The organism is Sellimonas caecigallum (assembly GCF_019754295.1).
GTDB lineage: Bacteria > Bacillota > Clostridia > Lachnospirales > Lachnospiraceae > Sellimonas > Sellimonas caecigallum.
In genome coordinates, this window is sequence record NZ_VIRV01000007.1 from 1 (window position 1) to 115,343 (window position 115,343).

General features: G+C 43.6%; 116 protein-coding genes, 2 tRNA genes and 3 pseudogenes (1 of these 121 running past the window's edge). 91 read left to right on the forward strand and 30 right to left on the reverse strand.

Features of this window, described 5'->3' with window-relative positions; translation table 11 throughout:
• Window positions 1-118 precede the first annotated feature (118 nt).
• From FLB61_RS06180 to FLB61_RS06195, 4 genes are all read right to left on the reverse strand, one after another.
• Window positions 119-206 (reverse strand) — tRNA-Ser (locus tag FLB61_RS06180).
• A 123-nt stretch (window positions 207-329) separates the two neighbouring features.
• Complete coding sequence (locus tag FLB61_RS06185) at window positions 330-1,046, reverse strand: lysophospholipid acyltransferase family protein (RefSeq protein WP_221919679.1); 717 nt, start codon at window positions 1,044-1,046, stop codon at window positions 330-332.
• Window positions 1,047-1,089: 43 nt separating this feature from the next.
• Window positions 1,090-1,656: a Fe-S-containing hydro-lyase gene (locus tag FLB61_RS06190; protein WP_087202096.1), complete on the reverse strand. Its 567-nt coding sequence runs from the start codon at window positions 1,654-1,656 to the stop codon at window positions 1,090-1,092.
• 49 nt (window positions 1,657-1,705) lie between these two features.
• Window positions 1,706-2,548: a fumarate hydratase gene (locus FLB61_RS06195; RefSeq protein WP_221919680.1), complete on the reverse strand. Its 843-nt coding sequence runs from the start codon at window positions 2,546-2,548 to the stop codon at window positions 1,706-1,708.
• A 149-nt stretch (window positions 2,549-2,697) separates the two neighbouring features.
• On the opposite strand from FLB61_RS06195, the gene FLB61_RS06200 reads away from it, so the two are divergent.
• A complete protein-coding gene (locus FLB61_RS06200) occupies window positions 2,698-3,144 on the forward strand; it encodes a C-GCAxxG-C-C family (seleno)protein (RefSeq protein WP_221919681.1) in 447 nt (148 codons plus the stop codon).
• A 49-nt stretch (window positions 3,145-3,193) separates the two neighbouring features.
• On the opposite strand, the gene FLB61_RS06205 is transcribed toward FLB61_RS06200, so the two are convergent.
• From FLB61_RS06205 to dnaA, 10 genes are all read right to left on the reverse strand, one after another.
• The gene (locus FLB61_RS06205) at window positions 3,194-5,881 is read right to left on the reverse strand and encodes an ABC transporter permease (protein ID WP_221919682.1); all 2,688 of its coding nucleotides are present in this window, start codon (window positions 5,879-5,881) and stop codon (window positions 3,194-3,196) included.
• The gene (locus FLB61_RS06210; protein WP_087202104.1) at window positions 5,881-6,561 is read right to left on the reverse strand and encodes an ABC transporter ATP-binding protein; all 681 of its coding nucleotides are present in this window, start codon (window positions 6,559-6,561) and stop codon (window positions 5,881-5,883) included. Before FLB61_RS06210 ends, FLB61_RS06205 begins: the two co-directional genes overlap by 1 nt.
• Window positions 6,562-6,642: 81 nt before the next feature.
• A complete protein-coding gene (locus FLB61_RS06215; RefSeq protein WP_246599138.1) occupies window positions 6,643-7,653 on the reverse strand; it encodes a sensor histidine kinase in 1,011 nt (336 codons plus the stop codon).
• Window positions 7,654-7,656: 3 nt separating this feature from the next.
• Window positions 7,657-8,334: a response regulator transcription factor gene (locus FLB61_RS06220; RefSeq protein ID WP_221919683.1), complete on the reverse strand. Its 678-nt coding sequence runs from the start codon at window positions 8,332-8,334 to the stop codon at window positions 7,657-7,659.
• Window positions 8,335-8,422: 88 nt separating this feature from the next.
• Window positions 8,423-10,918, reverse strand: coding sequence for a DNA gyrase subunit A (gyrA, locus tag FLB61_RS06225; protein WP_221919684.1), 2,496 nt, complete (start codon window positions 10,916-10,918; stop codon window positions 8,423-8,425).
• Window positions 10,919-10,937: 19 nt separating this feature from the next.
• Window positions 10,938-12,851 (reverse strand): DNA topoisomerase (ATP-hydrolyzing) subunit B, encoded by a 1,914-nt coding sequence (gyrB, locus tag FLB61_RS06230; protein ID WP_087202117.1) that lies wholly within the window; start codon window positions 12,849-12,851, stop codon window positions 10,938-10,940.
• 13 nt (window positions 12,852-12,864) lie between these two features.
• On the reverse strand, window positions 12,865-13,950 hold the full coding sequence (gene recF, locus FLB61_RS06235) for a DNA replication/repair protein RecF (RefSeq protein WP_087212685.1): 1,086 nt from the start codon (window positions 13,948-13,950) through the stop codon (window positions 12,865-12,867).
• Between the two features lie 14 nt (window positions 13,951-13,964).
• Window positions 13,965-14,174, reverse strand: a complete 210-nt coding sequence (locus FLB61_RS06240) for an RNA-binding S4 domain-containing protein (protein ID WP_087202121.1) — start codon at window positions 14,172-14,174, stop codon at window positions 13,965-13,967.
• 18 nt (window positions 14,175-14,192) lie between these two features.
• Window positions 14,193-15,299 (reverse strand): DNA polymerase III subunit beta, encoded by a 1,107-nt coding sequence (gene dnaN / locus FLB61_RS06245; protein ID WP_087202123.1) that lies wholly within the window; start codon window positions 15,297-15,299, stop codon window positions 14,193-14,195.
• 180 nt (window positions 15,300-15,479) lie between these two features.
• Window positions 15,480-16,880 carry a chromosomal replication initiator protein DnaA gene (gene dnaA, locus FLB61_RS06250; protein WP_087202125.1) on the reverse strand — a complete coding sequence of 467 codons (1,401 nt, stop codon included), beginning with the start codon at window positions 16,878-16,880 and terminating at the stop codon, window positions 15,480-15,482.
• 402 nt (window positions 16,881-17,282) lie between these two features.
• On the opposite strand from dnaA, the gene rpmH reads away from it, so the two are divergent.
• From rpmH to rsmG, 8 genes are all read left to right on the forward strand, one after another.
• Window positions 17,283-17,417, forward strand: coding sequence for a 50S ribosomal protein L34 (rpmH, locus tag FLB61_RS06255; RefSeq protein ID WP_008977315.1), 135 nt, complete (start codon window positions 17,283-17,285; stop codon window positions 17,415-17,417).
• Window positions 17,418-17,499: 82 nt separating this feature from the next.
• The gene (rnpA, locus tag FLB61_RS06260; RefSeq protein ID WP_087212688.1) at window positions 17,500-17,871 is read left to right on the forward strand and encodes a ribonuclease P protein component; all 372 of its coding nucleotides are present in this window, start codon (window positions 17,500-17,502) and stop codon (window positions 17,869-17,871) included.
• Window positions 17,872-18,087, forward strand: coding sequence for a membrane protein insertion efficiency factor YidD (gene yidD, locus FLB61_RS06265; protein WP_087202129.1), 216 nt, complete (start codon window positions 17,872-17,874; stop codon window positions 18,085-18,087).
• Window positions 18,088-18,123: 36 nt separating this feature from the next.
• The gene (locus tag FLB61_RS06270) at window positions 18,124-19,413 is read left to right on the forward strand and encodes a YidC/Oxa1 family membrane protein insertase (RefSeq protein ID WP_221919685.1); all 1,290 of its coding nucleotides are present in this window, start codon (window positions 18,124-18,126) and stop codon (window positions 19,411-19,413) included.
• Window positions 19,414-19,434: 21 nt separating this feature from the next.
• Window positions 19,435-20,208, forward strand: coding sequence for an RNA-binding cell elongation regulator Jag/EloR (gene jag / locus FLB61_RS06275; RefSeq protein ID WP_087202133.1), 774 nt, complete (start codon window positions 19,435-19,437; stop codon window positions 20,206-20,208).
• A gap of 87 nt (window positions 20,209-20,295) precedes the next feature.
• Window positions 20,296-21,666, forward strand: a complete 1,371-nt coding sequence (gene mnmE / locus FLB61_RS06280) for a tRNA uridine-5-carboxymethylaminomethyl(34) synthesis GTPase MnmE (RefSeq protein ID WP_221919686.1) — start codon at window positions 20,296-20,298, stop codon at window positions 21,664-21,666.
• Window positions 21,632-23,527: a tRNA uridine-5-carboxymethylaminomethyl(34) synthesis enzyme MnmG gene (mnmG, locus tag FLB61_RS06285; protein ID WP_221919687.1), complete on the forward strand. Its 1,896-nt coding sequence runs from the start codon at window positions 21,632-21,634 to the stop codon at window positions 23,525-23,527. Before mnmE ends, mnmG begins: the two co-directional genes overlap by 35 nt.
• Window positions 23,528-23,591: 64 nt before the next feature.
• Complete coding sequence (rsmG, locus tag FLB61_RS06290; protein ID WP_087212700.1) at window positions 23,592-24,305, forward strand: 16S rRNA (guanine(527)-N(7))-methyltransferase RsmG; 714 nt, start codon at window positions 23,592-23,594, stop codon at window positions 24,303-24,305.
• 68 nt (window positions 24,306-24,373) lie between these two features.
• Here rsmG and FLB61_RS06295 read toward each other — a convergent pair whose 3' ends face one another.
• Entirely contained in the window at window positions 24,374-25,327 is a 954-nt protein-coding gene (locus tag FLB61_RS06295; RefSeq protein ID WP_087212704.1) for an alpha/beta fold hydrolase, read from the reverse strand.
• A gap of 202 nt (window positions 25,328-25,529) precedes the next feature.
• On the opposite strand from FLB61_RS06295, the gene FLB61_RS06300 reads away from it, so the two are divergent.
• The 31 genes and pseudogenes from FLB61_RS06300 (at window position 25,530) to FLB61_RS13365 (ending at window position 52,356) form a co-directional block, all read left to right on the forward strand.
• Window positions 25,530-26,300, forward strand: coding sequence for a ParA family protein (locus FLB61_RS06300; protein ID WP_087212707.1), 771 nt, complete (start codon window positions 25,530-25,532; stop codon window positions 26,298-26,300).
• The gene (locus FLB61_RS06305) at window positions 26,297-27,220 is read left to right on the forward strand and encodes a ParB/RepB/Spo0J family partition protein (RefSeq protein WP_087212710.1); all 924 of its coding nucleotides are present in this window, start codon (window positions 26,297-26,299) and stop codon (window positions 27,218-27,220) included. The genes FLB61_RS06300 and FLB61_RS06305 overlap by 4 nt, the downstream gene beginning before the upstream one ends.
• Before the next feature lies 1 nt (window position 27,221).
• Window positions 27,222-27,752 (forward strand): DUF4446 family protein, encoded by a 531-nt coding sequence (locus FLB61_RS06310; RefSeq protein WP_221919688.1) that lies wholly within the window; start codon window positions 27,222-27,224, stop codon window positions 27,750-27,752.
• A 23-nt stretch (window positions 27,753-27,775) separates the two neighbouring features.
• Complete coding sequence (gene serS / locus FLB61_RS06315; RefSeq protein ID WP_221919689.1) at window positions 27,776-29,053, forward strand: serine--tRNA ligase; 1,278 nt, start codon at window positions 27,776-27,778, stop codon at window positions 29,051-29,053.
• Complete coding sequence (locus FLB61_RS06320; protein ID WP_087202151.1) at window positions 29,053-29,928, forward strand: DUF3881 family protein; 876 nt, start codon at window positions 29,053-29,055, stop codon at window positions 29,926-29,928. The genes serS and FLB61_RS06320 overlap by 1 nt, the downstream gene beginning before the upstream one ends.
• Before the next feature lie 333 nt (window positions 29,929-30,261).
• Window positions 30,262-30,335 (forward strand) — tRNA-Arg (locus tag FLB61_RS06325).
• Between the two features lie 395 nt (window positions 30,336-30,730).
• Window positions 30,731-31,576: a ParB/RepB/Spo0J family partition protein gene (locus FLB61_RS06330; protein WP_246599139.1), complete on the forward strand. Its 846-nt coding sequence runs from the start codon at window positions 30,731-30,733 to the stop codon at window positions 31,574-31,576.
• A gap of 16 nt (window positions 31,577-31,592) precedes the next feature.
• On the forward strand, window positions 31,593-32,378 hold the full coding sequence (locus FLB61_RS06335; RefSeq protein ID WP_221919690.1) for a ParA family protein: 786 nt from the start codon (window positions 31,593-31,595) through the stop codon (window positions 32,376-32,378).
• Window positions 32,368-33,072, forward strand: a pseudogene (locus tag FLB61_RS06340) (ParB/RepB/Spo0J family partition protein); the annotation flags it as partial. The gene FLB61_RS06335 and the pseudogene FLB61_RS06340, both read left to right, overlap by 11 nt.
• Window positions 33,073-33,095: 23 nt before the next feature.
• Window positions 33,096-33,392 (forward strand): hypothetical protein, encoded by a 297-nt coding sequence (locus FLB61_RS06345; RefSeq protein WP_221919692.1) that lies wholly within the window; start codon window positions 33,096-33,098, stop codon window positions 33,390-33,392.
• Window positions 33,393-33,483: 91 nt separating this feature from the next.
• Entirely contained in the window at window positions 33,484-34,350 is an 867-nt protein-coding gene (locus tag FLB61_RS06350; RefSeq protein ID WP_246599140.1) for an ATP-binding protein, read from the forward strand.
• 187 nt (window positions 34,351-34,537) lie between these two features.
• Window positions 34,538-35,326: a hypothetical protein gene (locus tag FLB61_RS06355; RefSeq protein WP_221919693.1), complete on the forward strand. Its 789-nt coding sequence runs from the start codon at window positions 34,538-34,540 to the stop codon at window positions 35,324-35,326.
• A pseudogene (locus FLB61_RS06360) lies at window positions 35,313-35,843 on the forward strand (VirB4-like conjugal transfer ATPase, CD1110 family); the annotation flags it as partial. The gene FLB61_RS06355 and the pseudogene FLB61_RS06360, both read left to right, overlap by 14 nt.
• Window positions 35,844-35,885: 42 nt before the next feature.
• Entirely contained in the window at window positions 35,886-36,293 is a 408-nt protein-coding gene (locus FLB61_RS06365) for a type II toxin-antitoxin system RelE/ParE family toxin (RefSeq protein WP_221919694.1), read from the forward strand.
• The gene (locus tag FLB61_RS06370) at window positions 36,286-37,365 is read left to right on the forward strand and encodes a HigA family addiction module antitoxin (protein WP_204907369.1); all 1,080 of its coding nucleotides are present in this window, start codon (window positions 36,286-36,288) and stop codon (window positions 37,363-37,365) included. Before FLB61_RS06365 ends, FLB61_RS06370 begins: the two co-directional genes overlap by 8 nt.
• A gap of 89 nt (window positions 37,366-37,454) precedes the next feature.
• Window positions 37,455-37,610 carry a hypothetical protein gene (locus FLB61_RS06375; RefSeq protein ID WP_221919695.1) on the forward strand — a complete coding sequence of 52 codons (156 nt, stop codon included), beginning with the start codon at window positions 37,455-37,457 and terminating at the stop codon, window positions 37,608-37,610.
• 80 nt (window positions 37,611-37,690) lie between these two features.
• A complete protein-coding gene (locus FLB61_RS06380) occupies window positions 37,691-38,002 on the forward strand; it encodes a CD1107 family mobile element protein (RefSeq protein WP_221919696.1) in 312 nt (103 codons plus the stop codon).
• Window positions 38,003-38,215: 213 nt separating this feature from the next.
• Window positions 38,216-38,464 carry a hypothetical protein gene (locus tag FLB61_RS06385; RefSeq protein WP_221919740.1) on the forward strand — a complete coding sequence of 83 codons (249 nt, stop codon included), beginning with the start codon at window positions 38,216-38,218 and terminating at the stop codon, window positions 38,462-38,464.
• A 359-nt stretch (window positions 38,465-38,823) separates the two neighbouring features.
• Complete coding sequence (locus tag FLB61_RS13010; RefSeq protein WP_246599141.1) at window positions 38,824-39,099, forward strand: hypothetical protein; 276 nt, start codon at window positions 38,824-38,826, stop codon at window positions 39,097-39,099.
• Window positions 39,100-39,449: 350 nt separating this feature from the next.
• On the forward strand, window positions 39,450-39,941 hold the full coding sequence (locus FLB61_RS06395) for a hypothetical protein (RefSeq protein WP_221919697.1): 492 nt from the start codon (window positions 39,450-39,452) through the stop codon (window positions 39,939-39,941).
• Between the two features lie 68 nt (window positions 39,942-40,009).
• Window positions 40,010-41,740, forward strand: a complete 1,731-nt coding sequence (locus FLB61_RS06400; RefSeq protein WP_221919698.1) for an ABC transporter ATP-binding protein — start codon at window positions 40,010-40,012, stop codon at window positions 41,738-41,740.
• Complete coding sequence (locus FLB61_RS06405; RefSeq protein ID WP_221919699.1) at window positions 41,737-43,455, forward strand: ABC transporter ATP-binding protein; 1,719 nt, start codon at window positions 41,737-41,739, stop codon at window positions 43,453-43,455. Before FLB61_RS06400 ends, FLB61_RS06405 begins: the two co-directional genes overlap by 4 nt.
• 18 nt (window positions 43,456-43,473) lie before the next feature.
• Window positions 43,474-43,959, forward strand: a complete 486-nt coding sequence (locus FLB61_RS06410; protein ID WP_221919700.1) for a YecH family metal-binding protein — start codon at window positions 43,474-43,476, stop codon at window positions 43,957-43,959.
• A 3-nt stretch (window positions 43,960-43,962) separates the two neighbouring features.
• Complete coding sequence (locus FLB61_RS06415) at window positions 43,963-44,727, forward strand: LytR/AlgR family response regulator transcription factor (protein WP_221919701.1); 765 nt, start codon at window positions 43,963-43,965, stop codon at window positions 44,725-44,727.
• 10 nt (window positions 44,728-44,737) lie between these two features.
• The gene (locus FLB61_RS06420) at window positions 44,738-45,673 is read left to right on the forward strand and encodes a trigger factor (protein WP_087253401.1); all 936 of its coding nucleotides are present in this window, start codon (window positions 44,738-44,740) and stop codon (window positions 45,671-45,673) included.
• The gene (locus FLB61_RS06425) at window positions 45,674-45,988 is read left to right on the forward strand and encodes a thioredoxin family protein (protein WP_087167680.1); all 315 of its coding nucleotides are present in this window, start codon (window positions 45,674-45,676) and stop codon (window positions 45,986-45,988) included. It begins immediately after the preceding gene.
• A gap of 12 nt (window positions 45,989-46,000) precedes the next feature.
• Window positions 46,001-48,778 carry an insulinase family protein gene (locus FLB61_RS06430; protein WP_221919702.1) on the forward strand — a complete coding sequence of 926 codons (2,778 nt, stop codon included), beginning with the start codon at window positions 46,001-46,003 and terminating at the stop codon, window positions 48,776-48,778.
• A gap of 21 nt (window positions 48,779-48,799) precedes the next feature.
• Complete coding sequence (locus FLB61_RS06435) at window positions 48,800-50,221, forward strand: aminopeptidase (protein WP_221919703.1); 1,422 nt, start codon at window positions 48,800-48,802, stop codon at window positions 50,219-50,221.
• Window positions 50,205-51,473 (forward strand): L-cysteine desulfidase family protein, encoded by a 1,269-nt coding sequence (locus tag FLB61_RS06440; RefSeq protein ID WP_221919704.1) that lies wholly within the window; start codon window positions 50,205-50,207, stop codon window positions 51,471-51,473. Before FLB61_RS06435 ends, FLB61_RS06440 begins: the two co-directional genes overlap by 17 nt.
• A pseudogene (locus tag FLB61_RS06445) lies at window positions 51,470-52,059 on the forward strand (YitT family protein); the annotation flags it as partial. The gene FLB61_RS06440 and the pseudogene FLB61_RS06445, both read left to right, overlap by 4 nt.
• 135 nt (window positions 52,060-52,194) lie before the next feature.
• Window positions 52,195-52,356: a DUF2179 domain-containing protein gene (locus FLB61_RS13365; protein WP_246599147.1), complete on the forward strand. Its 162-nt coding sequence runs from the start codon at window positions 52,195-52,197 to the stop codon at window positions 52,354-52,356.
• A 200-nt stretch (window positions 52,357-52,556) separates the two neighbouring features.
• On the opposite strand, the gene FLB61_RS06450 is transcribed toward FLB61_RS13365, so the two are convergent.
• The gene (locus FLB61_RS06450; protein ID WP_221919705.1) at window positions 52,557-54,308 is read right to left on the reverse strand and encodes an IS1634 family transposase; all 1,752 of its coding nucleotides are present in this window, start codon (window positions 54,306-54,308) and stop codon (window positions 52,557-52,559) included.
• Window positions 54,309-54,585: 277 nt separating this feature from the next.
• Here FLB61_RS06450 and FLB61_RS06455 point away from each other — a divergent pair, with 277 nt between their 5' ends.
• Complete coding sequence (locus FLB61_RS06455) at window positions 54,586-55,647, forward strand: Fic family protein (RefSeq protein WP_204907366.1); 1,062 nt, start codon at window positions 54,586-54,588, stop codon at window positions 55,645-55,647.
• Window positions 55,648-56,158: 511 nt separating this feature from the next.
• On the opposite strand, the gene FLB61_RS06460 is transcribed toward FLB61_RS06455, so the two are convergent.
• Genes FLB61_RS06460 through FLB61_RS06470 form a run of 3 tightly spaced genes read right to left on the reverse strand, consistent with a single transcriptional unit; the run spans window position 56,159 to window position 59,178 of the window.
• Window positions 56,159-57,100, reverse strand: coding sequence for a hypothetical protein (locus tag FLB61_RS06460; RefSeq protein WP_221919706.1), 942 nt, complete (start codon window positions 57,098-57,100; stop codon window positions 56,159-56,161).
• Window positions 57,093-58,223, reverse strand: a complete 1,131-nt coding sequence (locus FLB61_RS06465) for a DUF58 domain-containing protein (RefSeq protein WP_221919707.1) — start codon at window positions 58,221-58,223, stop codon at window positions 57,093-57,095. Before FLB61_RS06465 ends, FLB61_RS06460 begins: the two co-directional genes overlap by 8 nt.
• A gap of 1 nt (window position 58,224) precedes the next feature.
• Window positions 58,225-59,178, reverse strand: coding sequence for an AAA family ATPase (locus tag FLB61_RS06470; RefSeq protein ID WP_221919708.1), 954 nt, complete (start codon window positions 59,176-59,178; stop codon window positions 58,225-58,227).
• Between the two features lie 242 nt (window positions 59,179-59,420).
• On the opposite strand from FLB61_RS06470, the gene FLB61_RS06475 reads away from it, so the two are divergent.
• The 5 genes from FLB61_RS06475 (at window position 59,421) to FLB61_RS06495 (ending at window position 64,917) form a co-directional block, all read left to right on the forward strand.
• Entirely contained in the window at window positions 59,421-60,992 is a 1,572-nt protein-coding gene (locus FLB61_RS06475; RefSeq protein ID WP_330625520.1) for an ABC transporter substrate-binding protein, read from the forward strand.
• Between the two features lie 71 nt (window positions 60,993-61,063).
• Window positions 61,064-62,014, forward strand: coding sequence for an ABC transporter permease (locus FLB61_RS06480; protein ID WP_087202161.1), 951 nt, complete (start codon window positions 61,064-61,066; stop codon window positions 62,012-62,014).
• 10 nt (window positions 62,015-62,024) lie between these two features.
• Window positions 62,025-62,921 (forward strand): ABC transporter permease, encoded by an 897-nt coding sequence (locus tag FLB61_RS06485; protein ID WP_087202163.1) that lies wholly within the window; start codon window positions 62,025-62,027, stop codon window positions 62,919-62,921.
• On the forward strand, window positions 62,921-63,952 hold the full coding sequence (locus tag FLB61_RS06490; protein ID WP_246599148.1) for an ABC transporter ATP-binding protein: 1,032 nt from the start codon (window positions 62,921-62,923) through the stop codon (window positions 63,950-63,952). The genes FLB61_RS06485 and FLB61_RS06490 overlap by 1 nt, the downstream gene beginning before the upstream one ends.
• Entirely contained in the window at window positions 63,949-64,917 is a 969-nt protein-coding gene (locus tag FLB61_RS06495) for an ABC transporter ATP-binding protein (protein ID WP_087202165.1), read from the forward strand. Before FLB61_RS06490 ends, FLB61_RS06495 begins: the two co-directional genes overlap by 4 nt.
• Window positions 64,918-64,924: 7 nt before the next feature.
• Here the strand turns inward: FLB61_RS06495 and FLB61_RS06500 are convergent, their stop codons facing one another.
• Window positions 64,925-65,578: a diguanylate cyclase domain-containing protein gene (locus FLB61_RS06500; protein ID WP_158095406.1), complete on the reverse strand. Its 654-nt coding sequence runs from the start codon at window positions 65,576-65,578 to the stop codon at window positions 64,925-64,927.
• 162 nt (window positions 65,579-65,740) lie between these two features.
• Window positions 65,741-66,613: a hypothetical protein gene (locus tag FLB61_RS06505; RefSeq protein ID WP_221919710.1), complete on the reverse strand. Its 873-nt coding sequence runs from the start codon at window positions 66,611-66,613 to the stop codon at window positions 65,741-65,743.
• A gap of 611 nt (window positions 66,614-67,224) precedes the next feature.
• Here FLB61_RS06505 and FLB61_RS06510 point away from each other — a divergent pair.
• The 8 genes from FLB61_RS06510 to FLB61_RS06545 all read left to right on the forward strand — a co-directional run bounded on the left by FLB61_RS06510 (window position 67,225) and on the right by FLB61_RS06545 (window position 78,918).
• Window positions 67,225-67,689, forward strand: coding sequence for an NADH-quinone oxidoreductase subunit NuoE family protein (locus FLB61_RS06510; RefSeq protein WP_087202174.1), 465 nt, complete (start codon window positions 67,225-67,227; stop codon window positions 67,687-67,689).
• A gap of 41 nt (window positions 67,690-67,730) precedes the next feature.
• Window positions 67,731-69,191: a D-alanyl-D-alanine carboxypeptidase family protein gene (locus FLB61_RS06515; RefSeq protein WP_221919711.1), complete on the forward strand. Its 1,461-nt coding sequence runs from the start codon at window positions 67,731-67,733 to the stop codon at window positions 69,189-69,191.
• 388 nt (window positions 69,192-69,579) lie between these two features.
• Window positions 69,580-72,735, forward strand: a complete 3,156-nt coding sequence (ileS, locus tag FLB61_RS06520; protein ID WP_221919712.1) for an isoleucine--tRNA ligase — start codon at window positions 69,580-69,582, stop codon at window positions 72,733-72,735.
• Between the two features lie 38 nt (window positions 72,736-72,773).
• Complete coding sequence (locus tag FLB61_RS06525; protein WP_087202180.1) at window positions 72,774-75,236, forward strand: glycogen/starch/alpha-glucan phosphorylase; 2,463 nt, start codon at window positions 72,774-72,776, stop codon at window positions 75,234-75,236.
• Between the two features lie 70 nt (window positions 75,237-75,306).
• The gene (locus FLB61_RS06530; RefSeq protein WP_158095408.1) at window positions 75,307-76,203 is read left to right on the forward strand and encodes a SpoIID/LytB domain-containing protein; all 897 of its coding nucleotides are present in this window, start codon (window positions 75,307-75,309) and stop codon (window positions 76,201-76,203) included.
• Between the two features lie 42 nt (window positions 76,204-76,245).
• Entirely contained in the window at window positions 76,246-77,073 is an 828-nt protein-coding gene (locus FLB61_RS06535) for a M23 family metallopeptidase (protein ID WP_087202185.1), read from the forward strand.
• 234 nt (window positions 77,074-77,307) lie between these two features.
• Window positions 77,308-78,651, forward strand: coding sequence for an MATE family efflux transporter (locus FLB61_RS06540; protein ID WP_221919713.1), 1,344 nt, complete (start codon window positions 77,308-77,310; stop codon window positions 78,649-78,651).
• A 6-nt stretch (window positions 78,652-78,657) separates the two neighbouring features.
• The gene (locus FLB61_RS06545) at window positions 78,658-78,918 is read left to right on the forward strand and encodes a GIY-YIG nuclease family protein (protein WP_087202189.1); all 261 of its coding nucleotides are present in this window, start codon (window positions 78,658-78,660) and stop codon (window positions 78,916-78,918) included.
• Between the two features lie 33 nt (window positions 78,919-78,951).
• On the opposite strand, the gene trhA is transcribed toward FLB61_RS06545, so the two are convergent.
• The gene (gene trhA / locus FLB61_RS06550) at window positions 78,952-79,602 is read right to left on the reverse strand and encodes a PAQR family membrane homeostasis protein TrhA (RefSeq protein WP_087202191.1); all 651 of its coding nucleotides are present in this window, start codon (window positions 79,600-79,602) and stop codon (window positions 78,952-78,954) included.
• Between the two features lie 211 nt (window positions 79,603-79,813).
• Between trhA and FLB61_RS06555 the strand changes: the two genes are divergently transcribed.
• Together FLB61_RS06555 and FLB61_RS06560 are read left to right on the forward strand one after the other, a co-directional pair.
• The gene (locus FLB61_RS06555; RefSeq protein WP_221919714.1) at window positions 79,814-80,422 is read left to right on the forward strand and encodes an ECF transporter S component; all 609 of its coding nucleotides are present in this window, start codon (window positions 79,814-79,816) and stop codon (window positions 80,420-80,422) included.
• Between the two features lie 3 nt (window positions 80,423-80,425).
• Window positions 80,426-80,983 (forward strand): ECF transporter S component, encoded by a 558-nt coding sequence (locus FLB61_RS06560; RefSeq protein WP_221919715.1) that lies wholly within the window; start codon window positions 80,426-80,428, stop codon window positions 80,981-80,983.
• Window positions 80,984-81,029: 46 nt separating this feature from the next.
• Here FLB61_RS06560 and rbr read toward each other — a convergent pair whose 3' ends face one another.
• The 3 genes from rbr to FLB61_RS06575 all read right to left on the reverse strand — a co-directional run bounded on the left by rbr (window position 81,030) and on the right by FLB61_RS06575 (window position 82,692).
• On the reverse strand, window positions 81,030-81,566 hold the full coding sequence (gene rbr, locus FLB61_RS06565) for a rubrerythrin (RefSeq protein WP_087202197.1): 537 nt from the start codon (window positions 81,564-81,566) through the stop codon (window positions 81,030-81,032).
• A 63-nt stretch (window positions 81,567-81,629) separates the two neighbouring features.
• The gene (locus tag FLB61_RS06570; RefSeq protein WP_087202199.1) at window positions 81,630-82,172 is read right to left on the reverse strand and encodes an NADH peroxidase; all 543 of its coding nucleotides are present in this window, start codon (window positions 82,170-82,172) and stop codon (window positions 81,630-81,632) included.
• A 112-nt stretch (window positions 82,173-82,284) separates the two neighbouring features.
• Window positions 82,285-82,692 (reverse strand): Fur family transcriptional regulator, encoded by a 408-nt coding sequence (locus FLB61_RS06575; protein WP_221919716.1) that lies wholly within the window; start codon window positions 82,690-82,692, stop codon window positions 82,285-82,287.
• 211 nt (window positions 82,693-82,903) lie between these two features.
• On the opposite strand from FLB61_RS06575, the gene FLB61_RS06580 reads away from it, so the two are divergent.
• Both FLB61_RS06580 and FLB61_RS06585 read left to right on the forward strand, forming a co-directional pair.
• Window positions 82,904-83,830, forward strand: coding sequence for a C40 family peptidase (locus tag FLB61_RS06580; protein WP_087202203.1), 927 nt, complete (start codon window positions 82,904-82,906; stop codon window positions 83,828-83,830).
• Between the two features lie 411 nt (window positions 83,831-84,241).
• Entirely contained in the window at window positions 84,242-84,454 is a 213-nt protein-coding gene (locus FLB61_RS06585) for a DUF1858 domain-containing protein (RefSeq protein ID WP_087202205.1), read from the forward strand.
• A gap of 101 nt (window positions 84,455-84,555) precedes the next feature.
• Here FLB61_RS06585 and FLB61_RS06590 read toward each other — a convergent pair whose 3' ends face one another.
• Window positions 84,556-85,284: an adaptor protein MecA gene (locus tag FLB61_RS06590; RefSeq protein WP_087202207.1), complete on the reverse strand. Its 729-nt coding sequence runs from the start codon at window positions 85,282-85,284 to the stop codon at window positions 84,556-84,558.
• Window positions 85,285-85,808: 524 nt separating this feature from the next.
• Here FLB61_RS06590 and FLB61_RS06595 point away from each other — a divergent pair.
• The 9 genes from FLB61_RS06595 (at window position 85,809) to FLB61_RS06635 (ending at window position 93,357) form a co-directional block, all read left to right on the forward strand.
• Window positions 85,809-86,060 carry a hypothetical protein gene (locus tag FLB61_RS06595; protein WP_246599142.1) on the forward strand — a complete coding sequence of 84 codons (252 nt, stop codon included), beginning with the start codon at window positions 85,809-85,811 and terminating at the stop codon, window positions 86,058-86,060.
• 106 nt (window positions 86,061-86,166) lie between these two features.
• Window positions 86,167-87,930 carry a glycosyl hydrolase family 18 protein gene (locus FLB61_RS06600; RefSeq protein WP_221919717.1) on the forward strand — a complete coding sequence of 588 codons (1,764 nt, stop codon included), beginning with the start codon at window positions 86,167-86,169 and terminating at the stop codon, window positions 87,928-87,930.
• A 103-nt stretch (window positions 87,931-88,033) separates the two neighbouring features.
• Complete coding sequence (locus tag FLB61_RS06605; RefSeq protein ID WP_221919718.1) at window positions 88,034-88,276, forward strand: hypothetical protein; 243 nt, start codon at window positions 88,034-88,036, stop codon at window positions 88,274-88,276.
• Between the two features lie 31 nt (window positions 88,277-88,307).
• Window positions 88,308-88,451 (forward strand): hypothetical protein, encoded by a 144-nt coding sequence (locus FLB61_RS06610; RefSeq protein ID WP_204244057.1) that lies wholly within the window; start codon window positions 88,308-88,310, stop codon window positions 88,449-88,451.
• Window positions 88,448-90,136, forward strand: coding sequence for a recombinase family protein (locus FLB61_RS06615; RefSeq protein ID WP_221919719.1), 1,689 nt, complete (start codon window positions 88,448-88,450; stop codon window positions 90,134-90,136). Before FLB61_RS06610 ends, FLB61_RS06615 begins: the two co-directional genes overlap by 4 nt.
• Entirely contained in the window at window positions 90,127-90,615 is a 489-nt protein-coding gene (locus FLB61_RS06620; protein WP_287447814.1) for an N-acetylmuramoyl-L-alanine amidase, read from the forward strand. The genes FLB61_RS06615 and FLB61_RS06620 overlap by 10 nt, the downstream gene beginning before the upstream one ends.
• Window positions 90,616-90,654: 39 nt before the next feature.
• Window positions 90,655-92,214: an L-threonylcarbamoyladenylate synthase gene (locus FLB61_RS06625; RefSeq protein ID WP_221919720.1), complete on the forward strand. Its 1,560-nt coding sequence runs from the start codon at window positions 90,655-90,657 to the stop codon at window positions 92,212-92,214.
• The gene (gene upp, locus FLB61_RS06630) at window positions 92,196-92,825 is read left to right on the forward strand and encodes a uracil phosphoribosyltransferase (protein WP_087213060.1); all 630 of its coding nucleotides are present in this window, start codon (window positions 92,196-92,198) and stop codon (window positions 92,823-92,825) included. The genes FLB61_RS06625 and upp overlap by 19 nt, the downstream gene beginning before the upstream one ends.
• A 43-nt stretch (window positions 92,826-92,868) precedes the next feature.
• Window positions 92,869-93,357 (forward strand): deoxycytidylate deaminase, encoded by a 489-nt coding sequence (locus FLB61_RS06635; RefSeq protein ID WP_087202255.1) that lies wholly within the window; start codon window positions 92,869-92,871, stop codon window positions 93,355-93,357.
• A gap of 114 nt (window positions 93,358-93,471) precedes the next feature.
• Here FLB61_RS06635 and FLB61_RS06640 read toward each other — a convergent pair whose 3' ends face one another.
• Window positions 93,472-93,708, reverse strand: coding sequence for a YaaL family protein (locus FLB61_RS06640; protein WP_246599143.1), 237 nt, complete (start codon window positions 93,706-93,708; stop codon window positions 93,472-93,474).
• Between the two features lie 125 nt (window positions 93,709-93,833).
• Here FLB61_RS06640 and FLB61_RS06645 point away from each other — a divergent pair, with 125 nt between their 5' ends.
• The 12 genes from FLB61_RS06645 to FLB61_RS06695 all read left to right on the forward strand — a co-directional run bounded on the left by FLB61_RS06645 (window position 93,834) and on the right by FLB61_RS06695 (window position 103,326).
• Window positions 93,834-94,043 carry a pro-sigmaK processing inhibitor BofA family protein gene (locus FLB61_RS06645; protein WP_087202221.1) on the forward strand — a complete coding sequence of 70 codons (210 nt, stop codon included), beginning with the start codon at window positions 93,834-93,836 and terminating at the stop codon, window positions 94,041-94,043.
• Between the two features lie 169 nt (window positions 94,044-94,212).
• Window positions 94,213-95,316 (forward strand): P-loop NTPase family protein, encoded by a 1,104-nt coding sequence (locus tag FLB61_RS13020; RefSeq protein ID WP_246599144.1) that lies wholly within the window; start codon window positions 94,213-94,215, stop codon window positions 95,314-95,316.
• On the forward strand, window positions 95,201-96,361 hold the full coding sequence (locus tag FLB61_RS06650) for a CpaF family protein (protein ID WP_246599149.1): 1,161 nt from the start codon (window positions 95,201-95,203) through the stop codon (window positions 96,359-96,361). Before FLB61_RS13020 ends, FLB61_RS06650 begins: the two co-directional genes overlap by 116 nt.
• Entirely contained in the window at window positions 96,318-97,076 is a 759-nt protein-coding gene (locus FLB61_RS06655; RefSeq protein ID WP_087210183.1) for a type II secretion system F family protein, read from the forward strand. The genes FLB61_RS06650 and FLB61_RS06655 overlap by 44 nt, the downstream gene beginning before the upstream one ends.
• A 5-nt stretch (window positions 97,077-97,081) precedes the next feature.
• Window positions 97,082-98,404 (forward strand): type II secretion system F family protein, encoded by a 1,323-nt coding sequence (locus tag FLB61_RS06660; RefSeq protein WP_221919721.1) that lies wholly within the window; start codon window positions 97,082-97,084, stop codon window positions 98,402-98,404.
• Window positions 98,405-98,422: 18 nt separating this feature from the next.
• Window positions 98,423-98,623, forward strand: coding sequence for a Flp1 family type IVb pilin (locus FLB61_RS06665; protein WP_330620377.1), 201 nt, complete (start codon window positions 98,423-98,425; stop codon window positions 98,621-98,623).
• A gap of 16 nt (window positions 98,624-98,639) precedes the next feature.
• On the forward strand, window positions 98,640-100,058 hold the full coding sequence (locus FLB61_RS06670) for a DUF5702 domain-containing protein (protein WP_221919722.1): 1,419 nt from the start codon (window positions 98,640-98,642) through the stop codon (window positions 100,056-100,058).
• Window positions 100,059-100,127: 69 nt separating this feature from the next.
• A complete protein-coding gene (locus FLB61_RS06675; protein ID WP_246599145.1) occupies window positions 100,128-101,045 on the forward strand; it encodes a TadE/TadG family type IV pilus assembly protein in 918 nt (305 codons plus the stop codon).
• Window positions 101,030-101,455, forward strand: coding sequence for a prepilin peptidase (locus FLB61_RS06680; protein WP_221919723.1), 426 nt, complete (start codon window positions 101,030-101,032; stop codon window positions 101,453-101,455). Before FLB61_RS06675 ends, FLB61_RS06680 begins: the two co-directional genes overlap by 16 nt.
• On the forward strand, window positions 101,449-101,874 hold the full coding sequence (locus FLB61_RS06685; RefSeq protein ID WP_221919724.1) for a TadE family protein: 426 nt from the start codon (window positions 101,449-101,451) through the stop codon (window positions 101,872-101,874). Before FLB61_RS06680 ends, FLB61_RS06685 begins: the two co-directional genes overlap by 7 nt.
• Window positions 101,875-101,888: 14 nt before the next feature.
• Complete coding sequence (locus FLB61_RS06690) at window positions 101,889-102,650, forward strand: DUF6382 domain-containing protein (RefSeq protein ID WP_221919725.1); 762 nt, start codon at window positions 101,889-101,891, stop codon at window positions 102,648-102,650.
• Window positions 102,651-102,702: 52 nt separating this feature from the next.
• Window positions 102,703-103,326 (forward strand): rhomboid family intramembrane serine protease, encoded by a 624-nt coding sequence (locus tag FLB61_RS06695; RefSeq protein ID WP_221919726.1) that lies wholly within the window; start codon window positions 102,703-102,705, stop codon window positions 103,324-103,326.
• On the opposite strand, the gene FLB61_RS06700 is transcribed toward FLB61_RS06695, so the two are convergent.
• A complete protein-coding gene (locus FLB61_RS06700) occupies window positions 103,267-103,992 on the reverse strand; it encodes a two-component system sensor histidine kinase NtrB (protein ID WP_221919727.1) in 726 nt (241 codons plus the stop codon). The two genes, FLB61_RS06695 and FLB61_RS06700, sit on opposite strands and share 60 nt — an antisense overlap.
• 90 nt (window positions 103,993-104,082) lie before the next feature.
• Here FLB61_RS06700 and FLB61_RS06705 point away from each other — a divergent pair, with 90 nt between their 5' ends.
• Together FLB61_RS06705 and FLB61_RS06710 are read left to right on the forward strand one after the other, a co-directional pair.
• Window positions 104,083-104,493, forward strand: a complete 411-nt coding sequence (locus FLB61_RS06705; protein WP_087202240.1) for an HIT family protein — start codon at window positions 104,083-104,085, stop codon at window positions 104,491-104,493.
• Window positions 104,494-104,532: 39 nt separating this feature from the next.
• Window positions 104,533-105,069, forward strand: coding sequence for an RNA polymerase sigma factor (locus FLB61_RS06710; protein WP_221919728.1), 537 nt, complete (start codon window positions 104,533-104,535; stop codon window positions 105,067-105,069).
• A 58-nt stretch (window positions 105,070-105,127) separates the two neighbouring features.
• Here FLB61_RS06710 and FLB61_RS06715 read toward each other — a convergent pair whose 3' ends face one another.
• Entirely contained in the window at window positions 105,128-106,195 is a 1,068-nt protein-coding gene (locus FLB61_RS06715; protein ID WP_087202244.1) for an undecaprenyldiphospho-muramoylpentapeptide beta-N-acetylglucosaminyltransferase, read from the reverse strand.
• A 187-nt stretch (window positions 106,196-106,382) separates the two neighbouring features.
• On the opposite strand from FLB61_RS06715, the gene FLB61_RS06720 reads away from it, so the two are divergent.
• Entirely contained in the window at window positions 106,383-107,360 is a 978-nt protein-coding gene (locus FLB61_RS06720; protein WP_221919729.1) for a DUF4367 domain-containing protein, read from the forward strand.
• A 57-nt stretch (window positions 107,361-107,417) separates the two neighbouring features.
• Window positions 107,418-107,864, forward strand: a complete 447-nt coding sequence (locus tag FLB61_RS06725) for a DUF6147 family protein (protein ID WP_221919730.1) — start codon at window positions 107,418-107,420, stop codon at window positions 107,862-107,864.
• Between the two features lie 382 nt (window positions 107,865-108,246).
• On the opposite strand, the gene FLB61_RS06730 is transcribed toward FLB61_RS06725, so the two are convergent.
• Window positions 108,247-108,498, reverse strand: coding sequence for a TIGR03905 family TSCPD domain-containing protein (locus tag FLB61_RS06730; RefSeq protein ID WP_221919731.1), 252 nt, complete (start codon window positions 108,496-108,498; stop codon window positions 108,247-108,249).
• Between the two features lie 316 nt (window positions 108,499-108,814).
• Between FLB61_RS06730 and FLB61_RS06735 the strand changes: the two genes are divergently transcribed.
• The 8 genes from FLB61_RS06735 to atpA form a co-directional block, all read left to right on the forward strand.
• Window positions 108,815-109,507 carry a 5'-methylthioadenosine/adenosylhomocysteine nucleosidase gene (locus tag FLB61_RS06735; RefSeq protein WP_221919732.1) on the forward strand — a complete coding sequence of 231 codons (693 nt, stop codon included), beginning with the start codon at window positions 108,815-108,817 and terminating at the stop codon, window positions 109,505-109,507.
• Window positions 109,508-109,646: 139 nt separating this feature from the next.
• Window positions 109,647-110,519, forward strand: coding sequence for a hypothetical protein (locus tag FLB61_RS06740; protein WP_087203423.1), 873 nt, complete (start codon window positions 109,647-109,649; stop codon window positions 110,517-110,519).
• Window positions 110,520-110,595: 76 nt separating this feature from the next.
• Entirely contained in the window at window positions 110,596-111,942 is a 1,347-nt protein-coding gene (locus FLB61_RS06745) for a glucose-6-phosphate isomerase (protein ID WP_087203424.1), read from the forward strand.
• A 346-nt stretch (window positions 111,943-112,288) separates the two neighbouring features.
• Complete coding sequence (locus tag FLB61_RS06750) at window positions 112,289-112,954, forward strand: F0F1 ATP synthase subunit A (RefSeq protein WP_221919738.1); 666 nt, start codon at window positions 112,289-112,291, stop codon at window positions 112,952-112,954.
• 33 nt (window positions 112,955-112,987) lie between these two features.
• Window positions 112,988-113,212, forward strand: a complete 225-nt coding sequence (gene atpE / locus FLB61_RS06755) for an ATP synthase F0 subunit C (RefSeq protein ID WP_087203426.1) — start codon at window positions 112,988-112,990, stop codon at window positions 113,210-113,212.
• Between the two features lie 21 nt (window positions 113,213-113,233).
• Window positions 113,234-113,734 (forward strand): F0F1 ATP synthase subunit B, encoded by a 501-nt coding sequence (atpF, locus tag FLB61_RS06760; RefSeq protein WP_221919733.1) that lies wholly within the window; start codon window positions 113,234-113,236, stop codon window positions 113,732-113,734.
• Entirely contained in the window at window positions 113,718-114,218 is a 501-nt protein-coding gene (gene atpH, locus FLB61_RS06765; protein WP_087210145.1) for an ATP synthase F1 subunit delta, read from the forward strand. Before atpF ends, atpH begins: the two co-directional genes overlap by 17 nt.
• A gap of 16 nt (window positions 114,219-114,234) precedes the next feature.
• Window positions 114,235-115,343, forward strand: partial view of a F0F1 ATP synthase subunit alpha gene (gene atpA / locus FLB61_RS06770; RefSeq protein ID WP_221919734.1) — the 5' portion only. 403 nt of this gene lie beyond the right edge of the window; 1,109 of the gene's 1,512 nt are visible here — the first part of the coding sequence; it begins with the start codon at window positions 114,235-114,237; its stop codon lies beyond the right edge, outside the window.

Consider the following 115,343-nt stretch of genomic DNA (forward strand, 5'->3'; position numbering starts at 1 on the left):
CGACTTTTTTTTCGAAGCGGCAGGTGTTTCGTAACACCAACTTGTTTATCTTATCACATCTTTCTCATAATGTCAAGAATTATTTTTTTCTTTTTTTGAGGTTTTTCGTGATAAGAAACGGAGAAAGAGGGATTTGAACCCTCGCGCCGGTTGCCCGACCTACACCCTTAGCAGGGGCGCCTCTTCAGCCTCTTGAGTATTTCTCCAAAACACTGAATTTCGTGTCTTTATTTTGTTTTTGCGTTCGTAACGCATTAGTAATTATACTAAAATGATATTTCATTGTCAAGCACTATTTTCAGTGTTTTTTATTTTCTTTTTTTTACCTCTCAAATCTGTGTATATTCACGGATTACTTCTTCGATTCTTCGTTTTACTTCCTGAGCGATTTCTGTTGTCTTCATATCCTTATATTCTTCATAAAGCATTGGTTTCAGGAAGTGTACCTGCACGGTGACAGGGCTGATTGTATTCGTATCAAATGGCTTGAAGGCATCAATGAGTGCAACTGGGACGATCGGACATTTCGCTTTGGTAGCTGCTTTGAAGCTTCCTCCTTTGAATTCGCCTGGCTGATTTCCCTGTTTCGATCTTGTTCCTTCTGCAAAGATCAGATAGTTTCTGCCTTTTTTTACTTCTTTTGTCACATTCACAATGATTTCCATAGCCTGCCGTACATCTTCCCTGTCGATCATATATGCTTTCATACATGCGAACACCTGTTTTAAAAACGGAATATTGGCAATTTCTTTTTTGGCCACGACTGAAAACGGAGTCGGACAGGCTTCTATGATCGCCAGTACATCGTAGAGTCCCTGGTGATTTGGAAAAAACATAAATCCATTCTGCTCTGGTATATTTTCTTTTCCATATACGTCTATATGGACATTGCCCCCTTTGTTGGCTTTCCCGTCTATATATTTCAGAAGGCTGTAACGCTGCTCTTCTGTATATTTTTCTACATGGCTCGCATAATAGCACAGTTTAAACCATCCGTATGGGACAAAGAGGAGATTTCTCAAGACCATCATTATAATTCGTTTCATACTTTGCTCCTTTGTATGTCTTATAGTTATGATACCATTTTTTCTAACAAAGAGTGGTATCCTCTGTCCGATAAGCCTGGATTGCCGTTTCGTAGAGATTGTTTCCTTCGGAATCAACCACAACTATGACGGGAAAATTTTCCACTTCAAGCCTGCGGATTGCCTCTGTTCCAAGATCGTCGTAGGCGATCACTTCAGATGATTTGATGCATTTTGACAAAAGTGCTCCGGCTCCTCCCACGGCTGCTAAATAAACGGCATCATTCCTTACAATAGCATCTATCACAGCTTTGCTTCGTTTTCCTTTTCCGATCATACCGCCCAGACCAAGATCCAAAAGCTCTGGTGCATATTTGTCCATCCTGCTTGCCGTTGTAGGTCCCGCCGAACCGATCGGACGACCTTCCCGCGCAGGAGATGGCCCCATATAATATATCATCTGGCCTTTCAGATCAAGCGGAAGTTCCATTCCTTTTTCCAATGTCTCTTTCATTCTTTTATGTGCAGCGTCCCTGGCCGTATAGATTGTTCCTGTGATATAAACATAGTCTCCGGCTTTCAGTGTCCTTGCCGTCTCTTTGCTGATTGGGGCAGTGATTTGTTTTTCCATACTTCTTATCCTTTCTTCTCCTGTATGTTCCTAATTCATTTAGCTGGTTTTAAATTTCTCGTACCGCATGGCGGTTTACATGACAGCAGATATTGACTGCCACCGGCAGCCCTGCAATATGAGTAGGATAAGTATTGATATTTACAGCAAAGGCTGTCGTAGTTCCTCCAAGTCCCCCCGGTCCGATCCCAAGCTGATTAATTTTTGTAAGAAGCTCTTCTTCCAGCTCTTTGACGTACGGGATATCCGAATGTCTGCCAACTTCTCTTGTCAGAGCTTTTTTGGACATGAGGGCACATTTTTCAAAGGTTCCTCCGATACCAACGCCGACTACCATCGGAGGACATGCATTTGGCCCGGCATCACGCACTGCCGTAAGGACTGCCTCTTTAACTCCTTCTATGCCGTCTGCCGGTTTCAGCATGAATACGCGGCTCATATTTTCACTTCCGAAACCTTTCGGGGCCACTGTGATGCGGATCCTGTCTCCTGCTACAATTTCATAGTGAATGACTGCCGGTGTATTATCTTTTGTATTTTCTCTTTCTATAGGGTCTCTTACGACAGATTTTCTCAGATATCCTTCCTTATATCCCTGACGTACTCCTTCATTGACAGCATCTTCCAGCGGTCCTCCTTCCAGATGGACATCCTGACCGATTTCCAAAAAGATCACTGCCATCCCTGTGTCCTGGCAGATCGGTATCATATCTTCAGATGCTATCTTCAGATTTTCCTGAAGCTGGCAGAGAATCTGTTTCCCAAGAGGGGATTTTTCTTGTTTTTCCGATTCAGAAAGCGCATTCTTCATATCTTCTGAAAGATAATGGTTCGCTTCGATACACATTTCTTTTATCTGTTCTGTGATTTCACTGACATTTACTGTACGCATGTGCATTCTCCTTCATGATTTGCCTTGTTTTCTTCATTTACTATAACACCTGGAAAAATGAATGACAAGCCATAGCAAAAGAGGGATTGCGATTTCAAATACTGTGAATTATAATTTTTGTAACAGTTTGAGGGAAGAGAGGGATAGAAATGACGACTGATATCAGTATGGAACAGCTGAAAGCGGACGCTGTCGATATATTTCACAAGGGATTTGCCTGTTCGGAATCTGTGATCTACGCCATCCGAAAGAATTTTGATCTGGATCTTTCCGATGATGCCATCGCTATGAGCAGCGGATTTCCATGGGGACTTGGCGGAGGAGGATGCATCTGCGGTGCGCTGGCAGGAGGCGCCATGTGTATCGGCTACTTTTTCGGACGCCGCACACCGGGAGATCCGAGTATCCAGACATGTTTTGCTCTTACAAAAGAACTGCATGATTTTTTCTGTGAGTCTTATACCTCTCCTTGCTGCCGTATCCAGATACACGGATATGAAAAGGATGCTCCGGAACGAAAGGCAAAATGTACCGATATCGTTTCCGGCACTGTGGAAAAGACTGCGGAAATCATTTTGCGTGAACTTCGAAAGTAACAAAAAAAACAGACAGTGGACGTCTGATATGATGCCACTGTCTATTTTTTTAGTCTTTTTTCAATTCCTCGATAATATTCTGTTTTTTGATTTTACTCATCGAGTACAGCATTGTGGCGAATACCACTGCAAATACCCATAGTACTGCAACACAAAGTCCTCCCCATGGATGCTGGAAAGCAACATCGGCTCCGGTCATAACGACATAATTCATCGCAAAACTGATTGCCACCGAAAGGATGACTCCATAGAAAATGGATCGTATTCCGTATATTAGGCATTCATAGTTCATCATCCTGCGCATGCTTTTTTCTCCCATTCCCATAGATTTCAGCATGGCAAATTCTCTTTTACGGATCATGATATTTGTTGAAATCGTATTGAACACATTTGCCGCCGCAATCAAAGAAATCAAAATGATAAATCCATAAGACAAAACTCTTATCGCAATCATAATTCCTCTGTCCTGCTCATACTGTTGTGCCAGATTCATCAGCCTTTCTGCCACCATTCCATTTTGATCCCCATTTTCCAGTTTTTCACAAAGATCTTCGTAAGTTTTCTGATACTCTGAAGATTTGATCATGCATGAATACGTAAGATCGGCATCAATGCTGGAAATAATGGTATCCTTCTGACTTTCGGGTATGAGGAGAAGTATAAATGGATTGTACCAGTCGTTGAAGTATTCCGGAAGCTTCTGTACTTTGTGTGCGAGAACAATCTCCTTTTTGGAATCCTGGATTTGTTCTGCCGTTGCCATATCATCATTTTCAAATAGTTTACCAAAGGACATCAAAAGGTCTGCCTTGATCGGATCATCTTTTTTGCCATTAATCATTTCTGTCTTTACATATCTGCTTTCCTTGTTGTCATAATGGCGGTAAAAATCATAGTACAGAACTTTGTTGTTTTCTTTCTGCATATACGTCTTGGCATCTATTCCTTCATCCTTTGCCAGTTTCTCAAATTCTTCATCCGGAAGAATCAATCCTGTGATACTTGTGCACGATTTTTCTTTTTCTCCCTTAGCCTCTTCTTCCTCAGTTCCGAAATAATATTCCGAAAGGGAAGGTATGTTTCCCAATATCTCTTCCGCTTTTGAGGAGACATCCTGTGGATCCAGGGCAATTGTTGCAGAAAATTCTCCATAGGAGACAACATCCGTCACTTTTTCTCCTGATTCCAAAAGTTTTTGTATTTCTTTGCGTCCTTCTTCGCCGGTCTCTTCCTCTATAATCTGATATTGAAACTCATATTCCGGTGCCTCCAGCATAAAAGCACCTGTCTTGGAGAGATATTTTGAAAACAAAGTAGCAGATGTGAACAGCACGATGCTGACCGTAAGAGAAAATACGGTTGCCCGATACTTCTTTCTGTCTCTCCTGTAATTTTTATCTGCCAGCATCCCTTCCAATCCAAAAATCTTACGGATGAATTTGGGACTTTTTACTTCTTTTGATTTTACTTTGATATCTTTGTTGGCGCGGATCGCTTCGATAGGTGTAATCCTCTTTACCCGTGCGGCCGGAATCCAGACAGAAACTGCGATGATGACAGCTGCCACCGATGCTGCCAGAAAAATAGCACCAGGTGAAGTTGCCAGACGAATACCTCCCGCCGCCGCGCCTCGAATCCATTTAGCCAGAGATTCTCCGATAAAGAACAGAGTAATTCCTATTCCTGCAAGACCACTTAAAATTCCGATCGGAATTCCGATGATCCCGACCCAGAATGCTTCATACCACATTGATCTGCGAAGCTGCTTTCTCGTCGCACCGATCGACGAAAGCAGACCAAACTGCGTCGTCCTTTCCCGAAGGGAGATAGAAAATGCGTTATAAATCAGGGAAACAGCGCCTACTCCTATAATGATGATCAAAATCGTGAGAAGCCCGTTTATCATTCCCATGGCAGTAGCATTTCCGGACACTCCAAGCCATTTCAGCATTCCGGTGTTTGCGATCAAAGCCGCAGACCCTCCCTCATACTTTTGTATGAAGTTAAATGTCTCTTTTGGATTTTTAAGGCATAAATACGCATTTGATACTGTCTTTTGACTTCCCCCTTTGCCGATAAATGCATCGGTTCCGGCGCCATTTAGCTGCGTATCGCCCCAGTGTTCCAATATCCCCACAACCTTGTAGGTATGCGTATATCTGGGCTGGAAAGACTCCAGCAGATAAAAATCTCCGTTTTCATCATACCCGTATTCCAGCTGTGCATTAAAAAGAAGTCGTTCTCCTTCAATCATACGGTCGCCGATGTCAAGTGTGATCTGGTCTCCTATCTTAGCCTGTTCATCTCCATTTATCGGGATGGTATCATAGAGGATGATCTCATTTTCATTCTCAGGAAGTCTTCCTTCTTTTAGTTTCATAGACATCATATCTGCCGTCTGTTCGTCTATGGACTGGATATAAAGGTATTGGTTGAAGACATTATCCTTCTGGGAATCCAGTTTGGCATATCCTGCCTCATCCATTACATTCAATTCTTTGACTTCTTTATCTTGTTTCATATCACGGAGTTCTTCCTGTGATATTCCCTTAGCGGCCACATGCCAGTTTCCATCTGTTTGTACAGAATAGTCGTACATAAACTTCTGTATGCTTGTTCCAAGAGTCACAACTGCCGTAACCATGGCGGTTGCAAGAATGACCCCTATGATCGTAACGATCGTGCGCGACTTGTTCATCAGCATTGTCTTTTTGGTAATCTGTCCGAAAATATTCATTACCGAACCACCTCATCTCTGACAATCTTTCCATCCTCCAAAGTAAGGATACGGTCTGCCTGGAGTGCAATGTTTTCATCGTGGGTAATTACGATCATTGTCTGATCATACACTCGGTTGGAATGCCTGAGCAGATTCATGATTTCTTTACTGTTTGCAGAATCCAGATTTCCCGTCGGCTCATCTGCCAAAAGGATGGAAGGAGCGTTAAAAAGAGCTCTTCCGATGGAAACTCTCTGCTGCTGACCTCCGGACAGCTCATTTGGCAGGTGATGGATACGGTCTTTGAGATTCAGCATCTCGATCAGTTCCTTCAGCCTATCTTTATTGATTTTTCTCCCGTCCATCAGAACCGGAAGCGTAATATTCTCTTCCACGTTCAAAACCGGAATCAGATTGTAAAACTGATAGATCAGCCCTACCTGCCTTCTTCTGAACACAGCTAACGCCTCTTCTTTCTGGGCATATACATCCTTTCCGTCCACATACACCTTTCCAGAAGTCGGGCGGTCCACCCCGCCGATCAGGTGAAGAAGTGTGGACTTTCCGGAGCCGGATGAACCTATGACGGAGACAAATTCACCTTTCTTTACAGAAAACGAGACCCCATTCAGCGCATGCACCTGATTTTCCCCTTTGCCATATATCTTTGACAGATTTTCTACTCTCAAAATCTCCATTCTTTTTTCCTCCTGACTGATTATGGTTCCAAGTATATCAGGGGCACATGACACTGCGATGACTTTTAAATAACAATTTTGTCACATTTCATCCCGCTTATAAAACCGGATTCGGAACCTGGCCCCTCCCTCTTTTCTGTTTTCCGCTGTGATCACGGCGTCTTCCCCCGAAAGAATGCTCCGGGCAAGGGCAAGACCAATGCCAAAATTGACATTGTCTGATTGTCTGCCTCTGTAAAAACGTTCAAAAATATGTGGCAGATCTTCCTTGGCGATTCCATCACCGGAGTCCGAGACTGCAATTTCCGTAAAAAGCGGATTTTCTCTCCATTCGATCTGAATCATCCCTCCACTCGGTGTGTGTTCCATGCAGTTCTTCAGTACATTTCCAAGGGCTTCCATTGTCCACGCCTCATCTCCCTGAAATGTTACATCTCCTTCTCCTTTAAGGAGAAGCGTCTGTCCTTTTAATTCCATCGGTATTTCCAAAGGGCGCACTGCCTCTTTCACAAAGTCTTTTGCCAAAATCCGTTTTTTCTCAAGCCGTACTGTTCCGGCGTCCAGCTTGGACATTTTAAGAAGTGCTGTGATCAGCCACTCCATGCGCCCAAGCATCCGCTCCATGTCCCGGCAGCTTTTCTTTCGCTGTATTTCGCTCATATCAGCCTGTTTCATCCGCTCCAGCATGATATTCAAAGATGTGAGTGGTGTCCGGATCTGATGTGAAATGTCTGCAAGCGCATCTGCCAGGAATACCTTTTCTTGCTTTGCCTTCTCATTCTGCTCCCGGAGCCGAACTGTCATCTTGTAGATCTCGTCTTTTAAAATTTCCAAGTCTCCTTCCCGGAATTCCCCAAGTTCCAGATGTTCCTCCCCATGCAGAATCCGATCGATCTGCTGTGTCAGACTTTCGATATCTTTGTACCGCCGTCTCATGTAAAGCAAAAAGAAGAGAAGGAGCAATGCCCCTTCCACACAGATCCACCAAGACGCATGTCCTTCTGTAAAAGACACTCCGACCAACGTCAGACATGTGATTCCCAAAAATCCGACACATGCCTTTCTGATCTCTTTATTTCTAAAAAGTTTCATTGTTTATCCCTCCAGCTTATATCCAAGTCCTCGCACCGTCTTGATGATCTTCGGATCCTGAGGACAATCCTCTATCTTTTCCCTTAGACGCTTGATGTACACGGTCAGCGTATTGTCATTGACATACTCTCCGGCCACATCCCAGATTTCCTCCAGCAGCATCGTCCTTGTGAGCACCATCCCGCGGTGTGAAAAGAAGACAAGGAGCAGACGGTATTCCAGCGCAGACAGAAATATTTCCTTTCCATTTCGCATCACACTTCCTTTTTCCGTGTCAATCCGTATATCCCCGGCAGAAAACACATTCTGACTTTTTCCGCTTCTTCGCAAAACAGTCCGCATCCTGGATACAAGCTCCCTCGGCCGAAATGGTTTGCTGATATAGTCGTCCGCTCCCATGTCAAGCCCGGTAACCACGGAAAATTCATCATCCAGCGCTGTCAGAAAAATGATCGGAATCTGATACTTTGCCTTTACTTCCGTGCATACACTGTACCCATTTCCCTGAGCCAACGTCACATCGAGAAGGATCAGATCAAATTCCTGGCCTTCCAGAATCTCCATCGCTTTTCTCTGTCCATCCGCAGAGACAACACGAAATCCTTCACTTTTCAGATATTCTGTCAGATTTTCTACGATCAGCCTGTCATCCTCCACAAGCAAAATCTTTGTCTCATTCATCGCTGTTTCCCTCCCTTTCCCACGATTGTATCACGCCCCTGTCTTTAAAAAACGGGGATCCAAAATTTCTTTCGAATCCCCATTTATTTTACATGTCTTCGTTTTCTTCTGTCTCTTCTTCGTCTGTATCGGAAGTGTTCTCTTCCCCTGTCTTGCGTACTTTTGCAATGCTTGCGACGCTCACATTGTCGTCCAGGTTGATCAGTTTGACTCCGGATGTGATCCTGCCAAGTTTTGAGATGCCCGCGCATTCCATGCGGATGATGATTCCTTCTGTGTTGATCATCATGATCTCATCGTCTTCATTGACGGCTTTGACGCCCACAACATTTCCGGTTTTTTCAATGATCTTGTAACATTTCACGCCTTTTCCGCCGCGGTTTTGCGGGGTAAATTCTTCCATGCTTGTGAGTTTTCCCATTCCCTTTTCGGAAGCGATCAGAAGATAGTCGCCCTGGGTATTGAGCTGCATACCGATAACTTCATCGTTGTCGCCCAGATTCATGCCGCGCACTCCCATGGATGTCCTTCCTGTCGGACGTACATCTGTTTCTGCGAACCGGATACACTGTCCGTATTTTGTCACAAGAATAATATCTTTTTCATCGTCTGTAGTCTTTACCTCGATCAGCTCATCGTCATCTCTTAAGGTAATAGCCGCAAGTCCGGTCTTTCTTACATTTGCGTAGTCCATGATCGGCGTCTTCTTTACAAGACCTTTCTTTGTCGCCATGAACAGATACTGTCCATCTGTATATTCCCTTATCGGGATGACCGCAGTAATCTTTTCTTCCGGCTGGAGCTGAAGCAGATTGATGATGGCTGTTCCCCTTGCGGTACGTCCTGCCTCCGGGATCTCATAGCCTTTCAGCCTGTATACACGTCCCATGTTTGTAAAGAACATGATATAGTGGTGTGTGGAAGTCATGAAAAGTTCTTCCACGTAATCTTCATCCAGCTTCTGCATTCCTTTGATTCCTTTTCCGCCTCTTGCCTGGCTCTTAAAGGTATCTGTCGTCATGCGTTTGATGTATCCAAGCCTTGTCATCGTAATGACTACATCTTCTCTTGGAATCAAGTCTTCCATGGAGATGTCGTAGACGTCGTATCCGATCTGCGTCCTTCTCTCGTCTCCGTATTTTTCGCTGATAGCGAGGATTTCTGTGCGGATGACTCCAAGGAGCAAGTGTCTGTCTGCCAAAATCGCTTTCAACTCCCCAATGCGTTTCATCAGCTCTTCGTATTCTTTTTCCAGCTTCTCCCGTTCCAGACCGGTCAATGCACGGAGTCTCATGTCCACGATGGCCTGCGCCTGCGCGTCCGACAGTCCGAACCGTTCCATCAATTCGGATTTTGCAAGCTGCACTGTCTGGGATCCGCGGATAATGCGGATGACTTCATCGATATTATCAAGGGCAATAAGGAGACCTTCCAAGATATGTGCACGTTCTTCGGCTTTGTTGAGTTCGTACTGTGTACGTCTTGTGATGACTTCTTCCTGGTGCTGTAAATAGTATTTCAGCATATCAAGAAGATTCAGTACTTTTGGCACTCCGTTCACAAGCGCCAGCATGATCACACCGAACGTATCCTGGAGCTGTGTATGTTTGTAAAGCTGATTGAGGATGACGTTGGCATTGGCATCTCTGCGAAGTTCAATGCAAATACGCATGCCTTCACGGCTGGACTGATCGCTTAAGTCCACGATTCCGTCCACTCTTTTTTCTTTTACAAGATCTGCTATCTTTGCGATCAGACGTGCTTTGTTTACCATGTACGGGAGTTCCGTCACGATGATTCGGCTTTTTCCGTTTGCCATTGTCTCAATGTTGGTAACCGCACGCACGACGATCTTTCCTCGCCCGGTGCGGTACGCCTCGTTGATCCCTCTTGTCCCAAGTATCGTAGCGCCAGTCGGGAAATCCGGTCCTTTCACGATATGGAGGATATCCTCGATGGCTGTCTCTTTGTCTTCAATCTGGTCATCGATGATCTTTACAACCGCTCCGATGACTTCTTTTAAGTTGTGAGGCGGAATGTTGGTTGCCATCCCTACCGCGATCCCGGATGTGCCGTTTACAAGCAGGTTCGGGAATCTTGCCGGAAGAACAGTCGGCTCCTTCTCCGTCTCGTCAAAGTTCGGTGCAAAGTCCACCGTATTTTTATTGATATCGGCTGTCAGCTCCATGGAAATCTTGCTGAGTCTTGCCTCGGTATATCGCATTGCCGCTGCGCCGTCGCCGTCCACGGATCCAAAGTTTCCGTGCCCGTCCACGAGAGGGTATCTTGTAGACCACTCCTGAGCCATGTTTACGAGTGCTCCGTAGATAGAACTGTCCCCGTGCGGGTGATATTTACCCATCGTATCACCGACGATACGTGCACATTTACGGTGCGGTTTGTCCGGACCGTTGTTCAGTTCGATCATGGAGTATAAAATCCTTCTCTGAACCGGCTTCAGACCGTCTCTTACATCCGGAAGAGCTCGGGAAGCGATAACGCTCATGGCATAATCGATATACGAATCTTTCATTTTTTTCTCAAGATCGACTTCCTCGACCTTGTCAAAAATATTATCTTCCATTGCTTCTCTCCTCCTTCACCTATACGTCCAGATTTTTTACGTATTTTGCATTTTCTTCTATGAATTCCCGGCGCGGTTCTACTTTGTCGCCCATCAGCGTGGTAAATGTCAGATCCAGTTCAGAGGAGGCTTCTTCGTCCATTGTAACACGGATCAGCACACGGTGCTGTGGATCCATGGTCGTCTCCCATAACTGCTCGGCATCCATCTCGCCGAGTCCTTTGTAACGCTGGATCTTATTATTCTGGTCACGCCCTACTTCCAAAAGGATTTTATTTAATTCTTCGTCGCTGTATGCGTACCATACTTTTTTATTTTTCTCCAGTTTATAGAGCGGAGGTTTTGCTAAATACACATGTCCTTCTTTGATGAGTTCCGGCATAAATCGGTAAAGGAACGTAAGGAGCAATGTGCTGATGTGGGCCCCATCCACGTCGGCATCAGTCATGATAATGATTTTATGATAGCGAAGTTTGGAAATATCGAAATCTTCATGGATACCTGTTCCAAACGCTGTGATCATCGCTTTGATCTCCGCGTTTGCATAAATTTTGTCAAGACGTGCTTTTTCCACGTTGAGAATCTTTCCACGAAGCGGAAGGATCGCCTGGGTAGCCCGGTCTCTGGCCGTCTTTGCGGATCCGCCGGCGGAATCACCTTCCACGATGTAGATCTCACAGTTTTTTGGATCTTTATCAGAACAGTCTGCCAGCTTTCCAGGAAGGGACATCGTCTCAAGGGCAGACTTTCTGCGGGTAAGATCCCTCGCTTTTCTTGCCGCTTCTCTGGCTCTTTGGGCCATCAAGGATTTTTCGATGATGACTTTGGCCACAGACGGATTCTGTTCCAGGAACACTTCCAGCTGCGCGCTCACGATGCTGTCCACTGCTCCTCTTGCCTCGCTGTTTCCGAGTTTCTGCTTTGTCTGTCCTTCAAACTGCGGTTCCGGAATCTTGACGCTGATGATGGCAGTCAGTCCTTCACGGATATCGTCACCTGACAGGCTCTGCTCGTTTTCTTTGATAAGTTTATTTTTCTTTGCGTAGGCATTGAATGTCTTTGTCAGGGCATTTCGAAATCCTACCACGTGTGTCCCGCCCTCCGGCGTCGTGATATTGTTTACGAAGCTATACGTTCCTTCTGAGTAGGAATCATTGTGCTGCATGGCCACTTCCACGTAGACATCATCTTTCATCCCAGAGCAATAAATGATCGGTTCATAGAGAGGCTCTGTGCTTCGGTTCAGGTAGGAAACAAATTCGCGGATTCCACCTTCATAGTGGAACACATCTTCGCGTTTTTCTTCCCTGTCATCCCTGAGAATGATCTTCAGATTTTTCGTCAGAAATGCCATTTCTCTCAGTCTCTGTTTGAGTACCTTGTACTCGAATACTGTCTCTTCAAAAATCGTGTCATCCGGCATGAAAGTGACTTTTGTTCCTGTTTTTTCCGGACTGCACTCTCCGATTACCCGAAGAGGGTACATGACCTTTCCTCTCTCATAACGCTGCTCATGGATCTTTCCGTCTCCCCATACTTCCACTACCAGCCAGTTGGAAAGGGCATTGACGACGGACGCACCTACACCGTGGAGACCGCCGGACACTTTGTATCCGCCTCCTCCGAATTTTCCGCCGGCATGAAGTACCGTAAATACGACTTCCACGGCAGGAAGCCCGGATTTATGGTTGATGCCGGTTGGAATGCCTCTTCCGTTGTCGATGACTGTCACGGAATTGTCTGCATTGACCGTCACTTCGATCGTATCGCAGTACCCTGCCAGCGCTTCATCCACCGCATTGTCTACGATCTCGTATACCAGGTGATGAAGGCCTCTTGCAGAAGTACTCCCGATATACATCCCCGGTCTTTTGCGTACTGCTTCCAACCCTTCCAATATCTGGATTTGATCTCCACCATATTCTGCGCTCATACTGATCCTCCTACTAATTTTCGCTTGTAACCTGTCCGTTTCGGACAAGGAACACTTTATTGATTGAAAAACGATGATTCACAAACTCTTCCACACCAGTACAGGTGATGAGAGTCTGGATATCGTGAATACTGTCTAATAAATAGTTTTGCCGATGTTTGTCCAGTTCAGACAGCACATCGTCGAGAAGCAACACAGGCGTGTCATGGATCACCTGTTTGACAAGCTCGATTTCAGCAAGTTTTAAAGATAAAGCGGCAGTCCGCTGCTGTCCCTGGGATCCGAATGTCCGGATATCCATCTCCTTTACCTGAAAACAGATGTCATCCCGGTGTGGTCCCACGGACGTGCTCTTCATGCGGATATCCCGCTCTTTGTTTTTCTTTAATGCCTCCTCAAGAGACAGACTGCCGGAAGACGGTTCGTAATGCATCGTCATCCGTTCCCTGTTTCCGGTCAGTTTTTCATGGATATCACCTGTGATCTCATTCAGTTCTTGGATGAATTTTTTTCTTCTCTCCATGACCTCCGTCCCATATCGGACAAGCTGCATATCCCACACATCAAGCGTATCCCTGACACCTTCCTGCCACGAAAGATCTTTCAGAAGCCGGTTTCTCTGATTCAGTACCCGGTTGTAATCTGATAAGTTTTTCAGGTATACACGGTCCAGCTGGGACAGCTCCAGGTCCATAAACCTTCTTCTCTGGGCAGGACCATTCTTGATGATATTAAGATCCTCAGGTGAAAAAAATACAAAATTAATAATGCCGAACAGCTCGCTCGCCCGCTTAATCGGCATTCTGTTGATAGCAATCCCTTTTGGGCTGTTTTTTTTCAGGTGAAGGTCGATCCGGAACGGAACCCCATTTTTCAGCACCTGTACTTCAATATGGGATTCCTCTTTTCCAAATGCGATCATATCCCGGTCCTTGGTCCCACGGTGCGACTTCGTCGTCCCAGCAAGATAGACCGCCTCCAGAATATTGGTCTTCCCCTGAGCATTGTCTCCATGGAGAATATTCGTCTGCGGGTGAAACTCCATATCCAACAATTCATAATTTCTAAAATTCTTTAGTTTCAATGACTGAATGACCATGATACACCCGTCTGCTATTTCTTGATCTTGATTTCCTGTCCTTCGAAGGACACAATATCTCCGTCATACAGTTTTCGCCCGCGTCTCGTGTCCACTTCACCGTTTACAAGGACAAGACCGTCTGATATGACTTCTTTTGCCTCCACGCCAGACTCTACGAATCCAGCCGCTTTCAGCGCCTGTCCGAGTTTGATAAACTCGTCGCGCAGTGTAATGATTTCCATAATCCTGCTTCCCCTTTTCTAAATCGCATTAAAGTTTACCGGAAGGATCAGGTAAACATAAGTTTCTTTCTCATCTTTGATAAAGCACGGAGCTTTTGCATTCATAAAATAGAGGTTGACTTCTTCGTCATCGATGACTCTTAAGGCGTCAATGAGGAACTTCGGGTTGAATCCGATCAGAAGATCTTTCCCTTCTTTCGTAATGAAGATCTCTTCATCCATGGATCCAAGCTGTGACTGAATCTTAAGTTCCATCGATTCGTCTCCGATATGAATGATGATCGGCTTTTTATCTCCTTCCTTTACAAGGAGAGTTGCACGGTCAATACAGCTTAAAAGTTCCCGCTTATTCATACGTACCTTTGTCTCATAGTCACTTGAAAGCATCTGTTCGATGCGGAAATATTCACCTTCGATGAGACGGGATACTACTACAGTCTGATCAAATTCGAACACAACGTGATTTTCTGTGAAATAGATCTGTACTTCACTGTCTACTTCACCTGATAAAATCTTGCTTACCTCCATCAGTGTCTTTCCAGGAACGACAGCCTTTCTCATTCCGTAAGTGTCTTTCAGTTCAATCTTACGGATGGAAATACGGTGTCCGTCCAGGGAAACCACTTTCAGAATATTCTCATTTATCTCAAACAATTCACCTGTCATCAGCTTGTTGCTTTCGTTGTCAGCGATAGAGAAAATTGTCTGACGAATCACTTCTTTGAGTGTATATTGTGACAACCTGACTGGCTCTTCTTTTTCTATATATGGTAAGTAGGCAAAATCATTTCCTGATTTCCCTGAGATATTAAATTTCGCTTTTTCGCATGTGATCATAGTCTGATCGTTGGCACCTGTTTCAATCACGATTTCATTGTCCGGAAGTTTTCTTACAATCTCAGAAAAAATCTTTGCATCAAGAGCAATCATTCCTTTATCTAAAATTTCACCTTCGATGATTGTCTCAATTCCAAGTTCCATATCGTTGGCAGTCAGCTTGATGATATCTGTTGTTGCATCAATAAGGATACATTCCAGTATCGGCATTGTTGTTTTAGAAGGAACTGCTTTGGATACGATTCCCACACCTTTTGCAAGGTTGGATTTTGTGCAGATGATTTTCATGTGAATAACTCCTTTCGGCTGTGCGTAATGAATTAAAATATATAAGATATCCGCATTCGCCGCCTTAGGGGCTGTGGATATGTGTATAAGTGCCGGAAGCCCTCTGTTTTCAAGGCTTTACAGAAAGGAAAACTCTGTTGAACAAGCTTGGTTTTATGGAGGAGGGCTTTCGGAAAACCCTTAAAGCGGATTGATTTTTTTCTTGATGATATTGATCGTATTTTTCAGTGAATCATTGTTTTCCATATCTTTCGACATTTTATCCACACCATGTTTCACAGTCGAGTGGTCTCGGCCGCCAAGAAGGCTTCCGATCGTCTTCAGAGGGGTGTCCGTCATCGTTCGGCAGAGGAACATGGCGATATGCCGTGCATTTGTCGTGCGGGCATCCCGGCTTGCACTCTTTAAGTCTGTGACGGAGACTCCAAAATGCTCAGATACAGTATCAATGATCAATTCCGGTGTGATTTTTCGGTTTTCATCAGGTGAAATCAGATCTTTCAATGCCTCAGCGGCCAGTGCAATGTTGATCTCTTCGTTCTTTAATTTATATAAAGCGATCAGTTTATTGAGCGAACCTTCCAGCTCCCGGATATTAGACTTAATATTTGCAGCGATAAACTGAAGTACATCTTCAGGGATATGGTACCGCTCAAGCTGATCAGATTCGATTTTTTTCTTTAAAATGGCCATCCTCGTCTCATAGTCCGGTGCAGAAATGTCGGCGATGAGTCCCCATTCGAACCGGGTGCGAAGACGTGCTTCCAGTGTCTCGATGTCTTTCGGCGGTTTATCAGAGGAGATGATGATCTGTTTTCCGGATACATGAAGGTGATTAAATGTGTGGAAAAACTCTTCCTGAGTACTTTCTTTTCCTATGATAAACTGTATATCGTCAATAAGGAGTACATCGACATTTCTATATTTTTCGCGGAATGCAGTCATCGGAAGTTCATTCCCTGTTTTTCCGCTTTTCAGAGATTCGATCAATTCGTTTGTAAATGCCTCGCTGGTCACGTACAATACTTTTTTCTTTGGATCACGTTCCAAAATGAAGTGGGCGATGGAGTGCATCAGATGAGTTTTTCCAAGTCCGACGCCTCCGTAGAGGAACAGCGGATTGTAAACTTCACCTGGAGATTCGGCCACTGCCAGGGAGGCAGCATGGGCGAAATTGTTGTTTTTGCCCACGACAAAAGTCTCGAACGTGTATCGAGGATTCAAATTTGCACGTTCGATCATGAGCATATTGTCATTTTTCTTTGTTGATTTTTTCTTATGAGCATTCGCGATCTCTTCCACTTTTTCAAGTTCGCTTGGGTTATCAGGGATAAATTTGACATCATATTCCGTTCCCGTGATTTCCGCAATGCTTACTTTAAAAGGAAGAAGATATTTTTTCTCTATGTAATCGATATAATCACCTGTCCCATCTAGAGTTACAAGGATATAGACGGTATTTTCAATTACATCATAGACTTTTAATGGAAGAATCCATGTTTTAAACGAAACGTCGGAAAGACTATGCTCAAGTCTTACATTTTCAATAATTTCATTCCATTTTTCTGTTACGATGTCCATTTTCGATGACTCCTAATCCTTTAGTTTAAGTGAAAATAAATAGAATCACTCCCTTATATATTACAACAAAAGTACTGTTAACGCAATGTAAAATCAATGTGGATAATGTTTTGAACATCGAAAAACCGCCTAAAAACGTCGAAAAATGAGGAAAATTAGTAGAAACCAACATGTTTTCCACATAAAATCACATAATTATCCACAAAATGTTGAAAACACTTGACCGCGGTGGGGATACATAGGGGAGAGCGTAAACGAAAAATCAGGTGAAAAAAAGTGCCGGAACTGCTTGACGTGGGGGAACTTTTTTACTATAATCAAACGTGGTGTCTTTCATTAAAGAACGAAAACAACGTACTTATATTTATATATATAAGTTTCAGGTCAAGGAGGTGTAAAGCGATGAAAATGACATTTCAGCCGAAAAAACGTTCCAGAGCAAAAGTTCATGGATTCAGAGCAAGAATGAGTACAGCAGGCGGAAGAAAAGTTCTTGCAGCCAGAAGAGCAAAAGGAAGAAAACAGTTATCCGCGTAGGCCGCATATATGTGGCCTTTTCTTCTATTCAGAAACAAATTTTCGGGATAGAAGAAGCTAAAAATCAGGAGCAGAAAGCACAATGAATTTTTCGGAATCATTGAAAAAGAACAGGGATTTTCAGATGAATTACAGGAAAGGAAAATCCTTGGCAAACAGATATCTTGTGATGTATGTGAGAGAAAACGGGCTTTTGAAGAACCGGCTGGGTATTTCTGTGAGCAAAAAGGTAGGGAACAGTGTAGTCCGGCATAGAGTAACCCGTTTGTTGAGAGAAAGTTATCGGCTTCACGAAGAATATTTCCAGTGTGGATATGATATTGTGATAATTGCACGGCCTTCTGCCAAAGGCAGGAGTTATTTTGATATGGAGAGTGCGCTGGTCCACCTCGGAAAGCTTCATCACATATATGAAAAGGAAACACAGCAGATTCTTCAGAATGGAGAGGATTAGATGAAAAAGTTTTTGATCGCAGTGATTCGATTTTACAGAAAACATCTTTCGAAATATAAACTTCCGACACAGCACTGTATCTACACTCCTACCTGTTCCGAGTATGGACTGGAGGCAATAGAAAAGTACGGTGCGCTCAAAGGCGGACTTTTGACAGTATGGAGAATCCTTCGCTGTAATCCATTTCACCGGGGCGGTTACGATCCGGTCCCGTAAAAGTAGAAGAGAATACCCGAATATGGAGGAAAACAAATGGAAGGATTATTACTGACACAGTCATCCGCTCCGATTGTCGGCCAGATTTCATGGCTGCTCGGACATTTGATGAATGGAATTTTCAATGTCTTAAGTAATGTGTTCCATATTGAAAATATCGGTCTTTGTATCATTATTTTCACGATCATTATTTATACATTGCTTCTTCCGTTAACGTACAAACAGCAGAAAGCTTCCAGGCTGACTTCTGTTATGAGTCCGGAACTTCAGAGGATTCAGAACAAGTACAAAGGTAAAAAAGACCAGGCATCTATGATGAAGATGCAGGAAGAGACCAAGATGGTCTATGAAAAATACGGAACGTCCATGATGGGCGGATGTTCCCAGCTGCTTATTCAGCTTCCGATCATCTGGGGTCTGTTTTATGTAATCCGTAATATCCCGGCATATGTATCCGGTATCAAAGATGTGTACATGCCGCTTGTGGGCAAGATTCTGGAGACGGACGGCGGACAGGCAGCTATGGAAGCCATCGGTAAATCAAGAGAAATCATGATGGATCCGTCCAGATTTGATTTCAGCAAAGAGAATATTATTGTAGATGCACTTTACAAGTTCCAGGAAAGCACTTGGGACAAATTGGCAGACAAGCTGCCGGATCTGGAGACGTTGATCCATTCTACGCAGGAAGGATTGGCTCACCTGAATTCCTTTATTGGGATCAATATCGCCGAGACGCCGCTTACGATCTTTATGGATTCCATCAAGACGGGAGCCATCGCGACAGCAATCCTGGCATTGTCTATTCCGTTGATCTCCGGTATCACTCAGTATATGAGTATGAAGATGACTCCTACGGCAACGACAAACTCAAAGGACAACAAGGATAATCCTATGATGGCGTCCATGAACACGACGATGAAGATCATGCCGCTGTTCTCCGTGTTTATGGTATTTACATTCCCATCTGGTATCGGTCTTTACTGGATCGCCAGTGCAGTCGTGCGTATGGTTCAGCAGTATGTGATCAACAAACATCTGGAAAAAATCTCTATCGAAGAGCTGATTGAAAAGAATCAGGAAAAAGCAGCGAAGAAGAGAGAAAAGAAAGGCACGAATGCCAAGAAACTTTCCGAGATGGCTCAGGTAAATGCGAGAAGGATCGAGGAGCCGAAGCGCAGAACAATGACAGAGCAGGAAAGAGAAGAAGTCCTCAAAAAGGCACAGGAAAAGAATAAAAATGCAAAACAGGGAAGCCTTGCTTCAAAGGCAAATCTTGTAAAGCAGTTTAATGAAAATAACCGTAAAGATAGTGAAAAGAAGTAAATGAGGAAAGAGGTTATTGAGATGGGTGAAATTACAGTATCAGCAAAGACACTCGATGATGCAATTACAGAAGCCCTGATTCAGCTTGGTATCACAAGCGACATGCTGGAATATGATGTAATTGAAAAAGGAAGCAGCGGATTCCTCGGCATAGGAAGCAAACAGGCAGTGATCCGTGCCTGGAGAAAGAAAACAGAAGTAAAGGAAGAGACTCTGGAAGACCTGAAAGAAGAGATACAGGAAACAATCTCTGAGGTAAAACTGGATGAAAAGCCGGCCAAAAAACAGAAAAAGAATGAAAGCCGGGAGTCAAAGGAACTGGCGGATGTAGAAGAAGCTACAATCGCGGCATGTGAAAAATTCCTTTATGACGTTTTGGCGGCAATGGGAATGGGTGATGTGAAAGTCAATTCCTGCGTAGATGAAGACGGTGCGCTGTCCATAGAAATGAACGGAAAAAATATGGGTATCCTGATCGGAAAAAGAGGCCAGACGCTGGATTCTCTCCAGTATCTCACAAACAGAGTGGCCAATAAGATGCAGGATGGCTATGTCAGAGTAAAGCTGGATACGGAGGATTATCGGAGAAGAAGAAAGGAAACGCTTGAAAACCTGGCAAAAAACGTTGCATACAAAGTTAAGCGTACAAAGAAAGCTGTTTCTCTGGAACCGATGAATCCGTATGAGAGAAGAATCATTCACTCAGCACTGCAGTCAGATAAATATGTCTCCACCCACAGCGAGGGAGAAGAACCATATAGAAGGGTTGTAGTAACACTGTCCAGAAATAAGTAAACAAAGCAGAACAAGGGGTTGATTTTCCGAAAAAAGGGAAAGTCTGCCCCTTTTGTATTCTTTTGCGGGAAAGAAAAGGGAAGATACATGAAAACAACACAGACAATTGCAGCCATTGCTACGGCGATGACAGATTCCGGTATTGGAATTGTGAGGATCAGCGGACCGGAAGCTTTCGATGTCATTGACCGGATTTATAAAGGGAAGAAGAAAATATCAGAACAGCCGTCCCACACCGTGCATTACGGATGGATAAAGGATGGGGAAGATACAATCGACGAAGTGTTGGTCATGATCATGAGAGGACCACACAGTTATACAGGTGAAGATACAATAGAAATAAATTGCCACGGCGGCGTCTATGTCGTCAAGAAAATACTGGAAACAGTTATCAAAAATGGTGCAAGGACGGCCGAGCCGGGTGAATTCACAAAGAGGGCATTTCTGAACGGGAAGATGGATTTGTCCCGGGCGGAGGCCGTCATCGATGTCATCCACGCCAAAAACAAATACGCGCTGAAGAATTCCGTAAGTCAGCTGCGAGGAGCGGTACAGAAAAAAATAGGAAAAATACGGGAAGAAATACTGTATCACACAGCCTACATTGAGTCGGCTTTAGACGATCCGGAGCACATCAGCCTGGACGGGTATGGAGAAAAACTGGTGGATAAACTGGACGAATTGTTGAAAACACTCCAAAAACTCATGAAGGATGCGGATAACGGCAGGATGATCCAGGAAGGGATCCGGACTGTGATCATTGGAAAACCAAATGCCGGAAAATCATCACTTCTCAATGCTCTTGTAGGGGAAGAAAGAGCAATTGTGACAGACATAGAGGGAACTACAAGGGATGTGCTGGAAGAAAGTATCCAGCTCAATGGAATCAGTCTCAATATCGTTGACACGGCCGGTATACGAAAGACAGAAGATATTGTGGAAAAGATCGGGGTAAACAAGGCGAAAGATCAGATGCAGGACGCGGATCTGGTAATTTTTGTGGTGGATGCTTCCAGAGAATTGGATGAAAATGATTTTGAGATTATCCGGATGATCAGAGAGAAGAAGGCTGTAGTACTTCTGAATAAGTCGGATCTGGAGACAAAGATCTCCAAGGAAGAACTGAAACAATATCTGGACAAACCGATGATAGAGATTTCGGCCAAAGAAGAAGAGGGGATTCATGAGCTGGAAACAATATTAAAAGATATGTTTTTCCAGGGAGAAATAACCTTTAATGATGAGATTTATATTACGAATATAAGGCAGAAGGAGGCGCTTGGAAAAGCGTATGAGAGCCTGCAGAGGGTAAAAGACAGTGTGGAGGCAGGGATGCCGGAAGACTTTTATACCATCGATCTGATGGATGCATATGAGGCGCTGGGAAATATTACAGGAGAAACGATAGGAGAGGATCTGGTCAATGAAATATTCAGCAAATTCTGTATGGGAAAATAAGGATGTGTATGATGTAGCGGTCATAGGGGCCGGACATGCGGGTTGTGAGGCAGCCCTCGCATGTGCAAGGCTTGGGATGAGAACCATTGTATTTACAGTAAGCATGGAGAGTGTGGCTATGATGCCATGTAATCCAAATATAGGAGGGACTTCTAAAGGACACCTTGTCAGGGAAGTAGATGCTCTGGGAGGAGAGATGGGAAAAATCATCGACCAGACCTTCATTCAGTCCAAAATGCTCAACCGTTCAAAAGGACCGGCGGTTCACTCGCTGCGGGCGCAGGCAGATAAGGCTCGCTACAGTACAGCTATGAGAATGGTACTGGAAAATCAGGAGAACCTGGATATCAAGCAGACGGAAGTTACAGAAATACTGACAGAAGAGGGAAAGGTAACAGGAGTCCGCATCGTATCGGGCGCCGTATACCCGTGCCGGGCTGTCATTCTCTGTACGGGGACGTATTTAAAAGCGCGGTGTATTTACGGGGATGTAAGCCTGGAGACGGGGCCAAATGGACTGCAGGCTGCCACACATCTAACAGACTGTCTAAAAAATCTTGGTATCAGGATGTATCGGTTCAAAACAGGAACGCCGGCGAGAATTGACCGAAATTCCATCGACTTTTCTAAGATGGAGGAGCAAAAAGGAGATGAATATGTCACGCCGTTTTCCTTTACTACAGATCCGGAATCGATTCAGAGAGAGCAGGTTTCGTGCTGGCTTACGTACACAAATGAGAGGACTCATGAAATTATAAGAAACAATCTGGATCGCTCTCCGCTGTTTTCTGGAATGATCGAAGGAACCGGTCCACGGTACTGTCCGTCTATCGAGGACAAGATTGTTAAATTTGCTGACAAAGATCGGCATCAGGTATTTATTGAACCGGAGGGAGAATCGACTACCGAGATGTATATCGGGGGGATGTCAAGTTCCCTTCCTGAAGATGTGCAATATGAAATGTACCGTTCTGTCCCGGGGCTGGAACATGCCAAAATTATGAGGAATGCTTACGCGATCGAGTATGATTGCATCGATGCAAGACAGCTCTATCCGACGCTGGAATTCCGGGAAATTGAAGGACTCTACAGCGCAGGGCAGTTTAATGGAAGCTCTGGCTATGAAGAAGCGGCAGCTCAGGGGCTCATTGCGGGTATCAATGCGGCGTTGAAGATGAAAGGCGGAGAACAAATTGTCCTGGATCGTTCTCAGGCATATATAGGGGTTCTCATTGATGATCTGGTCACAAAAGAAAGTCATGAGCCTTACCGGATGATGACGTCAAGAGCGGAATATCGCCTTCTTTTGAGACAGGATAATGCAGATCAGCGATTGACAAAAATTGGATATGAAATTGGTCTGATACCACAAGAAAGGTATGAAAGACTGTTAGAAAAAGAAAAACAAATTGCATCTGAGATAGAACGAGTAGAACATGTAAATGTTGGAACGAGTGAAGCGGTACAAAACTTGCTCAAACAGTATGGAAGTACTCCGCTTTCATCCGGATCTACCATTGCAGAGTTGATACGCAGACCGGAATTAAGTTATGAGATTCTGGCGCCTATTGACCCGCAAAGACCAAATGTTTCACATGAAACATCGGAACAGATAAACATCAATATCAAGTATGACGGATATATTAAACGTCAGATGAGGCAAGTCGAACAGTTCAAAAAGATGGAAAAAAAGCGTATTCCAGAAGATATCGATTATGACAAAGTGAAAAGCCTGCGGATTGAAGCTGTTCAGAAATTGAAAGAGCAGCGTCCGGTATCTATCGGACAGGCATCCAGAATATCTGGAGTTTCACCTGCTGACATATCTGTACTCCTTGTTTATCTGGAATCAATTCGATAGTCTGGAAAAGTAGTTTTTTGTACACTGATTTGTGAAAAAAATAAAGTATAGAAAAGGGAGAAATATGAATACACTTTTTGAAAAAAAACTTGACGCCTTGGGATTGAAACTAAATGAAAAACAATATGCACAGTTTGATCGTTACTATGAGATGCTGGTAGAATGGAACAAAGTAATGAATCTTACTGGTATCACAGAATATGATGAGGTCAATGAAAAACATTTTGTGGACAGCCTGTCAATTGTAAAGATCGTTGATCTGAATCAGGTAAAAAAGGTAATTGATATTGGAACTGGAGCTGGATTTCCGGGACTCCCTTTGAAAATTGCATTTCCGGAACTGGAGGTTGTTCTGCTGGATTCTCTCAATAAGCGAATTCAGTTTTTAAATGCAGTGATCAAAGAGCTGGGATTGGATGGGATTTCTACGATACATGGAAGGGCAGAGGATTTTGCAAAAAAAGCCGAGTACAGAGAAAGTTTTGATCTCTGTGTTTCCAGAGCAGTAGCCAATCTTGCATCTCTGTCGGAATATTGTCTTCCTTATGTGAAAGTGGGAGGTAAATTTATTTCTTATAAATCCGGAGAGATAGATGAGGAAGTAAAAGAGTCAGAAAAGGCAGTATTTATACTGGGAGGAACGATTTCAGGTGTGATAAAGTTTACCCTGCCGGATACAGATATAAAGAGGTCTTTTGTTGTGGCTGACAAGAAAAAACAGACGGCAAAAAAATATCCGCGAAAGGCTGGTATGCCGACAAAAGAGCCGTTAAAATAGTTTTTAAATAAAAGCCCGTATAAAAATGGAGATGTTTCATGTGAAACATCTCCATTTTTAAGTTCGTATTATTTCGGATCCAATAGAATCTCTACTTGTTCTGCAAAGACATTTGGGGCTTCCATCTGAGGAAGACGTTTTGTCTGAGATATGGAAATAATCTCGATAGATGGAAGAAATCTTTGGTACAGTTTTGCATCTGCCTCATACATTGGATTTCCGCCGCCATGAATAATAAACACGCTGTTTGTGATGGAAGGAAGAAAAGATGCCAGATTCACATTTACATAATTCCCTTTCATACTTGCAAACAAATGTCGAGAACGCATATATTCAGTGTGGGCTGCTTCATAAAAAGTATTTACGGTAATATCTTCGATGAGAGCAGGATCATAATAGTATTCAGTTTCAAAAAGAGATTCTATACGTTTTTTAGCAAATAAAATATTGTAGAGTAAAGTGCCAATCAACGGCAGATTAATAAAATGATATAATAACTTTGAACGTTTTGTAGGAACTTTTGCCAGGTCATGGAGATTCTGAGGATTTACAAAAATCATTTTATCTATCATTTCTCTTTCGCCTGTGCAGGCCATCAAAGCCAGAGGAGCAGAATTCCCGGATGCTATTATATCGCAAGGTTCTCCTACGATGTTTTTGATAAAATCAGAAATCATCTGAACATAGAGGAAATTTGTATATGTCAGATTCGGTTTTTCTGAAGATCCACATCCAAGAAGATCAACAGTGTATACAGTGTGATTTTTTGATAATAGCGGAAGAACATTGTCCCACTCACAGGAAGAACTGACAGGAGACAGATCGTGGAGCAGAAGCAGAGGTTTTCCCGTGCCTTTTTTTACATAATGTATCTTTCCAAATCTCCAGTTATATTCATTTTCTCCGTTTTTGTGAAGCAGATTGTCAATAGTGGAAATATAAAATGTAAGTTTGTTGATGACATATATTGCTGCGGCTGACAGAGTTGCTAATATACCTAAAGTCCATAATTTTTTCTTCATAAATTACCATGCCAACTTTCTTTGTTATGTTTTACCCTAACATCATTATTATACTACAATAGCATAGCCAAGGAAAGAAAAGAAACAATAAATTTTCAGACATAATAATAGAAGGATTTGTTTTGTTTCACATGAAACATTTTCTAGATTCTGTATAGAAAAGGTGTTATAATAATGCCTATGAAAGAAAGGTGAGGTATAAATGGATAGAATTATCGCGGTTGCCAATCAGAAAGGCGGCGTAGGAAAGACAACAACTGCTATTAATCTGGCAGCATGTCTGGCAGCAAAAGGGAAAAAAATATTGGCGATCGATATGGATCCGCAGGGAAATATGACCAGCGGGTTGGGGGTGGAGAAAGATCAGGTAGAAGCAACAGTCTATGATCTTATTATCGGTTCCGCAGAAATAGAAGAAGTCCTTTGTAAAGACGTACTTGAAAACCTGGATGTCCTTCCAGCGAATATTAATCTGTCTGCCGCAGAGATTGAAATCATGGGTGTGGAAAATAAAGAGTACATCCTAAGAGGAGAAGTGGATAAGATAAAAGAAAACTATGATTTTGTTATTATCGACTGCCCACCGTCTTTGAATATGCTCACGATCAATGCCATGACGACTGCGGACAGTGTTCTTGTTCCAATACAGTGTGAGTACTATGCGCTGGAAGGTCTTAGTCAGCTGATTCATACAATTGAGCTTGTGCAGGATCGTCTCAATGACAAATTGAGAATGGAAGGTGTCGTATTTACGATGTATGATGCCAGAACTAATCTTTCCCTCCAGGTGGTGGAAAATGTCAAAGACAATCTGGAACAGACTATCTACAAAACAATTATTCCTAGAAATATCCGGCTGGCGGAAGCTCCAAGCTACGGAATGCCGATCAATCTTTATGATCCGAAATCCACAGGAGCAGAGAGTTACATGTTGTTGGCAGATGAAGTGATTCATAAAGGAGAGGAAGAATGACAGTAAAAAGAAGTGGATTAGGAAAAGGCCTCGGCAAAGGGTTGGACAGTTTGATTCCGGATAATAAAGGATCCAGGAAAAACAGTGCTGCCCAAAAAGAAAACAAAGAAGAAACCGTATCATCAGGTGAAAGAATGGTAAAAATCAACAAGGTAGAGCCTAACAGGGAACAGCCAAGAAAAAAATTTGAAGAAGACTCTCTGCTAGAACTGGCAGACTCCATCAAACAGTTTGGAGTGCTTCAGCCGCTTCTCGTACAGCAAAAAGATGGATATTTTGAAATTATTGCAGGGGAGAGAAGATGGCGCGCTGCTAAGCTGGCTGGGATCAAGGAGGTTCCGGTTATTGTCCGTGAGTACACAGACAAGGAAGTTGTGGAGATCGCTTTGATTGAAAATATTCAGAGAGAAAACCTAAATCCCATTGAAGAAGCTATGGCCTACAAGCGGTTGATGAAAGAGTTTCACATGAAACAGGACGAGATAGCCGAGAGGGTGGCAAAGAGCCGTACTGCGGTTACCAATTCCATACGTCTGTTGAAATTGGATGATAGAGTACAGCAGATGGTCATCGAGGATATGATTTCCACAGGACATGCAAGAACGTTGCTCGGGCTGGAAGACGGCGAAGAGCAGTATGCTATCGCGAACAAAGTATTTGATGAAAAGCTGAGTGTCCGAGAACTGGAAAAACTTATCAAGGAATTAAAAAATCCAAAAGAAAAGAAAGAAAAACAGTCCAGGGAAAATGATTTTATTTATCGGGATCTTGAGGAACGGATGAAGGGAATCATGGGGACAAAAGTCTGTGTAAACAGAAAAGCAAACGGAAGAGGAAAAATAGAGATAGAATACTATTCTGATGAAGAGCTGGAAAGATTATTTGAAATGATTATGAGCATAAAAGAAGGAGTCAGATAGTATGCAAAGCACGATCTTAGAGAGTATAGGAATCGATCCGTTTTATCTTTTTCTCGCGATGGCCATACTGATCGTCATTTTGTTTGTGATGGTAATCAGACTTCACATGAAACATGCAAGATTAAAGAGAAGCTACAGTCTCTTTATGAGAGGAAAAGATGGAAAATCGTTGGAGGAAAATATACAGGGTCATCTGGAAAAGATGGAAGAAATAGAGATGCTCTCAGAGGAGAATCAGATTGAACTGAGAGTAATAAAAGAAAGGTTTACCGGAAGTTATCAGAAAACGGGAATGGTCAGATATGATGCCTTTCATGAAATGGGCGGAAATTTGAGCTTTGCTTTTTCCATGCTGGATGGGAATGATAATGGATGGATATTGAATGTGATGCACAGCAGAGAAGGGTGCTACATGTACATGAAAGAGATCGTCAGAGGTGAAAGTTATATGGAACTTTCAGACGAGGAGACAGAGGCTCTGGAACGTGCAATATATCAGGAAACATATGATCTGGAAAAAGTAAATTCATAAATAAAAGGAAGGAAAGAAAAATTATGTTAGATATCAAATTTGTCAGAAACAATCCGGATACAGTCAAAGAGAATATCAAAAAGAAATTCCAGGATGAGAAACTTCCTCTCGTAGATGAAGTCATCGAGCTGGATAAGAGAAACAGAGAAATCAAACAGGAAGTCGAAGCGCTGCGTGCAGATAAGAATAAGATTTCAAAACAGATCGGCGCATGTATGGCACAGGGAAAGAAAGAAGAAGCAGAAGAACTGAAAAAGCAGGTTGAGGCAAATGCGGGAAGAACAGCAGAACTGTCTCAGGAAGAAAAAGAAGTAGAAGAAAAGATCAAAAAGATCATGATGGTCATCCCGAATATTATAGATCCTTCTGTGCCGGTAGGAAAAGACGACAGTGAAAATGTGGAGCTGGAACGTTTCGGCGAGCCGGTTGTTCCGGATTACGAAATTCCGTATCACACAGAAATCATGGAAAAATTCAATGGAATCGATCTGGAAAGCGCTGGAAAAGTGGCAGGAAACGGTTTCTACTATTTGATGGGCGATATTGCAAGACTCCATTCCGCTGTGATCTCTTATGCGAGAGATTTTATGATCAACAGAGGATTCACTTACTGTGTGCCTCCGTTCATGATCCGCAGCAATGTAGTGACTGGGGTTATGAGCTTCGCTGAAATGGATGCGATGATGTACAAGATCGAAGGAGAAGATCTTTATCTTATCGGAACAAGTGAACATTCTATGATCGGAAAATTTATCGATACAATGCTTCCGGAGGAAACTCTTCCGAGAACACTCACAAGCTACTCTCCATGTTTCCGTAAGGAAAAAGGTGCTCACGGAATCGAGGAGAGAGGAGTGTACCGTATCCATCAGTTCGAAAAGCAGGAAATGATCGTGGTATGTAAACCGGAAGAAAGTATGGAATGGTATGAAAAACTCTGGAAGAATACAGTAGATTTCTTCCGCACACTGGATATTCCGGTCCGCACGTTAGAGTGCTGTTCAGGTGATCTCGCAGACTTGAAAGTAAAATCCTGCGATGTGGAAGCATGGTCTCCAAGACAGAAAAAATATTTTGAAGTGGGAAGCTGCTCCAACCTGGGAGACGCACAGGCAAGACGTCTTGGTATCCGTGTAAAAGGAAAAGACGGAAAATATTTTGCACACACATTAAATAACACAGTTGTTGCTCCGCCTAGAATGCTGATCGCATTTCTGGAAAACAATCTCCAGGCAGATGGCTCTGTGAGAATTCCGGAAGCATTGCAGCCATATATGGGCGGTATGAAGGAAATAAGATAATGCATATATATACAAAATCCATTGGATTCGGAGATTTCTCCGGATCCAAGATGAAAGAGATAGAACGGGAGACAAAATACGCATTTACCTCCCACGAAAGAAGAATCCTCGACCGGGATACCGATTACTGTGAATACAGAAAAAAATTCGGAGAACGTCTGGCTCTTGGACTCTATGGCACTGTAGATATGCATGAAGAGTTCGAACGCGACTACGCTGTACCGATTTTCGAAGGAAAAGGCGTTACTATGTATTCAGATATGACGGTGGAAAAACGTATGGACCGGGAAGCCTACACAGGAATCTGTGAGGATGCCAGGGTAGATATCTCTATCATCTTTTATATCCAGAATGCGATGGAATATCTCAGGGAAAAACAAAACGGAAATCTGAGAAGGAAGAAAATTTCCATCACACTGTCCGGCCTTGCACTGGAAGGAACCGTTTTGCTGCCTGTCATCAAAAATGAACAGAAGAAAAAACAGCAAAAAGAAGACTTCCGCAATCGGATGATGCTCCTGAGCGCGGCAAGAGAAGGAAACGAGGATGCTATCGAGACTCTGACATTAAATGATATGAATCTTTATCATCAGGTGTCCCAGAGAATTGAGAGGAAAGAAGATATTTTCAGCATCGTAGACACATACTTTATGCCAGCTGGCGTGGAATGTGACAGATACTCGATCATGGGAGAGATCATCGCTATGGATGTGGACGTCAACAACGTTACACAGGAAGAAATACTGATCCTCACGCTGAACGTCAATGAGATGATATTTGACGTCTGTGTGCCAAAGCATCGGGTTCTGGGAGAACCTGATGTAGGAAGAAGATTCCGTACGGAAATATGGCTTCAGGGTAGGATTAATTTCTAAAAATACTTCACAACACTCCCTATTTATGTTATAATAGGGAGTGTGTGAATTTTATATATTGTGTCCTCTTAGTAAAATGGATATTACGGATCCCTCCTAAGTGTTTGGTAAGCGAACACCTCATGGAAGCAGGGACAGGCAGATTTGAGTACAAATCGGATCTGGTACGGAAACGAATTGAACAGGAGTTGAACATGAAAAAGGTGTTCGCTTCACTGTCAAAGAAACAGAAAAAATTGTTGGTTACCAGTCATAAAAAATGGCTGTTACCATAGAATCGGTTATCTGACCGAGAGGCTGAAAACCCAGTGTTTAAGCCAAAAATCAGAGAATGTCTTCGTAGCTCAGCTGGATAGAGCACTCGCCTCCTAAGCGAGGGGTCAGAGGTTCAAATCCTCCCGGAGACGGCAAATATAAGCGGGAATTATTAGCTGGAACGGCTGAATAATTACCCGCTTATTTCATTTTCTGGAGAGAAAAAAGGATCTGTCAGGAATGAAATCTCAGCTAATACACCGACAAAAATCGGCGGCTCCAGCTAATAAATATGCTCTATGGCTAATACTTTTTTTCAGAGCGTTTAGCTAATATGAGTGCTTAGTTAGATGTCAGCCTGTGTTTTAGATAGTAAAAAAGAGAAAATGCTGGATAAACAGGCGGTACGTCATTACGGATTATCTGAACAAAGCTGATACAATATCAATTACATGGATATGTCAAACGAGAAGCTCGTTTGGATCGGATTTATAAAAATCTGATCTGAACGGGCTTTTTACGTATCAGAAGAAAGAAGGAGGAAGAATTGGAAGAAAAAGAGAAAGTCATTGAAATTGAGATTGAGAGGCTTCGTGATTTTAAGAAGCATCCATTTCAGGTCAGGGACGATAAAGAGATGTCGCTTCTAAAAGAAAGTATTCAAAATTACGGGATACTCAGTCCACTGATCGTTAGACCTGTCCTGGACGGTGTGTATGAGATTGTGGCAGGGCATAGAAGAAAATATGCGGCACAGCAGTTGGGATATCGTAAGCTGCCCGTAATCATCCGGGTGATGTCTGATGACGAGGCGATTATTTCCATGGTGGATTCTAATTTACAGCGGGAGCGGATCAGCTACAGCGAAAAGGCATTTGCCTACATGATGAAAAATGAGGCAATGAAAAGAAAAGGCGGTCGAAAGCGTAGCCAAATTGACCACAAATTCAAAGGGAAAAAGACAGTCGAGATTATTAGAGAGGAAGGCGGTGACAGCCCTAAGCAGGTTCAGCGCTATATCAAGATTACAGAATTGATTCCGGAACTGCTCCAACAGTTGGATGATGAAATGATCGGATTTAATCCTGCTGTAGAGATCGCCTCTCTGAAGAAGGAAGAGCAAAAACAGCTTCTCGACGCTATGGATTATGCACAGTCTACGCCTTCACTGTCACAAGCGCAGCGGATGAAAAGGTTAAGCAAAGAAGGAAAGCTCACAAAAGAAAAGATGGAAGATATTATGAGTGAGATTAAGAAGGGAGAAATCTCCAGAGTGATTTTTACAAATGAACAGCTTCACCGATATTTCCCATCCAGTTATACACCGGAGAAAATGAAACGGGAAATCCTGGCGATATTAAAACTCTGGGCAGAACAATACTGGGAACAGTAATTGAGGAGGATAAAAAATGTGTAAGGTTATTTCAATAGCAAATCAGAAAGGCGGAGTCGCAAAGACTACTACTGCTGTAAATCTTGGCATTGGATTAGTAAGAAAAGGGAATAAAGTATTGCTTGTCGATACAGATCCGCAGGGAAGTCTGACTGCAAGCCTTGGATATGTCGAACCGGATGAAATTCCGGTTACTCTGGCAAACATCCTGACGGCTGTTATTAATGAGGAAGAAATTGATATGGCAGCTGGGATTCTTCATCATGAGGAAAATATAGATATCATGCCCGGCAATATTGAACTTTCTGCGTTGGAAGTGACAATGGGAAATGTTATGAGCAGGGAATTAATACTGAAGGATTATATCGATATGATGAGAGAACGATACGATTATATTTTGATCGATTGTATGCCAAGTCTTGGAATGATGACAATTAATGCTCTGGTGGCATCAGATTCAGTGCTTATCCCGGTTCAGGCTGCTTACCTTCCTGTAAAAGGACTTCAGCAGTTAATTAAAACAATCATGATGGTAAAGAAGAGGTTAAATCGTAAATTGAAAATCCAGGGAATTCTTCTTACTATGGTCGATTACAGAACAAATTATGCGAAAGATATTTCTTCTAAAGTACATGAAACATACGGATCAAGGATTGTTGTCTTTCAAAATACGATTCCTATGTCTGTAAAGGCTGCCGAAACAAGCGCAGAAGGAATAAGTATTTATGCACACTGTCCCAGGAGTAAAGTTGCAGAGGCATACAGAAATCTGACAGAGGAGGTTTTGGAAAATGAAAAATAGAAGCGGGGAAAAAGTTAAACTGACAAGTATTGACGAAATGCTTGGAGTTCTGAATGAAGAGTCGGCTATGGAGATAGAAATCAGCAGGATCCATAGTTTCAAGAATCATCCTTTTAAAGTTCTTGATGATGGAAAAATGCAGGATCTGGTAGACAGTGTAAAGGAAAATGGAGTGCTTACTCCTGTATTGATCCGTCCAACAGCGAATGATCAATATGAAATGATATCCGGTCATTGTAGAATGCATGCAGCTGTTATCGCAGGTCTTACTACAATTCCGGCAATCATCAGAGAACTGTCAGATGATGAAGCGGTAATCGCAATGGTAGATGCCAATATTCAGAGGGAAGAGTTGTTTCCGAGTGAAAAGGCATATGCGTTTAAAATGAAATTGGATGCCATGAAACACCAGGGAGGAAGGACAGATATTACTTCTGGTCAAAATGGCCAGAAGTTGAAAGGAACTGTTTCAAGAGATATTTTAGCTGAACAGGTTGGAGAAAGTTCAAAGCAGATACAGCGTTATATTCGTCTCACGGAACTTATACCGGAACTGCTCGAACTCGTTGATAAAAAGAAACTGCAATTTACTGTAGCTGTTGATATTTCATATCTCGACAGGGAAATCCAGAAATGGATTTATGAATATATCCGGGACAATGGTTTCATCAAGCCTTGCCAGATTTCAGCTTTGCCTGATGGAGGAAAGGAGAAATCATGATAATTTTAAAATTAATTGAAAAACTGATATTGCTTCCGGTATGGATCATCTTGGCTCTGATCAGCCTTTGCATTAAGCTGACAGTCAATTTATATGGCTTTATAAAAGGGGTTTTTACTTTCCTGCTTATTCTTTTGATGATCGGAACGATTGTCTGTTATCAGGACTGGGTTCAGGTGGCGGTACTCTTGTGTATTGAAGCGGCAGTATTCTTGATTTTATTCTGTGGATGCTTTATCGAAGTAACGGTAGATATGCTGAGAGGATATGTGAGCGACAGGCTTTTGTCTTAGAAAGAAGGATGAATATGGCGTACATACATGAAATTTTAGGAAAATTCCATATATCACGCTGAGCGAGAGATTATTTGGAAAAATCAGAAATTTGACGTATCGTTATATGCCAAATCAGCTTACGCTGTTTCCAACGGAAACGAAGCAATATGATATGTGGCTTCTCAGGGAGTTGTTGAATAATTGTATCGCTCATTCAGAATATACATATGGGGGTAGAATATATTTAAATGAGTATGAAGACAGGATTGTTCTAGCGAATCCAGGATCATTTCTGCCTGGTAAGATCGAACCAGTGCTGGATCCAGGATACAACCCGCCGTTTTACAGGAATCAGCTTCTGGCGGAAACTATGGTAAAACTCAACATGATTGATTCGCAGTCCACTGGAATCAGAAGGGTGTTCCGGATTCAAAAAGAACGATATTTCCCGCTTCCTGATTATGATTTGTCTAATAGACAGCAGGTAAAAGTATGTGTATATGGAAAGATTCTTGATGAGAATTATTCTCAGATACTATTCAAAAATCCTGATTTTGATCTTGAAACTGTATTTTTGATTGACTGTGTTCAGAAAGGAATTAAGATTGATAAGTCGGCAGTAAAGTATTTAAGGAAATTAAAAGTTATAGAAGGGAAAATGCCTAATATTTTTCTATCCGCTGCTATATCAGAAACCCTCGGTGAGAAAACCCAATACGTGAAAAATAAGGCATTTGATGATCAATATTACAAAGATTTAATCGTGAAATATCTTGAACAGTATGGAAAAGCAAAGAAAAAGGATATACGCATCTTGCTCTGGGACAAGCTTCCCGAAGTGATGACAGATAAACAGAAAGAAGATAAGATACGAAATTTACTTTCTGCCTTGCGCAAAAAAAATATTATTACTACAGACTCAAAAAACCAACAAAGATCTTCTTGGATTTTAGTATCTCAGCTTAAACAAGAATAACACTATTTACACAAGGTTTTACACAAGAATTTAAGCAAGAAATAACTAAAACACCGTAAAATCAAGGATTAGAAGAGACTGATAAAAACACAAAAATTTTATCAGGAATCGTTTCTATGAAGCGGGAACTCTTGGTACATCCAATCCGAAAGAAGTTACCTTCAAAGGTGTCATGAGACTTCAGGACATGGATATCAATGAGGGATATACATTCCATACCGGTTTGAAAGGTGTGTGGCTTAATAAACTTACACATGTTGTAAAGACAGGAACAAACACATGGAAAGGTACCTGGGAGAATGGAAATACCGGAAATAATGTGGAGCGTGAGTATCTATGGGTCGAGGTAGAAGGAACACCAAGTAATCCGCTTAAGATTACTTACTGGGGTAATGCAACTCATGGATCCGGAATCAACTACTATGGCTCTTCTGTTACCTACAAGCTTGTAGAAAACAATAAGAATGCACTTCCAAAAGATGCAAAACCTGCAGTCGGTACGCATTGTGCCACTTATGCCACTTATAACCTTATGAAAGCAGATGAATTCAAACGCTATCAGTTCAGTGGCTGGTACAACGATGCTGCTCTTAAGGATAAGGCCAAAGATACTATCATGTTATCTTCTGACATGACCTTCTATGGTACTTACATTAAGGTAGCAGGTATCATTGAAACGGAGGTTGTAAATGGTAAGATTACTCCTTCCGATGACTGCTTTGATTATGGCGGTGATAAGAAGATTGAGTACAGCCCTAACGAAGGATACCTTTTAAAATCTGTAACTGTTGATGGTAAAGAGGTGGATCCAGCAAAGAATCCTGCCGAATATATATTTACTAATGTCCAGGATGATCATAAGATCAAAGTCGTATATGAGAAGCCTTCCATGGATAAGGAAGTAAATATCAAAGACAGCGATTGCATTGATAATTACGAGGATGGCGAAGTAATAGATGGTTATCATCTGTTTTGATATTAAGGATCTTGGTAAGCAGCTTAAAAAATTAGGTATGCTGATTGTTCAGGATCAGGTTTGGAACAGAGTAACCATTAACCGTAACACCCACAAATCGACCAGATACTACATCGATGAGTTCCATCTACTTCTGAAGGAAGAGCAGACGGCAGCTTACTTCGTTGAGATCTGGAAGAGATTCCGTAAATGGGGAGGTATTCCTACTGGTATCACACAGAATATTAAGGACTTACTTGCCAGCCGAGAGATTGAGAATATCTTTGAGAACAGCGATTTTATCCTGATGCTCAACCAGGCTGCAGGTGACAGACAGATCCTTGCAAAGCAGCTTAATATCTCACCTTATCAGTTATCCTATGTAACCAACAGTGGTGAAGGTGAAGGACTTTTGTTCTATGGAAGCACTATCATTCCGTTCAAGGATAAGTTCGATAAGACATTGAAGCTTTACTCACTCATGACTACTAAGCCGGAGGAGGTTGAAGCCAGAAAGCAGAAGGAAATGGAAGAATAATTGTGAAAAGAGTGTGTGAATTATTGACTAGAGCCTCTCCTGATGGTATATTTAGATTACCCAACGGGTAATTTAAAAAGTAGGGCAAACGTGCAGCTACTATACAATAACAGCAAAGTTCAGAAACAATGTACCGATTTAAAAACTGCAAAAAAGTTGTTTGGCGGGAATGCTGCATTAGCAACCAGCCTATTTGCCCGAATAAATGCTATGCAGCAGGCGAGTGTAATTAAGGATATAGTAATGATGCCGACGTTTCATTTTCATAAGTTGAGTGGCAATATGGATGGATTTTTTGCTATAGATGTAAAAACGAGAAGAGATCCATGGCGTATTATTATTCAGCCATTAGATGAGAATGAAGAACCTTATGATCCTTGTAATATTGATGAAATTGCTGGTGTGGTTAGAATTGTTGAAGTAAAGGAGGTAAGTAACCATTATGAGTAATTATATTGAATATAATGATAAGATTGCTTTTCATCCTGGATACTATATCAAAGAAATCATTGAAGAAAGTGGACTTTCTCAGAAAGATTTTGCAAAACGATTAGATACCACGCCAAAGAATTTAAGTATTCTGGTACGTGGGGAGCAAAGCTTATCAATCGATATAGCCATGAAATTATCTCGAATGTTAGGGACTAGTGTTGACTACTGGCTGAATCTTCAGAAGAGCTATGACGCTTTGATTGCTGAGTTTGAATCATCCAAGGAATTAGAGCAGGAAAGAAGAATTTTCAAGTACTTTCAGTACACATATTTCAGAGAGAATTTTGGATTGCCTGATCTTCCGAGAAAAACAAATGAGCAGATTAAGTGCCTACGTGAATTTTTAAATGTTGCATCATTATCTGTTTTTACAAAGCAAAATATGGCAGTTAGTTTCCGAAGTGCATCTGAGGATATGAAAGAGGCTAATACTGCCAGAGCAAATGCAATGGTTCAGATCGCAATTAATCAGGCACTGAAGATAGAAGCACCTAAGTTTGACAAAAAGAAGTTTGAAAAAGCTGTTGATTATGCATTGACATTAACAACACAGCATGGTGATTTTTATCCACTGATTAGGAAGGCCTTTGAAGATGCGGGAGTAATATTCGTAATACTTCCAAATCTTCCGGGTTCAGGAATAAATGGTGCAACCAAGAAGATTGGGCAGAATGTAATGCTGATGGTGAATGACAGACGTTTCTATTCAGATACATTTTGGTTTACTCTGTTCCATGAGATTGGCCATATTATTAATGGTGATTATGGAATTACGTTTGAAAATGAGCACGCTGGCCAGGAGGATGCAGCAGATAAATATGCGGAAGACAAATTGATTCCTCCGGGAGAATATGAGGCTTTCGTTAAAATGAATGAGTTTAGCGAAAATGCTATCCGCAGATTTGCTGAAAGAATTGACAGAGATCCGGGTATTGTCCTTGGCCGCTTGCAAAATGATCAGATTGTTCCATTTACAAATGTTGTACTGTCAAAAGCATTAAAACACAAATACAAAGTAATAACATCATAAAGAAGTATGTAACTTGAGGTCGTCTACCGTTATCCACGATAGATGGCCTTATTTTTTTATCCATTTGGGGAGAAAGGAAGTGAAAGCGATTGGAGGAATTTAAGGCGAAAAGCCATGCGGTCAAAAAGATGACCCGAAAGGGACTTGTGGAAACAGATTCCAGAGAAGGGATAGTGAAGGAAACTGCGGAAGCAAAGTCCGATGGAAGGCGCATCAATGAGGCTGACTTTCAGTTAGAACGTTAAGGCGCCCAGTCCAGGGCTGATCCCGTAGATGATAAGCCGGTATCGGATGCTGCCTCGCGAAGAAAAAAGCAGATGGTATCGTGACAAAGAACAATCAGACATTTTACGTGATCATCGACCGAAGCAGTACAACTGATAACGTGTACATGCTTTCAAACATCGATGAGGATGACCTTCAGGAATTCCTGAAAGAAGCATCGGCAGATAAGGAAGAGGAAAAACCTGCAGTTATCCTTCCAGAAAAGACAGTGACGGAGGATGAGCCTGCAGCACCTGAGACCGAGAGCGATAAAAAGGAGACTGAAAGTGACCAGGCAAAGAATGCAGGCATGGGTCTGATCCTTGTTGCAGCGGTTGGTGCTCTCGCAGCAGCTTATTATTTTAAGATCTAGGTATATATCTTATGAGGAAACATGGAATTGCGGAAATGGTCTTGGTATCATTAGGTATATTCCTGGTTTTATGTATGATATTCCAGTAAATTATAAAAAAAGTATAAAAAACAGAAGAATTTTCCAATCTGAAAGAAATGCAGACTATTACTCTTATGAAAGGGTATCGTCTGCATTTCATTTTCACGAAGAGAATGAAAGGAGCGTAAGCGAATGAAAGAAAAGTTATTTGACCGGTCAGAGGCAGTCGCGGCATTGAACCGTGTAGAGGGATTTAACCCGATGGAGCTGGCAAGTACACTTACTAAGGAGGGACAGGAGGATCAACTTTCTGCAAGAGCATTTTGGGACAGATTTCTTCTTAATCGTTCTTCTTTTACCGCATCTCCTAATAATTTCTTAGCCATCATTTGTATCACCTCACTTAGTTCTTATATTTTGCATGAGATATGCACTATATGAAATGCGTTAAGATACCTGTTTTCGCGTATTATATTGCGTGTTTGATGTGTAACAGGCAGGAAAACAAGGAATGTAGGTTTATATATGGCAGGAAAGGAAAATGTGCAGTAAGTAGTTTGTTAAAAAAATCGTAACCGCATGGTGGATGCATGAGACTCGTACACATGCAGTATATGCTGTGCCGATATTTCATATAGCACATGAGATCCAGTTGTTTTTTAATGCTGTCAGACTGGTAATATGCCGGTTTGGCAGTATTTTTTATGTAGAAATAGAGTCTTCCATGGAGTTCCATTGCCGATCTCCACCCTTAGAAATCTTTGAAACAAATTGATTTTGAAGATTTTGGAGGGAAAAATATGAATGAATATGATTATACAGGAGATAAAACAAAGAATTACTTTACTGCATATCTGCAGAAATGTATCCGGTGGAAGATGTGGAATTATCTGAAGAAAAAAGAAAAGATTGGCAGAACGGAAAGACCTTTAGAAGAATCTTTAGAGGATTTTAGTTCTTCAATAGACGAAATGCTGGAATTGCGTTATAAAGAAGCCATTCTTTCAAGAGAATGGAAGGACGATATCCAGTATGGAATGAATTATCAGATCAAAGGCTTACAAAAGCCCTACTGATGCTTCGGGAGGATGAAAGGTGTTTCATTTATCAACATGTTTTTTAGGAAAGAACTTTTAAAGAGATAAGCTGCCTAAACGGAGTTAAAGAAGATAAAGTAAAAAGTATCTACTATTATGCTATTCATAAAATCCGTAAATGGATGGGAGGTGACTGATGATGGAATTTGAAATAGAAACATTAAAATGTATACAGCGCTTTAAACAATAGAAGTAGTGGGATGAGAGATAAAAAGACACTATGAGCGAAATTGGGGACAGAATAGGATAATCTTATTGTTAAACTGCTGATTTTGTTGTAAAAATAAAGTAACCTAATTGTAAAATTTATATAAAAGGAGATTGAAAAGATGGAAACGAAAAAGATGAAGAAGACTGCGGCAGTTATCATTGCGACAGCAATCGTATGTGGAATGATGGCGGGATGTACGCCGAAAGAAGAAAAAATTGAAGTGAATACCTCCACTTCTCCGTACGAAGATTTGGTGGATTATTTTGAGCAGGAAGGATTCATTTCGGAGGACTGCGAACCGGTTGATATCAATGAAACAACAGGATATCTCACAGACAATACGAACGGAGAGTTTACTGAGACGAAAGTGGCGGATAAAGCATATGATTATGAGGGACTCTGGCTGTTCTGGTGGGATCAGGAAAACAAGACAGACTTATATGGAAACTATGAGTCTATGGCTGCTAACCAGGGAACGATAGTCCTTGCCGGAGGCGCCGCGGTTCTTGAGACGGAAGCGGTAAACGGAGCTTATGCGATTGCATTTTCAGAGGACTATGAAAAGAAACAGGACGCAGTCAAAGCGTTCGAAACGCTGGAAAACAAATAGCAGCTTAAATATAACTGTGAAAGTACGAAAGCAGAAGCTCTGAAATTAAGAAAAGGCAGGGAAACAATATGGAACGGGTTTTTGGAAAAGACAGGGGCAGCATGGGACGCTTCTTCCGCATGCTGCAGAAGGCAAGACTTCCTTATCTGTGCATTCTTGCATATATTGCCATTACAGCGCTTCTTACCAACGTAGGAATCAGCGTAACGGAATACACGGCCGAATTATTTGCCGGGAATGTGAATTTTGGTACTGTGGTTCTTCCGTTTTTGGCGTTTACATTATTATCTCAGCTGATCAATTCGGTCAGCAAGATTATGAGTAACTTGTGTGTTGCGCGAATTGACCGTAATATCAGGAAAATGATCTGGAGTAAGACCGTCAGGCTGCCGCTTCGATATTACGAAAAAAATAAGCCCAAAGAAATGATTTCCCGTATTACAACGGATATCACGGCAATCAGTCAGTTAATCATGCAAGTATTTGTTGCGATTCTCACTTCCGCATATACGCTGGTCATTACGCTGGGAAAAATCGGATCCTACGACCAGAAGCTGATGATTGCTCTGATCGCGGTTCTTCCGCTGAATTTAGTCATTGCATTCGTCATGGGAAAGATGAAGTTCGGAGTGCTGGATCTGGTAAATCAAAAAAATGCAGAGCTGACACAGACGATTGCAGAAAAAACCAATAATCTTCTTCTCGTCAAATCTTACGGAAAAGAAGAAAAGGAGTTTCAGACAGGGCAGGAGAAGATGAACGGGTTCTATAAAAGTTCGATTCTGAATGCGTGGCTGGGATTCGCAACTCCGATGTATGCGTTAGTGGGCGCTATGCAGTTTATTGTGATCGTGATGGTAGGCCGAAGCTTTTATTCATCCGGCGCATTGACTCTTACCCAATGGATTGCCTATTATGGATTCGCGGTGAACATCGTTAATCAGCTCAGCGCATACTGTGTATATTGGACAACCTTCAAGGGTTCCCAGGGAGCGACCAGAAGAGTAGCTCAGATTATGGAAGAAATGGAAGAAGACGTAGAAGCCGGCGAGCATGTGGAACGTCTCAGCGGCGATATTGAATTAAAAGAGGTTGATTTTTCTTATGAAGAGAAACTTATATTCGATAAACTCAATCTGAAGATCCCTGCAGGGCGCGTGACGGCGCTTATCGGACCGTCAGGAAGCGGAAAGACGACCCTTCTGAATCTGGTGGAGCGTATGTATCCGGTTTCGGGAGGTAAGATTTTATTTGGGGGCGAAGATACCGCGCGGTATTCGCTCAAGAGCTTCCGAAGCGAGATCTCATACGTAACACAGGAAAGTACATTGTTTGCAGGAACGCTCCGCGACAATATCCTGTTCGGAATTAAGAGAGAAGTCACGGATGAAGAACTGGAAAAAGCATGTACGGACGCAGAAATCATGGATTTTATCAGGGAACAGCCGGAGGGCTTCCAGACGGATGTAGGCGAGCAGGGCGACAAACTTTCCGGCGGACAGAAACAGCGGATTGCTTTTGCGAGGGCGCTTCTAAAACAATCGGATTATCTGTTTATGGATGAGGCGACCGCGGCTATGGACATCCGGGGAAAAGATCAGGTATGGAAGAGTGTGAAACGGCATATGGAAGGTAAAACCGTGCTTATGGTTGCCCACGACAGACAGACCGTACAGAAAGCAGATTATATCATAGTAATGCATAACGGAAGGATTATCTGTCAGGGAGAACCGGAGGAAGTATATGCCGAGAATACATATTACCGAGAATTAATAGGAAGTGAGGGACAGGGCAGATGAAAAACAACAAACATGTAATATCGTTTTTTCTGAACTTTTACAGAAGGCTTTCGATCCCCTGGTGGCTCTACCTGATTGCATTCGGAAGCGGCGTGGTTTATGCCGAGATCGGAATGAGAGTATCGGAGTATCTGGTCCGTGTGAACAAGGGGGAACTATATAATTCTGTTATTTTAGGCTATGTGTTTTTTACGATTTTTAATGCGTTGCTGGGATTTTTGCGGCCGCTTGTGGAAGAGTATGCCAATCAAAAAGTGATCCTGCGGGTAAGGCTTTCGATGTGGAGGAAGATCCTGCATCTTCCGATGGATCAGTTCGGAAAGGAACAGCCGTCCTCGCTGGTGTCGGCCGTTACGAACGACGTAACTCAGGCAACTCTGGTGATCAGCGGAATATTCTCAGGAGCTGCGTCGTTATTCGGATTTGTCCGCGCCTGTATGATCTTGTATCAATACAATTCGCCTCTCGCAGCATACCTTTTGATCTGCATACCGGTTGCGGTGGCAATGTTTATCATCGTCGGCAAGCTGCAGTTTACCATAATGAAAAAGCGCTATGCGGCGTTGAATGAAATGACCACATTTTTCTCCGAACACCTGTCGGCCGGGAAATATGTAAAAGCGCAGGTAATGGAAGAAAAAGAGCTGGAAAGCGGATATGCGGCAATTGATTCACGGTATAAGGCAGATATATACTATGCTTTCATGGAGCAGATTCAGGTTCTGACCAATTCCCTCTACTCCCTTCTTACGACTGTCGTAATGGCAGTGGGCGGTTCCAGATTGATTAACGCCGGGAAAATGGAAGCCACAGGGATTAATATGTTCAGCACCTATATGACGCAGGTGAATCTCTATATGGCGGAGCTTTTGACGGTGTGGCAGAACGTGATGGGCTCGAAAGGCGCGCTTGTCCATGTCGGGGATATTCTTGATATGGAAGAGGAGCATACGGAAAAAGGCAATTCCTGGACAGAATCCGAGAACAGAGATATTGTGTTCAAAAACGTGAACTTTGGATATGGGAGCGAAAAAGAAATCCTTCACGACTTTTCCGTTTGCATTCCGGGAGGAAAGACGACGGCTGTGATCGGTGATAACGGTTCCGGAAAATCTACGGTCATGAAACTGATACAGGGATTCTACCAGCCTGATTCGGGAGAAATATGGGTTGGAGGAAACAGGATAAGCGAAACGAGTCCCCGGGAATGTCATAAAAAATTTGGCTATGTACTCCAGAACAATCCGCTGATGTCAGGTACAATCCGGGATAACATTCTGTATGGTGCAGAGGGAGAAACGACGGAGAAAGAGATGAAAAAAGCAGCGGAAGAAGCCAGAGCGGATTCTTTTATAGATGCGCTTCCCAACGGATATGATACAACTCTTGGAGAGGCAGGAAACCGTTTGTCAAGCGGTCAGAAACAGAGAATAGCCATTGCCAGGGCATTGATTGCGAAGCCGGATTATCTGATTCTTGACGAGGCAGGGGCGAGTCTGGATCATGACACGTATATGAAAATCTATCATAGTATCAGGAAAAAGATGGAAGGCAATACGATTGTTTTCATTGCCCATGATATGCGCGAGATTGCAGAAGCAGACTATCTGGTTGTTATGTGTCACGGACGCCTTGAAGCCTGCGGAACCCATGAAGAAGTATTTGCCGTAAGCAGGACTTATCAGGAATATCTGCAGTCCGCTGAGGCATCTTAAAAGAAAGAAGGAATGATTATGAAGAAATTTACGATTGTGTCTTCCCTGCTTTTCGTGTTACTGTTTTGTGGGATGGTGGGATATGTGGCGTTGTCCGAAGACTTTATGCCTCCAAAGGAGGAAGAAGCGGCTGTGCCTGAAGAAGAGGATAAAGAAATGCCTGTCTGGAATAAGACAGTGGATGAACTTGTCTCATTTCTGGAGGAGAAGGGGCTGATCCATGCGGACACGAAAGTGACGCTTAGTGCGGAAGGCCTGTGTACGCTCGCGCTAAAGTATGACGGAGCCGAAATATACTGGTGGGATCTGGAAAATCTGGATCCGGAATCTGACGAGTATCAGGCATATGAGAGTCTCAGGACAAAAGGCGAAATCAATTTATATGGAGCCGGTACGATTATTATGCCGAAGAAAAATGGTCCTTTTGCACTTTTATTAACCTATTATGAAGGCGATGTGCAGGCGTTAGAAAAAGCGTTTGCAGAATTTGGTCAGGAGAATTGATTGATGAAAATGAAGCTTGTTCTGGTAGAAAATGATGAAACATTGTGTACAGAACTGAAAGAATTACTGGCGTTTTATAATGTATTTGACATTGTGCATACCTTTGACGGAATCAATGAAGCCAATAAATATATCTGTCTGAACGATGTGGACGCGGTGTTTATCAACATAAAAACAGGAAATCCAAGATATAGCGGGGACGGCTCCTTTCTGGCATACAATCTGTCCCAGATAAAGCCGGATGTCTTGGTGGTGTTGTATTCAGAAGAAAAGTTAGAGGCAGGGCAGGTATTTGACTGCTGCTGCGATGAATATTTTCGGCTTCCGTTCGATAACCGTGTGCTTCAGCGTGTGGTTAAGCGGCTGCAGTATTTGTTTGAGCTGCTCCAATACAAACGGTTATCCGTGAACCGTTCTATGATGATCAAGACGAGAAACGGGTATCAGCTCGTGAATATTGATAAGGTTCTTTTTATCGAACGGACGGACCGAAAGAACAAGATGGTGATGGTGGACGGAAAAGAGATGGTCCTTGCCGGATATTCCATGAATGAATTGGAACAGATTCTGGAAGGTTATAATTTTTACCGGTGCTATCAGTCATTTATCGTGAATCTTTCCAAAGTATCTTATGTTCGGGCGGATAATGAATCGAAAAATTTTGCGCTGATTTTCGACGGATATGCAGGGGAAGTTATGGTGAGTCGCGAGAAATATAAGGAAGTACTCCAACTGCTAAAAAGTAAATATGCGAAGCTTACGCTTTAGGAGGAGAAAGATGAAGTCAAAAGTTTTATCGTTTGTCGAATATGATCAGGTGGATATCAGTATGTACAAGAAAGTATTCAAGCTTGATGAGAAGGCGTACAAGAAAGAAATAGATTTTATAAAAAACAAGAACAGCACATGGGAAGAAGCGGGGGAAGTTACGGACGGAGCACTTATTGTATGCGATATGGAATCGGCAAATCCGTTTTTTAACAGAGAGAACGTGAAAATTATGGTAGGACAGGGGTTCTTTCACAAGAAGCTGGAAACGATGTGCATCGGGCTGAAAAAAGGGACGGCCGGTGAGCTGGACGTCGACGGAGAGAAAGTGACTGTAACGGTTCGTTCCATTCAGCAAAAAAAGATTCCTGTGATCACGGACGGGATGATAGAAGCTCTTGGAATTGAAGGAGTGAGCAATATAGAACAATATGAGGCTCGTCTGATCCGGGAACAGAAAAAGAAGATTGCAAAAAACGAGGGATACGAAGCAGTCCAATATGTGATAGACAAAGTTTTTGAGGCCAGTACGTTTGATCTTAAGAAGGCGGACTGGAAAGAAATGACAGATCATGAAATTAAGAGATTGAAGACAATTTCCAAAGAACAGGGGTTGAATCTGGAAACCATGACGCCAGAGGAATTTGAAGGAAAGATGCCGTTCTCAAGCTATTATGAATTATTCGCAAGCGTGCAGAACGATTCATGGGACAGACTCTGCGGCTACCTTCTGGGGCGGGAATACGCAGAAAAAAGCGGCGTTGGATATACGATGGAGCAATACCGGGACGATATAGATGAGTACGTGAAATTCTGGCATGAAACGAAAGAAAATGCAGAAAAAATCAATACTTATGAATATTCGGAAATTTTATTTTATGTAAATTATTATTACAATAAGGTAAAAGAATATGTGACAGAGAATTTTTTTAAGGAGGAAAAGTAGATGGCAATTCAATATGCGGATGATGAGAGTTTTAAGGAACAGATTAAGGAAGGATTTGTGATCGTGGATTTCTTTTCCACAACGTGCGTACCCTGTAAAGCCTTTTCACGTATTTTAGAAGAGTTAGACGCGGAACTTCCGTTTATCCATATCGTCAAAGTGAATACTACAGATTATCCGAAGCTTGCCAAAGAGAATCGTATTTTTGCTGTTCCAACCGTTCAATTCTACAAAGACGGTGAAAAGAAGTATGAAAACGTAGGTGTGATGGAAGTGGAAGAGATAAAAAAGAAGATCACAGAATTCATGTATTAAGAGGGAATGGATATGGAAATCGGGGAAAAAATCTATGGATTTGAAGTTAAAGAAAAGAAGTATGTGCGGGAGGTTGAGGGAGATATTATTCAGATGGAGCACCTGTCAACCGGGGCGCAAGTTATCGTCATAGACAATCAGGACGTTAAAAAGAGCTTTTTGATTGGATTTCGGACCATACCAAAGGACAGCACGGGAGTTTTTCATATTCTGGAGCATTCTGTGCTGAACGGTTCCCGCAAATATCCGGATAAAGATACGTTCGTCAATCTGATGAAACATTCCATGGCAGAATTCGTAAATGCAATTACGTATCCGGATCATACAGTATATCCCTTTTGTACAGAGAATGAAAAGGATTTTATGAATCTGGCGGATGTTTATTTAAACGCGGTATTTTGTCCGAATGTTCTTACGGATAAAGAGATCTTTGAACAGGAGGGTTGGCATTTTCAGTGCGAAGACGGAAAAACTCCGGAGATTAATGGCGTTGTCTATAATGAGATGAAGGGTGTTTTCTCATCCCTGGACAACATATTAGAGGATGAAATATCTAAAGCAATGTTTCCGGAAACGGCTTACCGTTTTGTATCCGGAGGATTTCCGGATACGATTCCTGCTCTATCTTATGAGGAATTTCTGGAATATTACAGGACGTTTTATAATGCGTCCAACTGCTGTATTGTTCTATATGGAAGAATCAATACGGAACAACTGTTTGAGTATATTGATAAAGCTTATCTGGGAAAAATGAAACGCTCAGAACCTGCGAAGCCGGTCATGAGACAGAAACCTGTAAAGGGAATCCGAAAAAAGCTGTATGACAAGGATAAGTTCGGTGATCAGGGGGTGTTTGCGTCATGCACCTATAGTCTGGGAGATTTTGACAACCGGGAACGTATGAATGCAGTCTATATCCTTATGCAGGCGATTATGGGGGAAGACGAAGCACCGATGAAAAAAGGGCTTATTCAGAGTCTTGGAATCCCGGAAATTCAGTATTTTATTATGGATGGTATCAGACAACCCTATCTTGCCATTAAAATAAAGAATACGGACAAAGAAACTGCCGGCCAGTTGAAAACGGTTATCAAGGAACAGGCGGACAGACTTTGCAGAGAAGGAATCAAAGAAGAAGTATTGATTTCGGCAATTAACCGTCTGGAATTTTGGATGAGGGAAAAAGGCGGAAACCAGCCGGAGGGAATAGAATGTGTACTGGATATTGCCGGAGGATGGGCACAGGGAACCGGACCTTGCGAGATGATAGAATTTGAAGAAACATACAGAAAGATGAGGACCCTTGTAAAGGAAAGATACTTTGAAGCACTTCTAAGAGAAACCTTCCTGGAAAATGATTATGAGGCAGAGGTTTTTCTGGAACCTCTTGAAAAGGTCGAAGAGAAGAAGCAAAAAGAAGAGACAGAAGATCTGCCGGCGCTGTCTGTGGATGACCTGTTTCAAAAGAAAGAGGAGCCGCTTACAAGGGTAGAGGAAGAGGAGGGGATTACATATCTGAAGCAGGAGATCCCTTCAAAAGGAGTGGCATATCAAAGCTGCTATTTTGATATCAGTGAGCTGGAACCGGAGAAAGTTCCTTATGCGAAGCTGTTTTCCGAACTTCTGGGCAGTCTTCCTACGAGAACGCACAGCCTGGAAGAATTAGTGATTGAGAAGAACATGTGGCTTGGAAATGCAAGGGCTTATCTGGAAGCGTACACCAATGCAGATGATATCCGGCATGTCAGGCTTAAATTTGTGATGGATATCAGCTGTCTGGAACAGAATCTTCCAAGAGCGGTAAAACTGGGGGAAGAGCTGTTGTATGATACCATTCTGGAGCAACCGGAGATCATTCTGAAAAGGATCAGGCAGAGCCGGATGGAACTGGAGAGGGGATTTGTTACCAGCGGAAACAGTTATGCCGCCGGCCGCGCGGCCGCGCACTATATGCCGGAAGGAGCGGCAAGGGAACGCTGTAACGGAATTCTCTATTATCAGTTCTTAGGAAAGCTTCTGAAGAACTTTGACGCGGATCAGGGGCAGATTATCCGGGAACTTAAGGAGATTCAGGAGAAGCTTTGCCGTAAGTCCGATCTGGTGATGAGTTTTACAGGCACAGAGAAAGCTTACGCCGATTTCCGCCAGTTGACCGCAGCTTCCAGGTTCTGCGGCAGTGCAAGGGAAAGGGAGCCCGGATGGTATCAGGACAATTTGCTTCCAGGGAAATCAGAGGCATTTATCATTCCGTCAGAGGTATCCTATGTTGCGCTTGGAGGAATCGGAGAATATACCGGTGAGGATTATCTTCTTGGCAGAATGGTGAGCTTCGATTATCTGTGGGCAAAGATCCGCGCTGAAGGAGGGGCTTACGGCTGCCAGATGTCTGTATTCCCCAATCAAAGCTGGACCATGAGTTCCTATCGAGATCCGAACGTAAAAAGGACGATAGAAGCCTTCCGCAGTGCTTCAAGGTGGCTGAAAGATCTTGAATTAGGAGAGCAGGAGCTTCTGAATTATAAGATTGGCGCAGTTGCCGGATATGACCGGACTCCCAAAACATATGTACAGGCAAAACGAATGGATTCCTGGTATCTGCGGCAGGAAGAGCCGCAGGTCAGGGCAAAGGTCAGGGAAGGGTTGTTAAAGGCGTCGGAAGAAGACTTGAAAAACAGGCGTCAGGCAATGGAGCGCTTTGCAGGAGAGGGAACCGTCTGCGTTCTTGGAAACAGAGCGAGGATCGAAGAGGCGGCCGGCCAATTTGATAATGTAACGGTACTGATGGAGTAAATATAAGAAGAAACGATAAAGATGGAGAAGGAGAATAAGAATATCTGGCTGACGTACAGTGAAAAGGAGAAAGAAAAACTTCATAAAATCTGTGAATTATATAAATCCTGGCTGGATAGAGGGAAAACGGAAAGAGAATGTGTGGAACTAGCGGTAGAACTGGCAGAAAAGGCGGGATATCATAATCTTGAGGAATATCTGTCAGAAGAGAGACAAATCCAGAAAGGGGAAAAAATTTATGCTGTCTGCATGAAAAAATGTATTGTGCTCTTTAGAATGGGGGCGGATCCGATCTCGGCAGGCATGAATATTCTTGGCGCTCACATCGACTCTCCGAGAATTGATATAAAACAGAATCCGCTTTATGAAAAAGATGATTTTACATATCTGGACACACACTATTACGGAGGCATAAAAAAATACCAGTGGGTGACGCAGCCGTTAGCGCTTCATGGAGTGGTTGTCAAGAAAGACGGAAGCTGTGTGAATATCAGTATCGGCGAAAGAGAAGATGAGCCAGTATTTGTCATTACGGATCTGCTGGTTCATCTGGCTTCAAAGCAACTGGAAAAGAAAGCGGGAGAAGTCATCGAAGGAGAAAAACTGGATATCCTGGTTGGAAATTGTCCGATTGAACGGGATGAAAACTTGAAAGAAGAAAAAGAAACGGTGAAAGCTAATGTCCTGAAAATCCTGGAGGAAGCTTATGGGATTAGCGAAGAAGATTTTGCTTCTGCAGAACTGGAAATTGTACCGTCGGGAAAGGCAAGAGATATAGGATTTGACCGCAGTATGATACTGGCATACGGGCAGGACGACCGTATCTGTGCATTTACTTCTATCATGGCTATGTTGAGTGTAGAAGACAGCAGTCGTACGGCGTGCTGTCTGTTAGTGGACAAAGAGGAAATCGGAAGCGTCGGCGCGACAGGAATGCATTCCCGCTTTTTTGAAAATGTGGTAGCTGAGTTGATCGCTTTGACAGAAGGAGAGTCGGACATTAAGGTAAGAAGAGCGCTCGCAAATTCTAAAATGCTTTCTTCCGATGTGAGCGCGGCGTATGATCCGCAATTTGAAGAAGTATTTGAAAAGCGCAGCGCGGCCTATCTTGCGAAGGGGCTTGCATTTAATAAATTTACAGGAAGCCATGGTAAAAGTGGGTCCAATGACGCGAACGCCGAATATCTGGGAGAAATACGCCGAATCATGGAAGAAGCCGGGGCGGCGTACCAATTTGCGGAATTGGGCAAAGTAGATATCGGGGGCGGCGGTACGATCGCATATATTATGGCTAATTACGGCATGGACGTCGTTGATTCAGGCGTGGCGGTGCTGAACATGCACGCGCCGTATGAAGTGAGCAGCAAATCAGATATTTATCAGGCGGTGAAAGGTTATAAAGCATTTTTGAAGTGGAGATGTGAGGATGAAAAGAGAGGATAATATTTATCAGATATATGTGCAGATTCTGAAAGAAGAACTGGTTACAGCCATGGGATGTACGGAACCGATCGCGATTTCTTATGCGGCTGCAAGAGCAAGGGCGGTATTAGGGGAATTGCCGGAAAAGATTATTGTAAAGGCAAGCGGAAGCATTATTAAAAATGTAAAAAGTGTTGTTGTTCCGAATACCGGCGGTTTAAGAGGAATAGAGGCCGCAGCCGCGGCCGGCGTTGTCTGTGGAAATGAGAACAGAAAACTGGAAGTCCTTTCGGAGATAGAGTCAGAGGACATAGAGCGTATTAAAGGTTATTTGGGACAGGCAGATATCAAAGTTGAATATCAGGAGACAGGGCGTACATTTGATTTGTCCGTATGTGTTTATAAGGAACATTCCCAGGCATGCGTCAGGATTACGGATTATCATACCAATATTGTTCAGATAGAAAAGAACTGGGAATTCATCCGTGACGATTTGAAAGACGAGAAAATAGAAAAAGCGAACAGGGACGTTCTTTCCATGGAGAATATATGGGAATTTGTCCGATGTGCAGATATTGAAGATGTGAAAGAAACCCTGGATAAACAGATAGAATGCAATATGAAGATTGCCAGGGAAGGTATACGCGGAAATTATGGGGCAAATATCGGAAGTATACTGCTTAAAATGGAAGGTGATTCTGTTCAGGTACGCGCAAAAGCGATGGCAGCAGCCGGTTCTGATGCAAGAATGAACGGCTGCGGACTGCCGGTTGTGATCAATTCAGGAAGCGGCAATCAAGGCATTACCTGTTCTGTTCCGGTATTGGTTTATGGAGAAAGTCTGAACTGTGATATCAAGAAGATTTATCGGGCATTATTGTTGTCTAATCTTACGGCTATTTATATAAAAGCAGGAATCGGGACATTATCTGCATATTGCGGGGCGGTCAGCGCAGGTGCCGCCGCAGGAGCGGGAATCGCTTATCTGCATGGAGGAGGATATGAGGAGATCAAGCATACGATCGTGAATGCGCTTGCAATTGTATCCGGCATTGTCTGTGACGGCGCTAAAGCGTCTTGCGCAGCGAAAATCGCATCATCTGTAGAAGCAGGAATTGTCGGTTATTATATGTATCTGAATGAACAGGAATTCTGCGCGGGGGAAGGAATTGTGGCGGAAGGAATCGATCGGACGATTGAAAATATAGGAATACTCGGCAAGGAAGGAATGAAAGAAACGAATAAGAAGATTATAGAGATGATGATAAAATGAAAAAGAACACCAGCGAAAAATTAATAAATTTATTGAGCGTTGTAGCCGGGAATGCAATATTGGCGCTTGCCGTGGTTGCTTTTATTGCTCCGGCAGGAATTCCGATGGGAGGAGCCACCGGCCTGGGAATTGCAGGAAATCATTTTTGGGGAATTCGGACTTCAATTATCGTCTTTAGCTTGAACAGTACATTGCTTATCATAGCATGGTTTATTCTGGGAAAAGGATTCGTAAAAAAACTTTATTGAGTACATTTATCTATCCCTTATTTCTTGAATTGTTACAGAAAATTCCAGGAATCACAACTATGACAGACAATATACTGTTGTCTGCCATTTTTGGAGGACTTCTTGTAGGCGTCAGCATGGGGATTGTGGTAAGGGTCGGAGGATCGACGGGAGGAACGGATATTATTGCCATGATAGCGAACAAAAAAACTTCCCTTTCAGTCGGCGTCATGGTGTATATGGTAGATTTTGTAGTTTTAGGCATACAGGCGTCTTTCTCTGATATGGAGCAAATACTTTATGGGATTATACTGACTCTTCTGGCAACGGTTGTGATTGATAAAGTTGTTCCCGATGGAAAGGTCTCTATGCAGGTGATGATTATTTCAAGAGAGTATAAAAAGATTCAGGAAAAAATATTGCAGGACATAGAAGCCGGAGTGACGCTTTTTCACATACAGACGGGATATAGCGGTGAAGAACAGAAAGGAGTTATGTGTGTAATTCCAAGACACAAACTATTTGTTTTGAAAGAGATGGTCTGTGAAACAGATCCGTTTGCGTTCCTTACCATTAATCAGATTAACGAGGTGAATGGTCAGGGATTTACCAGAGAACGTATTGCATATGAAGAACTCAAAAAGGAAATAATATAAACTCCGGGCGGTTCAAATGGCAGCATTTATTGCACCTGTCAAGATTTCTATCCTAAATCCATTTTAGGCTTCTTGTATCAAGATTTAATATCGGACTTTCTTCCGGTCTTTGACACCTTTTTGAAGAAAAAAGTCTCGTAAGCCGCTTAAACAGCTGGCTGCGAGACTTTTGTTGGTTTTACGAATGCACGTTACACTATCTATTTTTTTGTCTGAGAGCAGATGTTTCTCATTTTTGCTATAGGTACGATCTGCTTGGATGTGCAAAAGCCAAATGCATCATGTAGAGCATCTGTCAGTTCTGTCCTTGTATAGACCGGTTGGTATCCCTTTCCTTCGTATTTCATAAAATCCATCTCCTGCAAGGTTGGCAGTATTTGATCTATGGTGTATCTATCAGCAAGCTTCTTCTCAAGATAGCGGTAGACAATAAGTGAAATAAAACAGGTTATAAAGTGGGCGAGAATGCGCTCCTTGCGATTCAGATATACTGGGCGTGCTTCGAAATCGGTTTTCATTATCCTGAAGCATTCCTCTATTTCCCAGCGCCGCTTGTTTGCTTTCACAATGCTTGAGATGCTTTCATCAAGGTTCGTACATACAGCATAGAAGCCATCGTATTTTTCTTCGTTCTCGATAATGGATTGATCGATATAACTGGAAGTTATCTCTGCTACTTCACCATCTTTTGTGGCATGGTCGGTTTTTATGAATCGCTTGGGATCGTTCTGTTTTTTCTTGCCGAAAGATGTATATCCGTCTTCTACGAGTTTTTTTGCACGCTTTATCTGACCTTCCCGTATGCGACGTTGGAAGTTGCGGTATTTTATGGAGTATGAGACGATCAGCTTTTGCTCGATGATTTCTTTTCTGTCGCCTTTATCGGTATGGATCAGGCCTTCTTCTTTTATCCATCTGGTTTTGTAGAAAATTTTATCCCTATCCTTCTCATCATCTAATTCGGAAATTTTATACTTTTTCCTGGAGCCGTCACCGTCGAGAAACCATCCGTCATCAGATAAACACCATTTTTTCAGGAATTCTTTGAGGGTTTTTATAGGCTGTGTTGTGATATATCCGCGTAACCCATCTTCTCCATCATAAGAATTGAATACCCGATTGGTGGCGGAAGACAACCCGGCGTCCGTACAGACAATAAACTTTGACAGCATTTTTTCTTCCAATGGTATCATAGTCATCTGTTCGTTTCTGTTACCGGGATAGATTGAAAATGAAATAGGGATGCCGTCCATATCCATGAAAAGTCCCATGCCTACGATTGGCAACGGCCTATTTTCCTTACTTTTGCCAAACTGCTTGTCGTCCTCGGCAGCATCGATTTCAAAATAGAAGTTCGTGCAATCATAGTAGATTACTTGTGTATTGCGTTTCTGGATGGCGGTACTGTTCTTAAAGAGACGGCTCTGGATATAATCTGACTCTTCAGCAATGACAGACAGTGCGCGATAAATGTCATGAAGCTCAAACGAGGGCTGTTCTATGAATCTTTTGGATTCATGGAAACTGCTCTTTTTTGAGGAAGGATAGAGAATCCTCGTATAGATAAGACGAGAGAGAATATCATTGAGGTCATACTCAAAAAGATGCCTGCTGGAGATTGCGCGGCATATTTTGTGTAAGCCGAGTTCATAATAAATGTCCTGAAGAAAAAGATAACCTCCATTGAAGCGTCTCTGTTCGTCCATGACAAGGTCCGTTCCGGCACAGAGTTCAATGTTGAATTTTGCAGAATCTTCTTTTTCTGCCTCATTCATCAGTCGGACTTGTTCTTTTGCCCATGCCTTGGCATCAGATACACCATATGTTTCACGTATGTATTTTTCGGAACCAAATGACTTAACAATTTGTGTCTTGTTTTTTCCATTAATTCTCACAGTCTTTACAGCCCTGTAGGTAGTTGAATATTTTCCGGTTGTCCATCCTAATCTCATAAGCCACCTCCTGTATATATTATAGTGGAATGGAATGGAACGTGTAAGTAAAAATAGAAAATTGACAAAAAAATAAAGCCATTACTGGATTTAAGGGAATCAGAATGAGATTGGACTGTCAAACTACCGAGACAATGAAGTAATGAAAAATAGTGAAAAAATAGTGTAATTTTAGTGAAAAAATGGGTTTCGTTAAAAGGAATGTTAAAAATATATCTCCATCATGCTAATTGATATCACCGTCATTTGATGGTAAAATGATGGAGATAATATTAAAATGAAGGAGATTTCGATGAGAAGTTTTGATTATATAAAAACTCCGGAGCAATTGCTAAAACCTGAAATTGTTCAGATGGTCGGAAGCATTCATGAGCATAAAGGTAAGCAGGAATTGTTCCTTGAAGCCAATATAGACGAATTGAAAACTCTGCTGGAAGTTGCTTTGATTCAAAGTACAGGGGCTTCTAACAGGATTGAAGGTATTTATACTACCGACAAACGTTTGGAAGAATTAGTAAGACAGAAAGCCGAACCACGTAACCGGTCTGAACAGGAAATATCCGGATACCGGGAAGTTCTTGCCACTATCCATGAAAGTTATGAGTATATTAATCCGAGACCCAATATTATTTTACAATTGCATCGGGATTTATACTCATATTCCGGAGGAAATGCTGGTGGAAATTATAAAAATTCGGATAATGTAATTGCAGAAACAGATGCAGAAGGTCATCAGAAAGCGCGTTTTATCCCGGTGCCGGCATTTCAGACTCCAGAAGCTATGAATGAACTTTGTATAAATTTTCTGGAAGCATGGGAAGCAGATCGAATAGATAAGTTGATTCTTATCCCTATGTTTATTCTTGACTTTCTGTGTATCCATCCATTTAATGATGGAAATGGGCGAATGAGCCGCCTGTTAACACTTCTTTTGTTTTATAAAGCCGGCTATATTGTCGGAAAGTATGTCAGTGTTGAAATGCTGATTGAAAAGACAAAAGAAACTTATTATGAGGCATTACAGGAAAGTTCCAATGGATGGCACGAAAATGAAAACAGTTATGAGCCATTTGTAAAATATTATCTGGGAATTATACTGAAAGCATACAGTGAGTTTGAGGGGCGTGTAGAGCACCTGAAAAACAGAAGCCTTTCAAAGCCGGATCGTATAAAGGCAGTGATTGATAATAAGGTAGGAAAAATTACCAAAAAAGAAATCATGGAGTTATGTCCGGATATAAGCAAGGTAACTGTAGAAAGGACCCTGACGGAACTGGTTAAAAGTGGATATATCGCAAAAGTAGGTGCCGGGCCGGCAACTGGATATGTTCGTATTTAAATCGGCTGTCGTGGTCGAAACACCATAGACAAATCAACAACAACGTTGTATAGTAATAATAGAAATCTGGTCAATTGAATATTGTTTATCATTCCCGCTTGTAAGGGGATGGTAGCCGGAAGATGATATCTGTCAGGAACAACAGAGCTTTCCCCGGATGTTAGCAGCTGCAAAGAATCTGCTAATTTTCAGGTCTTATCTGGTCTTGACAGAAAGGGTATTCAGATTACCAGAATTTGATTCGAAAATAAAAAAAGTCCTTGATAATAAAGGGCTAAACATATCAGTTCTTGACAGGGATTGACAGAACCACAGAGCTCTCCTAAGGATCAAGTGCAGGTTCGATTCCTGCAGGGGACGGCGATAAAAAACGGCAATGATGAGCGCAAAATGCGATTCATTGCCGTTTTTTCTTTTAAAACAGTCCCGGAATGAATGCGTGACATTCCGGGACTGGTATATGTCGGAAAATTTTCCAAGGTAATGATCTCCTCAGAGCTGATGTGGAAATCTATGTCAAATGAGAAGCGCCTTTTTTGGCCTTTTCCAGATCCTCTTTTGTGCACGCTTCTGTGTCGTATCGTGCTTTCTCGTAAGCTTCGTGAAGCTGTGACAAAGACGGACTCTGGGTAAGATTGACAAAATCTTCGATTTGAGAAGGAGTAAAAGCTTTTGACAGTTTCTGCTTTGGAGCCATACGTCGTCTGACTGCACGAAAATATAATTTTCGGATACGGCCTTCCACACTCCGGTCAAAAAAACGAGGTTTTTCCCGGGAAACAGACCGAGAAATTTTGTCACGTTTCATTTTAGGAGAAACAAATTCCCGTACTTCCACCCCTGCAGCCTTCTCATGTGAGGTAATTTTCCGGTAAAGTATAAAGAGCAAAAGAATGAGAAAAGCTACCAATGCAAGGACACCGATGACAGTGAAAATGCGTTCCAGTATCTGTGCGAACAAAGAGACATCGCGGGGTTCAGATGGCCGGAAGAAAAAAGGGTTCACATCCTCAGGAACGATCTCTTCTGCCGGCGAAGGATCCTTGCGGAAGATAAACTGCAGGATCCAGCGGGCTATCGCAGCGAAAAAACCTTTGATCGCATTCCAAATACCATGATAAGGCATATGGACGAACAGGAATATAAATCCTCCGGTCAGTATCAGGAAACCGGTAAGGAACAGAGTGTTGATCAGATAGATCTGCCGCTTAGGCACATGGGAAACATCCTTGTTCATTCTCATGTAGTGATAGATTCCCTTCTGATTTTGATGGATCAGCACAGAGAATATATCCAGGACAAATACAGCGTAGGCGTAGTCTGTAAACGCCGGATTTTTTGTAAAGTGCCTGGCAAGACAGAGGATGCCTGCCACGGCGAGAATCCCCAGATGAAGATAAAAAAGAGAATGACGGCAGTAAAATTGATACAATTTATTCAACATCTTATTCAATGCGTGACACCTCCCATCGGACAGCTGCAGCGTGTGGGCAGCGGTCAGGCAGAAATTCCATATCTTTATGCAGAGGGGCAATCCACTGAGACCCCTCAGACTGACGGCAGAGCTGGTCAAACGCCTGAAGAAGATTTTTCTTTTGCGAATAGGAGATCAGCAGATACAGATCAGAGCTGTGGGTGCCGTACAATTCTTCCGTGATCGAAAGCTCCATGTTACTAAGATTCTGTGAACAGTCACTGAGCCTTGCCAGCCCTTCCTTGATTGTGCGAATGTGGTGCACTCCGGCTCCGGCTGGAAAATTCAGTTCTTTTTTTGTTATGGCGTCAATCCCGTTGGAAATGAGCCTCACAGGGATCCCTTCTGCAAGAAGGAACTCCGCATAAGAAGCAGCAAGACGAATTGCCTCTTCGAACAGACGTTCGTAGTGCCAGCTTGTATCATCGTCAAGATTCAGGAAAATGGTAACCTGCTGACTGGCTGTATAATCGTGGACATTTACCATTAACTCTCCGGCTTTGGCGGAGGCTTTCCAGTTCACGTTCTTTAAAGGGTCGTACTGCTGATAAGGGCGGATTCCTCGAAATTCAAACGGATCTTCAAAAGAAGATCTCCGGGTAAGTATTGTCCCCATCATCTTGCGGAAAGGAGTTTTAAGCTTTGCGAAGGGAACCGGTTTCGGGTATACATACATGACGGTATCGGAATCTCGGGAGACGATGGACTTGTCCGAATGGAACAAGTCATAGGAGATCAGATCCAGATCCCAAATCTTGTAGTAGCCACGTCTTGTTGCTTTAAATGGCAGGCTTCGAGATATCTTTTCATAGGACATGACGGAGTAGATATCGTTTCGATAGTTGTTGTCTGTTGTGGCAGTATTTTCCGCCTCCTCAAATTTCAGCTTCCGGCTGACCGAAAATTTTACCTGAAGTGTGGTAAGAGGGAGAGCCTTGCGGTTGATAATGATTTCCTGAAGACAGGATGTATCTCCTTCATTGATAGCGTGATCCTGAAAAAGGATTTGGCATTCCAGACCCTTCATCCACAATTTTTTATAGTAGAGTGCCTGCAGCAGATACAGGAGAAATACTGCAAGCAAAGTAAGCACAATGACCATGTTATCTGCTCCATTCTTCCGTAGGTACTTCGGTTTTGTCCAGGATGTCCTCCAGGAAATGCTCGGAGGCACGTTCCATGATATGGCCGGCAGGGAAGACGATCCGGTGGGCAAGAACCGGGATGGCCAGTGTCTTGATGTCTTCTGGGACTACATATGTACGTCCCTGCACCATGGCATATGCGCGGACGGCCCGCAAAAGAGCCAGAGTACCTCGAGGACTTACCCCTCCCAGACAATCTCCGGAAGTTCGGGTAGCCTGGATGATTCTGGCGATATAGTCCATAAGGACAGGATGAACGTTGATGTCCAGATAGTCCTTCTGAAGCTCGATGAGTTCTTCGGCTGTGCAGACAGAGTCAAGTTCTGTGAGAGGACTGGCTTTCAGGAAACGCTCCATAATGGTACATTCTTCCTGTATACTTGGAAGTCCCATGGAAAGCTGCATCAGAAAACGGTCCAGCTGTGCCTCAGGCAGAGGAAATGTGCCGGAAGTCTCGATGGGATTCTGAGTGGCGATGACAAAGAATGGGCGGTCCAGCGGATAAGTCACACCGTCCACGGTAACCTGCCGCTCTTCCATACATTCCAGAAGGGCAGACTGGGTTCTAGGCGTGGCGCGGTTGATCTCGTCAGCCAGAAGAATATTGCAGAATACAGGTCCTTTTCGGAATGTAAATTCTCCTTCTTTTTGATTATAATAGTTCAGACCGGTCACATCAGAAGGAAGCAGGTCCGGTGTGAACTGGATACGGCTGAAAGCGGCGTCGATAGAGCGGGCTAAAGATTTTGCCATCACAGTTTTCCCAGAACCTGGGACGTCTTCCAGAAGGACGTGTCCCTCAGCGATAATAGCGGTAAGAATCAGATCTGTCAGTTTTTCTTTTCCCACCAGAACTTTTCCGATATTGTTCCGGATGGCATTGATTTTGTTATTGCGGGTTTCCGTGTTCATGTAAGTAACTCCTTGTTTTATTGATGTATATTCTCGATTGTCTATTATACAATATTTGTACCTATTTTTGAGCAAAATGGCATAATTTTTTTAAGAAAATAATCAACAATAGTGAATTTGTACAAGAACACTATTGAAAATATAGATACAGAGAGCTGCCATATCAGAATTATTGATTGGGTTTCCGAAAGGTTTTCATGTAATATGTAATTAAGTAAAAATTTTCGGAAAGGGAGATGAAAATGAGAAAGAAAATTTGGTCATGTGTCACAGCGTTAGTATTGTGTACCGCACTCTTTGTGTCAGGATGTGGAGGCTCCAATACAGAAAAAAAAGACACGGAAAAAGGAGCTGACGCGAAAAAAGAAGAATTGCATATCGCTATTTCTGCGAATCCGCCGTCTCTGGATCCGCAGTCTGTCAATTCGAATATTGTCGGTGGAATCGGAATTCATATATATGAACCGCTTTTTGCGATGAACGCAAATTATGAACCGACTCCGGTTTTGGCAGAATCGTATGAAGTGAGTAAAGACGGAAAAGAGTACACGATCAAGCTGCGACAGGGTGTAAAATTCCATAATGGAAAAGAGATGACAGCAGATGACGTCGTTGCTTCTATGAATCGGTGGGTAGAAGTTTCAGCCAAAGCCAATACTCTGATTGGTGGATCCGTGTTTGAAAAAGTCGATGATTACACGGTAAAATTGACGGTAAACGAACCGGCATCGGATATCATCATGATTCTGGCAGGGCCGATTCAGTTTGCGGCTATCTACCCGAAGGAAGTGGTGGAATCTGCGACAGCAGAGGGAATCAGCGAGTATATAGGAACAGGTCCGTACAAAGTTTCTGAATGGAAACAGGATCAGTACGTAGAGCTGGAACGTTATGATGAATATCAGCCGGCAGAAGGAGAAGCGAGTGGACTCGCCGGAAAGAAAGAGGCAGCTACGAAGACGATCGTATATGATGTAGTCACAGATGCATCCACACGTATTGCCGGGGTGCAGAGCGGACAGTACGATATTGCGGAGGAAATCCCTCTGGACAACTATGAGGAATTGGCAAAAGATACCTCTCTGAAACTGAATGTTGATAAGGGCGGAACATTGAATCTATTTCTTGATACAACAGAAGGAATCATGGCAAACCAGAAGGTACGTGAGGCGGCTCTTGCGGCGCTGAACTGTGAAGATATCATGCTTGCTGCATATGGAAATCCGGAGTTATATGAGTTAAATAATAGCTGGATGGATCCGACAGATACACAGTGGGGAACGGATGCAGGAAAAGAATTTTACAGCCAGAATGATACGGAAAAAGCTAAGGAGTTGTTGGCGGAATCTGGATATAATAACGAGAAAATCGTTCTCGTGACCACACCGGACTATGCAGAGATGTACAATGCGACACTTGTAGTACAGGAGCAGCTGAAAAAGGCAGGATTTAATGCCGAGGTCGAAAGCTACGATTTCAGTACTTTCATGGAGCACAGAGCAGACCCGAACCAGTTCGATATGTTTATCACAAGTAATTCCTACAACATGCTTCCTATTCAGCTGTCTGTACTGGACAGTGGATGGGCAGGACTGGACAGACCAGAAGTGTCCGAAGGCATTTCCAAGATCCGTGGTGCGGCATCGGATGAAGAAGCGGCGGCAGCATGGGGAGATATCCAGACATTCCTTTATGAGTACGGAGCTGCTACGGTGCTTGGACATTACACTGGCGTGAGTGCAATGGATGGCGGTGTAGAAGGTGTTGACTATCTGAGATTTAATATTTACTGGGGAGCAAGTGCTGCCGAATAAAGATTACAAAATGGCGGGGTGCAGATGCAGTCCGCCATTTCTGCTTGTAAAAAGGGAGGAGTACAGCACATATGTTGTCTTATATTTTAAAACGGATTTTATCGCTGATCCCTGTTTTGTTTGTCGTGTCGTGTGTGGTTTTTCTGGTCGTATATATCATCCCAGGAGGGCCTGCTACGGCACTGCTTGGTCTGGAAGCAACACCGGATCAGATCGAGGCGCTCAATACAGAACTTGGATTTAACAGGCCATTCTTTGTACAGTATGCAGACTGGTTTGTAAATGTATTGAAGGGAGATTGGGGAACATCTTATTTCCTTCATCAGTCGGTGTTGGAGGCAATCGGAGAATATTTCCTTCCGACATTGAGTCTTGCCGTTTTGGCACAAATTTTTGCATTGATATTGTCGGTACCACTTGGAATACTTGCAGCCTATCGGAGAGGAACAGCACTTGATGTGACAGCCGTATCGGTATCTCTTGTGGGAGCAGCTTTGCCTGGTTTTTTGTTGAGTATGTTTTTAATGCTTCTTTTTGGCGTACATCTTCAGATTTTTCCAGTTGCAGGGTATGCTGGACTGGAGGAAGGGCTGGCGGAGCATTTGCGTTATCTCTTTTTGCCAGCGTTGTCACTTGGGATCGTCCAGGCAGCCTATCTCACAAGAATGACCAGATCTTCTCTACTGGAAGTGTTGTATAAGAATTTTATACAGACAGCCCGGGCAAAGGGCATTAAAGAGAGCAAAGTGGTGCTGAAATATGCACTCAAGAATGGAGCCCCTGTCATTCTTACAGCAGTGGGACAATCTTTTGGAAGCCTCATTGCGGGTACGATTGTGACGGAAACATTGTTCAATATTCCGGGGCTTGGCATGCTTACACTGACATCTATCAACAGAAGAGATGTGTTTGTGATCCAGGGGGTTGTTCTTTTTATAACATTACTGTATGTACTTGTAAATCTGGCGGTTGACATTCTGTATGGATTTGTAGATCCTAGACTTCGGCCGGGAAGGAAATAGGAGGGGCGAGATGAATTTGAGGAAAAGAAAAACTTCGGCGCTCAACCAGGCAATTTTCCGTGAGCAGCGGGAGATTAGAAAAGAGCGGCTTTTGGCCAGTCCAGCATTGATTATTGGGGCAGTGGGATTTTTGATTATTTTACTTTTGGCTGTTTTTGTACCATTATTAAATCCAACAGATCCAAACGCAATGGAAGTGGCGAACCGCCTGCAGCCGCCTAGCGGCAAATATCTGCTTGGAACGGATGAATTTGGACGAGATCTTTTTGTAAGAGTCATGTATGGGGCGAGAGTTTCCCTCTGGGTGGGAGGCTGTGTGGCTGTATTCTCATGTATTCTGGGAACGATCGTTGGTGTTTATGCCAGTTACTTTAAGGTGCTGGATCAGATTCTGATGAGGATATGTGACGGTTTGATCGCCATACCCGGCATTCTGTTGGCCATCGCGTTGATTGCGGCTCTTGGAACATCAAGCTGGAATGTGATTCTGGCGCTGACAATCGTATATACACCGAGTGTGGCAAGAACTGTCAGGGCAAGTGCTATGGTCATCCGGGAGCAGGCGTATGTGGAAGCGGCAAAAGTACAGGGATTTGGCAATTTGCGGATTTTGTGGAGAATGATTCTTCCGGGCGTCATTTCGCCATTGACAGTTCAAGCTTCGTTTATCTTTGCTCAGGCTATCATTTCAGAAGCCTCGTTGAGCTTTCTGGGGGCGGGGATTCCGGCGCCTGCCGCAAGCTGGGGAAACATGCTGGAAGCCAGCAAACTGGTATTCTCCAAAGCACCGTGGACGATGATTTGTCCTGGAGCAGCTGTCATTCTATGTGTGATGAGTCTGAACCTTTTGGGAGATGGACTCAGGGATTTCCTTGATCCAAGGGTAAAAGGGGGACAGAAAAAATGATGCAGGAAAACAAAAAAGAAATAGAATCTATGCAGGATCCGATTTTGGAAATACGGAATCTGAGAGTATTGTTTCCGGTTCATAAAAAATGGCTTCCGGCTGTGGATGGAGTCGATCTTACAATTCAGCCGGGGGAGATCACGGGAATAGTAGGAGAGTCCGGATCTGGAAAGAGTGTGATGTCTCAGTCGGTTCTTCGCCTGAGAGACCACGATACAGCTGTCCGCTACGAAGGAGAGATCCTCTTTGAAAAGGAAAATCTGTTAAAATGGTCTTTAAAACAGATGAGGAATATTCGGGGAAATCGAATCTCCGTTATTTTCCAGGATCCGTTGAATTCCCTGAGTCCGGTGCATACTGTAGAAAGCCAGCTTATGGAGGTTCTTATTCTTCATAAAAAAATTTCAAAAGAAGAGGCAAAGAAAAAAAGTGTGCAGATGCTGAAGATGATCGGTATTCCAAATCCGGAAAACTGTATGAAAAAATATCCCTTTGAATTGTCGGGAGGGATGCAGCAAAGAGTGATGATCGCTATTGCGCTTGCATGTGAGCCAAAGCTGCTGATTGCGGATGAGCCGACTACTGCGCTGGATGTGACGATTCAGGAACAGATCTTGTATCTGATTCAGGATCTCAACAAAAAGCTGGGAATGTCGATTTTGTTCATTACGCATGACCTGGGCGCGGTATCCAATCTTTGTCATAGCGTGAAAGTTATGTATTTGGGGCAGATTGTAGAAGATGCAAAAACGGAGGAATTGTTCACACATCCGCTGCATCCGTATACGAAGGGACTTCTGGCATGTATTCCTCATCTGGCAGTAGAAAGAAGAAAAGAGCTTCCGACCATACCCGGATCGGTACCGTCACTGTCTCATATACCAGAAGGATGCCATTTCTGCACAAGATGTCATGAAGCAGATGAAAGATGCAGGAAGATGCCGCCGCCAGTTGTGGAAGCAACACCGGGACACACTGTAAAATGCTGGAAATATGCAGAAGGCGGAAAGAAAAATGAGGTGGGAGTATGAGTCATTTGATTGAGATCAATGGGTTAAAGAAGACTTTTCCTGTGTACGGAAAGACGGGAAAGATATTTAGCCAGAAAGAATATATGTGTGCGGTGGATAATCTGTCTTTTTACATCGAAGAAGGGGAAACATACGGGTTAGTCGGAGAGTCTGGATGCGGTAAATCCACCACCGGACGTGCGATTGTCGGGCTAACGAAAGCGGATGGAGGATCTATTTTATATAAGGGAAAAGACTTGTGTAAACTAAATGACAAACAGTTTCGCCCATTGAGAAAAGAAATACAGATGGTATTCCAAAACGCACTTTCCGCGTTGAATCCAAGGAGAAGAATCGGTGATATTTTGGGAGAGATATTGGAGATCCATGGAATGAAAGATGCCGATGAAAGAAGAGAACAAGTGATAGAGACGCTGAAAAAGGTAGGTTTGTCGGAGGAGCATTATTTTCGGTTTCCGCATGAATTGTCGGGAGGACAGGTACAAAGGCTTGGAATTGCCAGTGCACTGATCATTGGGCCGAGGCTCATAGTATGTGATGAACCAGTGTCGGCTTTGGACGTGTCTATCCAGGCACAAATTTTAAATATGCTGATAGAGCTGCAAAAAGAACTTCGTATCAGTATGCTCTTTATTTCACATGACATTGGCGTCATCCGATTTATATCAGATAGAATCGGGGTAATGTATCTGGGGACCCTGACAGAAGAGGCGAGCACAGAAACTCTGTTTGCGAATCCGCTGCACCCATATACAAAGATGCTTTTCGATGCGGTACCCGATCCTTATATAACAAACAGAGAGTTTCATGCCTTGACTGGGGAGCAGCCGGTAAGGACCCAAGCTTTTCAGGGATGTGCATTTTATAACAGATGTCCATATGCGTCGGATCGATGCAAGATAGAAACACCAGAATTTAAAGAAGTGGAATCGGGGCATAAAGTAGCCTGCCATATGGTCAGTTAGAACAAGATTATCCCCGGATTCCGGATGCTTTTACAAGATCATAGATGGAAACAAAGCGGCACTCGGCATTGTAGGCAGCGCCGGTGCGGTACTGAATAGGAAGGAAGCCCGCCGTCCCATTGTGGATGCTGACTTCCTTTTCCAAATTTTGGAGGAGGGCAACACTTCGTTCATAGGAATTTCCATCTATGACAGCAAGAAATTTCCGGCCGCTTTTCCGCGCCAGAAAACATCCGTCAGGGGCAGCGTCTGAAAGAATGTCGGCAAACTCTCGAAAGAGGATGTCGCCTACATGTCGGCCGTAAGTGTGGTTTAGCGTATGGATATTCTCAAAAGAGATTGTGATGCAGGAGATGTCGTCTTTCAGAACAGTGCCGGAATATGTGGAAAGTCTATCCTGCAGGGATGATGGATCCGGAAGATTCGTAAGCCTGTCCAGACCAGCACAGTGTTCGGCCTCAGATAAAGAGGAAAGAAGACGGACAAGTGTGAATGCGTCACAGAGCAGAAAGCAGGCTGCCCCGATCAGCCATGCCCAAAAAAGAAAAAGGACAGGAATTGGTATAGAGAAAGTTGAGGTATGTACAGAAAGAGCAAACACGACGCAGAATGGAATTGTTATCGCACATTGTAAAATCTTATAAACAGGAAATTTTTTCATCTTCTTTTTTCCTCCTTCTTTGAAAACATGATTTGACGGTTTACGGATATTTATTAGGATTATAGGAAAAAAAGAAGAAAAATATGCGTTTATTAAAAAAGTTGCCCAGCATGTTGCTGGGCAGCTTTTGATCATTATGTTGCTATCTGTCCGGTAATGCTGCTATTTGGATCGGCGCTTTTTCTCAAAGAAAAGGACTCCTCCAATCACAACGATCAGGGCGATACCGATTGCGAAGATCCATATGATCGGCGAAGAGAGAAGTGTTTCTTTTTCCTGCAATTCTTGGCCGGACAGGTATGGAGCAACTTGAGAATCCTGAAGGACATTCATAACCTGCTCATAATTATAAAGCGTTGTATTTTCCAAACGTGCCTGCGGCATTTCTTCCAGCGCAGAGTAAGAGGATCCTAAGTCTTTCCAGTATTTTGCCTCTCCGTCAGCAAAACATAGAGCGATAGGATAATGAAGTCCTGGGATTCCGCCGATGAACACATGATCGTCTATCGGTGTTGTTTCTGTTTCCATCTGTTCTTTGTACGAATCTGTCGTATATGTCGCAACCTCAGTAATGCTCCATTTTCCTTCACTGGTATTGCTTTGTCCCACTTCCCCACCTGGCTGGATCTGAATATCCTGATTTGTCTCTCTTGCCACAGTCACAGAAAAGCTGGCGCCATCCAAAGATGCATCCACCGGGATGACCCATACGTAATTCTGGCTTTTTAAATAGGACATGATCTCATCCTGGGAAGTGAAAGACTGTTCTTCCAAATTGGTATCGACATAAATTTTAGAAGCGTTGTCATATTCGATCTCCGGATGAAAATCTTCTGGTATGTCCTGATCGATATAAATCATCTGTCCGATCCAGGTTACCATCTCTTCTTCCAGACTGCGGATCTGCGTATATTCCGGGCTGTCAGAAAGATTTTTCGTATCACTGGCGGAGGAATCTTCGGCGTGTGCGACACTTGCTGCAGACGTCAGGATAAATAGGCATGCAAGGAAAAAACTGAATTTTTTCTTCATCATGGACACCTCCTTTGTGACAATGCCTGTGCTTAGCGATCACTGGCATCAGGGTATACCGACGTGTTCTTCTACTTAAAATATAGCATGCAAAAAGAAAAAATACAAAAAAATCTTGACATCATTTTCTAGTATTGGAATGGAAAAGAGGACACAGGATGTTGATAACTATGTGGAAAGAGTGGATAACTCTGTGGACATGCGTAAAAATAGTAAGGTGAAACTTTGGATAAGATATGGAAAACATAAAACAGGTTTTCGACATAATAACGGGGAAAACGTGGAAGAAACCGAATGGAAACCAAAGGTGTGCAAAGATAGTTATCCACAGGCTGTAGAAAAATTGTCAAAAAGATGACAGAGTCAAGGAAAACTCTGAAAAACCAGATAAACAGGGGAGTTTGGGGATATTCGGCAAGAAAAATGTTTGGGGAGAAAAGGAGTTTCTGAAAAGTTATCCACAAATTATCCACAATATGTGCATAGATTTCCACGGGTTTTCCAAAGTGGAAGAAAAAGATGTGAAAAACGTGGAAAGGGCATGTTTTTTTCCACGCTCGTATGATACACTGTTAGGGATACGGGGAAAAGAGAAAAGGGAGGAAAATCAAAGAATGGAAGAGGAAAAACTGGAAGAGATCTTTGATTATTATAAAAAGCAGGATACAGTATCCAGCCAGGAGACGCTGGTGGCAATGCTCAGAGAAATACAGGAAGAAGAAGGATGCATTCCGGAAGATATTCAGATACGGATAGAGGAGGAGATCGGCGTCAAAAAATCTGTCTTGTCCTATATCATTAAGATGTATCCTAGTTTGAAAGCGGCTCCGTACCGGCACAGGATCGTGATCTGCAGTGGCGAACGCTGCAAAAATGCAGGGCAAAAAGAGATAATGGATTTTATTAAACAGGAAATTCAGATCGGAAAAGACGGTATCTCAAAAGATGGAAGGATCTGTATCTCTGTGCAGAATTGTCTGAAACACTGCCGGACATCTCCGAATATGATGATCGATGGAAAAGTTGTGGAGCACGTGACAGTGGACAAGATAAAGCAGATCATGAAAACACTTCGGTAAGAGCTGAAAACAATTACAAATGCAGAGAAGGAAGAATGAACATGATAAGGAAAAAGTGGAAAAAGGCTCTGGCTGTCCTTTTGGCAGCAGCGGCTGTACTGGGGTGCAGCCAGGGAACTGTAAAGGCGGAGGATCCGGAAGAAGAGGCAAAAAAGGCCTACGAACTTCCGGTACAGAGCGATGAGACGAAAGAGTGGCCGCAAGGCCCAAAAGTATATGGACAGTCGGCCATTTTGATAGATGCGGATACGGGTGCGATTCTCTATGAGAAGAATATGGACGATCGACATTATCCTGCCAGCATCACGAAGACCCTTACCGCGCTCCTGGCAGTGGAAAATGCAGATCTGAATGTGGATAAAGTGCTGTTTACAAAAGAGAGTGTGGATTTTCTGGAGCCTGGAGATGCGTATATAGCCATGCGGCCAGGAGAGGAGATCACGCTGAAGGATGCGATGTATGGGATGCTTCTCGCCTCGGCCAACGAAGTGTCTTATGCGATTGCAGAAAATGTCGGGAATAAGCTGCCTGGCGAGGGAACCGGATATGAGAAATTTATGGTTCGGATGAACGAAAGAGCAAAAGAGCTTGGGGCAAAGAATACCCATTTTGTCAATCCTCATGGACTGTTTGCGGAAGACCATTATACGACCGCATATGATATGGCGATGATTTCAAAAGAGCTGTTTCGTTATCCGGACGTGCTTCAGATCATGCAGACCGGGCAGTACGCCATCCCGCCGACCAATCTGGAAAAGGAACAGAGGATTTTTCAGCAGAAGCACCAGATGCTGGTAAAGATCAGCGATAAGTATTATGAATACTGTGTGGGCGGAAAAACAGGGTACACAGATGAGGCTGGAAATACCCTCGTTACGCTGGCGGACAACGGGAAAATGAGACTTGTCTGTGTGGAGATGGCGACGCGGGGAAATCATATTTACGATGATACAAAAAATATTCTGGAATATGGATTTCAGAACTTTTCGAAGCAGGAACTGCCTTCCTCTGTGACTGAGAAGATTGAAAAAGAGGGAAAGGTAAGCCTTTCCCAAAACAGTATGATGCAGGCGGCCCTTCCAAACGGGGCAAAGGCAGAAAATTTGGAATGGAAGGCGGAGAAAACGGACGACGGTACGCAGAATGTAAAAATCCAACTGACATACAACGGAAGAAAAGCAGGGGAGGTGTCCGGCGAAAAGCAGGAAGAGGACACAGGAAGCGGGAAAACAAAGAAGGAAACAAAGGGATGGACGTTCCGGCTTCCGGATCTTCCGAAGCTTCCGAAACTGGGCTTCCAAGTCGACTGGCGTATTGCGGCGGGGATCGGGGCAGGCGTCCTGGCACTGATCCTTCTCATCGTTTTTATCGTAAAAAGAAAGAGCAGGCGCAATTCCTTTATGCGGCACAGAAGAAAACGGATTGCCAAAGAGAGGAGAAAAGCCCGCCGGATAAACCGGAAAATCAAAAAGAATCGGTCAAGAACAAGGAAAAGGTGGTAAAATCACTTGACTGATCGGAAAAAAATAAAGTATAATAGCTAAGTATCATGTTAGAATAAATTGTAAAATACAGAAAAAGCTTTGACGAAGACAGTAAGGCAGAAGGAACGCAAAAGCGAGTCGGGGACGGTGAAAGCCCGGTGCAAGTAGATCTGTCTGAATATCACTTCCGAGCTGCAGCAGCTGAAAGGAATACTAAATAAGCGCTGCCGGGATTCTGCCGTTATAGAGAACGCATATGGAAGTATGCTGTAACAGGTGGTATAACGAAAGGTACTATGACTCTCGTCCTATTACGGACGGGAGTTTTTTGTCGTATAGGAAATTCCTATGGAATCCTATTCTTTTGTACGGTCAGAGTTTATAAAAAAGAGAAGGAGAGAAGAACATGTATCAGAAAGTTTCCACAGATCTGAAGTTTGTTGATCGTGAAAAAGCGATTGAAAAATTCTGGGAAGAAAATCACATTTTTGAAAAGAGTATGGAGAACCGGAAACAAGGCGAGACGTACACATTCTACGACGGACCTCCGACTGCAAATGGAAAACCGCATATCGGACACGTACTGACACGTGTCATCAAAGATATGATCCCTAGATACCAGACGATGAAAGGAAAAATGGTGCCGAGAAAGGCAGGATGGGATACCCATGGTCTTCCGGTAGAACTCGAGGTAGAGAAGCTTCTTGGTCTGGACGGAAAAGAACAGATCGAAGAGTACGGACTCGTCCCGTTCATCGACAAATGTAAAGAGAGTGTCTGGAAATATAAAGGAATGTGGGAAGATTTCTCCGCTACAGTTGGTTTCTGGGCAGATATGGAACATCCATATGTAACATATGACAATAATTTTATCGAATCCGAATGGTGGGCATTAAAACAGATCTGGGAGAAGAAGCTCCTGTACAAGGGCTTCAAGATCGTTCCTTACTGTCCGCGCTGCGGAACGCCGCTCTCTGCGCAGGAAGTTGCCCAGGGATACAAAGATGTGAAGGAACGCTCCGCTGTCGTGCGTTTTAAAGTGAAAGACGAAGATGCCTACATTCTGGCATGGACGACAACTCCGTGGACACTTCCGTCAAACGTTGCACTCTGTGTGCATCCGGATGAGACGTATGTGAAAGTAAAAACATGCGACGGATATACCTATTATCTTGCAGAGGCACTGGCTGAAAAGATCCTGGGAGAATTAAACAAAGAAAACCCGGAAGAGAAAGCGTACGAAATTCTGGAACGCTATACAGGAAAAGAACTGGAAGGAAAAGAGTATATCCCTCTTTATTCAGGCGCTCAGGAAACAGCGGATAAACAGAAAAAGAAAGCATTTTTTGTTGTGTGCGATACGTATGTAACACTGACAGACGGTACCGGAGTGGTACACATTGCTCCGGCATTCGGTGAAGACGACTCTAAGGTGGGACGCCGCTATGATCTCCCGTTCGTACAGTTTGTAAACGGGAAAGGGGAACTGACGGAAGAGACGCCGTTTGCAGGTGTATTCTGCAAGAAAGCAGACCCGATGGTTCTTGCCGATCTGGAAAAGAGAGGACTTCTCTTCTCTGCGCCGAAGTTTGAACACAGCTATCCGCACTGCTGGAGATGTGATACTCCACTCATCTATTATGCAAGAGAATCCTGGTTTATCAAGATGACGGAAGTCAAGGAAGATCTGATCCGGAACAACAATACCATCAACTGGATTCCGGAAAGTATCGGAAAGGGCCGGTTCGGAGACTGGCTTGAGAATGTACAGGACTGGGGCATCAGCCGTAACCGTTATTGGGGTACACCGCTCAATATCTGGGAATGCGAATGTGGATGTCAGCATTCTATAGGAAGTATCGAGGAGCTCAAATCCATGTCCGACAATTGTCCGGACGACATCGAGCTTCACCGTCCGTATATTGACGAAGTGACGATCAGATGTCCGAAATGCGGCAAAGAAATGCACCGCGTGCCGGAAGTGATCGACTGCTGGTTTGACAGCGGTTCCATGCCGTTTGCACAGCATCACTATCCGTTTGAGAACAAAGAGCTGTTTGAGCAGCAGTTCCCGGCAGACTTTATCTCCGAGGCTGTGGATCAGACAAGAGGATGGTTCTACTCCCTGCTTGCCATCTCTACGCTGATATTTAACAAAGCTCCGTATAAAAATGTCATCGTCCTTGGCCATGTGCAGGATGAGAATGGACAGAAGATGAGTAAATCCAAAGGAAATGCCGTCGATCCGTTTAAGGCGCTTGAGACATACGGGGCAGACGCGATCCGCTGGTACTTCTATATCAACAGTGCACCGTGGCTTCCGAACCGTTTCCACGGCAAGGCTGTACAGGAAGGCCAGAGAAAATTCATGGGAACACTGTGGAATACGTACGCATTTTTTGTACTGTACGCGAATATTGATGAATTTGACGCCACAAAATATAAACTGGAATATGATAAATTATCCGTTATGGATAAATGGCTCTTGTCAAAACTGAACACACTGATCATGACAGTGGATGAAAATCTGTCCAATTACCGCATTCCGGAGTCTGCAAGAGCACTTCAGGAGTTTGTGGATGATATGAGCAACTGGTACGTAAGACGCTGTCGTGAGAGATTCTGGGCAAAAGGAATGGAACAGGATAAGATAAATGCATATATGACGCTGTATACGGCACTTGTTACCGTTTCGAAAGTCGCAGCTCCGATGATCCCGTTCATGTCAGAAGAGATCTATCAGAACCTTGTGAGAAGCATCGATAAAGACGCAGAAGAAAGTATTCACCTTTGTGATTTCCCGACAGCGGATGAGAGCATGATCGATAAAGAACTGGAACGTTACATGAATGAAGTTCTGGATATCGTTGTCATGGGACGTGCATGCAGAAATGCAGCCAATATCAAGAACCGCCAGCCGATCGGCAAGATGTTTGTCAAAGGTGTGGAGGAGCTTCCGGACTTTTACAAGGATATCATCACAGAAGAATTAAATGTAAAAGAGATGGAACAGACAGAAGATGTCCGTGCATTTACAACGTATACTTTCAAACCGCAGCTTAAGACTGTGGGACCAAAATACGGAAAACTGCTTGGAGGAATCAAAAAGGAACTGGAAACACTGGATGGAAATGCAGCCATGGATATTCTCGAAGAAAAGGGAGCTCTTACCTTTGAGATCAACGGTTCAGAAGTTGTTCTCACAAAAGAAGATCTTCTGATCGATATGGTTCAGACAGAAGGTTATGTATCAGAGAGCGATTACGGCATTACGGTCGTGCTGGATACGAACCTCACTCCGGAATTACTGGAGGAAGGATTTGTCCGTGAAATCATCAGTAAGATCCAGACAATGAGGAAAGAAGCAGATTTCGAAGTGACAGATAAGATTCATGTAACTTACAGCGGAAGTGAAAAGGCAGAAACAGTATTTGCAGAAAATGCAGATGAAATCAGACAGGAAGTACTCGCAGTATCCGCCGAAAAGAAAGATCCGGAAGGATTTGTAAAGGAATGGAAGATCAATGGAGAAGCCGTGATGATCGGAGTGGCAAGAGACTAAATCGAATATCATTCTAGTTTAACAGGGGGAAGACCAAGATGTACAGCAAAAGATTTGAGAAGGAAACATTCAAAGAAGAAGTAAGAAATAATATTAAAAATTTATACCGGAAAACAATCGAAGAGGCAAGCGGACAGCAGATTTTTCAGGCTGTTTCCCTTGCGGTAAAGGATACCATCATCGATAACTGGCTGGCGACCCAGGAAGTGATGGAAAAAGAAGATCCAAAGACGGTGTATTATATGTCAATGGAATTTCTTATGGGAAGAGCACTTGGAAATAACCTTATCAACTTGACGGCGTACAATGAAGTAAAAGAAGCGCTGGACGAGATGGGGATCGACCTGAACGCCGTGGAAGACGAAGAACCGGATGCAGCACTTGGGAACGGAGGACTTGGAAGGCTTGCAGCATGCTTCCTGGATTCGCTTTCCACGCTGGGATATCCTGCATATGGATGCGGAATCCGCTACCGCTACGGAATGTTTAAACAGAAAATCGAGAACGGTTACCAGGTGGAAGTACCGGATAACTGGCTCAAAGACGGAAATCCGTTTGAAATCCGCAGAGATGAATATGCAAAAGAAGTGCGGTTCGGAGGAGATGTGCGGATCGAGTACGACCCGGTCACAAAAAGAAACAATTTCATCCAGGAAAACTACAGTTCAGTAAGAGCGATACCGTACGATATTCCGATCGTAGGATACGGCAATCATGTGGTAAATACCCTGCGGATCTGGGATGCGGAAGCGATTACCGACTTCCACCTGGATGCCTTCAACAGAGGCGATTATCGCCATGCGGTAGAGCAGGAAAACCTTGCAAAGATGATCGTCGATGTTCTCTATCCTTGTGACGACCATTATGCAGGAAAAGAGCTGCGCCTGAAACAGCAGTATTTCTTTATCTCGGCGAGTCTCCAGACACTGCTGGCAAGATATAAGAAAAAACACGACGATGTGAGAAAACTTTACGAAAAAGTGACAATCCAGATGAACGATACTCATCCGACTCTGGCTGTCGCTGAGCTGATGCACCTTCTGATTGACCAGGAAGGTCTCGAGTGGGATGAAGCGTGGGATGTGACGACGAAAACGGTTGCGTACACAAACCATACGATCATGGCAGAGGCACTGGAAAAATGGCCGATTGATCTGTTCTCCAGACTGCTTCCGCGTATTTATCAGATCATTCAGGAAATCGACCGCCGTTTCGTATTGGAAATCCGGGCAAAATATCCGGGAGACGAAGGAAAAGTAAAACGGATGGCAATCCTCAGAGACGGACAGGTAAAGATGGCGCATCTTGCCATTGTTGCCGGATATTCCGTAAACGGGGTAGCCAGACTGCACACGGAAATCCTGAAACATCAGGAACTCAGAGATTTCTATGAAATGATGCCTCAGAAATTCAACAACAAGACGAACGGTATCACACAGAGAAGATTTCTTCTCCACGGAAATCCGCTTCTGGCAGAGTGGATAACAAAGCATATTGGTTCCGGCTGGATCACAGATCTGTCTGAAATGAGCAAGCTCAAACCGCTGGCCGAGGACACAAAAGCTCTGGCGGAATTCCAGGATATCAAGTACAGAAACAAACTGCGTCTGGCCGAATATATCAAGAAGCACAATGGAATCGAGGTGGATCCGCGTTCCATCTTTGACGTACAGGTAAAACGTCTCCATGAATACAAACGTCAGCTTCTGAACATCCTGCATGTGATGTATCTTTACAATAAGATCAAAGAGCACCCGGAAATGTACTTCTATCCGAGAACATTTATTTTTGGAGCAAAGGCGGCAGCAGGATATGTGCGGGCGAAAGAAACGATTAAACTGATCAATTCCGTGGCAGATGTAATCAACAATGACAGAAGCATCAACGGAAAGATCAAAGTCGTCTTCATAGAAGATTATCGTGTATCCAATGCAGAGCTTATCTTTGCAGCTGCAGATGTCAGCGAACAGATTTCTACCGCTTCCAAAGAAGCATCTGGAACAGGAAATATGAAATTCATGCTGAACGGCGCGCCGACACTGGGCACGATGGACGGTGCAAATGTGGAGATCGTGGAAGAAGTGGGTATCGAAAATGCGTTCATTTTCGGACTTTCTTCAGACGAAGTCATCAATTTTGAAAACCATGGAGGCTACAATCCGACAGATATCTACTTCAATGACTGGGATGTCAAACGTGTGGTAGATCAGCTGGTTGACGGAACATACTCCAACGGAAATCATGAGATGTATCGTGATCTTTACGATTCTCTTGTAAATACACACGGCAGAGAACCGGCTGACAGGTATTTTATCCTGAAAGATTTCCGGGCATATGCAGAGGCACAGCAGAGAGTAGAGCAAGCATACCGCGATCAGGAAGGATGGGCAAAAAAAGCGCTCTTAAACGTGGCTTGCTGCGGTAAATTCACAGCGGACAGAACAATCCAGGAATATGTTGATGATATTTGGCATCTGGATCACATCGAAGTGGACGCCTAGCCTAATTTCAAATGATTTATAAATAATTCAGAAGCCCCTCTCATATACTTACCGTATGGGAGGGTCTTTTATGCTGCGCAAATGGAAAAAAGTCATATGCTATATATTTGTTTTGACGGCACTTCCGTATCTGATTACCATTTTTATAAATGGACCGATGCGATTATCCGCACCGACACAAAAACAACAGGAAGTTGCGGTCATGTCGGAAGGAGACAGCAAGGCAAAATTCCTGTCTTTGGATGAGTACGGAATGGGAATGCTGGCGAGAGAGATTCCGATGTCTATGGATATCGAGGCGGTAAAAGCTCAGGCAATACTTGTACGGACAGGTATCTATAAAAAAATGGCAGAAAAGACTGGCAATGATCAAGTCGTATTTTCCGGGCCTTATTTTTCTGTGCAGGAAATGGAAAAAGAATGGGGCGACCATATGGAAGAATATTATTCCAAACTAAAAAAAGCCTGGAATGAGACAAAAGAAAGAATTTTAACCTATGGTGGAAAACCAGCATACACGCCATTTTGCAGGCTCACAAACGGAAAAACCAGAAATGCAGCCGAGGCATTAAATACGGATCAGTATCCGTATCTCAAAAGCGTGGACTGTTCGAAAGATATCGAGGCCAAAGGGGCGTTTCAGACAAAAGAGATAAAAGGGGATACATACGAGATTGCAAAGACCGACAGCACAGGTTATGTGCTCCAGGTAAAAAACGGGGAACAGATACTCGACGGAGATGCTTTTCGGGATCAGTTCGGCCTCGTGTCATCCAGCTTTACTCTCAAAAAAGGAAAAGGAAAGACGGACGTGACGACAAAGGGCAATGGACACGGCCTTGGGATGAGCCAGAATACAGCAGACCAGATGGCAAAGGAAGGAAAAGACTATAAAGAAATACTGGCATATTTTTTTGAAGGAACTACACTGCAGGAAGTTGCAGAAATTTTGAGCGAGACAGAATAAGCTCTATCATTTCTGGCAAAGATAATGCCAGAGGTGATGAAGATGAATAACAAGAAGCGGGCTCCTAAAAAAAGGCGGGGAGCAAAAATCGGATTGGCAGTATGCATGGCAGCAGCAGTCGTTCTGACAGGAGTTTATACATTCAATCAATACAAAAGTAACGTCAGAAAAGAGATGGAAAAGATAGAGGAAGAAAGCCAGGCAAAGATCGATGAGTTTAAAAGTGCGGATGCAGGAAATCTGACGGAAGAGTACGCACCATACAATGAATGGGAAAATGAGTCTGACACCCAAGAAGACACTGCAAATAGTCCGGATACAGGTATGGATATGGGAACCCAAAATGCGGCAGATACAGACAGTATGAACGGAACGGAGACACAAAATACGGAGGACGGAACATCCGGAGAAACAGCAGACACCCAGGAGACGGCCGGAACAGGAAATCAGATCAACTTCAGCGAAAATGATACATTGATCTGGCCGGTAAGCGGGGCTGTACTCATGAACTACAGCATGGATAAGACTGTATATTTCTCCACACTGGACCAGTATAAATATAACCCGGCGCTGATCATTGGCGGGGCAGTCAATGATCAGGTTATCTCGGCAGGAAAAGGGCTCGTTAAATCCATCGATAGGACACCACAGCTTGGGACAACAGTTACTGTAGATATGGGAAACGGCTACGAAGCAATCTATGGACAGCTCCAGAATGTACAAGTAAAGACCGGCGATCAGGTACAAGCCAAAACAGTACTCGGCTACCTTGCAGAACCGACAAGATACTACAGCGTCGAAGGCTGCAATCTGTACTTTGAACTGCGCAAAGACGGACAGCCGATCGATCCGACACAGTTTTTAGAATAAGACTAGGGGACGGGTTCCGAAGCGTCGGTACACGTCCCCGGTTTTTAGTGCGATTTTTGTCAAGTACTATTTGACTTTTTTTTTATTCCGTGATAACATAAGCAGGTATTGAACAAGTGTTATGTCAGATCATATGGTTTTCCTGTTTCAGAATTAAACAGGCATATGGTCTTTTTATTTTGTGCGTTTGACTGTGTGGCAAGTGAAATGAGGAGGAAGGAGTAGAGTTGAGAGATGGATAAGGATTTTATGAAGACGGGGCGTGTGTTTCCGCTTTTGATGTCGATGTCAGTGCCCATGATGCTTTCTATGTTGATCCAGTCGCTTTATAATATTGTGGACAGCATCTATGTGTCCCGGCTAGGGACGGATGCGTTGACCGCGGTATCTCTTGCTTTCCCGCTTCAGAATATCGTGACTTCCGTCGCTGTTGGAGTGGGAGTAGGGATCAGTTCAGCTATTGCGATCTATCTTGGAGCAGGAAAGAGGGAGGAGGCTAATAAGGCGGCTACGATCGGGATTGGACTTACAGTTCTGCACTGTATCCTGTTTGTAGTGCTGGGGCTTTTAGTAACACGGCCGTTTATCGGTCTGTTTACATCCAATAATGCGATTGTTGAGGAGGCGTGCGACTATACATATATTGTGCTGTGTGCCTCTTTTGGCTGTCTGCTTCAGATTGCCCTGGAGAAGATTTTCCAGGGGATCGGGGAGATGAAGATCACGATGATCTTGCTGGCGACCGGCGCTATCATAAACATCATTTTGGATCCGATCCTGATTTTTGGCTGGTTTGGTCTGCCTGCCATGGGAGTAAGGGGTGCAGCTGTGGCGACCGTAATTGGACAAATCGCGGCTTTTCTTTTGTATATTGTAGTGTATAAAAGAAAAAGATTTGCAGTTTCTATTCATCCGAAATACCTTTGTCTTGATAAAAGGATCATCCTTCAGATTTACAGTGTGGGTATTCCATCCAGTATCATGCTGACCCTTCCTTCAGTTCTGGTCAGTGTTCTGAACAGCATTCTTTCTGCATTCTCAGAGGTGTATGTGGCTGTTCTGGGAGTGTATTTTAAGCTTCAGACATTTATCTATATGCCGGCAAACGGGATCGTGCAGGGGATGCGTCCGCTCATCGGGTATAACTACGGAGCAGGGGAGAAAGACAGGGTAAAGTCATTTATCCGTTACAGTATGATTTCTGCAGCCGTCATCATGATGATAGGAACCTTGCTTTCTTTGTTCATTCCTGAGCAGATATTTGCTCTGTTTGACGCGGATGAGATGCTTTTAAAGGCTGGTGTTCAGGCGCTTCGGATCATCTGCCTTGGTTTTCTTGTATCGACGGCAGGGGTTATCTATGCAGGCATTTTTGAGGCTATGGGGGAAGGAAAGCAGTCTCTTGTGATATCCCTTCTGCGCCAGTTTGCAGTGACGATCCCAGTAGGATTTCTCCTGTCCAGAATCTGGGGAGCTGCCGGTGTGTGGGCTGCTTTCCCGATCGGAGAGCTTTGTGCGGCTATCGTGGCGCTGTTCCTTTTGAAAAAATATAAAGGCGGAGAATATTCTCCATTTTGAGGAAATATGAATTACACGTATATTGTAGAATGCCATGATGGAAGCTTTTACACCGGATGGACAAACAACCTGGATAAGCGGATAAAGGCTCACAACGATGGGAAGGGAGCCAAGTATACTAAAACAAGAAGGCCGGTAATCCTTCGGTACTATGAGACATTTGAGACAAAAGAAGAAGCCATGTGCAGAGAAAGTAAAATCAAAAAGATGACAAGAAAACAAAAAGAAGAGCTGATAGAAAAAGCAGAAAAAGAGCCGGGAATCTGAGAAGATTTCCGGCTCAAACTGTTTCTGAAATATTTAGAGAATGAAAGCATACATTACGATAAAGTGGCACATACTTCCACCCATGACGAAAAGATGAAAGATTTCGTGGGAACCAAAATTTTTGTGTTTTTTATTGAAAAGCGGCAGTTTCAGAGCATAAATCACACCGCCCACAGTGTAAATGATACCGCCTGCCAGAAGCCATCCAAATGCTGCCGGAGACAGGGAATTGAGTATCTTTGTGAAAGCCAGCACACAAGTCCATCCCATGCCGATGTACAGGACAGAAGACACCCATTTTGGACAGAATACCCAGAATGCTTTCAGGATGATGCCCACAATAGCGATTCCCCATACAAGAGAGAGAAGGATGATTCCGGTTGTACCCTTCAGAGTAATCAGACAGATCGGGGTATAACTTCCTGCGATGAGGACAAAGATCATCATATGGTCAATTTTTTTCAGAATCGTATTTGCCTTTTCAGACAGATCAAACGTATGATATGTCGTACTAGCCGCATATAGAAGAATCAGGCTGGCTGCATAGATGGCCAGAGAAATCAGGTAAATGGAATCCGGTTCATGTGCGGCTTTTATCAAAAGCGGAACTGCGGCAAAGATTGCCATGAGCATTCCGATAAAGTGTGTAATAGCGCTGCCAGGGTCTTTGATGTGTTTTGTCATAAGTTTACCTCCTAACACTGATAAAATGACATGTGGTTTTTAATACTACATACAACATATGTTAATATTATACCCAGGATGACAAAAAAGCAATACTATTTTCCGAAAAACTTAACTGGACTGGTCTAAAATACAATAACTGGATATTTTGAAGGATCCACTTTAGTGATAAGATAGGAAAGCAAAGAGAAAAGAAAGAAGGATCAAAGTTATGGAACGAAGAAACACAAATATTATGAAACTTGCAGAGACGGCTGTTTTTGCGGCTCTCTGTTATGTAACCTTCACATTTTTGCAGATCAAGATCCCGATGCCGGGAGGAGATGCGACATCTCTGCACATAGGAAATGCTTTTTGTGTGCTGGCAGCATTGATTCTGGGAGGAGGATACGGCGGAATTGCCGGAGCTATCGGTATGACAATCGCAGATATCATGGATCCTGTCTATATTGTAAGCGCGCCGAAGACATTTGTTCTGAAACTATGTATTGGTCTGATTACAGGGTTAGTGGCACACCGTATTGCCCATATTAATGAAAGTTCAGACAGAAAGTATGTTCTTAAGTGGAGCATTTTGGCATCCGTTGCAGGACTTGGCTTTAATGTCATAGCAGACCCTTTGGTTGGATATTTCTACAAGCAGATCATTTTGGGACAGCCGCAGCAGATGGCAGAAGTCTTGGCAAAATGGAGTACAGCTACCACTTTTGTAAATGCGGTTATCTCGGTTGTTCTTGTTGGTTTTCTCTACAATGCAGTAAGGCCGATCCTTTTAAAGAGCGGAATCGTGACGGTGGATCAAAAGAGAAGGGCAGTATAGGATATGCGAGACAGAAAAGTCAAAAACGTTGTAAGTATGGCATTTTTTGCGGCAGTTACCTTTCTAGGGATACAGGTTTTTCGGATTCCGGTACCAGCGGCTGTCGGCACGCCGTTCATTCATTTCGGACATGTGTTTGTTGTATTAGGCATGCTTCTTCAGGGCGGAAAGCGCGGTGTAGCATCAGGTACGGCAGGACTTGTAATATTTGATCTGCTGAATGGTTTTGTTCAGTCCATCCCTCAGGTTTTCTGTGAAACCATCATCAAATGCCTTCTTGTAGGGGCGTTGTTCTCAATTCTGAAGGAAAGGGCAAAGAATGACCGCAAGAAAGAATGGAAAGCAGCAGTGCTTTGTGCGGTTGTCTACGCGGTGCTGAATATTGTGATTGAATGGATAATGCAGACCATTTTGCTTTTGGTAAGCGGAAGCGGCTTTGCAGCTGCGGCTGCCGCTTCCACAGCTTCTATCCCGGCAACGGTGGTAAATGCAGTGTTCATGGCTATGATTGTAAGCATTCTTTATATGCCTGCAGCAAGAGCGTACAGAAAATTCATATAAAAACGGAAGGTAAAGGGTACCTTCCGTTTTTTGGTGTATAGGAGTTTTAGTAATTTTCTGCTTTTCTTTCGAAGTAAGCCTTCGGATGTGCGCACACAGGGCATACTTCCGGAGCTTCTTCTCCTTCGTAGATGTATCCGCAGTTGTTGCATTTCCATCCAAGAGGAGCATCGCCTTTGAACGTATTTCCTGCTTCAAATGTAGCAAGCAGTTTATTGTAGCGTTTTTCATGGGCAGCTTCTACTTCGCCTACGAGCTCAAACTTTGCAGCAAGTTCATCAAAGCCTTCTGCACGAGCTTCTTCAGCCATTGTTTTGTACATATCTGTCCATTCGTAATTTTCGCCTGCAGCAGCATCTTTTAAGTTTTCAGCAACATCGCCAATTCCGTGGAATTCTTTGAACCACATTTTAGCATGTTCTTTTTCCTGATTGGCAGTCTCTTCAAAGATATTTGCAATCTGCACATATCCGGCTTTTCTTGCCTGGGAAGCGTAGAAAGTATATTTATTTCTCGCCTGGGATTCCCCTGAGAATGCTGTCATCAAGTTCTGTTCTGTTTTTGTTCCTGCATATTTAGACATACGATTTTCCTCCTTGTAGTGTAAATGCCGACAACCAATTCAATCCTGTTAATGATTCAAGTATTAAGCGAAGTATCTCTTAAGAAGTCCTTCGAATGCTTTTCCGTGACGAGCTTCATCTCTTGCCATTTCGTGAACTGTGTCATGGATTGCATCCAGGTTAGCAGCTTTCGCACGTTTTGCAAGGTCGAATTTACCAGCTGTTGCACCGTTCTCAGCTTCTACTCTCATTTCGAGGTTTTTCTTTGTGCTGTCTGTTACAACTTCGCCTAATAATTCAGCGAATTTTGCAGCGTGTTCTGCTTCTTCCCATGCAGCTTTTTCCCAGTATAATCCGATTTCCGGATATCCTTCTCTGTGAGCAACTCTTGCCATAGCAAGGTACATACCTACTTCAGAACATTCTCCTTCGAAGTTTGCTCTTAAATCTGCGATGATATCTTCGCTGACACCCTGAGCAACACCTACAACATGTTCAGCAGCCCATGTTCTTTCACCAGCCATTTCCTGGAATTTATCTGCCGGAACATGGCACTGAGGACATTCTGCCGGAGGATTTTCTCCTTCATAAACATAACCACAAACTGTACATACCCATTTTTTCATAGTAATTGTCTCCTTTTCTTTTTTATTTTCCCTAGTTAATAATATTAGTAATTGTTACTGATATCAATATAGCATCTTTTTCCGTAACTGTCAATCCATATTTAAAAAATTTTTAAACAGCTGTTGCTTTTGTATCGTGATGTAAGCAGGAAACACATTTTCCATAAAATGTGACTGTGTGTGAGTCAATCTCTCCTTCGAAATTTTGCCCAGCCACTTCATTAATCTGAGAGAGGGGCGCCATATCCAGATCCATCATGCATCCGCATTCGTTGCAAAAGAAATGATAGTGAGGGGTGGTGCGCCCATCGAAACGATCCGCTCCATCCGGGGTTGTGATCTTGATGATTTCCCCCATATCTGCCAGCAGATTTAAGTTTCGGTAGACGGTTCCGAGACTGATATTCGGAAATGTCTCTTTTACATGGAGATAGACCATGTCCGCGGTAGGATGGGAAGAAGTATGCATAAGAAAATTTTTGATGGATTCCCTTTGGCGGCTGTATTTCAAAGCTGTCATAAAAGTCCTCCTTTCAATAATAATAATAATTACTATATTTAGAATATAGCTTATAAAGAAAAAAATGTCAAGACGTTGCGAAAAAAAGAGTTCATTTAGGGGTTGACAAAGAATTGAAATATGTTAGAATACAAAACGTAATATTTGTAACAAATATGTAACAAATACAGAAGAGAATACATAACACAAAAATTAAGGAGGAAAAACGTTTATGCATTCTTTTATGAAAAAAGGACTGTTTATTGTGGCGGCGGCAGGAATGATAGGATCTTTTCAGATGGAAACATCTGCGGCTGATACAGCAAATGCAGGAACCTTGTCCATCAGTATGGAGGCTGTATTAAAAGAGACAAAAGATGAGTATATTAATAAAGAAGATACGCAGACGGTTATAATGCAGGAAGATACAGAAGAAAGTGTTGTGGTGCCGGAGCAGAAGGGGAAGTATTTGAATATGGCATTTGCCAATATATCTTCAGGTTATATTGAAGTTAAAAGCTCACCTTCACAGGACAGTGACTGGGTGGGGAAATTATACTCCGGTTCCGCAATGACTGTTCTTGGTCCTGTGGGAGAGTGGACGGCGATACAATCAGGCAATGTGAAAGGCTTCGTGGAGACAAGTTCTATTATGGTAGGAGAAGAAGCGCAGCAGGAAGCCAGAGAGCGGGAAGCGCAGGCATTTGCAGAGAATAAAGAAGTCACTTTTTCTTATGGGGAGACAAAGGAAGAAGAACAGGCGCGTCTTCAAAGAGAAGCGGAAGAAAAGAGAAGAAAGGAAGAAGAGCAGAGAAGAAAGAGCGGACAGGCTGTCGTGGATTTTGCAAAACAATTCATCGGAAATCCATATGTATGGGGTGGTACGAGCCTGACAAATGGGGCAGATTGTTCTGGATTTGTCCAGTCAGTATACGCACACTTTGGTTTCTCACTTCCGAGAACATCCACTGCGCAGAGAGGCGTCGGAAGAGCTGTATCTTACGCAGAGGCGCAGCCGGGAGATATCATCTGTTATAACGGTCATGTGGGAATCTACGCAGGGAATGGACAGATTGTAAATGCGCAGGACCCGGCACATGGGATCGGACTTTCACCGGCTACGTACACAAGTATCGTGACAGTACGAAGAATGTTCTAAACAGACATTTTTGATGCAAAAGAAAAAAATAGCAAAATGCACAATTTTGTAAAATAATGTAGAAAAAAGAAAAATGGGATAAAAATGGTTTTCCACACGAAAAAGCGAGAAAGATATGAAAACTACAGTGTTTTTCAAAAGTTATCCCCATTATCCACATAAAATCTTGTGGATTGTGGGGATAACTTTTTGTATTTAAAAGAACGCACGTTTTGTTAACATATAATAAAAATCAAGATTTGTCGAAAAAACGGGAAAAAAGCATTGACTTTTTCGTAATCAAAATACAGAAAAAAACTTATAAAAAATTTAGAAAATTCTGATAATTATAAACTGTTTTAGGGTTGCGATTTAGAAAAAATGGTATTATAATTATGAGTACGTAATTCATAGCAAAGGAGGACAAGTATCATGTATCAGGTGGAAAAAACTACAACGATCGGCGAAGTCGTAAATACACATCCGGAAGTAGCTCCGATCCTTATGGAAATCGGTATGCACTGCCTTGGATGCCCTGCATCTCAGATGGAATCTCTGGAAGAGGCGGCGATGGTGCATGGAATCGATGCAGATTTGTTAGTAGAAAAGATTAATGCATTTTTAAAAGCGAATGCAAATGCATAAGAGATAGAAAAGAAAGAATACCGCGGACATCAGGATATGCTCCTGTGCCAGCGGTATTTTTTTACGCTGTCTGTCGGCTGAGAAAAGATGTACAGCCGATCCTACAAAGATGAAAGTTGCTGGATGGCAGTTCCGGACAGGATCGTTTCACAGTGCTCCTCGAGAAATGCGAGGGACGCTGGCGTGCTTTTTTCCAGAGCGCCGTATTCCGTAAGCATGTTGCAGATTTTGTTGAAATCACTTTTGGTAAGTTCGGACTGAGCAATGGCAAGGATATAAAAATCCTCTGCCGGGTCTTTGTATAAAGTATTGATACCATTGTACATTGGTGCAAGAAGGCGGGATGCCTCGATGACCCGTTCAAAGGTACCGAATGAGAAGAGACGGACGGCCTGTCTTGCGGATGATGTTCCCGCAGGCTTTTGCTTGGCCGGCATGTCGGCAACTGCCTCTTTTACTTTGTTGAGGAGCTGAAGAAACTCGTCGGCTCCCTCCAGTTTATCCGGAACCGCTTTGCGAGGCTCTTCGGTCTCAGCAAGCGGAGAAGGTGCAAATTTGGAAAATCTGGTATCCAGTTCTTCCGGATCTTCGACTTTTGTAATGACAAGCACGATAGAATCCGAAGAAGAAGGGATCGCCTCAATCATAAGAGGGATATCGTCTGCCTCAAAACCGAATTCAAAGGCTGCCTGCTGCATCATGTCGTGGAAAAGTGATTTCGCTTTTTCCGTGCCGTAGGCAAGTTCGCTGATTTTCAGCTGGCGGTCTTCCAGGTCAGCACGGGTAAGTGTACAGCGTATTTGATTGTCATTGATTTTTTCAATTTTCATGTCATCACTTCCTCTTCGTAAATATTCTTATACTTACTCAATAGTAGTATAATCAAAAAAAGAAATTATGTAAATAAATTTTCAAAAAATACTTGCTTTTGGAAAAAACAGGTGTATAATGGCACACAAGAGGTAGCATTCCCCACGGTCATGTACACTGTAAAGGAGGGGATAGAAAAATACGAAAGAGGTATCAGATACCTTATTCTAACATTCATTTTTCCGGTATGGTGTTCCATTCGGAAAATCTTCGGATTGCCGTACACCAGGCAATATCTCATCGATCGATAGAATCAAAAGACACAATTCACATTCATTCTTGATTCAAAAATTCATCAACAAAGCTTACAAAAGAGAAAACTGGGATAAGATTTTGAAAAAACAGGGATATAGTGTTACCTTTTTCAGCAAATGGATATCCTTATAATATATCACGAACAGAAGCAAGTATGTACCTTCCTCTTCCGGATATCCTGCGCCGTGGCCGTACGTTTGCAAAGTCCCCCCAGGACATGGGAAAAAATATGAAAGAACAGATAAGACAGGAGATTATGGAAAGCGCGCAATGTCGGGATCTGTATACAGAACTGACAGAGTATGAGCGCAGAGGAATCCGTATCAAAATGAACGGAGATCCGGCAAGCCCGCTCCAGATTGCATCGGCATATGCGGTGCGGGAAGAACCATCGTACATGAGAGATTATATTGCGGATGACGAAGGGATGGTAAAGGAAGTTTGTTTCGTAGAACTCGAGGACGATGATGTCAGACGATAATCCCCCTCAATGGCGATCAAAGAAAAGAGAGGAGATCCCGAACGCTAAAAAGTTAATGACGTGCAGAAAAATTATTGATATAATGGGCGTATACAGGAGGTATGACATGGACGAAAGACGAGACAGAAGAAGACGTCCAAATCCGGAAGGAAGAAGGACGGACAGAGCAAGAAGACGGAAACTTCAAAGGCAGAGGAAGCGCAGAAGAAGGATCTTCATTTCTATTGTTGTGCTCCTTATTGCCGTGATCGCAGCAGCCATCGTTATATGGAAAAAATATGGCCCGTCGCATGCGGATGCAGATTTGAATAATTATTTTGGTATAAAAGAAAAAAATCAGGCGGCGCTTACGATCAACAATGAGATACCGGACGTTCAGGCAAAGAAAGAAGGAAGCCAGATCTATGTTGAGTATACTGCGGTACGGGATTATATCAATTCGAGATTTTACTGGGACTCCAACGAGAACAAACTGCTTTACACGCTGCCGGACCGCACGCTTTCCATCAGCGCGGGCGCGACAGAGTATGATACTGCAGACGGAACTCAGACGACCGATTACGAAATCGTGAAATCCGAAGGTGGGATTGCGTACATTGCCCTGGATTTTGTAAAGGAATTTACGGATATGGAAGTCAGTGTTCAGGAAAATCCGGATCGGGCTGTGATCGTGACAAATAAGAAAGAAAACCATGCTTCTGTTCAGAAAGATACGGAAGTGCGCGTGCTTGGCGGAGTGAAAAGTCCAGTCCTCACAAAGGTATCAAAGTCTGATGAAGTGGTGGTTATCGAGGAAGCCGGCGATTGGAAAAAGATAAGGACAAAAGATGGATTTATCGGATATGTCAAGGCAGGAAGTCTTGGAAAAGAAGAGGAAAAGACGAGGGAATCCACCTATCAGGAGCCGGAATACACGAATATCCAAAAAGATTATAAGATCAATATCGGATGGCACCAGGTAACGAGCCAGGCAGCCAACGACAATGTTTCTTCCGTGGTGGCCAACACGAAAGGGCTTACGACTTTATCCCCGACATGGTTTTCTATCGCGGATACGAATGGAACAATCACTTCCCTTGCAAGCAAATCGTATGTAGATTACGCCCATCAGCAGGGAATGGAAGTATGGGGACTGATCGACAACTTTAGCAACCAGGTAGATACCCTTGCTGTTCTCAGCAATACGCAGAGCAGGGCAAATATTATCAGCCAGCTCATCGCGGAGACCGATTCGGTAGGGATGGATGGAATCAACGTGGATTTTGAACAGATTACGACAGAGATGGGAGAACACTATATCCAGTTTATCAGGGAGCTTTCCGTAGCCTGCCGTGCCAAAGGGCTCGTACTGTCTGTGGACAACTATGTGCCGAAAGGATATACGTCTCACTATAACCGGAAAGAACAGGGAATTGTGGCCGATTACGTCATCATTATGGGATATGATGAACATTATTCCGGCTCAGAAGAGGCCGGTTCCGTCGCATCGATCGGTTTTGTACAGGAAGGAATTGAGGAGACCTTGAAGGAAGTTCCGAAAGAAAAGGTAATCAATGGTATTCCTTTCTTCACAAGACTTTGGAGCGAATCTGAAGCAGACGGTGTGCAGAGCACGGCTATGGGAATGGAAGAAGCGGCAAAAGCAGTTGCCGATGCCGGTGCGTCTGTAAGCTGGGATGCTGAAACAGAGCAGAACTACGCCAAATGGACTGCGGACGGTAAGACATACCAGATTTGGTTTGAGGATGGAAAGTCTATCGAGAGCAAACTGAAAGTAATGAAGGAATATGACCTTGCCGGAGCTGCAGCATGGAAACTTGGATTTGAAACATCGGATATCTGGGATATTATGGCGCAGTATCTGAACTAACTGAATAAGGACAATGGATGCCTCGGCCTTTGGCCGGGGCATTTTGCGGTTTGCGGCGTCATATACTTTTTTGAAGGCAAGTGTTTTGTAAAGGGCCGATTTTATGAAAGAAAAGATGAAATGGATTGTGCTGCTTTTCATGATGGCAATGGTTCTGTGGGGGATCCAGAAAGCGGAAAGTGTTGTGACGGAGGGCAAGTCAAGGATGCAAAAGGCGGATGTCGTTATTGATGCGGGACATGGCGGCTCTATAGTGCGCGGACGATACAGAAAAGGAAACAAAATGTATAAGAAAGTCATCGAAAAAAGAACAAGCATAAAACCAGAGGAGGCGGACATAAGCTGAAAACAAAGAAATCTCTTTTAAGGAGGGAAAATTGGAAGAGAGACAGGACGCTTCATATACGATCCAAAGAGAATTTCTAGGGGAATATTCCGAAGAAGAACTTCTGATCCGCATCATCAGAGAACATGTAAGACAGGAACAATGGAAAGAAGAGGAGAAAATCAGAAAGGAATGAAGACAAAAGAAAAAGATAAGGAAAAGCTGCCGACGGCCATCTATATACGCCTTTCCCAGGAGGATGGCGATAAAGAAGAGAGCGACAGTGTGGGAAATCAGCGGAAAATTCTTACAGAATATATTTCCAGGATGGATGACATGCTTCTTTGCGGGGAGTATATAGACGATGGATATACAGGGACAAACTTTCAGCGGCCTGGCTTTCAGGAGATGCTTTTCGATATGGAGAAAGGCAGGATACGGTGTGTGGTCGTGAAGGATCTGTCCAGATTTGGGCGGGATTACCTGGATGCAGGGCGGTATCTGGAGAGGATCTTTCCTGAGATGGGTATACGGTTCGTCTCGGTAGCTGATGGGATAGACAGTGCACGCCAGTCCTATGATATTCTCCTGCCCATAAAAAATCTCTTTAATGAACAATATGCGAGGGATATATCAAATAAAATCCAGGCAACTGTGAAGACGAAGCAAAGAGCAGGCGAATTTATTGGATCTTTTGCAAGCTATGGGTATCAAAAAGCGCCGTACAACAAAAATAAACTGATCATTGATCCCTATGCGGCATCGGTGGTCCAAAAGATCTTTTCCCTGTATACAGGAGGAATGGGAAAACAAAGTATCGCGAAGCAGCTGAATGCAGAGGGTATTCTTTGTCCATCGGAGTATAAAAAAGTAAACGGAGAGAATTATAAAAACGGGAATCGTCTTGCGGGTACATCTTACTGGACATACTCTACGGTCAACAGTGTGCTGAGAAATGAATTGTATATCGGAAATATGGTTCAGGGAAAGAAACATCAGCGGATGCGGGGAAAACAGCAAGTGATGGATCCTGAACAGTGGATCCGCGTTTCCGGGACACATGAGCCGATCATAGAAGAGGAGGTGTGGAAGAAAACACAGAGACTTCTTTCCAGGAGACAAAGGGAGATCAATCTGAAAGAAGGAAGAAATATCTTCGCAGGTATGATAAAATGCGGCGACTGCGGAAGAGCGATGACGAAAACATGCTGGACAAAAGCGGATAAAATGAGAGTATATTCCTTTTGCTGCGGAACATACAAACGAAACGGGAAAGCATACTGCAGTCCGCATATTCTGCGAATGAGCATACTGGAAAAAGTAATCTTAGACGATCTGCAGACGATCATCAGGAATGTATCAGACCTCAAAGAGCTGGTCAAAAGACAAAGGATTTTCCCTGTGAAGCCTAAGAAAATAGCGCCTGTGCAGGCAGAAAGGCTCCGCAAAGAAAAGGAGCATATTTCCTGTTTAAAAAAAGGACTGTATGAGGATTACAAAGAGGGACTGCTTACGAGGGATGAATTTCTTTCATACAAGGAAACATATCGAAAGAAAGAGGAAAATTGCCAAAAGCAGATAGAATGTCTGAAAGAGGCAAAGAGACAAGGAGCACAGACAGACAAACAGATCTTGGACACTCCATGGTTACGCCAATTTTTGGAAAGCAAAGAAAATATCTGTCTGGACAGGGATATCATCATAGAGATGGTAGATGAGATACTTGTGTATGAAGGAAATAGGATCAAGATCCGTTATCGATTTTCAGGGGGATCCCTTACTCGTGAATCATCATACGGCACAAGTAAGCTCCAGCACATGGAGGAAAAGACCCGGGAAAGATCGGGACAGGAGGGCAGCAGGAAAAAGATATCAACCTGAAGATTGCAAAAAAGCTGAAAAAAGAGTTGGAAGCCCGCGGACTGAAAGTGAAAATGACGAGAAAAGACGATGCAGGACTTTACGATGAGTCGGCGGAAAACAAAAAGGTACAGGATCTGAAACGAAGAGTAGAACTGATCAATGAGACACAGCCGGATATCGCGGTCAGCATCCATCAGAACAGTTACCCAAGTGCCGATGTGAAGGGGGCGCAGGTATTCTATTATGCAGATTCCCCAGAAGGAGAGAAGATGGCGGGAAAGCTGCAGAAAAGGCTGGCTGCTCTGGATGAGAAGAATGACCGTGCGATAAAGGCAAACGATACATATTTTCTTCTGAAACGGACGGAAGTACCGACGCTGATCGTAGAGTGCGGATTTCTGAGTAATCCGGAAGAGGAAAAACTTCTTACCGATGACGAATATCAGGAAGAAATGTCGAAAGCCATCGCAGAAGGGATCATGGATTGCCTGAAGTGAGACTTTCACAATAGAAGAGATTATGTTATAATAAAGGTCATGAAAACAAGAATAGAAAAAATCGATAGAACAGCGATCGACAGGACAGTGATAGAAGAAGCGGGAAAAATATTAAAAGAAGGCGGCCTTGTCGCGTTTCCGACAGAAACGGTATATGGGCTTGGTGCAAATGCGCTTGATGAGGAGGCGGCGAAAAAGACATACGCGGCAAAGGGAAGGCCTTCAGACAATCCATTGATTGTTCATATCGCAGAGAAGGAAGCATTGTACGACATTATAGAAGAGATTCCGGAGGACACAGCCAAGATTGCGGATAGGTTTTGGCCGGGTCCTCTTACAATGATTTTCCGAAAGAGTGAGAAAGTACCGTACGGAACGACGGGAGGACTTGACACGGTAGCTGTCCGCATGCCGGATGATGAGATTGCAAGAGAACTTATACGTGCAGGAGGCGGATATGTGTCTGCACCGAGTGCCAATACCTCCGGGCGGCCAAGTCCTACGATGGCTCAGCATGTAGCGGAAGATCTGGATGGAAAAATTGATATGATCCTGGACGGAGGCAGCGTCAATATCGGGGTGGAATCTACCATCCTGGATATGACATCCGTCCCACCTGTGATCTTGCGGCCAGGTGCAGTCACAAAAGAGATGCTGGAGGAAGTTGTCGGGGAAGTAGATATAGACAAGACGATTCTCTCCGATGACAGTACACAGATTCCGAAAGCGCCGGGAATGAAATATCGCCATTATGCACCGAAAGCACAGATGGTTCTGATCGAGGGGGATCCTTTTGACGCTGTGCGTGCCATCAAACAACTTACTTACGATAAGGTTAAATTTGGAAAAAAAGAAAACGGAGAGCCATACAGGATTGGTATCATTGCCACTGCTGAGACAATGAAGGACTATACATACGGCATTGTGAAAAGTATCGGTAGCAGGGAAAACAGAAAGACCATCACAAAAAATCTGTATGGAGTTCTGAGGGAATTCGATGAAGAAAATGTGGACATCATTTACAGTGAAGCTTTTTCGGGAGAAGAAATTGATGCGGCGATTATGAACCGGCTTGCAAAGGCGGCGGGACATAAGATCATACCGGCATCCGAGATTGTAAAACTTCAGCCATACCGGAGAATCATCTTTGTAAGTAAGGATGATAACTGCCGAGGGCCGATGGCGGAGCGGATATTACAGACGGAGGTCCTTTTCCAGGAGTACGATATCGAATCAAGAGGAATCGCAGTGCTCTTTCCGGAACCGCTGAATCCGGCAGCAGAAGAAACGATGCGCAGACACGGGGTCAATACGGAAAACCATGAGGCATTGGCTTTTGATGAGACGGCTATCTCGCCGGAGACACTGATCCTGACAATGGAAAAAGCGCAAAAATGGAAGATCGTCAACGAATATGGGTTCGACAGCAACATATATGCACTGAACGAATATATCAATATGCCGGACGAAGTGGAATCCATGTATGGAAAGTCGCTGGAAGAGTATGAGACGGCATACAACAATCTGGAACAGTACATGAAAATCTTAGCGGACAAGCTGAACAGGGAGGCTAGAGAAATATGGGCGGAATACATGTAATGGATCATCCTCTGCTTCGACATAAGATTGATTACATCAGGAGAAAAGAAGTAGGGACAAAAGAATTTCGGGAAATTATCGAGGAAATTTCCATGCTCATGTGCTACGAAGCGACACGTGAGCTGAAACTAGAAGACGTGGAGATAGAGACACCAATCTGTACAATGCAGGGAAAGGAGCTGGCAGGAAGAAAACTGGCAGTGGTTCCGATCCTGAGAGCAGGACTTGGAATGGTAGAAGGGATCCTCCACATGATCCCGGCAGCCAAAATCGGACACATCGGTCTTTACCGGGATCCTGAGACACTGGAGCCGGTAGAATACTACTGCAAGCTTCCGGCAGACTGCGATAAAAGGGAAGTTTTTGTTGTAGATCCGATGCTTGCAACAGGAGGATCCAGTGCGGCGGCTATCACAATGCTCAAAGAAAAAGGAGTAAAGAATATTCGCTTCCTCTGTGTCATCGCGGCACCGGAAGGTGTGGAAAAGATGAAAAAAGAGCACCCGGATGTGGATATCTATATCGGTGTTTTGGATGAAAAACTGAATGAACATGGGTACATTGTACCGGGCCTGGGAGATGCCGGAGACAGGATATTCGGCACGAAGTAGGGCAGCATAAGAGGAATCCAGGATTGTGAAAGGAAGCGGAAATATGAGCAGCAAAAGAGCGGACTATCTGACATGGGACGAGTATTTTATGGGCATCGCGATGCTCTCAGGGATGCGTTCGAAAGATCCAAGTACCCAGGTAGGGTGCTGTATTGTAAGCCAGGACAACAAGATTCTCTCCATGGGATATAATGGACTTCCAAACGGATGCTCGGATGATGAATATCCATGGGAAAGAGACGGAGAAGACCCTCTGGAGACGAAGTATGTCTATACAGTCCACAGTGAACTGAACGCGATCCTCAACTATGGAGGCGGAAGTCTGAAAGGATCAAAGATTTATGTATCCTTGTTCCCGTGCAACGAGTGTGCAAAAGCGATCATCCAGGCAGGGATCAAGGAAGTGATCTATGAAAGCGATAAATACGAAGATACCGCATCGGTCATTGCATCCAAGAGAATGATGGATTCAGCAGGAGTACGGTATCATAAGTACCGCAGAACAGACAGAGAAATCAAGATCAAATTGTAGACAGGATAAACAGAGAGGACCCACCCACAGAATGTGGAGGAGGGTCCTTTTGCAGTGTAAAAATAAGAGTTTCGGATACCTGGATGAAGAGGCAATCAGATGTCCGGCATACTGTCAGGAGGAAGCGACGAAAAGGTTTTTAGCTTGTTTTAGCAGAAAGCTGTAGCGCTTGCGCGCAGCGTTTCCCTGAAAGATATAGCTGTCGATGAGATCCGGATCGGAAGCGTTTTGGAACAAGTTGTCAGCAGTTTCGATTTCTTCCTTTGTGCGGTCGATTTCCTTTCTCAGTTCAGAGAAGGAGGTTTTTCGGTAGATATCTGATTCCATATGGCGCAACGTTTTTTTCTGCATAAGAACTACCTTCTTTCATCTATTTATGTATAGTATGTACAAAAACAGGAATAAAATACCAGTTTTCCGCAATATATATAAGTGATACCAGATGCCGGCGTCTTAGCAGGGAAGAAAGGAAGGCTATGAAAGAGAGAGGAAGCGGATTTGTGGTTAATTTCATCGTGCGGGTAATCGTGGGGATGGCGGTCATTTTTTTCATCAATCAGTTTTTGGAATCCCAGGGAATGGACAGGACAGTCGGGATCAATCTGGTCTCTTTTTTGACAAGCGGTTTCCTTGGATTACCTGGGGTTGCGCTCCTTTATGGAATTTTGTTGTGGGAAATTTTGTGAGTGTTTCACAAAAAGCGAGGATTTTTAGAAAACAGGTAGACAAACAAAAAAGGCAGGTTTATAATACACATCACAAATAAGAATTCATTTATACATCCGAGAGATCGGATATTCAAAAGAGTGTTGGGAAGCACTCGTCTATTTCTTGCCGAATCGGCGTTTTTATTTCATGAACAGACAAATGATTATATGCGGGGAAGAAGAGCTTTATGTGCTGCGCCTTGCTGATATGATTGCGGAGAGAGGGGAGTTGGATCTGCAGATACAAGTCTGTACTTCTTTTGAACAGGCGGAAGCTCTGGAAGAGATCCATTGTGCCGAAATCATGATCATCGGAGAAGAAATCCCTTATGAAAAAAGAAAAGAAAGCAGAGCTGCAAAGAGATTTGTTCTTGTGGGACAAGAAGGAAGAGAAGTCGGGGAAGAGGAGACTTCTGTTTATAAATATCAGTCTGTAAGCAGGATCTTTTCCAGGATCATGGAAGTATGCCTGGATATGGATAAGGCAGGGATGTTTCAGGTTCCCCACAGAACCGGACAAAGTCTGATCGCAGTATATTCCCCCATCCACCGGATCGGAAAAACAGCTTTTGCAAGAAAACTCGGAAGGGAACTTGGGAAAAAGGGTCCTGTTTTGTATCTCAATATGCAGGAATACCCGGGGACAGCGGAGGAGGACAGGGATCGGCCGACACTTGCAGATCTGATCTATTACTCCAGACAGGAGAGGAATCATCTCGGCCTTCGGATTTCCTCTATGGTGTATCAGCGGGAAGGGATGGATATATTGGCTCCGATCCCGGTAAGCCAGGATCTCAAAGAGGTGGAAGAAGGAGAGTGGGGAATCCTGCTGTCCCAGATCCTCCAGAAAGGTCCGTATCAGTACATTATCCTGGATCTAAGTGAGAGCGTGCACGGACTTTGGGAGATTCTGAAAATGAGCGATACTTGGTATTTGCCGTTTATTCAGGAAGAGGCGGAGGAGAGGAAGATGGATCAGTTTTTTGAAACGCTTGACAAGCTTGGGTATTCCGCACTGGCAGGGAGAGCCAGGATGGTAGAAATGAGGGGAGGTGCAGAAGGATGTGCAAAGAGGGCATTACAGTATGACAAGGTCAGCACACATGGAAAGGCTTCAGGAGCAGATCATGGAGAGGATGGATCTGTCGAGAGAAATCGAGGATGGAGAACTGGTCGAATTGATCTATCAGGTGCTGGAAGAGTACACAAAAGACCGCTATCTTCCTTTGAAGACAAAGATGGAGTTTGGTAAAGATCTTTTTAATTCCTTTCGAAAGCTGGATATCCTGCAGGAACTTCTTGAGGACGACGGGATTACGGAGATCATGATCAATGGCTTGGAAAACATATTTGTGGAGAAGGAGGGACGGATCAGACAGCATGAAAAGAGATTTGCATCAAAGAAAAAGCTGGAAGATATTGCGCAGCAGATTGCCTCCGGCTGCAACAGGACAGTCAATGAAGCGGATCCCATCGTAGATGCAAGGCTGCCGGATGGATCCCGTGTCAATCTTGTACTTCCGCCTGTGGCGTTGAACGGCCCGATCATCACGATCCGAAAGTTTCCCCAGGAAGGGATCACGATGCAGCGGCTTGTGTCCTGGGGAAGTATTACCCAGGAGGCGGCGGAATTTTTAAAGAAGCTTGTGAAGGCAAAGTACAACATGTTTATAAGCGGAGGGACAGGTTCCGGGAAGACGACCTTTCTGAATGCGCTGTCCCAGTTTATACCGGAAGATGAGAGGATCATTACCATAGAAGACAATGCAGAACTGCGGCTGCAGTCGCTCCCCAATCTGGTCAGTCTGGAGGCAAGAAATGCCAATATGGAGGGAGAGGGAGAGATTACTATAAGGGAGCTGATCCGGACCGCGCTCCGGATGCGGCCAGACCGTGTCGTGGTAGGCGAAGTCAGAGGAGCGGAGACGATCGATATGCTGCAGGCCATGAATACAGGGCATGATGGATCCCTTAGCACCGGGCACAGCAACAGTCCGAAAGATATGATCAGCAGACTGGAGACTATGGTGCTGATGGGGATGGAAATCCCTATAGAGGCAGTGCAGCGGCAGATTGCTTCGGGTATTGATATCATCATCCACCTGGGAAGACTGCGGGATAAAAGCAGAAAAGTACTCGAGATCCTTGAGATTACCGGGTATGAAAATGGAGAGATACAGATGCATACGCTCTATGGGTTTGAGGAAACAGGAAAAAAGCACGGAAAGGTAAGGGGATGTCTTGTTAAAAAGGATGAACTTCAGAAAAAGGAAAAATTGCTGGCGGCAGGATTTTAAAAAAAGGGAATATGTAGAAGGTATATTAGAGGCGGCAGGAGTCACAGCGCTGATAGCAGGGCTTTTTTATCAGTCCATCCTGGCAGGAGCAGTGCTTTTTTTTCCGGTCTGCATTCTATATATGCGGATCTGGGAGAAGGAAAAGACACAGAAAAAGAGGCGGGAGTTTGGAAGACAGTTTCTCGATGCGCTGCAGTCTTTGTCGGCAGCTTTGAATGTGGGGTATTCTTTTGAGAATGCAATGGCAGAGGCAAATAAAGAGCTGAAGGTCATTTATCAAAAGGAGGATCGAATCCGAAAAGAGTGGGAATACATGACCCGTCAGATGAAGATCAATGTCAGCCTGGAGCAGATCTTAGAGGAATTTTCAGACCGTGTGGACCAGGAAGATGTAAAGAACTTTGTGACAGTGTTGGCCGCAGTTAGAAAAAGCGGAGGCAGTACGGCAAAAGTGGTGCGACAGACAATGCAGCAGATACAGGAGAAAGAAGAGGTAAGCCGTGAAATCGACACGATGATCGCAGCAAAAAAGATGGAATTTTTGATCATGGCAGCGATTCCTTTTGGGATGATCGCCTATATGTCCTTGAGCTTTCCAGATTTTGTAGAGCGTTTGTATACAGAGTTCGCCGGAAAATGTGTCATGAGCGCATGCCTGCTCTTCTATCTTGCCGCATTCTGGATGGGAATGAGGATCATAAGGATTGAGGTGTAAGGAGAATGGGATATGCGGAACTTTTTGTAACGGTTATGATTTATGGCGTGCTTGGATTTGGATATCTGAAATACCATAGCGAGCAAAAGAAAACAACGCGATCGAAGATCATTCGAAAAAGCCTATGCTTTTTCTTTCTTCTGAATACACTAAGCCTTGTAGTTTTTGTCTTGGCAGAAAAGACAAGCAAAGTAGAAAATGGAGCGATCGAAAGAAATGTTCAGGGAGAAGGGGAAAAGAAAGAGGAGGTGCTTGTCTCGGTCGAGGGAATGTGCGAAGAGATTCCGATAGTAATCAACGTAAGTGAAAAGGGATATACCCAGGAGGAGATGGAAAAAATCCTGGTAAGGGAAGCAGACAAGCTTGGCAGCCGTATTCTTGGGGAAAACAAGTCAAGAAGCCATGTGTCAAAGGATTTGCATCTTCCGTCAGATGCGGAAGGGCTGCCGGTTGCGATCCAGTGGGAACAGGACAGCTATAAGTACATGGAAACAACAGGAGAACTAAAGGAAGACATTCCGGAGAAGGGGCAGAAGGTCCACCTTACAGCAGTTTTGACCTTTCATCAGGGCGGGGAGAGGACGGCACAGAGAACATGGGAAACCGACGTCATGCTCTACCCGCCGGATCTGGAGAATAAAGAGGAGGTACTGGAAGAGCTGAGGAGGAGGATAGAAAAAGAAGATGAAACAGGATTGATGGACGATGCTCTTGTCCTCCCAGAAGAAGTGGATGGGAGAAAGGTAGAGTGGACGACAAAAAAGCAGATCAGCGGTTATCACATCCTCGGCATCGGATCGTTCGCTTTCCTGCTGTTTTTCTGGGCGAGAAGGCAGAAGGAAGAGGAAAAAAGAAAGCAGAGAAAAGATCAGCTGATCAGTGATTACCCGGAGATACTGGAACAATTCTGCCTGCTGATTGGTGCAGGTATGACAGTGAAAGGTGCATGGCTCAAGATTGTCGGAAATTATCAGGAAAGAAAGAAGGAGATGGGGATAAGACCTGCATACGAAGAGATGGAACGGACTTGCTATGAAATGCAGGGAGGGATTTCAGAAAGAGAAGGATATGAGAACTTCGGAAAAAGGTGTCAGATACAGGAATATATGCGACTTGGACTTTTGCTGTCCCAGAATCTGAAAAAAGGAACTCGTGGCCTTACAGAACTTTTGAGTCTGGAGGCGATCCATGCTTTTGAAGAAAGGAAAGCGAGAGCCAGGCGAAAAGGAGAAGAAGCCGGGACGAAACTTTTGGCCCCTATGGTCATGATGCTTGGGATCGTGCTGATCATCGTTGTCGTACCGGCGTTCTGGTCTATGGGAATATGAAAAGGAGGAGAGGATACTATGTTATGGATAAGAATGAAGATGCAGGAAATGTGGCAAAGAGTGGTTCAGTGCCTGAAAGACGAGAGTGGGATCGGTGTGGTGGAAATTATCCTGATACTGGTCGTTCTGATCGGCCTTGTGATCATCTTCAAGTCACAACTTACGAGTCTGGTGCAGACAATTTTTGAAAAGATCACAAGTGAAAGCAGTACGATTTGAGAAAAGGATGAAAGGGTTGGCAAAATGGATTTCAAAGAATGTGGTACGAAGAAAAGAAAAGGGAGAGATTACCGTACTGTTAAGTCTCTTTCTGCTGCTCCTTCTCATATTCGTCATGGCAATCCTGGAGAGCGCCTCTATACAGATTGCCAAAAATATAAGGAGAGCAGACGTGGAGAGAGCGGTAGAATCGGTCTTTGCCGAATATCAAAAAGAACTGCTCCGGGAATACGACATTTTTGCTCTGGACGGGACGTACGAAACGGGCAGCTATGGAGAAGACAAAATCAGAAAACGGCTAGGCATATACGGAGCAGTGGAAGACGAGGCTGAGATCGAGGGAATCCGGTTCTTGAGTGATGAGAATGGAAGAGAATTTCTGATACAGATCAAACACTATATGGAAAACCGCTTCGGGATTGATGCCATAGAAGATATGACACAGAAAGAGGAAGAGATCAAAAGACAGGAGGAAGAAATCAAAAAATATGAGGAAGAGCAGGAAAAGAATGATCAGATGTTGGACGAGCTTTTGGAACAGATGCCGGAAGAAGGCGGAGCAGACGCAGCAGATGGGGAAGAGACGGACAATCCGCTGGAAATTCTTCAGAATCTCAAGAGGAAGGCCATTGCGGAGATGGTACTGCCAAGAGATAAGAAAGTATCCGGAAAAACAGTCCGGGGAATGGATGGAGTGTCTGTGAGAGAAAAAAGGGAAGGAAAAGGCAGCCTCCCGGCTGTCGGGGAAGACAGCACAGGCGAGAGACTGTATCTGTTAACCTATATTTCCGAACACTTTGAGACTTATCTGAAGACAGATGAGGAACGGCCTCTGGAATATGAGACAGAGTACCTCATCGCAGGACAGACCGAAGATATGGAGAATCTTAAGATCGTGCTGGATAAGATCAAAAATATCCGGTTTGTACCGAATTATCTCTATCTGCAAAGCGATGAGGAAAAGAAGGCGGAGGCAAAAGCTCTGGCAGCAGTGATCAGCACTCTGCTTGCCAATCCGGAGCTTATCCCAGTCATACAGCAAGGCCTTCTGGCAGCATGGGCATACGGGGAAAGCATCATGGATCTGAGAGCTTTGGCGGCAGGGAAAAAGGTACCGGCCATAAAGACAAAAGAGACATGGAAGCTCAGTCTTTCCAATCTTTTGAAACTTGGCACTTCCGAAGATGCCGGGACAGATTCGGGGGAAGACGATGGAACTGATTATGAGGATTATCTGAAGATTCTGCTTCTTATGGAAAAGCAGGACACGATCACAATGAGGATGCTGGATCTGATCGAGTGGAATATGCAGATGCGGATGGACTGCCCGTTTTTCCAGGCTGACGCATGCGTCACAAGGATGAAGATACAAAGTAGATGCAGACTGAGATCCGGGGTGTCTTATCACTTTTCAACATACTACGAGTATCGTTGAGAAATGCCCTTCTATCTGCCTGTTCAGACAAAAATACGATGAGGAAAACAAGAGGAAAGGAGGTAAAATATGGTGCCTTTTTATGGCTGTTTCAATAATATGACATTTCTTATGCAGATGTTTATAAATGAATTTCCAAACCAAAAAACAAAAAAGAGAAAGGAGAGAAACTCTGATTCGCATGATAAGATGATATATTCTTCCCAACCACCGGCAGCCTGCAAAGAGGCACCATCTTTTACCTCCTTCCAAAAAGGAAGTATGACGGTGGAGGCGGCATTTGTTCTCCCACTGTTTCTCTTTGCAGTCCTGGCTATGATCTATCTTCTGGAAATCATGGCCATACAGACAAATATACGGGCTGGAATGCAGTATGCCGGGAAACGTTATGCCGAAAATGCCTATCTGACAGCTTTTGCGCATAAGGAAACTTTGGAAAAAGACATCGTGGAGAGTATAGGAGAGAGTCGGATCAACACAAGCGTGATCCGGGGAGGGAGTGCAGGCATTGACTGCAGTGCATCTTATCTGGATCCGATTCGGCAGATCCTTTTTCTGAAAACAAAATACACCATGAAAATCCCGATTCCTGTATTTGGAATTTTTGATATAAAAAGAGAAGAGACGATGCGCATCAAAGGTTGGAATGGGTATACCTCATCTATTCCGACGTCGCCGGAACAGAGAATTGTCTACGTGACAGAGCACGGTACGGTCTACCATCTGGATCAGCATTGTACTTATCTGGATCTTTCTGTCCGTATGGTTTCCCAGGCAGATCTGGAAATACTTCGGAATCAATCAGGCGGAAAATACTACCCCTGTGACAAATGCGGCGGTCAGGCTGGCTGGGGTGTCTATGTGACAGATTACGGCGACAGGTATCATACATCTTTGTCGTGCAGCGGGTTAAAAAGAAAGGTTTATGCAGTTCCGATATCGGAGACAGCAGGGAAAGGAGCGTGTTCAAAGTGTGGAAATTCATAGGGACAGAGGTTTTGTATCTTTTTTTGATGACAGCCGGGACATGGTTTGATATCAGGACAAAACAGGTTCCAAGATGGCTTCTTCTTACGGGGAGCGGCATTGCGGCGGCCTCCAGACTTTGGATACAGTCTGAAGGCCTGTGGATATATGTGTGGGGAAGCCTGCTTGGCGGTGTGTTTCTTCTTCTCAGCAAATGCACGAAAGAATCGCTTGGGTATGCGGACAGCTGGCTGATCTTTAATCTGGGACTATACCTTGGGATCTGGAAACTTTCGGTCATTCTTTGCACTGCATTTCTGGGAGCAGGAATGTGGGCGGCGGTGCTTCTTGTCCGAAAGAAAGGGCGGAAGGAATCGATTCCTTTCATCCCCTTTCTCACGGCAGGTTATCTGGGAGTGATCGGATGGTAAGAAAAAAATATCAAAGAGGAAGTTTCACGGTGGAAGCTGCGATTTTGACATCCATGATCCTTTTTATTTTGTATGGGATCATTCTGATCTTGTTTTACTATCATGACAAAAATATTTTGACTGGAGCAGCATATGAGACAGCCGCTGTGGCTGCAAGAAAAAACAGTATGGAACCACCGTTTCAGGAAGAAGATATAGAAAAACTATTGAAAGAAAGAATTTCCGGGAAAATGATCTTTTTCCGGGGAGCAGAGGTACAATCAGAATGTCAGAACAATTATGTGTGGATTTCAGTACAAGCATCGAGAAATATAATGAGGATCAAGGCAGAAGTAACGTCCGCAGTTACAGAGCCGCAGAAAAAAATCAGGGATATAAGAAAATTGGAGAAGATCCCGCAGAAGAGCGATGGAAAATAGGGTATAAAAGAGATTTGAACACGGCATATTTTGTGGTGGAATCCGGCGCTTTTTATCAGACGGACTATCAGATGAAGATGATCTCAGCCAATGACATACCTGGAATCCTGAAAATAAAGGGAAAGGGAGTCAACGGAAGAAGCAGATACGAGTATGATATACAGGGAAAACATTCTCTGGAATTTATGACAAAAAAAGAGCCGGTCACATACGATATGATCATCGGAATCATCACAGATCTCCTGGACACGATCGAAGAAATGAGGGACTATCTGCTTAGTCCCAATCAGCTTCTGATGGACCCAAGAAGCATCTTTTTCGGTAACGGAAGATACAGCTTCTGTTATTATCCGCCGAACGATAAAGGGATCGCGGAAGGTTTCCATGAGCTTACGGAATTCTTTGTGAGGGAGGCGGATTATCAGGATCGGTCAGGAATCTATATTGCCTATGCGCTTCACAAAATGACGCTTGGGGAAAATTATCAGATACGTCAGGTTATCGAGGAAATCCTTCGAAATCAGGAAGAAGAATGGCAAGATCAAGAGGAAGAGCCGGAGAAAGATGCGGATCCGGAAGAGACTGACGAAGACTGGAATGTGGAAGAATATGTATACGGAGAGACGGAGGATTCTTCACAAGATGACAGTATGTACGACGATTGGGGCCTAGAAGATAAGCCATTTGCGGAAACGGTAAAGGAAAAATTGCAAGGCTGGAAACGGGTAAAAGAATTGCTGTTCGGTAAGAAAAAACTATTGAAAGACCTAAGGTAATGCGATAAACTAAAATAATAGAAACAAATGAAAGACAGCAGTGGGAGTATCTATGGATTACCAGAAAAAGGCAGTATGCACGATAGGCATTGTCCTTATCAATGTGATTGTTTTTTTATATCTATCATTTCAGGGGATGACAGAAAGCGGGAGCTTTATTTTGAAGCATGGCGGTCTGTACATTCCCTATATGCAACAATACGGGAAATACTACCGCTTGGTTACCAGTATGTTTCTTCATTTTGGTTTTGCACATCTGTGCAACAACATGGTCATCCTGTTTTTCACAGGGTGGAATCTGGAATTGGAGATAGGAAAAATCAAATTTCTTTTGATCTATTTTCTTGGAGGAATCGGTGGGAACCTGCTGTCTGCAGCGGAAGAATTATGGACCGGGGAATATGCAGTGTCAGCAGGTGCCTCCGGGGCGATTTTTGCAGTTATCGGCGCACTTTTATATATAGCGATCCGAAATCACGGACACATTGGAAATGTATCCGGAAAAGGAATCATCTTTATGGTATTTTGCAGTCTTTATGCAGGATTTACGAGTACGGGAGTCGGAAACTTTGCTCATATCGGCGGGTTTGTTTCGGGATTCCTGCTGGCTGTGATTTTATATAGGAAGAAAGATAAAAAACACAGTGCCGGATCCTACGGCGGATTCTACAGATAGACGCCCGTGATGGGCAGTGATAATATTCTGCACAACCGGGAGACCAAGTCCGGTGCCGCCGGATTTATAGGTAACGAACGGTGTGAAGGCTGTTTCCAGTACTTCAGAGTTCATACCGCAGCCTGTATCCCGGATTTCCACGACGATACCGCCATCTTTTGCGTCTGCGGATAAAAAGATGGATCCCGGCCCTTCGATAGATTGCTCTGCATTTCGGAGGAGATTTAAAAATGCCTGCCGAAGTTTGGTCTGGTCTCCGGTTATTTCCGGAAGATCTCCAAGGCGAGATGTAAATTCGATCGCGGTGTTCTCCGTGGACGCGGCAAAGGACAGGACAAGCCGCTCCATAAAACTTCGAAAAGAAAACCGTTCCATCGTCATAGCTGAACTGTTGTTATATTGAGAAAGTTCGGCCAGCAGACTTTCGATATAGGAAAGATCCTCACAAAGTGTATTCCAGTGCGCAAAAGATTTTGTCTCCGGGTGCTGTGTCTCGATGAGCTGTAATGTGCTGGAGACAAGCGTGAGAGGATTCCGGATTTCATGGCATATTTTATGGAGTTCAAATTTGTGGGCTTCCAGAAGTTTTTGGAAAAGGGCGGAAGCTTCGTCATTTTGATTGAGAAAATCTTGGAGTTTTTTCATATCATCGGGTGTAAAGGACATAGTACAAAACCACCTTTCTGAATTAGGGATATCCTCAGTTTAGCATTGGTGGAGAAAATATTCAATTCATAACAAAAGGAGTGTAAGAGAATGAAAGATGAAAATTGTATTTTTTGTAAATTAGCTAACGGTGAGATTCCGACGGCAACACTTTATGAGGACGATGATTTCCGCGTAATTCTCGATGCAAGTCCGGCTTCCAAGGGACATGCTTTGATCCTGCCAAAAGAGCATTATCAGGATCTTTATGATCTGGATGATGAGATTGCGGCAAAAGCGCTTGTCCTGGCAAAGAAGATGGTAACTAAAATGACAGAATTACTCGGATGCGATGGCTATAATATCGTGCAGAACAATAAGCCGGCAGCAGGGCAGACTGTTTTTCACTTTCATATTCATCTGATTCCACGATACAACGGCGATAAAGTGGGTCTTGGCTGGAAGATGGGAAAACTTGAGGATGATGAGAAGGAAGAAATCCTGGCAAAAATTCGCGGATAGAAACCTCAGAGCAAAAAGACAGGGTATTAGTAAACTCATATGAACGAAATAAGATTTAACGATATCTATAAAAATTATGTGGATTTAGCTCTGAAGACAGCGGTATATTACTGCAAAGATAAAACGGCGGCAGAAGATATTGTACAGCTGGCATTTGCAAAATTATATGTAAACTACGATGAGATCCGAAATAAAGAGGCGATCGGAGCCTGGCTGATCACAACCATCCGCTATCTTGCGTTCAGCCAGGGGCGCAAAATGAACCGGGAGATTCCAACAGAGGACTGCCAATTGAGAATGCATATGAATGAAAACACGGTAGATGCAGAAGAGGTTATTTTCATGGAAGAGCGTCGGAAACAGACAGAAATATTTACAGAAGACCTTCTCAAAGCAGTTTATGAACATAATCCGAGATGGTACGATGCGGTACTGAAAGCTTATGTGCTGGACATGCCTCAGAAAACGATTGCTGATGAGATGGGTATTCGTCTTGAGGCATTCCAGTCCATTTTGTTCAGAGCCAGAAAATGGATTATAAGAAAATATGAGACCCAATATCGAAAAATAGAATAATCATAAAAAACAGGTGCCGTTTCGACACCTATTTTTTAAATGCAGATATAATCCATTTTTATCTGGAAGACGCCTTTTCGATCAGGTTGATGATGGTTTCGATGGAATTTTGCATATCCGAATTTTTCATGGCGGATATGAAGCGTTCGCGATCTTTGTAAAGACGGTTGATCTCAGAAAGGAGCAGATCGTCTGTAAGTTTTTCTTCTTCGATTACGATACTGAATCCCTGGCGCTCAAACGAGCGGGCATTCAGGATTTGGTCTCCTCGGCTTGCATTGGCTGAGAGAGGGATCAGAATATTTGGCTTATGTAATGCAAGAAGTTCGCAGATGGCGTTTGCACCCGCACGCGAAATCACAATGTCCGTCAAGGCAAACAGATCTTTCAGCTCTTTCTGAATATATTCAAACTGAACGTATCCATCGATTCCTGCGAGGGAAGCGTCCAGTTTACCTTTTCCGCAGAGATGGATGATCTGGAAGTTTTCAAGCAGCTTCGGAAGGATGCTGCGGACAGCCTTGTTTACCGCGGCAGCTCCCAGGCTTCCACCGATGATCAAAATGACAGGCTTATCGCTGGTAAAGCCGCAGAATTTTTTTGCAGCTTCGCGATCTCCGGATAAGAGCTCCTGCCGGATCGGCGAACCGGTCAGAACGGCCTTCTCTTTTGGAAGATGTTCCAATGTCTCCGGGAAATTGCAGCAAATCTTTGTCGCGGAAGACATGGCCAGCTTGTTTGCAAGCCCCGGCGTCATGTCGGATTCGTGGATGATGACAGGAACACGGTTGTGCTTGCCGGCCATCACAACGGGAACACTGACAAAGCCGCCTTTTGAGAAGATGACATCCGGCTTCAGAGTACGGATCAGCTTATTCGCTTCGTGAAAGCCCTTCAACACGCGAAACGGATCTGTAAAATTTTTTACGCTGAAATAACGGCGCAGTTTTCCGGATGAAATTCCGTGATACGGGATCTGAAAAGGTGCGATCAGCTCCTTTTCGATTCCATTATAAGAACCAATATAGTGAATATCATACTGAAGTTCTTTCAGGCGCGGCAGAAGGGCGATGTTTGGAGTGACATGTCCTGCGGTGCCGCCGCCGGTTAAAATGATACGTTTCATAATATGCCTCCAAGAATGTTTTATAATTATTTATATGATGCCAGGGGCAAAATACATTTGCCTCTGGTATGCGCTCCAAGAGGATACGCAGGCAATACCAAAATGGTTGTGACCTTGGTATCATATTAAACACAATTGAATCAAAGGTCAAGTAACAGCAATCAAAACGTAGAAAAAGGGGACAAAAATGAAGAATGACGATATATTTTTAAAAGAACTCGTGACGAGGGAAATGGAAAAAGAAGCAGAAAAAATAAAAAATAAAATCGAAAAAGACGAGAGCCTCGACGATATAGAGGTACCGGACGATTTCGAAGACAGAATTATGGAGAAAGCACAGGAACTTCAGAAGGAAAAGGAAACTTTTGCAAATCTGTCCAAGGCGGATCAGGAAGCATTGATGCTGGGGAGAGAGCTGCAGCTGCGCCGGGAAGAAAAAGAGACAGAAGAATTTGCGGAAGAACTTGTACCGGATTTGGATCATGAGTTGCCCGCAGCCGTCGGAGCAGAAGAGTTTACAGAAACTACGCCCAACACAGAAGCCGGAAGTTCCGATTCAACAAAATCAAAGCGGAAAGTACGCAGATGGAGACGAAAGACGATGGTGGGGCTTGCCGCTGCACTTGTGGCAGCTCTGGGAGTCGGCGTGACCACATTTGGCGATAAAGGGTATGTGACGGATAGAGTGAACCAGTTTTTAGGAGGAAGAAAAAGTACTAATATTGATACAGAAAGAAAAAACAAAGATATTGTGACCTCTGATGAAGAAGAAAAAGTCTTCCAAAAGATTAAGGATGAGTTTGGATTCGATGCTGTGAGGCTGGATTATAAGCCTAAGGAGATGAAAATAGTAGATTCATTGACTGATTCGTCTTATTTATCAGCAGATATTTTTTATGAATACAATGAACAAATTTTAACGTATAGTATTATACCAAACTATCGAGATTTCTCCTACGGATATGATATTGAAGATAAGATAGTGGATGAATATACGAAAACAGTAAATGAGACAGAAATTTACATTACAGAATATCTGATCGAAGAATCAGGGCAGACAGAATATTCGGCAAAATTTGAGTACGGAGATATCGAATATATCCTTACAGGAGTGATCGAAAAAGAGGAATTTGAAAAAATTTTGGAGAATTTGCATTTTTTTTAAAAAAAACCGAAAGATTTTTGAAGTTCGCGCGTCTATATAATATAAGGAGATGAGAGCATGAGAAAAAAAGTAAAAAAGATCATATCTATGTTACTTACAATGACACTGATTTTAGGTATCGGTATCGGCGTGTCTGGGAAAAAGGTTCAGGCGGCAGAGGAGATTCAAGAAGAAATAGGATACACAGATATTCAAACACGAGGAATATATTTGCAGAGTGGCTCTTCGAAAATCAGCAAGGTAGGAAGTGGTAAGATTAATGCAGGCGGACAGACGATAGCGCAAAAAAAGGTTGGTACAGTAAGTATTAATGTCAATATTGAAAGAAAAGTAAATGGGGAATGGGAACAGTATACATCCTGGACGACAACGAAATATAATACCATTTCTGTCCTCAGCCATAAGACACTTACTGTTCCAAAAGGCTACTACTACCGGGTAAAGAGTGTGCACTACGCGAATTCGGATGTCAGCAGTTCAGGTACAAATGGTTTATACGTTTAACAACTATCCCCACTATCTTACTTAGACTTGAAGTTATGATCCTTATTGGATAGCGGGAGAGTTATTGCGGGCACTGTTCCACATACAAGCATACATAAAAAAGTCGGGAGTCTTTTTTGGTATCACATTATCCTTTAATCCTTAAGCAAGCAACCCGGAATTCTGTAATGTAGAAAGCAGAACTTCCTATGTGGAACAGTGGCTGCAATAGCTCTTCCGTTCATTTCTTATCCGGCATTCGCCGGTCGGTTTTCATGATATAGGGAACAATTTGTTTCCTATATCATAGAGTCTCTTTGGGGAAAAGGGGAAGATAGAGGAAAGTAAGAATAGAGAAGAAAACGGCAGGTTTCAGTGGAAAAAGAAACCTGCCGTTTTTTTATTATTGCGCGGATGCAAGACTTGCCTGAATCGCTTTTGCAAGCTGATCCGGGCAGGATGTGTTTTTTATGCCGCATGTAATTCCGGATAGACGCTGGAGAGCTTCCTGAGCATTCATTCCTTCTATAAGGCTTGAGATGCCTTTCAGATTTCCGTTGCATCCGCCGGTAAACTGGACATCGTGGATACAGTTGTTGTCATCAAGTGTAAATTCAATGAGCCTGGAGCATACTCCGGTTGGCCTGTACTGCATATTGATTCCTCCGTTTCTTGTTTCTTCGAGTAGTGTTTGAGTTGGAAGAACTGTATTTTATGGGATTCACGGATTGTTCCGAAAGTCCTGTGTGTTTTGATTTCTTCCGCCAAAAAGTATAGCAGACAGAAGACGGGAAATCCATATTTTTGCGCAGATTCCCATAGCTTTTTCTTATAACATTTATAGTATTTCTTATAGATGGAAAGGCGGAAAATTTTCATTTTGTTCTGGCTTTGCGCGTGACAGCTTGATACAATAAACAGGAAAGAGAAAAGCAAAAAACAAACAGGGAAGAGAAAGGCAGGAGAGAAGCATGTTAGGAATCATTGGTGCAATGGAAGAAGAAGTTGCAGAGTTAAAAAGAAGAATGGAGATAGAGGAAGTAAGTGAAGTGGCGTCCATGTCATTTTACCGTGGAAAACTGGAAGACAAAGAGGTGGTCATCGTAAGAAGTGGAATCGGCAAGGTCAACGCGGCAGTGTGCGCGCAGATCCTGATTGACCGTTTTCATGTGGATACGTTGATCAATACAGGAATCGCAGGCTCTCTGGATGCGCAGATTGATATCGGAGATATGGTCATTTCTACTGATGCGGTAGAGCATGATATGGATGCGTCCGCTTTTGGAGATCCGGTGGGGCAGGTCCCTCAGATGGATACATTTTCCTTTCCGGCGGATGAGAAGCTTATAAAACTTGCAAAAGAGGTCAACGAGAGAATCAATCCGGACATTCATACATGGACCGGGCGTATCGTGAGCGGGGACCAGTTTGTGGCATCCAGCCAGGTAAAGGAGAGGTTGATTGCTCTTTTCGGAGCCAAGTGTACGGAAATGGAAGGTGCAGCGATTGCCCACACTGCTTATCTGAACAAAATTTCGTGCGTCATCATTCGGGCCATTTCGGACAAAGCTGACAACAGTGCGGAGATGGATTATCCGGCTTTCGAAGAGCTCGCAATCCGCCACAGTGTAAGGCTTGTCTGTGCATTGGCGGCTGAGATGTAGGGAGGACAGGCGTGGAAAATCGGCAAAATGTGGCTGATTCTGAGCTTGGGATAAAAAAGATGTAGAACGGTTAGGGAGCCTTTTTCCGTGAATTTCAGTTATACTGAACGTATCAATGAAAACGGAGGAGGCTCTTTTTATGGTAAACGCAGTGTGGGAGTATGGCATTTTATTTTATGTCATCGGAGTAATGTGTATTCTTGGAGTGTTCAGCAAACTGATCGTACAGTTTACACTCCGAAGACTTGTACGGGAAGCAGGCAGGATGGGAAAAAGTCTGCATCCGCTGATGAAACTTGTGAGAGCGAAGTTTGAACACACGTGTATGATAAGTGACAAGGTGCAGAATGTACGGGCTTTTGTGGATAAATATATGTTTGAGTACAAGGTGCTGGGGATAAAGCTCCACAGTTGGCGACAGATCGAGAAAGCATCGGCATGGGCTAGCCTCATTATCGGCGGTATTGGAGCTGCCAGAGGATATTTTGAGAATGCCGGTCTTGAGACCATTGGCCAGTATGCCGTTGCAGGAGCTGCGGGGGCGGTGCTGCTGTTTGCCCTGAGAATGGTCACGGATGAAGGGTATCAGCTGGAAGCAGCGAAAAATTACATGGTTGATTTCCTGGAAAATACATATGCCCGCAGGTATGAAAGGATCAATCAGCGACAGGAGCAGGAGACAGCAGAGGAAAAGAGTGTGGGAGAAGAGCTGCAGGCAGTGAAAGAGGCAGTGGAAGAAGAGCTGCCGAAGGAAGAAATTTTTGCTGATCCGCAGCCTGAGATTGTGCTCGAAGAAACTGTGCAGGAACAGCCGAAAATGAAGTACACAAAAAAGCAGCAGAAGGGACGTCAAAAAGAAGTACAAAAAGAAACACAGAAAGAAGAAGTCGAATCGGAACTGATCAGTCTTATGAAAGAGGAAGAAAAGAAGCAGGAAAAAACAAAGCAGTCGGAGGAAAAAAAGAGAGACGAACAGATGATCAGAGAGATCCTTGCGGAGTTTTTAGCTTGATTAATAGAGTGCCTTTTGCTAGAATGTAACCAGAGAAATCCAGCAGAAACTGGAAAAATAGAAAGGAATGATAACGATGGCAAAGGTAACGTTCGACTATTCAAAAGCAGCTCCGTTCATCAAAGATCATGAAATGGAGTCTATGAAAGACATTGTACTGGCGGCGAAGGACAAGCTGCTGGCACGAACAGGGGCAGGAAATGACTTCCTCGGATGGATCGATCTTCCGGTGGATTATGATAAAGAAGAATTTGCCCGCATTCAGAAAGCGGCAGAGAAGATCCAGGGAGACTCGGATGTCCTTCTCGTAATCGGGATCGGAGGATCTTACCTCGGAGCAAGAGCTGCGATCGAATTTTTAAGACACAGCTTTTACAACATGGTTTCCAAGGAAATCCGCAAAGCACCGGAAATCTATTATGTGGGAAACAGTATCAGCAGTACATACCTGAAAGATTTGATCGATGTGATCGGAGACAGAGATTTCTCTGTAAATATTATTTCCAAATCTGGTACGACGACAGAACCTGCGATCGCATTCCGCATTTTCAAAGAAATGCTGGAAAAGAAATATGGTAAAGAAGAGGCTGCAAAGAGAATCTACGCTACAACAGACAAAGCAAGAGGAGCACTGAAAAACCTGGCTACGGAAGAAGGGTATGAATCCTTCGTAGTTCCGGATGATGTGGGAGGCCGTTTCTCCGTACTGACAGCAGTCGGTCTTCTGCCGATCGCAGCCAGCGGTGCGGACATCACAAAGCTGATGGAAGGCGCTGCATCCGGAAGAAAGGCTGCCATGGAACTTGCATTCGAAGAAAACGATGCTCTCAAATATGCGGCAGTGAGAAATATTCTCCATGCAAAAGGAAAAGCAGTGGAAGTGCTGGCAAACTACGAACCAAGTCTTCACTATGTTTCCGAATGGTGGAAACAGCTCTACGGGGAAAGCGAAGGAAAAGACCAGAAGGGTATCTTCCCGGCATCTGTAGATCTTACGACAGACCTTCATTCTATGGGACAGTTCATCCAGGACGGAAGCCGTATCATGTTTGAGACTGTCATGAACGTGGAGAAATCAAGAGAAGAAGTCATCATCGGAGAGGAACCGGTGGATCTGGACGGACTGAACTATCTTGCAGGACAGACAGTTGACTTTGTAAACAAGAGCGCCATGAACGGTACAGTGCTTGCGCATACAGACGGAAATGTGCCAAACCTGATGATAAACATTCCGGAGCAGAGCGAATTTTATCTCGGAGAACTGTTCTACTTCTTCGAATTTGCCTGTGGTGTAAGCGGATACATTTTGGGCGTCAATCCGTTCAACCAGCCAGGTGTGGAAGCATATAAGAAAAATATGTTTGCACTTCTTGGAAAACCGGGATATGAAAAAGAGCGCGAAGAACTGATGAAGAGATTATAAATCAAAGATATTGATCGAGCGGCAGGGCTGTGCAGGATGCACGGCCCTGTTTTTTTCATAGGAAAATCCTCTCTACTCCTTGCGTAATAAAAAGCCATACGGGCGGGATGCACACGCGCAAAAACGGGATTTTAGGTAGGCTTACCACTTTATTCTGTATAGGAACTTATAAAAAAATATGTAGAAAACCTGACGGATTTTATAGTAAATATTCACAAAAAAATATGCTTTTTTATAGGAAGATTGTGAAAACGAATATTGACTTTTCAAGTACCGAGGAGTAAAGTAAGCTGGAAATGAAAATAAGAGAAAAGGAGGGAGCGAGACGGGTAATTTAGCAGAGAAGCTGACAGAAGAACTGAACTGTAAAGTCGTGTTCACGATACCGGTCGGAAAAGGACTTCCGATCTACGAATCCGTCGTCGTGACATGGATCGTTATGGCAGTTCTCGTATTGCTTTCCATGATTTTAGTGCGGAACCTGAAGGTAGAAAATCCGGGGAAAAAGCAGCTTGCACTTGAGTCCGGGTATTTATTTTTCCGCAATTTCTTTTACAACCTGTTAGGGGAACACGGAGCGCGCTATATTCCTTATATGATCACGGTTATCCTTTACATCGGACTTGCCAATATCATGGGAGTATTCGGTTTTGTCCCGCCAACGAAGGATATGGGCGTGACGATCGCGCTTTCGCTGATGAGTATTTTCCTCATAGAGTACGCAGGAATCAGGCACAAAGGGACGAAAGGGTGGATCAAAGCATTTGCCCAGCCGGTTGCCGTGATGCTGCCCATCAATATTCTGGAGATATTCATCCGGCCATTATCGCTGTGTATGCGGCTTTTTGGAAATGTGCTGGGTTCCTATGTGGTAATGAAGCTGATCGAGATCATTTGTCCGATTTTGCTTCCTATACCGTTCAATCTATATTTTGATTTTTTTGACGGATTCATTCAGGCATATGTGTTTGTATTTTTGACATCACTATTTATCAACGAAGCGGTTGAGTAAACATTATTCGAAACAAGAAGGAGGAAACAAACTATGACATCATTAATCGCAATCGGAGCAGCAATTGCTGTTTTCACAGGTATTGGAGCAGGTATTGGAATCGGACTTGCTACAGGAAAGGCTGCTGAGTCCATCGCAAGACAGCCGGAAGCGGAAGGAAAAATCAGAAGTACACTGCTTTTAGGTTGTGCCCTTGCAGAAGCAACAGCGATCTACGGCTTTGTTATCGGTTTGCTGATCATCATCTTATTAGGCTAACAGAAAGGCAGGTAGAGGCAGATGCTGACATTAAGTCCGATTACGATCATCGGGACGATCATAAATCTGCTTGTTCTGTATTTTTTGCTGCAGCATTTCTTATTTAAGCCGATTCAGAAGATCATGGATAAACGCGAAGAGATCATAAAAGGGCAACTTCAGGATGCCGAGGAGCAGAAAAAGTCCGCCTATCAGCTGAGGACGCAGTATGAACAGGCTCTGTCCCAGGCGAAAGAGGAGTCCGGCCAGATCGTTGAGAGGGCCAGGACAGAAGCGGCGCTCCAGGCAGATGCCATCGTGCAGAATGCAAATACAGAGGCAGTCCAGATCGTCGAGAAGGCAAGAAAGACAGTCGAGCTTGAGCGTGAACAGGCAATGCAGGAGATGAAAGCACAGGTTGCAGACATTGCCCTTGCAGCGGCTTCTAAAATTATGGGAGATAAGAACAGCAGCGAGAAAGATTTGGCACTTTATGACCGATTTTTAGAAGAAGCAGGTGATTCCGATGACACAAACAGCTAGAAATTATGCGAAAGCATTATATGAACTGAACGTGGATGCGGAATCCATAAAAACGACAGAGGATATCCTGGAAGAAGTAAAGGAGCTTCGCGAAAGTCTTGCGAACCCGATCGTTTCTTTCCGGGTAAAAGAAAAGATCATAGATCGCGTGTTCCCGAAGGGAACCGCTAATTTTTTGAAAGTAGTCTGCAGGAATCAGAAGGCCGACATTCTTCTGGATATTTTTGAGGCGTACCATGATGCCGAAAGAAAGGCGAGAGGAGTGCTGAGGGCAAATCTGATCTACGTGACAGCACCGACCAAGGAGCAGGAGGAAAAGATCAAAGCGTTCCTCTGTAAGACATACCACGTGAAAAGTGCAGAGCTTTCCATGAAAGAGGATAAAAGCCTCATCGGAGGATTTATCCTTCAGGCAGAAAACAGGGAATTCGACTGGAGTCTTCGCGGACGTTTCCAGTCTTTATCCCAGGCTTTAAAACATTAATGCGGAGGTGACGTAATTGAGTACGATCAATTCAGACGAAATAATCTCCATTTTGAAAGAAGAAATTCAAAATTATGACGAAATCAGCAAAGATAAAGAAGTCGGGACGGTCGTAAGCGTTGGGGACGGTATCGCAAATATCTATGGTATCGATCACGCAGCATACGGCGAGATCGTGACATTCGAAAATGGGCTCAAAGGGATGGTCCAGGATATCCGTCAGAACAGTATCGGATGTATCCTTTTTGGCGACGACCGGGAGATCAAGGAAGGGACGAAAGTATTCCGTACCGGAAAAAGCGCTGGCGTACCGGCAGGAGAAGGCTTTATCGGCCGTGTTGTGAATGCCCTGGGCGCGCCGATCGACGGCAAAGGGGAAATACCGTGCGATGAATACAGACCCGTGGAATATCCGGCGCCGTCCATTGTGGACAGAAAGTCTGTCAGTGTTCCTATGGAGACAGGAATCCTTTCAATCGACTCCATGTTCCCGATCGGGCGCGGACAGCGTGAGCTGATTATCGGGGACCGGCAGACAGGAAAGACTTCCATTGCCATCGACACGATTTTGAACCAGAAAGGAAAAGATGTCATCTGTATCTATGTAGCTATCGGTCAGAAGGCGTCTACCGTGGCGAAGCTGGTTTCCACTCTTGAAAAATATGGAGCTTTAGAGTATACAACAGTATTTTCAGCGACAGCAAGCGACTGTGCGCCGCTTCAGTACATTGTGCCGTATGCGGGAACAGCCCTTGCCGAATATTTTATGTATAGAGGAAAAGATGTCCTGATCGTCTATGACGACCTGTCCAAGCATGCGGTAGCTTACCGTGCTCTTTCCCTTCTTCTGGAGAGACCGCCTGGACGTGAGGCATATCCGGGGGACGTATTCTATCTGCATTCCAGACTTCTGGAGCGTTCCAGCCGTCTGAGCGATGAGGCAGGAGGAGGTTCTATCACAGCGCTTCCGATCATTGAGACGCAGGCAGGGGATGTATCCGCTTATATTCCGACCAATGTCATTTCCATTACAGACGGACAGATTTTCCTGGAGAGCGATTTGTTCTTCTCCGGTATGCGCCCGGCTGTCAATGTAGGGCTTTCCGTATCCCGTGTCGGCGGTGC

What these genes read in the sequence shown, in the direction of transcription:
- FLB61_RS06495 (WP_087202165.1), top strand. Translation starts at nt 63,949, where the DNA reads ATGAGTCATTTGATTGAGATCAATGGGTTAAAGAAGACTTTTCCTGTG.
- FLB61_RS06595 (WP_246599142.1), top strand. Translation starts at nt 85,809, where the DNA reads ATGAAAGAACAGATAAGACAGGAGATTATGGAAAGCGCGCAATGTCGG.
- FLB61_RS06710 (WP_221919728.1), top strand. Translation starts at nt 104,533, where the DNA reads ATGAACGAAATAAGATTTAACGATATCTATAAAAATTATGTGGATTTA.
- atpF (WP_221919733.1), top strand. Translation starts at nt 113,234, where the DNA reads ATGCTGACATTAAGTCCGATTACGATCATCGGGACGATCATAAATCTG.
- FLB61_RS06695 (WP_221919726.1), top strand. Translation starts at nt 102,703, where the DNA reads ATGGATTACCAGAAAAAGGCAGTATGCACGATAGGCATTGTCCTTATC.
- FLB61_RS06740 (WP_087203423.1), top strand. Translation starts at nt 109,647, where the DNA reads ATGGTAAACGCAGTGTGGGAGTATGGCATTTTATTTTATGTCATCGGA.
- FLB61_RS06365 (WP_221919694.1), top strand. Translation starts at nt 35,886, where the DNA reads ATGGTATATTTAGATTACCCAACGGGTAATTTAAAAAGTAGGGCAAAC.
- FLB61_RS06570 (WP_087202199.1), bottom strand. Translation starts at nt 82,172, where the DNA reads ATGAAAAAATGGGTATGTACAGTTTGTGGTTATGTTTATGAAGGAGAA.
- FLB61_RS06435 (WP_221919703.1), top strand. Translation starts at nt 48,800, where the DNA reads ATGGAGAAGGAGAATAAGAATATCTGGCTGACGTACAGTGAAAAGGAG.
- FLB61_RS06720 (WP_221919729.1), top strand. Translation starts at nt 106,383, where the DNA reads ATGAAGAATGACGATATATTTTTAAAAGAACTCGTGACGAGGGAAATG.
- FLB61_RS06605 (WP_221919718.1), top strand. Translation starts at nt 88,034, where the DNA reads ATGAAAGAAAAGATGAAATGGATTGTGCTGCTTTTCATGATGGCAATG.
- FLB61_RS06715 (WP_087202244.1), bottom strand. Translation starts at nt 106,195, where the DNA reads ATGAAACGTATCATTTTAACCGGCGGCGGCACCGCAGGACATGTCACT.
- FLB61_RS06185 (WP_221919679.1), bottom strand. Translation starts at nt 1,046, where the DNA reads ATGAAACGAATTATAATGATGGTCTTGAGAAATCTCCTCTTTGTCCCA.
- FLB61_RS06665 (WP_330620377.1), top strand. Translation starts at nt 98,423, where the DNA reads ATGTTATGGATAAGAATGAAGATGCAGGAAATGTGGCAAAGAGTGGTT.
- FLB61_RS06205 (WP_221919682.1), bottom strand. Translation starts at nt 5,881, where the DNA reads ATGAATATTTTCGGACAGATTACCAAAAAGACAATGCTGATGAACAAG.
- FLB61_RS06655 (WP_087210183.1), top strand. Translation starts at nt 96,318, where the DNA reads ATGAACTTCAGAAAAAGGAAAAATTGCTGGCGGCAGGATTTTAAAAAA.
- FLB61_RS06530 (WP_158095408.1), top strand. Translation starts at nt 75,307, where the DNA reads ATGCTGCGCAAATGGAAAAAAGTCATATGCTATATATTTGTTTTGACG.
- FLB61_RS06455 (WP_204907366.1), top strand. Translation starts at nt 54,586, where the DNA reads ATGAAGGAGATTTCGATGAGAAGTTTTGATTATATAAAAACTCCGGAG.
- FLB61_RS06645 (WP_087202221.1), top strand. Translation starts at nt 93,834, where the DNA reads ATGAAAGAGAGAGGAAGCGGATTTGTGGTTAATTTCATCGTGCGGGTA.
- FLB61_RS13010 (WP_246599141.1), top strand. Translation starts at nt 38,824, where the DNA reads ATGAATGAATATGATTATACAGGAGATAAAACAAAGAATTACTTTACT.
- FLB61_RS06320 (WP_087202151.1), top strand. Translation starts at nt 29,053, where the DNA reads ATGCATATATATACAAAATCCATTGGATTCGGAGATTTCTCCGGATCC.
- rsmG (WP_087212700.1), top strand. Translation starts at nt 23,592, where the DNA reads ATGAATACACTTTTTGAAAAAAAACTTGACGCCTTGGGATTGAAACTA.
- mnmE (WP_221919686.1), top strand. Translation starts at nt 20,296, where the DNA reads ATGAAAACAACACAGACAATTGCAGCCATTGCTACGGCGATGACAGAT.
- rpmH (WP_008977315.1), top strand. Translation starts at nt 17,283, where the DNA reads ATGAAAATGACATTTCAGCCGAAAAAACGTTCCAGAGCAAAAGTTCAT.
- FLB61_RS06190 (WP_087202096.1), bottom strand. Translation starts at nt 1,656, where the DNA reads ATGGAAAAACAAATCACTGCCCCAATCAGCAAAGAGACGGCAAGGACA.
- FLB61_RS06575 (WP_221919716.1), bottom strand. Translation starts at nt 82,692, where the DNA reads ATGACAGCTTTGAAATACAGCCGCCAAAGGGAATCCATCAAAAATTTT.
- FLB61_RS06305 (WP_087212710.1), top strand. Translation starts at nt 26,297, where the DNA reads ATGACAGTAAAAAGAAGTGGATTAGGAAAAGGCCTCGGCAAAGGGTTG.
- FLB61_RS06490 (WP_246599148.1), top strand. Translation starts at nt 62,921, where the DNA reads ATGCAGGAAAACAAAAAAGAAATAGAATCTATGCAGGATCCGATTTTG.
- FLB61_RS06590 (WP_087202207.1), bottom strand. Translation starts at nt 85,284, where the DNA reads ATGAAAATTGAAAAAATCAATGACAATCAAATACGCTGTACACTTACC.
- FLB61_RS06430 (WP_221919702.1), top strand. Translation starts at nt 46,001, where the DNA reads ATGGAAATCGGGGAAAAAATCTATGGATTTGAAGTTAAAGAAAAGAAG.
- FLB61_RS06560 (WP_221919715.1), top strand. Translation starts at nt 80,426, where the DNA reads ATGCGAGACAGAAAAGTCAAAAACGTTGTAAGTATGGCATTTTTTGCG.
- FLB61_RS06515 (WP_221919711.1), top strand. Translation starts at nt 67,731, where the DNA reads ATGATAAGGAAAAAGTGGAAAAAGGCTCTGGCTGTCCTTTTGGCAGCA.
- FLB61_RS06440 (WP_221919704.1), top strand. Translation starts at nt 50,205, where the DNA reads ATGAAAAGAGAGGATAATATTTATCAGATATATGTGCAGATTCTGAAA.
- rnpA (WP_087212688.1), top strand. Translation starts at nt 17,500, where the DNA reads ATGAATTTTTCGGAATCATTGAAAAAGAACAGGGATTTTCAGATGAAT.
- FLB61_RS06220 (WP_221919683.1), bottom strand. Translation starts at nt 8,334, where the DNA reads ATGAATGAGACAAAGATTTTGCTTGTGGAGGATGACAGGCTGATCGTA.
- ileS (WP_221919712.1), top strand. Translation starts at nt 69,580, where the DNA reads ATGTATCAGAAAGTTTCCACAGATCTGAAGTTTGTTGATCGTGAAAAA.
- FLB61_RS06660 (WP_221919721.1), top strand. Translation starts at nt 97,082, where the DNA reads ATGGGATATGCGGAACTTTTTGTAACGGTTATGATTTATGGCGTGCTT.
- FLB61_RS13365 (WP_246599147.1), top strand. Translation starts at nt 52,195, where the DNA reads ATGTGTGTAATTCCAAGACACAAACTATTTGTTTTGAAAGAGATGGTC.
- FLB61_RS06295 (WP_087212704.1), bottom strand. Translation starts at nt 25,327, where the DNA reads ATGAAGAAAAAATTATGGACTTTAGGTATATTAGCAACTCTGTCAGCC.
- FLB61_RS06745 (WP_087203424.1), top strand. Translation starts at nt 110,596, where the DNA reads ATGGCAAAGGTAACGTTCGACTATTCAAAAGCAGCTCCGTTCATCAAA.
- FLB61_RS06335 (WP_221919690.1), top strand. Translation starts at nt 31,593, where the DNA reads ATGTGTAAGGTTATTTCAATAGCAAATCAGAAAGGCGGAGTCGCAAAG.
- recF (WP_087212685.1), bottom strand. Translation starts at nt 13,950, where the DNA reads ATGGTCATTCAGTCATTGAAACTAAAGAATTTTAGAAATTATGAATTG.
- mnmG (WP_221919687.1), top strand. Translation starts at nt 21,632, where the DNA reads ATGAAATATTCAGCAAATTCTGTATGGGAAAATAAGGATGTGTATGAT.
- FLB61_RS06470 (WP_221919708.1), bottom strand. Translation starts at nt 59,178, where the DNA reads ATGAACACGGAAACCCGCAATAACAAAATCAATGCCATCCGGAACAAT.
- FLB61_RS06485 (WP_087202163.1), top strand. Translation starts at nt 62,025, where the DNA reads ATGAATTTGAGGAAAAGAAAAACTTCGGCGCTCAACCAGGCAATTTTC.
- FLB61_RS06685 (WP_221919724.1), top strand. Translation starts at nt 101,449, where the DNA reads ATGGTAAGAAAAAAATATCAAAGAGGAAGTTTCACGGTGGAAGCTGCG.
- FLB61_RS06735 (WP_221919732.1), top strand. Translation starts at nt 108,815, where the DNA reads ATGTTAGGAATCATTGGTGCAATGGAAGAAGAAGTTGCAGAGTTAAAA.
- FLB61_RS06345 (WP_221919692.1), top strand. Translation starts at nt 33,096, where the DNA reads ATGATAATTTTAAAATTAATTGAAAAACTGATATTGCTTCCGGTATGG.
- rbr (WP_087202197.1), bottom strand. Translation starts at nt 81,566, where the DNA reads ATGTCTAAATATGCAGGAACAAAAACAGAACAGAACTTGATGACAGCA.
- FLB61_RS06505 (WP_221919710.1), bottom strand. Translation starts at nt 66,613, where the DNA reads ATGATGAAGAAAAAATTCAGTTTTTTCCTTGCATGCCTATTTATCCTG.
- FLB61_RS06635 (WP_087202255.1), top strand. Translation starts at nt 92,869, where the DNA reads ATGAGCAGCAAAAGAGCGGACTATCTGACATGGGACGAGTATTTTATG.
- FLB61_RS06200 (WP_221919681.1), top strand. Translation starts at nt 2,698, where the DNA reads ATGACGACTGATATCAGTATGGAACAGCTGAAAGCGGACGCTGTCGAT.
- FLB61_RS06370 (WP_204907369.1), top strand. Translation starts at nt 36,286, where the DNA reads ATGAGTAATTATATTGAATATAATGATAAGATTGCTTTTCATCCTGGA.
- serS (WP_221919689.1), top strand. Translation starts at nt 27,776, where the DNA reads ATGTTAGATATCAAATTTGTCAGAAACAATCCGGATACAGTCAAAGAG.
- FLB61_RS06450 (WP_221919705.1), bottom strand. Translation starts at nt 54,308, where the DNA reads ATGAGATTAGGATGGACAACCGGAAAATATTCAACTACCTACAGGGCT.
- atpE (WP_087203426.1), top strand. Translation starts at nt 112,988, where the DNA reads ATGACATCATTAATCGCAATCGGAGCAGCAATTGCTGTTTTCACAGGT.
- FLB61_RS06545 (WP_087202189.1), top strand. Translation starts at nt 78,658, where the DNA reads ATGAATTACACGTATATTGTAGAATGCCATGATGGAAGCTTTTACACC.
- FLB61_RS06640 (WP_246599143.1), bottom strand. Translation starts at nt 93,708, where the DNA reads ATGCAGAAAAAAACGTTGCGCCATATGGAATCAGATATCTACCGAAAA.
- FLB61_RS06510 (WP_087202174.1), top strand. Translation starts at nt 67,225, where the DNA reads ATGGAAGAGGAAAAACTGGAAGAGATCTTTGATTATTATAAAAAGCAG.
- gyrA (WP_221919684.1), bottom strand. Translation starts at nt 10,918, where the DNA reads ATGGAAGATAATATTTTTGACAAGGTCGAGGAAGTCGATCTTGAGAAA.
- FLB61_RS06385 (WP_221919740.1), top strand. Translation starts at nt 38,216, where the DNA reads ATGAAAGAAAAGTTATTTGACCGGTCAGAGGCAGTCGCGGCATTGAAC.
- FLB61_RS06625 (WP_221919720.1), top strand. Translation starts at nt 90,655, where the DNA reads ATGAAAACAAGAATAGAAAAAATCGATAGAACAGCGATCGACAGGACA.
- FLB61_RS06535 (WP_087202185.1), top strand. Translation starts at nt 76,246, where the DNA reads ATGAATAACAAGAAGCGGGCTCCTAAAAAAAGGCGGGGAGCAAAAATC.
- FLB61_RS06415 (WP_221919701.1), top strand. Translation starts at nt 43,963, where the DNA reads ATGAAAATGAAGCTTGTTCTGGTAGAAAATGATGAAACATTGTGTACA.
- FLB61_RS06480 (WP_087202161.1), top strand. Translation starts at nt 61,064, where the DNA reads ATGTTGTCTTATATTTTAAAACGGATTTTATCGCTGATCCCTGTTTTG.
- FLB61_RS06210 (WP_087202104.1), bottom strand. Translation starts at nt 6,561, where the DNA reads ATGGAGATTTTGAGAGTAGAAAATCTGTCAAAGATATATGGCAAAGGG.
- FLB61_RS06615 (WP_221919719.1), top strand. Translation starts at nt 88,448, where the DNA reads ATGAAGACAAAAGAAAAAGATAAGGAAAAGCTGCCGACGGCCATCTAT.
- FLB61_RS06730 (WP_221919731.1), bottom strand. Translation starts at nt 108,498, where the DNA reads ATGCAGTACAGGCCAACCGGAGTATGCTCCAGGCTCATTGAATTTACA.
- FLB61_RS06240 (WP_087202121.1), bottom strand. Translation starts at nt 14,174, where the DNA reads ATGGAAATCATTACACTGCGCGACGAGTTTATCAAACTCGGACAGGCG.
- FLB61_RS06725 (WP_221919730.1), top strand. Translation starts at nt 107,418, where the DNA reads ATGAGAAAAAAAGTAAAAAAGATCATATCTATGTTACTTACAATGACA.
- FLB61_RS06585 (WP_087202205.1), top strand. Translation starts at nt 84,242, where the DNA reads ATGTATCAGGTGGAAAAAACTACAACGATCGGCGAAGTCGTAAATACA.
- FLB61_RS06215 (WP_246599138.1), bottom strand. Translation starts at nt 7,653, where the DNA reads ATGAAACTTTTTAGAAATAAAGAGATCAGAAAGGCATGTGTCGGATTT.
- dnaA (WP_087202125.1), bottom strand. Translation starts at nt 16,880, where the DNA reads ATGGACATCGTAACAGAAAAATGGAATGAAATTATTGAAAATGTAAGA.
- FLB61_RS06555 (WP_221919714.1), top strand. Translation starts at nt 79,814, where the DNA reads ATGGAACGAAGAAACACAAATATTATGAAACTTGCAGAGACGGCTGTT.
- FLB61_RS06270 (WP_221919685.1), top strand. Translation starts at nt 18,124, where the DNA reads ATGGAAGGATTATTACTGACACAGTCATCCGCTCCGATTGTCGGCCAG.
- FLB61_RS06425 (WP_087167680.1), top strand. Translation starts at nt 45,674, where the DNA reads ATGGCAATTCAATATGCGGATGATGAGAGTTTTAAGGAACAGATTAAG.
- atpH (WP_087210145.1), top strand. Translation starts at nt 113,718, where the DNA reads ATGACACAAACAGCTAGAAATTATGCGAAAGCATTATATGAACTGAAC.
- FLB61_RS06465 (WP_221919707.1), bottom strand. Translation starts at nt 58,223, where the DNA reads ATGGTCATTGTGCTTACTTTGCTTGCAGTATTTCTCCTGTATCTGCTG.
- FLB61_RS06675 (WP_246599145.1), top strand. Translation starts at nt 100,128, where the DNA reads ATGGTGCCTTTTTATGGCTGTTTCAATAATATGACATTTCTTATGCAG.
- gyrB (WP_087202117.1), bottom strand. Translation starts at nt 12,851, where the DNA reads ATGAGCGCAGAATATGGTGGAGATCAAATCCAGATATTGGAAGGGTTG.
- jag (WP_087202133.1), top strand. Translation starts at nt 19,435, where the DNA reads ATGGGTGAAATTACAGTATCAGCAAAGACACTCGATGATGCAATTACA.
- yidD (WP_087202129.1), top strand. Translation starts at nt 17,872, where the DNA reads ATGAAAAAGTTTTTGATCGCAGTGATTCGATTTTACAGAAAACATCTT.
- FLB61_RS06475 (WP_330625520.1), top strand. Translation starts at nt 59,421, where the DNA reads ATGAGAAAGAAAATTTGGTCATGTGTCACAGCGTTAGTATTGTGTACC.
- FLB61_RS06700 (WP_221919727.1), bottom strand. Translation starts at nt 103,992, where the DNA reads ATGTCCTTTACACCCGATGATATGAAAAAACTCCAAGATTTTCTCAAT.
- FLB61_RS06355 (WP_221919693.1), top strand. Translation starts at nt 34,538, where the DNA reads ATGGATATCAATGAGGGATATACATTCCATACCGGTTTGAAAGGTGTG.
- FLB61_RS06705 (WP_087202240.1), top strand. Translation starts at nt 104,083, where the DNA reads ATGAAAGATGAAAATTGTATTTTTTGTAAATTAGCTAACGGTGAGATT.
- FLB61_RS06405 (WP_221919699.1), top strand. Translation starts at nt 41,737, where the DNA reads ATGAAAAACAACAAACATGTAATATCGTTTTTTCTGAACTTTTACAGA.
- FLB61_RS06540 (WP_221919713.1), top strand. Translation starts at nt 77,308, where the DNA reads ATGGATAAGGATTTTATGAAGACGGGGCGTGTGTTTCCGCTTTTGATG.
- FLB61_RS06395 (WP_221919697.1), top strand. Translation starts at nt 39,450, where the DNA reads ATGGAAACGAAAAAGATGAAGAAGACTGCGGCAGTTATCATTGCGACA.
- upp (WP_087213060.1), top strand. Translation starts at nt 92,196, where the DNA reads ATGGGCGGAATACATGTAATGGATCATCCTCTGCTTCGACATAAGATT.
- trhA (WP_087202191.1), bottom strand. Translation starts at nt 79,602, where the DNA reads ATGACAAAACACATCAAAGACCCTGGCAGCGCTATTACACACTTTATC.
- FLB61_RS06300 (WP_087212707.1), top strand. Translation starts at nt 25,530, where the DNA reads ATGGATAGAATTATCGCGGTTGCCAATCAGAAAGGCGGCGTAGGAAAG.
- FLB61_RS06420 (WP_087253401.1), top strand. Translation starts at nt 44,738, where the DNA reads ATGAAGTCAAAAGTTTTATCGTTTGTCGAATATGATCAGGTGGATATC.
- FLB61_RS13020 (WP_246599144.1), top strand. Translation starts at nt 94,213, where the DNA reads ATGAACAGACAAATGATTATATGCGGGGAAGAAGAGCTTTATGTGCTG.
- FLB61_RS06310 (WP_221919688.1), top strand. Translation starts at nt 27,222, where the DNA reads ATGCAAAGCACGATCTTAGAGAGTATAGGAATCGATCCGTTTTATCTT.
- FLB61_RS06195 (WP_221919680.1), bottom strand. Translation starts at nt 2,548, where the DNA reads ATGCGTACAGTAAATGTCAGTGAAATCACAGAACAGATAAAAGAAATG.
- FLB61_RS06500 (WP_158095406.1), bottom strand. Translation starts at nt 65,578, where the DNA reads ATGAAAAAATTTCCTGTTTATAAGATTTTACAATGTGCGATAACAATT.
- dnaN (WP_087202123.1), bottom strand. Translation starts at nt 15,299, where the DNA reads ATGAAAATCATCTGCACAAAATCCAACCTTGCAAAAGGTGTGGGAATC.
- FLB61_RS06580 (WP_087202203.1), top strand. Translation starts at nt 82,904, where the DNA reads ATGCATTCTTTTATGAAAAAAGGACTGTTTATTGTGGCGGCGGCAGGA.
- FLB61_RS06525 (WP_087202180.1), top strand. Translation starts at nt 72,774, where the DNA reads ATGTACAGCAAAAGATTTGAGAAGGAAACATTCAAAGAAGAAGTAAGA.
- FLB61_RS06400 (WP_221919698.1), top strand. Translation starts at nt 40,010, where the DNA reads ATGGAACGGGTTTTTGGAAAAGACAGGGGCAGCATGGGACGCTTCTTC.
- FLB61_RS06600 (WP_221919717.1), top strand. Translation starts at nt 86,167, where the DNA reads ATGGACGAAAGACGAGACAGAAGAAGACGTCCAAATCCGGAAGGAAGA.
- FLB61_RS06410 (WP_221919700.1), top strand. Translation starts at nt 43,474, where the DNA reads ATGAAGAAATTTACGATTGTGTCTTCCCTGCTTTTCGTGTTACTGTTT.
- FLB61_RS06650 (WP_246599149.1), top strand. Translation starts at nt 95,201, where the DNA reads ATGGATCTGTCGAGAGAAATCGAGGATGGAGAACTGGTCGAATTGATC.